This is a genomic window from Cellulomonas alba, from assembly GCF_030362835.1.
GTDB lineage: Bacteria > Actinomycetota > Actinomycetes > Actinomycetales > Cellulomonadaceae > Cellulomonas > Cellulomonas alba.
Genome location: NZ_JAUCGQ010000001.1, coordinates 2,334,975 through 2,448,895, shown reverse-complemented (window position 1 = coordinate 2,448,895; position 113,921 = coordinate 2,334,975). Strand labels below are relative to the sequence as shown.

The window sequence follows — 113,921 nt, the reverse complement described above, 5'->3', positions numbered from 1 at the left end:
CAGCTTGTCGGGGTTCCGCGTCGCCCAGATGCGGCGGATCCGACCGCCCGCGACATCGAACGAGAACACCGTCGCCACGACGCCGTCCTGCTCGCCGACGAGCCCGGGCCGACCGTTGACCGTCCGCAGGCGGAACCGCACGCCCGACGGCGCATGAGCCAGCAGCCCGACGAGGTACCGGGCGATCGTCTCGGCCCCCTCGAGCGGGTGCGTCCGAGCGGCGACGCGGCCCCCGCCGTCGGGGATGACGGTGGCGTCGGGGTCCAGGAGCGCGATGAGCGACGCGATGTCCGAGGACTCGAACGCCGCGGCGAACCTCCGGACCACGTCGGCCTGCTCGGCGGTCGGGGACGGGGGCGTCCTCGCCGCACGGACCCGGGCTCGCGCCGACGAGGCGAGCTGCCGGCAGGCCGCAGGCGTCCGGCCGACGATCTCCGCGACCTCGGCGAACGGGTAGCGGTAGACGTCGTGCAGGATGAAGGCGACGCGCTCCGCCGGGGTCATCGTCTCGAGGACGACGAGGAACGCCATGTGGACCGACTCGTCGAGGGTGATCCGTTCGGCGGGATCGACCGCGCCACCGGCCCGCGGCCACTCCGTCGGTTCGCGGATCGGCTCGGGGACCCACGCGCCGACGTACTGCTCCCGTCGCACCCTGGCCGAGCCGAGCAGGTCCAGGCAGAGCCGGCTCGTGACGGTCGTCAACCACGCGCTGGGCGAGGCGATCGCGGCGCGGTCCTGCGGCGAGAGCCGGTACCAGCGGACGTAGGCCTCCTGGACGACGTCCTCCGCCTCGCTCAGTGACCCGAGCAGCCGGTAGGCGACGTTGATGAGGCGCGGCTGGTCGCTCAGCTGCGACCCCCGGGGGTTGGTCGGCGCGTCGCCGTCGGGCGTCGTCATGGATCCGCGACCGCCCGGTGCGTCCGCCTCGTCGTCCGGCTTCATCAGGCGTGGGGGTCGGGCGTCGCGAAGGCCGCGCTCGCGCGCTCCTGCAGCTCGTCGAGCGAGACGTCCTGCAGGTGCTGCGTCAGGCCCCACCGGTGCCCGAACGGGTCGAGGACCTGGCCCTCGCGCTCACCCCAGAACGCGTCGGCGAGCGGCCGCAGGATCGTCGCGCCGGCGTCGACGGCGCGGTTCCATGCGGTGTCGACGTCGTCCACGTGCAGGTAGATGGCGCCGTAGGTGCCGCCGAGGTGCTGCGGCCCGTAGGACTCCAGCTCGGGGAACTCGTCGGCCAGCGTCACGTGCAGGTCGCCGATCACGAGCTGGACGTGGATGAGCCGGTCGCCCGGCACCACGATGCGCGTGCGCTCGGCGGCGCCGAACGCGTCGGCGTACCACCGGGCCGCCGCAGCCGCGCCTCGGACCGTGAGATGGATGGTGTGGGCAGTGACGGGCATGGGCCGATCCTTCCGGTCAGGGGCGACGATCACGAGGCGAGGGAACGCAGCGGGGCGAGTGCCGCCGCCCAGCGGACCACCTGGTCGAGCAGCAGGTCCAGAGAGGCCTCGGAGCTCGCGCTCGGCTCGAAGCGGCTGTAGCCGTCGACGAACTCCGTCGCCAGACGTGTGCTGCCGAGGATGATCGCGATCGATCGCGGTCACGCCCGGCCTCCGGACGCCTGCGCGGCCCGCCAGGACGCCGCCGGCGAGCCTGTCAGGTCAGTCGTGTCGAGGTACGTGAGCTCGTAGACGCGCTCGCTGAACCGCCAGCCGTCCGGAGTCCTCTGGTACCGGTCGTGGTAGATGGCGAAGTTCGTCACCGAACGACCGTCACGGGAACGCCCGAGCTCGTGCATGTACGTCCGCCCCGCGGCGGTGTCGCCGTCGATCTCGATCCAGCCCGGGTGCGAGGTCTGCACCAGGAACTCCGCCGGGCGCTGCGGCCCGAAGGCGCGGATCTGCTCCTGACCGACGAGCTCGGCGGGGACGTCCGGCATGCGCAGCGCACCCTCCGGTGTGAACAACGAGGCGAGCCGGTCGTAGTCGTTCATCATGGCGGCGTCGGAGAACTCGCCCCGGAGCGCTTCGATCTCGACCCGGTCCGCGACGTGCGCGAGCCGGTTCTCGGCTGGTGTCGGCATGGTGGCCTCCCCATCTGGTGGCTGTGGCGTCTGCACAGCCGTTTGACGACGTAGGCGCCGGGGATGTCAGGCGGCCGCGTGCCGCACGACGCCCCCTGACGAGGGGTTCGGTGCGCCCACGCTCAAGGCCCGTACGTCACCAGCCGACAGGGCGCCATGAGCCTCTTCCGCCGCCGGTCCGCCCCCGCACCTGCTCCCTCTCCGACCTTCCTTCCCGGCGGCCCGTCCGGCGCAGCCGCGGCGCACGCGAACGAGGAGCCGTCCGACGAGGTGAAGGCCCTCGCCGAGCTGGCTCTGACCCACGCGGTCACGTCCGTCGTGCCTGAAGGTGGACCGCTCATCCCGTTCGCGATCGTCGAGACCGTCGGTGGTGACCGCTCGCTGCAACGGTTCGTCGACGAGCTGTCGGCAGCGCAGCAGCGCGCCAGGGACGCGATCCGCTCCGCACCGCCGCAGGCCGCGCGCGCCGCGGTCGCGTGGGACGGCTACCTGACGATGGACGGCCAGCGGCAGGACGCCGTGTTCGTCGAGGTCTCCGACCGCGGGTTGCCGAGCGTCGTGCTCGCGCACCGGTACCACGACGCCCCCGGCTCGGCGGAGCCGATCGGCAGCGCCGTGCTCGTCGAGCGACGGGGGCCCCTGCTGTAGCGGCCAACGCCGTTGACCCGCCGCTGCACGGGGACAAAGGTCAGGCCCATGCACTCGGCGATGGCGTTCTCGGGCGATGCGGACGACATCGCCCGCGCGCGTGCGCGACTCGGCCCGCCGGACAACGAAGCCCCCGCCGCCGTCGGCGTGAGCGGGGTGATCGGGCGCTCCATCGACGCTGCGATCCTGCTGATGGGTCTGGCCCGCTACACCACGGGCCTGCAGGTCGAGCTCGCCATCCGATGCCGTCTCGACCTCGACCCCGCCGACCTGACGTACTCGACCCTCGACGGCGGGTTGCTGGCCGGGGTCCAGCTCGCCGACGGACGCACCGCGGTCGCCGGGCGTTTCCGCTGGGACGACGGCCTCTCGGCCGACGAGCCGCTGCTCACTCACCAGAGCGGTGGCGGCGGTGGCCGGGAGTGGTCGACGAACCTGTGGCTGTCCCCCGCGCCGCCGCCGGGTGACCTGGTTCTCGTCGTCGCGCACCCGGCCCTTGGCGTGGACGAGTCGAGCTTCACCGTGGACGGCGAAGCGCTCCGGGCCGCGGCCGGCCGAGTCGAGGTCCTGTGGCCGCGCGAGCCGGATCGGGATCACGCGCTCCCCGAGCCGGCCGTGCCCGAGGTCGCAGCCGGCGGGTGGTTCGAGCGGGCCTGGGCACCGGCGGAGCCGAAGGATCCACGCTGACCGCACCGCGAGGCCTCGCCGTCTGACGCCGACTCCCGGCGCCGACGGTCCCGGCCGACGACGCGTTCAGGACCTCTTGACAACTTTCATTGTCAAGGTCACGGTAGAGCCATGCACGACGTCGAGGTCATCGAGAGCGCGGAGGCGGCAGCCGTCGCCTTGGACCCCGTCCGGGCGCGGCTGCTCGGCGAGCTGACCGTCCCGGCGTCGGCCGCGGGGCTCGCCGCCCGGGTGGGCATCGCCCGCCAGAAGATCAACTACCACCTCAAGGCGCTCGAGGCGCACGGCCTGGTCGAGCTCGCTGAGGAACGCCGGCACGGCGGGCTCACCGAGCGCGTGCTGCGGGCCACGGCGTCGTCGTACGTGGTGTCGCCGGCCGCGGTGAGCGCGTCGGCAGCCGACCCGGCGGCGAACCCGGACCGCCTCTCCGCGGGCTACCTCGTCGCACTCGCGTCCCGCGTCGTGCGCGAGGTCGGCGCCCTGGCCCGCCGGGCCGGATCGTCGGGCGAGCGACTTCCCACCCTGACCGTCGACACCCGGATCGGCTTCCGTTCTGCCGCCGATCGCGCGGCGTTCGCCGACGACCTCACGGCGGCCGTGCTTGAGCTGGCCGCCCGCTACCACCACGACGACGGGGACCCGTACCGGCTCGTCGTCGCCGCCCACCCCGTCCCGGAGGAGGAGTCATGAGCACCACCACGAACGTCCCGTACCGCCTGGAGTTCGCCGTCGAGGTGCCGGGCACCCCGGAGCAGGTCTGGGAAGCGATCGCCACTGCGAAGGGCATGAGCGCCTGGTTCACGCCGACGCAGCTGGAGGAGCGCGAGGGCGGCTCCCTGCACTTCACCATGGGCCCGGAGATGGGCTCAGACGGCCAGGTCACCGGCTGGGACCCGCCGCGCCGCCTCGTCTACGAGGAGGACTGGGCCGCCCTGATGGGCAAGGACCCGGACACGCTCAGTCCGCTCACGTCGGAGTTCGTCGTCGAGGCACGGTCCGGCGGCACGTGCGTCGTCCGGGTCACGAGCAGCGGGTTCGGCACCGGCGCCGACTGGGAGCAGGAGTGGTGGGACACGCTCGCGCCGGGGTGGCTGCCGTTCTTCGACAACCTCCGCACCTACCTCGCGCACTTCGCGGGGCAGCGGGCCACCCACCTGGAGGTCAGCGCGTCGCACCCCGGCGACGTCGCCTCGCTCTGGTCGGCCGTGCGAGCCGCGCTCGGGCTGACCGACGAGGGCGCGACCGTCGAGCTGCACGGCACCACTGGCACAGTCGAGCGCATCGGCGACCGGCACGCGTTGCTCCGGCTCACCGGGCCCGTGCCGGGGATGCTCAACGTGGTCGTCTATGGCGAGGGCGAGGGGCTGCCCGCGGGTGCGGCCATGGCGACGCTGCGGGCGTACCTGTTCTCGGCGGACGCCGCGGACTACGCCCGGCGCGAGGAGCCGGTCTGGCGGGAGTGGCTGGACGGGCTCACGGTCAGCCCTTGACGGTCCGCGTGGCCCCACGGTCTCGGCCGAGGCGCTAGCTCCAACGCACACCGAACCTCAACCTTGTGCGACTGGGCCGATTCGAACTGCCGACACCCGCTTTAGGAGTTCGATCCGGGAGCGGCCACAAGGCTCTGAACTGCGGAAATACATGCGAGTAGTTCGTTGACTGCGCCTCATCCGATCGGTCTGCTGACATTTGCTGACCACGCCGCGGCTCGCCAAGGCACTACCGCCCTGCCGAGTCAGCCCTCCGCGGGATCCGTGGACTCCTCATCAGCATGGGCGCCCTCAGTGGCCACAGCCCCGGCGCCGAAACGGAACACGCGCGGAGCGTCACCCGGCCAGACCGCGAAGTACTCCCCCGTCTCAACACGCACTTGCGGCTCGTCACCGCCTTGAACGTCCTCGAACACGCCCATGGCGATAGATGTGCCGTCGACGGGCGAGAGACCCTCCTTCTCTTCGGGCTTGCGGCAGGACGTGAGCGTCGTACGCCGATCAAAGAGGATCGCTTCGCCGTCAAGGACGCCGGTCTCGATGTGGGTCACACTTTCCAACACTTCCCTGAACTCCACGGAGTACCACTCGTGGATGTCCAGGCCACCGTACGGAGCGAGCAAGATGTAGTACTCAGCTTCACTTGCGAGGGCCTCGATCTGACTCCGGATCGCGGAGGCCGCCGGTTCCAGGACGTCGTCTCGCAGTGAGCGAAGCTCACGAACGATCCTCTGCTCCTCACCTTCCGCGAAACCCTGCGCGATCATTCGACCAAGTTCTGTGGGGTCAGCAAAGGTTTGGTTGAAGATCTTTTCGACCAGGTAAAGCCTCGGGACTCGGAAGTTCATTCCGAGAATGGGGTGCGACGTGTTCGCCGAGGCAGGCACGTCCTCGACGACGGGAATTTCGGCAGCAAGCCGCGACCGCTGATCCAACGTCTCACGGAGCGCAGTTCCTAGCGCGTCAATTCGCGTCTGAGACAAGGGCTCCACGGCCAGGCGCCCGTCTTCGGCCGCGTCCCATTTTGCAATCGCCTCAGCGAACCTCCGCTTAAGTCCGTCTTCCTGGGCATTCAGTTCGCGATCACCGTCCGTCAAGATACTTAGGAAACGCTTGTACTCGGACGCTGTTTCCTGATCGTCGGCAGGTGGCAGGGGGCCGTAAGACGACGCGAGCGCGGACAACAGAGCACGGTCGATGTAATGGGAAAGCTGGAGGGCCTGCACACCGCTTGATGTTGTTGACTTCATCTCCCACCAGTCCCAGCGACTGAAGGGCACGGCTCCCCGCTCTGCCGCGGCACGCGCACCGAGGATCTCTGACCACGTACCACGGGGCGTCACCAGTGCCCGAAGGCTCGCGTCAGCTGGATCACGATCGTCGTGCTTGTCGGCGAGGTAGTCGAGCCATCCGGAAAGGACCAGTTGGCCACCCCGGACGTGAGATCGGCTGGAGCCTCCTCGATCGAACTCAAATAGGGCGCTCAACTCCAGCGCCGCGATCTTGGCGGCCGCCGGCTTCTTGGCGTCCAGAGCCAGCTTTACGAGTTCGACCATGGCCCAGGTTCCCCGCGCTTGAAGGTCGTCGCTCTCCTCGGCCGCCGAGTAGGAGTACGCGGCCAAATTCTGGACGCACGTGGTGATACGCGACACCACCGAATCGAAGTCAGGATCTCCGTGGCGCAGCACGTCGAACCACAACCTCGTGAAACTTCGAAGGCACTCATCGACGTACTCCGTCGAGCCGGTGCGAGGAGCTTCGATAGCACGGGTCATCGCTGCCCCGACGAAGACGTCGGCCACACGAGGTGACAGCAAGACATCCTGTTCCACTTCGCCAACGCTGCGGAACAACCAGTCACGTCGTGTGAACGACGCCCGGCGTGATGAGTCCGGGCTCTCGCGCTCGGCCATCCACACTCCTCGAACGACGTGGCCAAGTAACTCCAAGGCCCGTTCGGCGGTCGCTAGCGCGCCGGATCGAAGGTTCGTGCCGATCGCGTCTTTCAGGGTGGCGATCTCACGATCGGTCTCTTCGTCTGGTGTGACCGAGCCCGAGGGCTCGAACTCGATGCTGGATTGGAGGAGTCGGACAATCCGGCCAGTCGTCGCCGCGTCGAGCGCATTTGATGTAATGACACGAAAAGCCGATTCACCAAGTCGGGTGCGATCACCCGGTTCAATATCAAGCGTGACCTGTGGCGACAGGAACACCTCGGCCGCGGCGCTGTTCGTCGGGCTGCCCTCGGTGGCGCGCAGCCCGAGGGAGTCGATCGCCTGGCGCGCGATCTTGGGATTAATGGCTCTGATGACCCTGCCACCAGCAGGAACCGGCACTCTCAGCGTGACAGCCGAGGCCTTGGGCACTCCCATGAGTCCTTCCGACGCGAACAGGCCTTCCAGTCGTTCCCTGGCGTCGGCATATTTGCGCGACACCTCGCTCAAGCGACTGGAAAGCGAGTCCACCAACGACGAGCGCACTACTTCATCCAGAAGGGACGGGTGCCCGAAGAGCTGCATTAGCTTGACCGTCGAAACCACCAGCAAGACGACCGACGGGGCGAACCAGGCGAACGCGATACCGATCATGCCGAGGTCGCTGGGCAGCCAAATTGTCTCGATAGCAATGACTGCGTTGGCAACGAGGCCGACGCCGACAAACCAGCCTGCCCCAATGAAGCTGAGAACCCTTCCCCTGGAGGCACCGATCGCCAAGGGCGCCTCAGCAAATAGCTGCGCAGCAATGGCCAACCCCGCGAATCCCACCGACAGGAACGTCGTCTGCACTTGCCACATAATCCCGTCGGCCCCGGCTACGGCGGGAAGGCTCGACTTGAGCCAAGCCGGATCCCCCGTGTGGTGAATCACCGCCAGCAACGACACGCTCAGTATGAAACTGGCGGCCAACAACAGGATGTGCCGCGACTTCACTTTGCTGGATCACCTACAGTCGCGTCCAGTTGCGCCGCGTCATCGGCAGCGAACGCAGGCTCGGCGTGGATACGGGCCGAGAAGTCGTTACGGGTCGTTGCATGCGCCTCGACCTCGTGCTGGACTGCCCACAATCGGTTCTCGGCAGTCGCGAGGCATGCCCGTTCGAATACGGAGGCGACGTAGGTCACGCCCCGATGCTCCCAGTCGCGGCCAGCCCGTAGATCGCGGATCGAACATCTTCACCCGTCAAGCGCCAGCGAACCCTGACTCGTCCCGTCGAGCGGGTTCCAGCACCACGTTCGCGGATTCCCGCGCCGACCTTCGTGGTCCCCCCTGCCGAGGCTGGCCTGGCCCCGATGGCGCGGTCACAGGATTGACGCAGTCACCGTCCCTGCGGCGGCGGCACGTGTCGGTTGGACCGCTCTTGGGAGATGCAAGAAGAGTGTCGTCGTCATCTCGGGGTCGAAGCTGGCCGACGCACCAGCGACGCGTTGCGTCGGATGCGGATCCCATTGAGCCAGACGACTCAGAGCACGTCCGAGTTGCGTCGCTACTTCAAGTCGAGGGAGCGCGGTTTCGGCACCTTGGCGCTGCTTCGTGCATGCCGTTCACGGGCGGGCCGGTCGTGCTGCGTTTGCGACAGCAGTCGGTAGCGAGGGGCGGAACCGGTTGGCGATCGCGGCGATCTGTGGATCGTCGTCCGCGGATGGCTCGGGCTTCTCCGCGGAGGAGAGCAAGACGTCAAACTCTGCCTCTTGACCCACTGTTGGAGCGATGGGCACGAGCTTCGTGTCGCAGTAGACAATCAACTCTGCGCTTCCGTCTGTGACGACCGGACTCCACCACCCGAGGCCACCTGAGCCGGTTACCACTTGGCCCCGAATGGTTCCTGTGACCGGACCCGATGCAGCTGCCGCGATCAGTTCGGCGATCGTATGTGTCCTTCCGCGCAGCGTCAGGCTCTCGTCAGTGATGCCAACTGCGGCGAGCCATGGGCGCGGCCAAGCCGGTTCGGTGAACCTGCCCAGATATGTGCCCGGTGGTGGGTCGGGCCAGCGAAAGGCTCCCGGACATCGCCGCAGCCGAAGTTCGGTCCAGGCCCGTCCGTCGAGGGATTCGACCTCGGCCAGCCTGAGCGAGCCCGGCTGGGTCTCGCTGAGTACACCGGCTTCGGCAGCATCGCAAACGACGTCGAGCAGGGCCTCGACGGAATCGAAGAGCCGACTCACGTATGCATCGTGAGTGTGGCCGTACCAGACCGACGGGTCCGATGGCTCCTCGCCCGCGGTGTCCAGCGTGACGACGTTGACGATCTGGTCGTCAAACACCGGCAACCAGGTGCGCGGTTGCTCCAACTTGCTGGTCGTGAACCGATACCAGGAGATCAGCTCTTTCGGGCTTCGCATACGCCATCCACCGAAGACCCCGGCGTCTCCGCCTCCGCGCCACCGGTACAGCGCTTCAACTTGGCGTGGAAGCACGAACGGTCGGACAGCCGCGCTCAGCTCCTCGATCTCCGCGTCGGCCAGCCCTGGCCGCAGGCTGCCGAATGGCTCCGGCCATGCCGCGCCGATGACGCTCTCGAAGCGGGCCAGCGCTCGTTCGATCGACATCGGCTCTCCTGTCTCGATGCGATTCCCGCAGCACAGAATGCCGGATGACGCGCCTGCGCACTCGAAACCAACGTCCTCGTGCGGCCAGGAGGTGCTCGTCGAGCTGAGCCCACCAGCGGCGCTCCCCAGTGCTGGGCGTGCGGCTCTCGACGCTCGACGCACGCTGACGGACGTCGGCCCGCGCTAGTCGCGGCGCTTCTCGCTGAAGTACCACCCCACGGCGGTCCCGAGGAGGGTGAGCAAGGGCACGAGGATGAGGGTCGCTGCGCGGTCAACACGCTCCCAGGCGCTTGCTGGAGCGAACACCGCGGCAAGGAACGTGCATAGACCGCTGACGGCAACCATGACCAGCAGCCAGGTCGTGACGCGTATCTGCTGCTTCTGGTGCTCGGCCTTGATCAGTGCTGCCGACTCGAGGTTCGGCGCGATCGAAGGCCCTGCGGGGTCGGCCGTGGGCGCCGTCGGGCGCCCGTCGAGTTCGAACGGTTCAGAATCCTCCGACAACTCGTTCGCCGGGTCGGCAAAGGCGCCGCCCGTGCTCACAGGTCCCCCTTGAGCATGTGGGGGCCAAGTTCGACGACGAGCGGCCAGTAGAGCTCGCAGACGGGAACATCCTCATTGGTGACGTCCCAGTGCTCGACGAGCGCCAGCGGCGCGAAGTGGGCGGACCCATCGAGCAAGGCCGGCGCCTCGTCCTCGATGAGTTCGAACATGACTGTCCCCTGCGTCTGTCGCTGCGCCGCGAGTGTCGCAGCGTCCAGGAGGTCGTCGGAGGACGCCTGTGGGTGAAGTTCAGCCCTGGCAGTGCTCGTCATGGGTCAGGTCCATTCGGGTCGGGGTCGGTGTCAGTAGCGCCATGGCTCTCTCCTTCGCATCGACAGGGCCGACCGGAATGGTCTGGCTCACACAGCATAGCGTGCGAGACGCACATGATCCACACACGATGTACATTCGGTGTGTGTGCCATGTGGCATATAGGGAAGTATCTGGCTACACTCCTCAACATGAGATGCGTTAAGGATGTGCATCCGGGTGCCGATAGAGAGAGCATCTAGACCCAGCCGCATCTCGACTGCAGAGCAGTCCAACCGCCCGAGGGCGAACAACCCGACGAACGACCAACGTCACCCCGACTCCCGCAAGCACCGCTCCTGATGCGCCGATCCGATCGGCGCATCAATCTCGGCGTACGCGGGGATGAGAGAAGGACTCAAGATGATCGCCACTACCGACGACGCGCGGCCCGCTGCCGGGACCGCGTCGGACGCCGGCGAGAGCCGAGTCGTCCGCCTGTCCGTGAATCTGGCGCCGACTGTCGCCGCCGCCCTCAAGAGCACGGCGGCGAAGAAGGGCCTGAGCATCACCGAAGCGATCCGCCACGCCATCGCCGTCTGGAAGCTCGTCGTTGACGAGCAGGCAGCGGGCCGCAAGGTCATGATCGTTGAGGGTCAAGGCGACTCCGCGACGTTCCGCGAGATCGTCCTGATCTAGCGCAGCCACGCAAAGCGAGGGGCGCATCCCACGGGGTGCGCCCCTCGTCGTGTGTCCGAGCTCGCTTCAGTCGTCGAGTCGCGGCCCGCTGACGGCCAACGCGGCATAGGGGCTCATACGTCGACGCTCGCGCGTCCGGCTCAGGCCACGAACGCGCCGCGGGAAACCACCCTGCTGACCACATGCTGACCACGAGGCCCTAGGGGGCATCGCGCCGGACTCACGGGTTGCAGTTGCAGAGCGCCTGACCTGCATCAACACACTGTGCGCCTGGGCAGATTCGAACTGCCGACACCCGCTTTAGGAGAGCGGTGCTCTATCCCCTGAGCTACAGGCGCATGGCACCGAGCGGCGATCTGAGCACCAGCTCCGAGGGGTTCGGTCGTTGGTGCCGTGGGTGGCGATCAGCCCGGTCCGGAGGCCACGATCGCCAAGGGGATCAGCGGTGTCGCGGCCGTTGGCCAGGTTACAGGAGGAGGGCCCGCCACCTGGGCGCCGCCGTGGAACGTGCCTGTGGACCAGCCGGAGTGACGTCTACGCCGCGCTGGATCGCGTGTAGGAATGGCGGGGAGGGCGCCGCCGGGCCGGTGGGCGTCCCACCAGCGAGCGGCCGACAACGAGGGGTGCACGTGAAGGCGATCGTGGTGACCGATCAGAGCGCTGGGCTCGCCGGGATGACCCTGGCCGAGCACCCCGAGCCGCACGCGGCGATCAACGACGTCGTCATCGAGGTGCACGCCGCGGGGTTCGTCCCGACCGAGCTCGACTGGCCATCCACCTGGGCCGACCGCAGCGGCCGGGAACGCGCGCCCTCGGTCCTCGGGCACGAGGTCGCAGGGGTCGTCACCGCCCTGGGGTATGGGACGACCGGGCTGTCACCGGGCCAGCGGGTGTTCGGGCTGACCGACTGGCACCGCGACGGGACGCTGGCCGAGTACGTCGCGGTCGAGGCGCGCAACCTCGCGCCGCTGCCCGGTGACGTCGACTTCACGGTGGCCGCCAGCCTGCCGATCTCCGGTCTGACGGCGTGGCAAGGGCTGTTCGAGCACGGTCGTCTCCGTGCCGGGCAGTCCGTGCTCGCGCACGGGGCGGCGGGCGCCGTCGGGACGATGGTGACGCAGCTGGCGCGCGAGGCGGGCGCCTACGTCATCGGCACCGGACGGGCCGCGGACCGGGAGAAGGCGCTCGACTTCGGCGCGCACGAGTTCCTCGATCTGGAGCACGACTCGCTCGACGACGTCGCCGGCGTCGACCTCGTCTTCGACGTCATCGGCGGGGACGTCCAGCGGCGGTCTGCCGCCGTCGTCCGGCCCGGAGGGACGCTCGTGACGGTCGTCGGACTGGCCGAGGCGCGGCCCGCCGGCGGGCTCGCGGTCGACTTCGTGGTCGAGTCCGACCGTGCGCAGCTCGTCGAGATCGTCCAGCGCGTGCGGGACGGACGGTTGCGCCCGAACGTCGACACGGTCGCGGAGCTCGCCGATGCCATCGCGGCGCTCAACCCGACCGGGCGACGCAACGGGAAGACGGTCATCCGCGTCCGCCCGTGACGACATCCGCGGCGCGCGGCCAGCCCCCGGGACGCCGACGAACGCGGTGACCCGCATCGCCGGCTGAGGATCAGCGCGTCGCGGACCGCCGGCGGACCGACGTCACGAACGCCGTGCCGAGCGCGACGAGCAGCAGCGCGAGGCCGACGACCGGCCAGACGTCCCAGCCGGTCGAGCCGAGCACGCCGTGGCCGCTACCCGGGTCGCTCAAGCCGGAGCCGTTCGACCCAGAGCCGTTCGAGCCGGACCCGTGCGACCCCGAGCCGTTCGAGCCGGACCCGTTCGACCCCGAACCAGACGACCCAGAGCCCGAGCCCGACCCAGACCCCGACCCGCCCCCGGTCGGCGCGGCCGTCACGTCCAGCGTCACCGGCGCGAACGCGCTCGCCCCGCCGCCGTTCGTCACCGTCAGTCGCACCATCAGCCCGTCGTCGGCCAGCGCCGGCCGCAGCGTCACGGAGTAGGTCGACGTGGTCGCCGCAGGCGCGGCCGCAGGCAGGAGCCCGGCGGCCCGGACGCCACCCACCGAAGCGCGGCGTGCCAGCGAGGACACGCTCGTCGTCGCCCCACCCGGCAGCGCGCCCCAGTGGGCGCCACCGTCGCGCGACACCTCCCACGTCGGCGAACCGCCGGACGAGAGCACGCGCCACGAGAGCGTCGTCGCGACCCCGACGGTCGCCGCCACTGTCGACGGCGGCCCGGAGACGAGCGACGGCAGAGCCACCACCGTCAACGAAGCGGCCGCGCTCGGCACGTCCACCGGCCCGGCGACGAGCGTCGCGTGCGCGACGGCCCGCACCAGCAACCCGTCGTCCGCGAGCGCCGGCGTCAGCGTCAGCGACGACCCGGAGGCCCCCGCGACCGTCGTCCACGTCACCCCGTCGGGCGACGTCTCCCAGCTCAGCGTCGGCGCGGGCTTGCCGGTGGCGGCGACCGAGAACGTCACCGCGTGGCCGGGGGCGCTCACCGCGTCCAAGGGAGCGGAGACGGTCGGCGCGCTCAGCACGGTGAGGGTGGCGGCCGAGCTCGGCACGGTCCCGCGCGACGACGTCGCGACCACCCGGTACTGCGTCCCGTCCAAGGCGGCGGTCACAGAGGAAAGCGTCAGCGACGAACCGCTCGATCCCGAAAGGTCCGTCCACGTCGACCCGTCCAGCCGCTGCCACTGCAGCGTCGGCGCGGGCTGCCCGCTCGCCACCGCGACGAAGACGGCGGCCGTCCCCGCGTCGGCCGTCACGTCCGCGGGCGGGGTGGTGAACGCCGGCACCGACTCGAGCGTCACGGTGGCGGCGGTCGTCGTCGCGACGCCGTGGCCCGTCAGGACCGCGCGCACCTGCAGGCCGTCGTCGCCTGCCGTCAGCGTCCGGAGGTACGTGCCGGACGTCTCGCCGGGGACCGTGGTCCACGTCGAGCCGTCGGGCGAGGTCTGCCACTCGATCGTCGGCGCCGGGTTGCCGTGGCCGGCCGCGGTGAACGCCACGGCGTCACCCGCGAGGCCCGCGGCGTCGGACGGCGAGGTGTCGACCACCGGGCCGTAGAGCACGTGGAGCGTCGCGGCGGAGCTCGTGACGTCGGTCGGCCCGGAGACGACCGCGGTGTGCGTCACGACGCGGTACGCCGCGCCGTCGAGCGCCGGGGTCGCGGTCACGTCGAGCGACGCGCTCGTCGCGCTCGGCACGTCGGCCCAGGTGGAGCCGCCCGGCGCGCGGACCTGCCACTGGTACGTCGGCGCGGGGTTGCCGCCCGAGGCGGCGACCTGGAACGTCGCGGTATCGCCGGTGGCGACGGTCTGGTCGGTCGGGCCGCTGAGCGTCGGCAACGCGTGGACCGTCAGCGTCGCCTCGTCCGAGAGGAGCGGGGTCGAGCCGTCGACCCGCACCCGGACGCGCAGGCCGTCGTCCGCGAGCGTGGCCGTGCGCGTGTAGATCGCGCCGGTGGCGACGTCGGTCCAGGTGCCGCCGACGTACGCCTGCCACTGGTAGCTCGGCGCGGGGTTGCCGGTGGCGGCGACCGTGAAGCTCGCGACGTCACCCGCGAGCACGGTGCTGCTCGTCGGCTGCGTGCCGATCTCCGGGCCCCACGTCACGTCGAGCGTCGTGACCGACGACGTCGCCGAGCCGTTCGTGTTCGTCGCGACCGCGCGGTACTGCCGGCCCTGGTCGGCGCGCGTCACGCCCGGCACGGAGAGCGTCGCGGACGTCGCACCAGAGACGTCGGTGAAGGTCGAGGAGCCCGCCGGGGCGCTCTGCCACCGGACCGTCGGCGCCGGCGTTCCGGCGGTCGTGACGGACAGCGTCAGCGTGCCGTTCTCCGCGACCGACACGATCGACGGCGGCACCGAGGTGAACGACGGCGGCGTCACCAGCGAGACGGTGGTCGACGCGACGACCGCGTCCACCTGCGCCGACGCCTGCAGGTCGCTCGCGCCGAGCGTCGCCGAGGCGGTCGCCGTGCCGTCCGCGCCCAGCGTCGCGGCCGCGCCCGACAGGCTGCCCGAGTCCTTCGTCCACGTCACCGGCGCGCCTGACATCGCACCCACGAGCGCGGGCGGCACGGCCGAGCCGTCCGACATCGCGAGCGCGGCGGTCAGCGTCGACGTCGCGCCGGTGAGGGCCTGCGACGGCGAGGCCGTGAGCGCGAGCTTCGCGTAGGGGGTGGTGGTCGTCGCGCCCGGTGCGGTGTCGCAGCCGGTGCCGGTCGCGGCACCCGCGCAGCCCCACCAGTTACCCGGCGCGCTGACGGCGCCCAGCACGGCGGTGCGCGCGGTGGTCGCACCCAGGGTCGTCGTGTTCCCGGCGAGCCGCGACGCGCTGACCGAGGCGCTCGTGACGGTTCCGCCGACGGCGATCGCGCCACCGACCGAGCCGGGAACTCCCGCCGGCGCCGTGACGGTGTTGCCGGTGACGGACGAGCCCGTGACGACCAGCGAACCCGCCTCGACCAGGATCGCCGCGCCCCGCGGGCCTACGCCCGAGGTCGACATCACGGCCTCCGACGCGAACGTCGACCCGGTCACGGTCACCGCGGCGCCCGCGCCGCCCACGTAGAGGCCGGCGCCGCCGATCGCGCCCGCGCCGCTGCTGCCGGTCACCTGGTCGCCGCCGAACGTCGAGCGCGTCACCTGCACGCTGTCGGACCCCGAGACGCCGACGAACGCGATCGCGGCACCCGCCGCGTCGTAGCTGAGGTTCCCTGTGAACCTCGAGTCCTGGACGACGAGCGAGCCGCCGCTCATCTGCACCGCGCCGCCGACCGAGCCGGCGTCCGTGCTCGTGGCCGGCGCGGCCGCGTTGCCGGAGAACGTGCTGCTCAGGATCGTCAGGGAGTCGGGGCTACCGGGGTTCGCCGACCCCGCGAGCACGCCACCGCCGCCGATGCCGTCGCCCACCCCGTTGCGGACCGTCAGGTTCTCGAGCGTGACGTCGACGCCGCCCACGAGGTTGCCGTCGAGGTCGAGCGCGTGCGACGCGTGCTGCGCGTCGATGACGACCGTGCCGGAGCCGACGACGCGGAGCGACGCGGCCTGCGTCGGCCAGTACTGGAGCGGGCCGGCCGTCAGCGCGTACGTCCCTGCGGGCACGTCGACCTCGGCGGTCGCGTCGGACTGCGCGCGGCACAGCGCCTGGCGGAGCGTCTCGCCCGGCACGCCGTCCTCGCAGCCGGACGTGAAGGGCGCGTCGCCGGTGCTCGTCACGGCGTGCACGACGGGCGCAGCACCGCTCGCGGCGGCTCCGGAGAACCCGACGAATGCGCAGGTCATGGCGATAACGGACGCGGCGAGGCGTCGGGGGCGCAGCACGCGCGCCAGAGTACGAGTTTCACCCGCGCGGCCGGACCAACGTCCCGGGTGAACTCTCGTAGGCTCGCGCCCGTCCGCTCGTCGAAGGGTCCTCCGTGCTCACACGCCGCACCGTCCTGCTCGCGGGCTCCGGCGTCGTCGCGGCCGGTGCCGTCGCGAGCGCGGTCGGGTTCGAGCTGCGCCACACGCGCGTCCCGCTCGAGCTCGCCGACCTGCGCCCGCTCGTGGGCGAGCGGTTCCGCGTCCGGTCCGACGACGGCACGCGCACGGTCACGCTGCGCGCCATCAGCGGCCCGCACGGCACGACGGCGACCGCCGACCGGTTCACGCTCGAGTTCACCGCCCCGCAGGGCGGTCCGCTGCCGGCCGCGATCCACACGCTCGAGCACGGCTCGGGGCGCCTCGAGCTGTACCTCGGCCCGGTCGAGGCGGACGGCCACCTCGAGGCCGTCGTCGACAGGACCGTCTGACGCGATGCCCGTCGCCACCCCCGCACCCACCGTCGCGCTCCGCCCCGCCGGGCCGGACGACGCCGCGTTCCTCGCCGACCTGCACGCCGACGTCCGCGGCCCCGAGCTCGCCGCGCTCGGCTGGGACGCCGCCACCGTCCGCGCGTTCGTCGACGGTCAGCACGGCATCCGCGAGCGCGCCTACCGCGCGGCCCACCCGGCGGCGGACGACGCGGTCGTGCTGGTCGACGGCCGGCCCGCGGGCCGGCTCCTGCTCGACCGGGCCGCCGACGCGACCCACGTCGTCGACCTCGCCCTGCTCGCGGCCGAACGCGGCCACGGCGTCGGCACGCACCTGCTGCGCTCGCTGGTCGACGAGGCCTCGGCGACCGGCCGCCCGGTGCGGCTCGTCGTCCGCCGCGACAACCCCGCGCGCCGGCTCTACGAGGGCCTCGGGTTCCGCGAGGTCGGCAGCACCGAGCTCGACCTGCTGCTGGAGACGCCGTGAGCACCTACGACGACTGGGCGTCGGCAGTCGGCGCGACGCTCGAGGTCGACGGCCACGCGCCGTGGGCCGTCATAGCGTGCTCGCCCGCCACCGACGCCGCGGGGTGGCGCAGCTGGTCCGTCACGCTGCGCTCCCCCGAGGCGGTCGACCAGACCACCGCGGCGATCCACCTGCCGGGCGTCGAGCCGGAGCCGGTCTTCGTCGTCCCGTCCGCCCGCGACGCCGAAGGCACCACGCTCGTCGCGAGCTTCACCACCCCCATCGAGCCAGATCCCGACACGGACGGAGCGTCGTGAGCACGCCCTACATCGGCGAGATCCGCATGTTCGCCGGCACCTTCGCCCCGGTCGGCTGGGCCTTCTGCGACGGGTCGCTGATCCCGATCTCGCAGAACGACACGCTGTACGCGTTGCTCGGCACGACGTACGGCGGCGACGGCCTCAGCACCTTCGCGCTGCCCGACCTGCGGGGCCGCGTCCCGATCCACCAGGGCCAGGGGCCGGGCCTGTCGGCGCGGACCATCGGCGAGCGCGCGGGCACCGAGTCCGTGACGCTGACGACGACCCAGCTGCCGAGCCACACGCACGCGGTCGTCGCCGCGCTCGTCCCCGCGACCACGGGCTCGCCCGCCGGCGCGACCTGGGCCGCCACGTCGGCGCCGTCGTACACGACCGGCTCGACCACCAACACGATGTCGCCCGCGGCGCTCGCGCCGGCCGGAGGCAGCCAGCCGCACGAGAACCGCGTGCCGAGCCTCGGGGTGAGCTTCATCATCGCCACCGAGGGCATCTTCCCGAGCCAGGCGTAGGGAGCCCGCCGTGTCCGAGCAGTACCTGGGCGAGATCCGCCTGATGGCCTTCAACTTCCCGCCGAAGGGCTGGGCGTTCTGCAACGGCGCGATCCTGTCGATCCAGCAGAACCAGGCGCTCTTCTCGCTGCTCGGCACCACGTACGGCGGCAACGGGCAGACGACGTTCGCGCTGCCCGACCTGCGCGGCCGCGTCCCGGTCCACGCGTCCGGCCAGTTCACGCTCGGGCAGGTCGGCGGCACCGAGCAGGTGACGCTGACGCAGAACGAGCTGCCCCCGCACACGCACGCCGCGCAGGCCGTCCCGGCGCAGGCGACGACGGCCGACCCGACGAACGCCGTGTGGGCCGCGACCGCGGCCCCGCACTACGCGGCGGGCGCGCAGTCCGTCATGGCCGCGTCCGCGGTCGCTCCCGTCGGCGGCACGCAGCCGCACCCCAACATGCCGCCGTACCTCACGGTGAGCTTCGCCATCAGCCTCCAGGGCATCTACCCGAGCAGGAACTGACATGTCCGACCAGTTTCTCGGCGAGATCCGCATCTTCGCCGGCAACTTCGCCCCGCAGGGCTGGGCCACGTGCGACGGGCAGCTGCTGCCCATCAGCCAGAACACCGCGCTCTTCTCGTTGCTGGGCGTCAACTACGGCGGCAACGGCACCTCGAACTTCGCGCTGCCCGACCTCATTGGCCGCAGCCCGCTCGGCGTGGGCTCCGGCCCCGGCCTCTCGGACGTGACGTGGGGCGAGCAGGTCGGCGTGCCGACGGTGACGCTGCTGGCCTCGGAGATGCCGGCGCACACGCACCAGGTGCGCACCGTCGCCGCGGGCACGTCCGGCACGACGGGCAACCCGAGCGGCGCGTCGTGGGCGCAGTCCCGCCAGGGCCGCGTCGTCGAGGCGCAGTACGCGACCGCCACGCCGAGCGCGCAGCTCGCGCCAACGGCCGTGGCGCCGACGGGCAACGGCCAGCCGCACAACAACCTGGCGCCGTACCTGGCCGTGACCTTCATCATCGCGCTGCAGGGCATCTACCCCCAGCGCCCGTGAGCCGCCGAGCGGCGCCGCGGACCGCCCGTTGTGCGCGGCTCCGGCACCGCAGTCACGCCCGGCGTGGCAGGATCCGTTCATGACGACGAACGCGGACATCGCGTCCCCGGACATCCACGCCAACGCGGGTGACACCCGCCTGTGGGTCGACCGCACGGGCATCAGGCGCTACACCGGCCGGAGCTCGAGGGGCGCCGAGGTACTGATCGGCTCGGTCGAGGACGAGGGCGTCTTCACACCCGGCGAGCTGATGAAGATCGCGCTGGCAGGCTGCAGCGGGCTCGCCGCCGACGCGGCACTCCGGCACCGCCTGGGTGATGATGTCGAGGTCAGCATCTCGGTCTCGGGCATGGGCGACGAGGTCGAGGACCGTTACCCGGCCCTGGCGGAGGAGCTCGTGGTCGACCTCTCGAGCCTCGACGACACCGCGCGCGAGCGGCTGCTCACCGTGCTGCACCGCGCGATCGACCAGCACTGCACCGTCGGCCGCACGCTCCAGCACGGGGCGAGCGTCGAGCTGACGGTGACCGGGGAGCGCTGAGGTCGTGCGGGTCGTCGACGAGGCCCTCGTCAAGGCCGTCACGATCCCCTCGGCGACGGTGCACGCGCACGTCGAGAGCCTGCGGCGCCGGAACCCCGAGGCGAGCCCCGAGCGGATCGTGCACCTTCTCGAGAAGGAGTACCTCCGGGTCGTCGGGACCACGGGCGGCGCGGTCGGCGTCGCGGCGGCGGCACCGGCGGTCGGCACGGGCGTCGCGCTCGCGCTGACCGCGAGCGACATCGCGACGTTCTTCGGGGCGTCCGCGGCGTTCACGCTGGCCGTCGCGAGCGTGCACGGCATCGAGATCGAGGACGTCGAGCGGCGCCGCGCGCTGCTGATGACGAGCATCCTCGGCGAGTCCGGCGCGAAGGCCGTGGCCGACGTGGTCGAGCTGCGGAACGTGTCGGCGGCGCGCGCGCTGCTGACGCGGCTGCCGATGGGCACCGTCAAGAAGGTGAACCTGACGCTGACGCGCCAGCTCGTGCGCCATCAGCTCGGGCGCCAGACGGGCCTGTTCTTCGGCCGCATGGTGCCGTACGGCATCGGCGCCGTGATCGGCTGGGCGGGTGGGCGCGCGCTCGGCCGGCAGGTGATCCGCGGCGCCCGCGCCGCGTTCGGGCCGCCGCCCGCCACGTACGCGCACACGATCGAGCTCGGCTCGGTCGCGGCTCCGACGACGCTGCCGCGCGGCGTGCCCGGCGAGCTGCCGGCGCCGGACTCGCTCGCGCCGTTCCCGACGCCGCACCGCGAGCCCGGCCGGTAGCGCGGTCGGGCCCGCCGGCCGCGAGGCGGCGGGCTGCCTGAGCGACCGCGCCTCGGTGCGGCGCCGGGCCGCGCCCTGCCCCGGGCGCGGCCGCCGTCACCAACGGTCGTGCACGTGCTCCCGGATGCGCTCGTCGTAGATGGCCGCGAGGGCGTCCTGCGTGCGCCCGTCGATCGGCGCGAGGTCGGCGGCGGCCGCGTTGGCCCGCGCCTGGTCGGCGTTGCGCGCGCCGGGGATGACGACGGAGACGCCCGGCTGGTCGATGATCCACCGCAGCGCCAGCTGCGCGGTGGTCGCCCCGGCCGGGGTGAGGGCCGCGACCTCGCGCGCCGCGGCGACGCCCGCGTCGAACGGCACGCCCGCGAACGTCTCCCCGACGTCGAACGCCTCGCCGTGGCGGTTGTACGTGCGGTGGTCGTCCGCCGCGAACGTCGTGTGCTCGTCGTACTTGCCCGACAGCAGCCCCGACGCGAGCGGCACGCGCGCGATGATCCCGACACCGGCCTCGGCCGCCGCGGGCAGCACGCGCTCGAGCGGCTTGCGCCGGAAGATGTTGAGGATGATCTGGATGCTCGCGACGTTCGGCCGCGCGATCGCGGTGAGCGCCTCGTCGACGGTCTCGACCGAGACGCCGTACGCCGCGATGCGGCCCTCGTCGACGAGGGTGTCGAGCGCGTCGTACACGTCGTCGCGCGAGTAGACGGGCGTCGGCGGGCAGTGCAGCTGGACCAGGTCGATCGTGTCGACGCCGAGGTTCTGCCGCGACCGGTCGTTCCACGCGCGGAACGCGTCGAGGGTGTACGCCTCGGCGACGTGCGGGTCGGCGCGCCGGCCCATCTTCGTGGCGACCGTCAGGTCCGCGTCGGGGTGGGCGGCGAGGTACCGACCGACGAGCCGCTCCGACCGTCCGTCGCCGTAGACGTCGGCCGTGTCGAGGAACGTGACGCCCGCACCGACCGCGGCGTCGAGCACCGCGAACGCGTCGTCGTCCGGCACGCTGCCCCAGTCGCCGCCGAGCTGCCAGCAGCCCAGCCCCACGACACCCACCGACCGACCCGTCCGCCCCAGCACCCGCTGCTCCATGCCGCCGACGCTACCGTCCGCCAGACCCGCCCCCGACCGCGCGCGGCACCCGGTCGGAGTACCTCGCGACCGTGAGTCCACGTCGAGGCCGTGAGTTCGTGGACGAATCCGCGGATCACGACTCGCGCCGGCTGGAGAAACTCACGCACAGCAGCCGAACCCTCGGACGTGGTGGAACCCGCTGACCTGAGCGGAACTCGCGGACCCGGCGGAGCACGCGCGGCGACGGGCGTCCCACGAGGGCTCGGGTCGCCGACGTGGCGCGGACGCGCGACGCTCGACCGGTGACCCCTCCCCCGCGGCCCGGCGCCGTCATCGCCGCCCACCCGCTGTCCCTCCCCGCCGCCGACGCGTTCGCGCTGGTCACCGACGTACGCCACCACGCCGACTGGATCCCGCTGACGCGCGTCGACGTCGACGGCCCGCTCCACGTGGGCAGCCGGTTCCGCGCGGTCTCGGGTCCCGGCGCCCGCGACGGCGCTCCCGGCCTGGTCGACTCGATGCGCGTCACGCGCCTGGACCCGCCTGCCGACGGGCACCCGGGCGTCGCGCACTTCGTCCGCGAGGGGCCCGTGATGCACGGGTGGGCACACATCGTCGTGCGGGACGAGCCGGGCGGCGGCTCGCTCGTCGTCTGGGCCGAGGAGGCGGCGCTCGTCGGCCCGCTGCCCCGGGCGCTCACCGCCCGGCTGATCGGCCCCGCGCTGGCCCTCGTCATCCGGGTCGCGCTGCGCGGCGCCGCGCGTTCCGCACACGCCTGAGGCGGCGCTGCCGGGCGCCGCGGCGCGGGGAACGTAGGCTCGTCGACGAACGGTCCGGACCACGGACCGGTCAGCGCAGCGGCCCGACCCCCGGCCGCCGAGCCCGAGGAGCCGCATGACGCCCACCGCCCCTGGCGCGACGCCCCGCCACTACCTGATGTGCGAGCCGCTCCATTACACGGTGTCGTACGAGATCAACCCGTGGATGGACCAGACCCGGTTCACCGACACGGACCTCGCCGTGAGCCAGTGGCGCCGCCTGCGAGACGTCTACCTCGACCTCGGCCACACGGTCGAGACGATCGAGCCGATCCCGGGCCTGCCCGACATGGTCTACGCGGCGAACGGTGCGACGGTCGTCGACGGCATCGTGTACTCGGCCAAGTTCCGCTACCCCGAGCGCGGCCCCGAGGGCCCCGCGTACCAGAAGTGGTTCGCCGACCGGGGCTTCGTCACGCACACGGCGTCGTCCGTCAACGAGGGCGAGGGCGACATGCTGGTCGCCGGCAACCTGCTGCTCGCGGGAACCGGCTTCCGCACGACGCGCGACGCGCACGCCGAGGCGCAGGCGCTGTTCAACCGGCCCGTCGTCACGCTCGAGCTCGTCGACGCGCGCTACTACCACCTCGACACCGCGCTCGCGATCATCTCGAGCGACCCCGCCTCGACGCAGGTCGCGTACTACCCGCCGGCGTTCTCGCCCGCGTCGCGCGCCGTGCTCGGGCAGCTGTTCCCCGACGCGATCGTCGCGACCGACGAGGACGCCGCCGCGCTCGGCCTCAACGCCGTCTCCGACGGCGAGCACGTGGTCGTCGCGCCCGGCGCACGGGACCTCGCGGCGGCGCTCCGCGAGCGCGGCTACGAGCCGATCCCGGTCGACACGACCGAGCTGCTCAAGGGCGGTGGCGGCGCCAAGTGCTGCACGCTGGAGATCCGCTCGGCCTGACGAGCCACCGACGTGCCGCGGCGCGGCCCGCTCGTCCGTGAGGACGGCCGGCCGCGCCGCGGCGTCGTTCCGGGTCGGATCCCGTCAGTGCGCCGTCAGGAGAAGAACACCGCCCCGTACAGCCAGCTGCCGCGCTCGGCGTCGCCGATGTACATCGTCGAGATGCCGGTCCGGCGCATCTGCGCGCGGTGCGGGGCGGAGTGGTCCCACGCCTGCACCAGGTAGCTGTAGCTGGCGTTCGAGACGCAGCCGACGATGTTGTCGTGGCCGGAGTGCCAGATGCCGCCGGTGTTCGCCATCTGCAGCGAGTGCCGCACCAGCGACGACGACGTGACGATCCGCAGCTTCTTGAGGCCGTGCCTGGCGCGGTAGGAGTTGATCGCCGCACCGAGCGACGCCGCGCTCGCCGCGTGTGCGCCCGAGCCCCGCGACGTGCACGCGAGCCCGCCCGAGGGCACGCGCGACAGCGCAGCGGTCCCGCTCGTCGACCGGACGGTCGTCGTGGTGGTCGTCTTGACGGGCGCCTTCGTGGTCGAGTGCGTCGTCGTGGTGGCCTTCTGCGCCGCGGCCCGCTGCGCGGCGGCCTTCTGCGCCGCGGCGTGCTGGGTCGCGGCCTTCTGCGCCGCCGCCTTCTGCGCGGCCGCCTTCTGCGCGGCGGCCTTCTGGGCTGCGGCGTGCTGCGCGGCGGCGTTGTGCGCGGCCGCGGCAGCCTTGGCGGCGTTGTCGGCCGCGACCTGCTCGGCGACTGCCGTGCTCTCGGCGTCCCCGAGCGCGGCGTCGTCCGCGGCCAGCTGCGACGTCGCCGCCGTCAGCGCCGCGGCCGTCGACGTCGCGTCGTCGACGAGTGACTGCAGCGACGCCGCGGACGCCTGGAGGGCGTCGGACTGGCCGGCCTTCACGTGGGTCGCCGCGGCGAGTGTCTGCTGGGCGTGGGCGAGCGCGAGCCGCGCGGCGTCGACCGCCTGCGCATGCGCCGTGGCGTCCGGCAGCTCGCCGGCCGCGACGCTCTGGTCGCTCGACGGGCTGTCGTGCCCGAGCGAGGCGATCGCGTCGTCACCGAAGGCGACGCCCGCGGTGGCGACCACGGTCACGGCGGCCACGAGGACCGCGACACGCCGGCGGTGCCGGGCGGTGGCGGCGGGCTGCTCGGCGGCGGAGGCACCGCGCTGGCTCGGCACCCACGAGAGGCGCTTGCGAGGTGATGCGCCGACCCCCTGATCCTGGACCGCGGGGGCGGCGCCGGGCGTCTCGCCGGTGGTGGGATCGCTCTCCGTCTGGGTCGCGGCGCTGCGCGACGACCCCTCACGACTGGCAGTCGACATGGTGTTCTTCCCTCCGTCGTCCCCTGACCCACCGGGGATCTCACGCACGGATCGGCATCCGGAACGCCCGACTTGAGGCGACACGCCGGTTCAGTAACCGGGGATACTTCGGATGTGCTGGCACAATCCGGTCACTCGTACGAGTGATAGCGCAGGTCAACGGTAGGTGCGCGTCGAGAAGGCGCCCTAGGACGCCGGTCACACGTCACGTGTGACGTAGATCACACTCGCGTCAGCGGTCGGCGGCCCGCTGGGTCACGATCATCACGGGGCAGTTCGAGTGATGCAGCACCGCCTGGCTCGTCGAGCCCAGCAGCAGCCCGGCGAACCCGCCACGACCCCGCGAGCCCACCACGATCAGGTCCGTGGCGACGGAGAACTCGGTCAGCAGCTCGGCGCCGCCGCCGTCCAGCGCGTACTTCTTGACGGGCACGTCCGGGTGGTCCTCGAGGGCGCGCTCGACCACCACGCCGAGGCCCTCCTCGACGTCGCGCAGCACCTGCTCGTGGTCCACCGCCGACGGCAGCCAGGCCAGCAGGCCCGTCATCGATCCCACGGGCACGCCCGACACCGCGGTGACCTCGGCACCCCACACGGCGGCCTCCGCGATGGCCTGCCGCAGCGCGAGCTCCGCCTGCGGTGAGCCGTCGACACCGACCACGACGCGCCGCACGGGCCGCACGTCCGGCACCGGCGCGTCGTCCGGCAGCGGGTGCCCGTCGGCGCGCAGCGGCACGACGACGGTCGGGCACTGCGCGTGCGCGGGCAGCGCCGACGAGACCGTGCCGAGCAGCCGGTCCGCGAAACCACCGCGCCCCCGCGTCCCGACGACGGCCAGCCGGACCTCGCGCGACAGCTCGACGAGCACGCCGGCCGCGTCGCCGGTGTGCACCTGCGCCGTCACCGGCACGCCGATGCCCGCGACACGGGCGACCGCCTCGTCGAGCACCGCCCGCGCGCCCTGGCGGATCGAGCTGTCGTCGAGCGCGGCGTAGCCGCCGTCGAGGGAGGCGGCCGTGAACGACGGCAGCGCGTAGCTCGTGACGAGACGCAGTCCCCAGTGGTGCTGGGCGGCGTGCGCGGCCGCCCAGTCGAGCGCGTGCAGGCTCGGCGTCGAGCCGTCGACCCCGACGAGGACCACGTCGTCTCGCGTCATGCCCTCTAGCCTGGCACGACGCGCACCGACTGACGCGACCGTGGGCCCGGTCCACTCGCGCCGGGTGACGGCTACGCGACGAGGTACTGGCTCCACAGGGGCTCGGCGCGCGTCGCGGCGGTGCCGAACGCGACGGACCACCGCGGAGCCCGCGGCGTGAACGACAGCTCCCAGCCGATCTCGTGCAGCAGCCGATCCGCCTTGCGGTGGTTGCACCGCACGCACGCCGCCACGACGTTCGACCACTCGTGCCGGCCGCCGCGCGAGCGCGGGTGCACGTGGTCGACCGTGTCGGCGCCGCCGCCGCAGTACGCGCACCGGTGGCTGTCGCGTGCGAGCACCGTGCGTCTGGTCGGCGGGACGGGCCGACGCACCGGCACGTGCACGTACCGCGTCAGGCAGAGGACCACGGGCAACGGCACCGAGACGTGCTCGGCGTGCAGCTGCCGCCCGTCCGTCTCGAGCACGGTGGCCTTGCCGCTCATCACGAGCATCACCGCACGCTTGAGCGGCAGGATGCACAACGGTTCCATGCTGGCGTTCAGCAGCAGGGTGCGAGCGCTCGACGCGAGCGGCGACCTGGTCGGGCCGACGACCTCCGGGGCGTTCGTGAGCACGGCGTCCTCCCGATGTACGGGTTCGGACCGGCTGGCTGCCGGACCGCGAGGCAACAGCGTGGTGCGCGACCAGAGTAACCGCCGACCCCAGCGGAAAAGCACGAAGGCCCGGCGACACGTGGTCGCCGGGCCTCCGGGGGGGGTCTGTCGGTCAGCCGACCCGCAGGAACACGGGCGAGCTCTGCCAGATCGCGCGGAACTGGATCGTCTTGCCGGGTCGCGGCGCGTCGATCTGCTGGTTGCCGCCCGCGTAGATCGCGACGTGGCCCGGCGTCCAGATGATGTCGCCCGGCTTGGCGTCGGCGCGCGAGACGACCTTGAGCGCGCTGCGGATGCCGCCCGAGCTGCGCGGCAGGTCGACGCCGAGCTGCGCGTACACGTAGTCGACGAAGCCGGAGCAGTCGAAGCCGGACGGCGTCGAGCCGCCGTACACGTACGGGACGCCGACGTAGCGCGCCGCGATCTCGAGCACCTTGTTGCCCGAGACGGACTGCGGGATCGGGTTGTTGTGCGCCGACGAGCTGCCGCCGTTGTCGTCGTTGCCGTTGTCGTCCGCGACGCGGGAGACGCTGCGCGACGCGGCGCGGAGGGCCGAGCGGGTCGGCGTCGGGTCAGCCTTGACCTCGGCCTTCGCCTTCACGGCCTTGACGGCCGGCGCGTCGAACGTCCACGCGGCATCGGCCGGCGACGTGACGACGGGGGCGGTGTCGAGCAGCGCCAGGGCGGACGCGGCCAGGGACGCGGTGTCGACGTCGGCCAGCGGGCCGGTGGCATCGCTGCCACTCGTGGCCCCGGCGGGGGTGCTCAGCATCGAGACGACGAGTCCCGACGATGCGGCGACGACGGCGGTACGACGTCCGACGGTGCCCAGCTGATCGGTCGCCGCCTGGGCGAACCCCGACAGCGGCGTCGAGGGTCGTCGTGCGGCGCGATGGCGGGCGCGAGTGGTGCTCACGGTCAACGCAGGGCCTCTCCGGTCGCCTACGAGGTGAGCTGTCGGGTTCGGGTGGGAGAACACCCGGCCGGGACGGACGAGCCGTTCCGACTTCACCCCAAGGGCACCTTTCGGTGCCCGAAATTGGGTCCCCCGCCCCTGCCGGCGGTGTCAACGGCCTCTCGCGGCGGCAGGGTTCGGCGTTCCGCTCGAGGGCTTCTCAGCTGAGGGTTCCGAGAAGCAAGGCCGACCGTACCCGACCCCCAGGACCATTGTCACGCTCCGATCACGACGCGGATCCCTCGTGTTGGACAAGCGACTTGCAGACCGACGAGGCGCCGTCGTGTGACCTGCGGCGATGCTGGTCCTGGGCCCGATAACGGTGTCGAGCGGTTCACCCGGCGGCCATGGCGAAGGTCACGGCCGCGTGTCCGGATCGCCGGGAAGACGCCGGGAAGTCGTCGGGAAGGACCCCGGACGAGGCCGGGGCGCCACCTGGGCGGCACCCGGACGACACCTGCGAGCCTGGACGGCGGCAAACTGCTCAGGTGGCAGCAGGCTGCTCAGATGGCGGCAGGCGTGCTCAGACCGCGACGAAGATGTGCCGCGCGACCTCGTCGGGCAGGTCGAGCACGGACTCCCCGCCCGGCACGCCGATCGTCATCTGCCCGTCGCCGCGCTCGACCACGAGCTCGCCGCCCGGCCGGACGCCGACCTCGGCGAGGCGCGTCAGCAGCTCGACGTCCACCTGGAGCGGCTCGGCGATGCGGACCACGGTCACCTTGCCGTCCGGCACGGCGCGGCCCTCAGTGACCAGCGGCACGACGCCGTCGAGGAACCCGACCCGCGTCGTCTCCTCGCCGAGCTCCGAGAGGCCGGGGATCGGGTTGCCGTACGGGTCGAAGTGCGGGTGGTCGAGCAGGGCCGCGAGGCGCTTCTCGACGCGCTCGCTCATCACGTGCTCCCACCGGCACGCCTCCTCGTGGACGTACGGCCACTCGAGGCCGACGACGTCGGTGAGGAGCCGCTCGGCGAGGCGGTGCTTGCGCATGACGCGGGTCGCCTTGGCGTACCCGACGTCGGTGAGCTCGAGGTGGCGGTCGCCGGTGACGACCACGAGCCCGTCGCGCTCCATCCGGGCGACGGTCTGGCTGACCGTGGGGCCGGAGTGACCGAGACGCTCCGCGATCCGGGCACGCAGCGGCGTGATGCCCTCTTCGGTGAGCTCGTAGATCGTCTTGAGGTACATCTCCGTCGTATCGATCAGGTCGCTCACTGCCGTCCTCCACTACTGTCCGCGTCCGCCGCGGCGCGGGCGGTGAAAGCCTAGTCGGGGCGGAGAGCGGACGGCCTATCCTTCCCGCGTGACTGCCGCACCGTTCGAGTCGATCACCATCCCCGCCGACCTGCTGCCGCGCGACGGTCGGTTCGGCTCCGGGCCGTCGAAGGTGCGCCTCGAGCAGGTCGACGCGCTCTCGGCCGTCGGCCGGTCGCTGCTCGGCACGTCCCACCGGCAGGCGCCGGTGCGCGGGCTGGTCGGGCGGGTCCGGGCCGGCCTCGCGGAGCTGTTCGGCGCGCCCGACGGGTACGAGGTGGTGCTGGGCAACGGCGGCTCGACCCTGTTCTGGGACGTCGCCACGCTGTGCCTGGTCGAGAAGCGCTCGGCGCACGCGAGCTTCGGCGAGTTCGGCGCGAAGTTCGCCGCCGCTGCCGACAGGGCGCCCTTCCTCGACGCGCCCGTCGTCACGACCGTGCCCGCCGGGCAGTCGGCGGTGCCGGAGCGCGTGGCGGGCGTCGACGTCTACGCGTGGCCCCACAACGAGACCTCCACCGGCGCCGTCGCCCCCGTGCGTCGGGTGCCGGGTTCGAAGGACGACGGGGCGCTCGTCGTGGTCGACGGGACGTCGGGCGCCGGCGGCCTGGCGGTCGACGTCGCGCAGACCGATGCGTACTACTTCGCGCCGCAGAAGTCGTTCGCGTCGGACGGCGGGCTGTGGCTCGCGCTGCTCTCCCCCGCGGCGGTCGAGCGGGCCGAGCGCGTCGAGGCGTCGCGCTGGGTGCCGGAGTCGCTGTCGCTCACCACCGCCGTCGCCAACTCACGGCTCGACCAGACGCTGAACACCCCGGCGATCGCGACGCTCGTGCTGCTCGCGGAGCAGCTCGACTGGATCCTCGCGTCCGGCGGCCTCGACTGGGCCGCAGCCCGCACCGCGACGTCGGCCGGGCACCTCTACGGCTGGGCCGACTCGCGCGACTGGACGTCGCCGTTCGTCACCGACCCGGCGGTGCGCTCGAACGTCGTGGGCACCATCGACTTCGAGCCCGAGGTCGAGGCGGCCACGGTGGCCAAGGTGCTGCGGCGCCACGGCGTCGTCGACGTCGAGCCGTACCGCAAGCTCGGCCGCAACCAGCTGCGCGTCGCGATGTACCCCGCGGTCGACCCGGAGGACGTGCTCGCGCTCACCGCGTGCATCGACCACGTGGTCGAGCGGCTCAGCTAGTCCGCGAGCGCGACGACGGCCGGACGCCCGGTGCCCCCAGGGTGGGGCACCGGGCGTCCTGGTCTGCGGGAGGTGTCGGCGTCAGCGCGTGTGGTGACGACGGCGGGTGACGACGGCCAGCGTCACGGCGACCGCACCGGCCAGCACGAGCCCGAGGGCCGCGAGGGTGATCGGCTTGGCGTCGTTCGAGCCGGTCGCGGCGAGCACGCCGCTCGTCGGCCCGTCGGTCGGGTTGTCGTCGAGCACCTGGCTCCCCGGCGGGTTGGCGCTGCAGGTCGGCGTGGCGGGCGGGTAGCCGACCGTCACGGTCGCCTCCGGGTTCACCTTGAACAGGACCTGGACGCTCGGGCGGACCCAGTCGAACTCGTCGCCCTGCACCCACGTGCCGTCCGACAGCTGACGCCAGCCGGGCCAGTCGAGCGGGTTGCCCTGCGCGTCGACCACGGCTCCGGGCCACAGCACCCGGCCCGTCAGCGGCAGGTTGGCGTACACGACGCTCTGGCCGGTCGGGTTGATCCACGTGATCGTGACGGTCGTGTTCGGCGAGCCGGTCGCCGTCACGGCGTACGAGAGGTAGGGGACGTCGTTGTCGCAGATGGGCTCGAGCACGTTGACGCTCAGCTGGCAGGGCAGCGGTGCCCCGTAGCTGTCCGTCGCGCCGAGGCAGCCGAACTGCGGCTCGGACGTCGCTGACACGGTCGCACCCTGGGTCGAGCCGTCCGAGCTGTCGGCCGCGAGCGAGGGCGCCGCGACGAACAAGCCAACGAGAACGGTGACCAGCGCGGCGAGCGCGCCCCGCCGGAATCTGGCCATGATGAGCTCCTTGCGTGATCAGAAGTCGGACATTTCCCCACGATCATCCCTTATCGGGCGACGCGCTCGGTGCGTCCAGCCGGGTGATTTCGCGGGTCTCAGCCGGTTTCAGCCGCACGTGGCGTGCACGTGGCCCGGGCTCGTGAGCGTCGGGGTGGTCCACACGTCGACGGCGCCGTTCCGGACGGGGACGGTGAACGTGTAGACCGCGCTGCCACCCGGCTTGAGCAGGGACGACGCGCTCTGCACCTGGCGGCCGTTCGCCGTGCCGGTGACGCCGGAGACGAACCCGTCGCCGACGCGCAGCTCCGGGCGCGGCGCGCCCTGCGGTGCGTACACGCTGACCCGCGTCGCCAGGTCCCCCACGGGCACCACGTGCGGGCCGGTCACGTACTCCGGGAACGTCGTCACGTTCGCCGGCGGGTGGTAGTCGAGCGAGACGCGCACCGTCGCGCCGGGGTCGGCGCCGGTGCACCTCAGGTCGGTGATCGAGTAGCGCGTCGTCAGGTAGTAGTCGAGCTTGCCCGCGGTGGCGTCGTCGAGGAACACGCCCGCGTCGTCGCCGTGCGGGCCGGTGAGGAACGCGGCACCGACGGTGGTGCCGACCAGGCGGCGCTGCTCGTCGGCGTGCGCCGACCAGATGCGCAGACGCCCCTCGGAGCCCGCGCGTCCCAGGGCGTCGACGACGCCACGCTGGTCGCCGCCCTGGCCCGCGCCGACCGCGCGGAAGATCGCGGTCGCGACCTTCGCGTAGAACCGGTCGTTGGCGGCGGGGTCGGGTGTCGTCAGGTACGAGTCGTGAAGCACGGCCGGCAGGAGGGTGCCCGCCGTCAGCGTCGGTCCCTTCTTGACGTGCACCGCGCCGATGACGTCCAGCAGGTACTTGGCCGCCACGGGGTCGGTCGCGATGACGCCGTCGACCTTGCTGCCGGCCGCGAGCTCCCACCGCGCGACGAGCAGCTGCGCGGCCCGCGGGAAGTCGGGCGTCAGCAGCGCGTCCTGCACGTAGCGGCCCAGCAGGTCCGTGTGGAGCGTGAGCTCCTCGGCGGTCAGCGGCAGGACCGGCGTCGCGAGGTGCGGCAGGTCGATCGTCGAGCGCTGGTCCGTGAGGTCGAGCGCACCGTCGTTCGCGTGCAGCAGCGCGAACGCACCGGGGATGCCGCCGGGCGTCCGGAGCTCGGCCGAGTTCAGCGAGACGAGCAGGTAGCTGCGCGGCCCGTCGGCGCCGAGCATCGCGGGCACGAGCGTGATGACCTGGTCGCCCGTGGCGAGCTGGCGCGCGACCTTGTGCACCGCGTCCCGCGCCTCGTCGACCGGACTCGCGAGCGGCGAGAGGAGCCTGCCCGTGTCGATCGTCGCGAGCGTCGCGTCCGCGCGTGCCGCGCCGACCGCCGCCGCGTGCACGTCCGGCGCGGCCGCCTCGATCGGGCCGAGCGCGATCCGTCCGTCGGCGCCGGGCTCGCGCTGGGCCGCGGCGATGTCGTCGATCCGGTTCACCGCGGGGATCGCCGAGCGCGCCAGGTCGTCGAGCGCGACCGACGTCGTGCGCACCGCGCGCAGGTCGTCCCCGATCCACGGCAGGTGGCCGGCGAGCGCCCAGACGGGGTCCGCGGTGGCGCGACGGGCCTTGTCCAGCGACGCCTGGGCGGCCGGCAGCTCGGCCCGCACCTGCGCCGTGCCGCCCGTGCCCGCCTCGGCCTGCACGTGCTTGACGACCGACCGCGCGTCGAGCAGCGCGGTGCTCGCCTGCCACGCGCGGAACGCGAGCCAGCAGCCCGCGGCGACGACCACGAGGACCGTGACGAGCAGCGTGCGGACGACGATGCGGCCCGTGCGGTGGGGGCGACGCGCGGCGGCGGCGTCCTGGCCGGCGCGGGTCGCGCGTGGTCGTCCGCGGGCGGCGTCCTGGCCGGCCGCCGCGTCGGGCTCGGCGGCGCGCTCGTGCGCGCCATCGGGGTGGCCCGACGTGGTCGGCTCGACGGGGGCGCTCATCGGACGATCGTGACATCTCGGACACCGGGTGCGGCACGAGGTCGACCGGATTCACCCGGGTGGTCGCGCTCGGCCGGGTGACGCGCTCCGTCCGGCGTCAGGCAGCGGACTGCGTGTCCGCCGCCTCCTGCGCGCCCAGCCGGCCGGCGGTCTGGACGCGCGCCGAGCCGAGGCCCGGCGTCAGGTGCACGACCTCGATGTAGGGCCGGCTCGCCACGTGGTACCGGACCCGCACGTTCCACCGGCGCTGCGCCCACAGCCCGGCACCGGCGGCCACGAGCAGCGCGGTGATCGAGCCGATGCCGACCGCCCAGCGCGGACCGAACTGCGAGCCGATCCAGCCGACGATCGGGGAACCGATCGGCGTCGCGCCCTGGAACACGATCATGTACAGCGCCATCACGCGCCCGCGCACCGCGGGGTCGGTGCTCATCTGGATGGTCGAGTTGGCGGCCGTCATCATCGTCAGCGACGACAGGCCGACGAGGATGCTCGCCGCCGCGTACGACTGGAAGCTCGGCATCAGCGCCATCACGCCGCTCGTGACGCCGAACGCGGCGGCCGCCCCGATGACGAGCCGCACCCGCGGGCGCTCGCGCCGCGCCGCCAGCAGCGCGCCCGCGAGCGAGCCGATCGCCATCACGGAGCCGAGCAGCCCGTACTCCCCCGCGCCGCGGCCGAACACCTGGCTCGCCATCATGGCGCTCGTCAGCTGGAAGTTGAGGCCGAACGTCGACACGACGCCGACGACCACCATGATCACGACGATGTCGCTGCGGCGGCGCACGTACGCGACGCCCTCGCGGATCTGCCGCTTGCGGCGCGGCGCGTGCGGCATGCGGTTCAGCTCGGAGCTGCGCATCCGCGTCAGCGAGAAGATGGTCGCGCCGAAGCTGAGGGCGTTGATGACGAACAGCCAGCCGGTGCCGACCGCGGCGATGAGCACGCCCGCGACCGCGGGACCGATGAGGCGCGCGGCGTTGAACGACGCGCTGTTGAGGCCGACGGCGTTCGAGAGCTTGCCGGCGGGCACGAGCTCCGCGACGAACGTCTGCCGGACCGGCGCGTCGATCGCGGTGACGCAGCCGAGCAGGCCGGCGAACACGTAGACCTGCCAGAGCTGCGCGTGCCCGGCCAGCACGAGCACGCCGAGGCCAGCCGCCAGCACACCCTGCGCGACCTGCGTCAGCATCAGGAGCTTGCGCCGGTCGAACCGGTCCGCGAGCAGGCCCGCCCACGCCGACAGGAACAGCACCGGCGCGAACTGCAGCGCGGTGGTGACGCCGACGGCGACCCCCGACCCGTGCGTGAGCTGCGTCAGGACCAGCCAGTCCTGCGCGACACGCTGCATCCACGTCCCGACGTTGGCCACGAGTGCACCGGCGAACCAGAGGCGGTAGTTCCGGTACTGCAACGACGAGAAGGTGGGACTCACGAGTCGGCGATCCTCCGGAGGAGCTCGGTGGCCTCGGCGAGCGTCGCGCGTTCGTCGGGGGTCATGGTGGACAGCTGCTTGGTCAGCCAGGCGTCGCGGCGGCGCCGCGTCTCGCGGACCTCGGCCTTGCCGGCCTCGGTGAGGCTGACGACAACCTGGCGGCCGTCGGTCGGGTGCTCGTCCTTGGCGACGAGGCCCAGCTCGACGAGGCCGTTGACCGTGCGCGTCATGGACGGCGGCTGGATCCGCTCGAGGTCGGCCAGCTGGCCGGGGGTCATAGGGCCCCGCTTCGTCAGCCAGACGAGGACCGTGTACTGCGGGTCCGACAGCCCCACGTCTCCGCGCTGCGACCGGATGCGCCGCGCGGCCAGCATGATCGCCGCGCGCAGCTCGCCGGCGAGAGCGGGTCGAGTGGTCATGACACTGACCCTAACTCATTACCTTGCGTAATGATTCCGGGTTCCGCGTGCTGGTCGCGGGCACGCGTCAAGGCCCGAGGAACACCTGCGAGCAGAGCATCTGGTCGCCGTCCAGGCGGCAGCCGACTCCGATCTCGTGGTACGTCGGGTCGAGGAGGTTCGACCGGTGGCCGGGCGACTGCAGCCACGCCTTCACGACGTCGTCCGGCGTCGCGGCCGCGCGCGCGAGGTTCTCGCCCGCCTCCGCGACGCCGCACGCCGTCATGACCGGCTCCATGGGCGCGTGCTCCAGCGGCTTGCCGCCCGCGAGCGCGTCGGCACGGACGTCCGCCTGGACGGTGGCGCACGCGGAGATCGGCAGGGCTGCCACCCCCTCGCGGGCGCGCTCGGCGTTCGTCAGCGCGACCAGGCGGGCGGCGTAACGCACCGGGTCCGCGCCCGCGGTCGACCACGGCGTCAGGCTCGGCGAGGCGGCGGCGTCGGGGTGCGAGCGGTCGACGAACGCGAGCGCGAGGGCGAGCACGGCGAGCGCTGCGCCGACGACGAGCAGGCCGACGCCGAACAGGCGCGACCGGCGCCGCGGCGGATGCACGGGCTCCGGCGGCCCGGCGTCCGCCGCCCCCCCGCGGACCGCGCCGTCCGTCACCGCCGCCGCCCGCGGCTCACGGACGGCCGAGCGCCCGGTACGTCCAGCCCGCCGCGCGCCACGCCGCCGGGTCGAGCACGTTGCGGCCGTCGAGCATCCGGCGGTGCGCGACGACCTCGCCCAGGGCAGCCGGGTCGAGCTCGCGGTACTCCGGCCACTCGGTCGCGAGGAGAACCACGTCGGCGTCCCGCGCCGCCTCGACGGCCGACGACGCGAACCGCAGGTCCGGCCACTTGGCGCGCGCGTTCTCGATCGCCTGCGGGTCCGTCACGGTCACGTGGGCGCCCTGCAGCTGCATCTGCGCCGCCACCGACAGCGCCGGCGAGTCGCGGATGTCGTCCGAGTCCGGCTTGAACGCCGCCCCCAGCACCGCGATGCGGCGCCCGACGATCGAGCCGTCGCACACCTCGCGGGCCAGGTCGACGACGCGCACGCGACGGCGCAGGTTGATCGAGTCGATCTCGCGCAGGAAGCCGAGCGCGTCGCTGACGCCCAGCTCGCCCGCGCGCGCCATGAACGCCCGGATGTCCTTCGGCAGGCAGCCGCCGCCGAACCCGAGCCCGGCGTTGAGGAACCGCCGGCCGATGCGCGCGTCGTAGCCGATCGCGTCGGCGAGCCGCGTCACGTCGGCGCCGGTCGCCTCGCACAGCTCGGCCATCGCGTTGATGAAGCTGATCTTGGTGGCAAGGAACGAGTTGGCCGCGACCTTGACGAGCTGCGCGGTCGCGTAGTCCGTCACGACCAGCGGCGTGTCGTCCGCGAGCGGGGCCGCGTACACCTCGTCGAGCACCTTGCGCGCGGCCTCGCCCTCGGGTGTCGCGACGCCGAGGTCGTCCGTCGGCAGCCCGTACACGAGGCGGTCGGGGTGCAGCGTGTCCTGCACCGCGAAGCCCTCGCGGAGGAACTCGGGGTTCCAGACGAGCGTCGCGCCCGTCGACGTGAGCTGCTCGGCGAGCCGCTCCGCCGTGCCGACCGGCACCGTCGACTTGCCGGCCACGACGTCGCCGGGCCGCAGGTGCGGCAGGAGGCCCGCCGTCGCCGCCTCGACGTACGTGAGGTCCGCCCGGAACTCGCCGTGCATCTGCGGCGTCCCGACGCAGATGAAGTGGACGTCCGCGCCCGCCGCGTCGGCGAGGTCGGTGCTGAACGTCAGCCGGCCCGTCGCGCCGACCTCGACGAGGAGCTCGGGCAGGCCGGGCTCGTAGAACGGCGCGCGACCGGCGGCCAACGCCTCGACCTTCGCGGCGTCGACGTCGATGCCGACCACGTCGTGGCCGAGCGACGCCATCGCCGCGGCGTGGACCGCACCCAGGTACCCGCACCCGATCACGCTGACGCGCACGACTGACTCCTTCGCTGGTCGAGACGCCGCGAGCCTACCGGCGTGCTCCCAGGCCGAGGCGGGTCGGGAGGCTGAGGGGCGGGACGGAACTCTTCCGGTGCGCCGGCGCGCGACTCGTCGCCGGCACGGGGCGAACGTCAAGCCCAGCGCTGCTGCCGTCCGGAGGACGGGTCAGTACGCGCCTTCGGCCGCGAACATCGCCTTCACGGTCCGCGCCATGATCAGGAGGTCGCCGAAGAGCGTCCAGTTCTCGACGTAGCGCACGTCGAGGCGGATCGCCTCGTCGGGCGGCAGGTCGCTGCGGCCCGAGACCTGCCACAGGCCCGTGAGGCCCGGCTTGACGAGCAGGCGGCGGGACGCGCGGCGGTCGTAGAGCGCGACCTCGGCGTCGATCTGCGGCCGCGGGCCGACGAGGCTCATCGTGCCGTTGAGCACGTTGAGGAGCTGCGGGAGCTCGTCGAGCGAGTAGCGGCGCAGGACGCGCCCGACCTTCGTCACGCGCGGGTCGTTCTTGGGCTTGTAGAACAGGCCGAGGCTGTCCGCGCCTTCGGCGGCAAGCACCGCCTCGAGCATCGAGTGCGCGTCGCGGCGCATCGAGCGGAACTTCACCATGCCGAAGTGGCGGCCGTCCTTGCCGACCCGCTCCTGGCGGTAGAAGACCGGACCCGGGCTCGTGGCCTTGACCAGCACGGCGATCGTGATCAGCAACGGAGAGATCACGACCGTGATCGCCAGGGCCGTGACCCAGTCGAAGGCTGACTTCAGCACGTAGCGGCCGCCGGAGAACCGCGGCTCGTCGACGTACATCAGCGGCAGGTCGTTGACGGGGGACAGCATCACGCGGGGGCCGGCCACGTCGAGGAGCGCGAGCGTCAGCGCCAGGTCGATCCCGGTGCCCTCGAGGTCCCAGCCGAGCTGGCGCACCGCCTCGGACGTCACCGCGTCCGAGCCGCTGACGGCGACGGCCGCTGCGCCGACGTCGACGGCGGCGTGCGCCGCGTCGTTCATCGACCCGAGGACAGGGACGCCGTGGATGCGCTCGTTGGGTGCGACCTCACCTTCGGGCACGCACACGCCGACCACCGTGTACCCGGAGTGGGGGGCGTGGTTGAGCTCCTCGATGAGCCGAGCGGCCTTGGCACGATGGCCGATGACGACGATGCCCGACCGGAACTCTCCCTGGTCGCGCATGCGCCGGAGCCACCGACGCCAGGCCGCGCGGCCGGTGAGGAGCAGTGCGAGGCCGAGCGGTGCGGCGATCGCGAGGTACCCGCGCCCGATCTGCATCTTGAGCATGTACGCCGCGATCGCGACGAGCGCGAAGAGCCGCCACGTCGCCGTGAACACCCGCTGGTACTCGCCGGGACCTGCGCCGACGACGCGACGATCGCGGCTGCGCACGACCGCCAACGCCACGAGCCAGGCGACCGCGAGGCCGACCGAGAGCGACAGGTAGGACGGCGCGAAGTCGCCCGCGACCACGGTGCCGCGGCTCGGGTCGAACCGCACGACGTACGCGACCACCATCGCGAACACGACGCAGACGGCATCGCTCACAGCGATCCGGCTGGCGTAGGACGACGCCCAGGACGCCCCAGCGGGTCGTCGTGCGCCCGACGTCACGATCGTGTCGTGGTCGTGGTGGACCTGGGTCATGCGAGTGCCCCTCGAAGTGCCGGCGGCCGCCCTCCCCTGACTGTCGCCGATGAACGCAGGGTACCGATAACCAATGGCTCGCCACGACCTCGGGGTGGGAATTGCGTAACGCTGCACCAAAATGGGGGAAATCGATGTTCGAGGCGTGAGACGCCTTGCCCCTCACTGCCCCGCGCGGCCTCGCCACGAGCCGCGCGGTCGGCCACCCCGGTCGAGCGAACGGCCGACGGCCACCTGCTCCGTCGGCCGGGGATCCCGCCGTGGACGACGTTCGCAGGGCGGTCGAAAGGCGGCTCGGCACGCTCGCCAGCTGCCCTCCGGTCGGGTGTCGCAGGCCTGGAGTTGGGCAAACGCCCAGGTCGCGGAGCGGCCATCGGCGCCAGCCGCCGAGCAGAACGCGGGCATAGTTGGGCAATTGTCCAGGCAATGGGCCGCCCTCGAGACGCAGTTCCAGGCGCCATTTGGCCAGGTCACACCCGTGTGATTGTCCAGTAAGAAACGATTGTGACCAGCATTTGGTCCGCACCTGGCGTCCACCTCCGGGTGCGGAGCACGATCGGTGACGCATCGGTCAAACCGGAGCATTCCCTGAACCTACGGACACGGGAGCCCGCATGTTTCGACGCACCCTGACCGCCCTCGCGGTCGCTGTCGGCGTCGCCGCCGGCGCCACCCTCGCGACTCCTGCCCTCGCGGCGGGACCGCCCGTCGTCACGCAGTCCAGCGCGACTCCCGCGCACCACCACCATCACCACCACCATCCGCACCCGCGTCCGCCGTACCCGGCGAGCGTGCCGACCTTCACGGCGGTGTGGGCCCCGCCCACCTCGGGCAACAGACCGGCGCAGGTGTTCGTCTCCGTCTTCTCGGGCGCGGGGACGCCGAGCGGCCTCGTCACGATCACCGTCGCCGGTCGGACGCAGACGCTCGCGCTCCACCACGGCGGGGCGACGGCACGCATCCGCGGCCTCGCGCCCGGGACGTACCCGGTGAGCGTCCGCTACACGCCGACCGCGGGCTCGCGGTGGAAGGCGAGCTCCGGCTCGGCGACGCTGTTCGTGCTCGCGACGCAGACCCGCACGCACGTGAACGCGCCGCCCATCCGGGTCGGTCAGGTCGCCGCGATCACCGCCCGCGTCACCGCGCAGGGACCGGCGAGGCCCGAGGGCTCCGTCAGGTTCACGGTCGGCGGTCGAACGCTCGTCGCGACGCTCCACCACGGCGCCGCCACCGTCTCGGTACCGGGCCTGCGCGCCGGCACCTACCTCGTCACCGCGACGTTCACCCCGTCGAGCACCGGGCTGCTCGGGAGCTCCGACCAGACGACGCTCACCGTCCGTCAGCACTCCGGGGGCCCGCACGGCGTGAGCTTCCGCCCTGGCTCGTGGCACTCCGCCCTCGGCTGGGGTCTCGGCGGCCGCTCGGGCTACGTCTGGTTCGCCTGACCGCGCCCGTCCGACGCGTCTGACCGATGCACACGACGGCGAGGCCCCGTCCGCTCCACAGGGACGGGGCCTCGCCGTTGTCGCGTGCGCTCGGCGCGTCAGATCCCGAGCGCGTCCTTGATCGGACCGAGCAGGAAGTACACGACGAACAGCACCGAGATGATCCACATCAGCGGGTGCACGAGCTTCGCCTTGCCGAGCGCCAGCTTGATCACGACGAACGTGATGATGCCCGCGCCCATGCCGGCCGTGATCGAGTACGTGAACGGCATGATCACGATCGTCAGGAACGCCGGGATGGCGACCTCGTAGTTGCGCCAGTTGATGCCCGCCACCTGCATGACCATGAGGAAGCCGACGACGACCAGGGCCGGCGTCGCGGCCTCCGAGGGCACGAGCTCCACGAGCGGCGCGAGGAACGTCGCGAGCAGGAAGCAGATGCCGGTCGTCACGGCCGCGAGGCCCGTGCGCGCACCGTCTCCGACGCCCGAGGCGGACTCGATGTACGCGGTGTTGGACGAGACGCTCGCCGCACCACCAGCCGCCGCGGCGACGGAGTCGACGATCAGGATCTGGCGCGTCCGCGGCGGGTTGCCGTCCTTGTCGAGCAGGCCGGCCTCGCCGCCGATGGCGACCATCGTGCCCATCGTGTCGAAGAAGTCGGCGAGCATCAGCGAGAACACGAGCAGGATGACGGCGAGCACGCCGATCTGACGGATGCCGCCCAGCAGCGAGAAGTGGCCGACGATGCTGAAGTCGGGGGTCTGGACGAGGTGGCCGAAGCCGGGGAACTTCGGGACGTTGAGCATCCAGCCGCCGGGGTTCTTGTCCCCGTGCGCCCCGATCGCGCCGATGGCCTCGACGATCAGCGCCAGCACCGTGACGCCGATGATCGAGATGAGGATCGCGCCCTTCACCTTGCGGACCATCAGCACGATCGTCAGCAGCAGGCCGACCACGAACACGAGGAGGGGCCAGCTGCCGAGCGATCCGTTGATGCCGAGCTGGACGGGGGTCCCGGCCCCGGCGCGCACGAAGCCCGAGTCGACGAACCCGATGAAGGCGATGAACAGACCGATGCCGACACTGATCGCCGTCTTGAGCTCGATCGGGACGGCCTTGAACACGGCCTCCCGGAACCCGGTCAGGACGAGCACGAGGATGAACAGGCCCTCGAGCACGACGAGGCCCATCGCGTCCTGCCAGCTCATGCCCGGCAGCGCGGCGATCGAGTAGGCGACCACGGCGTTGAGGCCGAGGCCGGCGGCGAGCGCGAGCGGGAAGTTCGCGACGACGCCCATGAGGATGGACATGACGCCCGCGACGAGCGCCGTCGTGGCCGCGATGACGGCGAGGTCGCCGTTCGCCAGGAAGTTGCCCTGGCCGTCCTTGACCGTGCCGATGATCAGCGGGTTGAGCACGATGATGTAGCACATCGTGAAGAACGTGACGAGGCCGCCGCGGATCTCCGTGCCGATCGTCGAGCCGCGCTCGCTGATCTTGAAGAACCGGTCCAGCGGGTTCTGAGGGGTGGGGGCCGGGCGTGTGGCCTCGGCCTGCGAGGTCGCAGTCATGCGCGCAGTGTGACAGAACGGTGTTGCTTCGGTGCGCATGGGCGCGTCACTTACCCTGTGCGGCGTTCGCCCGGACGGTCCGGCGTGACCGAGCCGCCCGGGAGGGCACAGTGACGACCCCTGACGACGTCCGCACGGACGCCGACGAGGCGCGCGCCGACGGCCCCGAGCACCCCCGCCGGCAGCGGTCGCGCGGGCGTCGGATCGCGCTCCTGTGCGTGGCCGGCGTCCTGCTCGTCGGCGTCGTGCTCGCCGGCTGGGCCGCGGTGGAGGCGGTGCGACTGCGGTCCGCGCTGACCTCCGCGGCCGACGACCTGACGCAGCTCAGGGACGACGCGACGTCCGGCGACCTCGACGCCGCGCAGGCCCTGCTGCCGCGCGCGCAGGAGCACGCGGCGACGGCCGACGCGGCGGCGCACTCGGTGCCGCTACGCCTCGCACGCGCGCTGCCGCCGGTGCACGCCGACCTGTCCGCGGTCGCGGCGATGGCGTCGACCGCGCACGGGCTCACCACCGACGCGCTGCCGCCGCTCGTCGACGCGCTGCGCGTCGTCTCCCCCGACCGGCTGCTCGACGACCAAGGCCGGGTCGACATCGACGCGCTCGCGAAGGTCGCGCCCGGCGTCCGGTCCGCCGACGCGAGCATCGTCGCGGCCCAGCGCGACCTCGCGGGCCTCGAGCGGAGCCGCGGCGACCTGCACGCGCCCGTCGCGGACGCCGTCGACCGGCTCGACCGCGCACTGACCTCGGTCCGCGCGCAGACCCGCACGGCCGCGCGCGCGGCAGCGCTCCTGCCGCCGATGCTCGGCGCGGACGGGCCGCGGAAGTACCTCGTCATGGTGCAGAACAACGCCGAGTTCCGGTCGACCGGCGGGATTGCCGGCGCCGTCCTGCTGGTCGAGGCCGACCACGGCGCGGTGTCCGTCAAGGAGCAGCGCAGCGAGAGCTCGCTGAACTCGCCCGACGGGACCCCGGTGGGCACGCTGACCGACGAGGAGAACACGCTCTTCGGCGCGCAGCCGGCGGTCTTCGCTCAGGACGTGAACCTGATCCCGGACTTCCCGCGCTCGGGCCAGCTGCTGAGCGCGCTGTGGAAGCGCGCGACGGGGGCCCAGGTCGATGGCGTCCTGTCCGTGGACCCCGTCGTGCTCGGGAAGGTCCTGCGCGCCACGGGACCGGTCGCCGTCGCCGGCGAGCGGCTCACGTCCGCCAACGCGGCGCAGGTGCTGCTGCACGACATCTACCTCAAGACCAACGACCCGGCCGCGCAGGACGCGTTCTTCGCCGCCACGGCGCGCGCCGTCTTCGACCACCTGCTCGCCGCGGGAACGCCGAAGACCGGCGTCGTCGACGCGCTCGCCGCCTCCGCCAGGGAGGGCCGGGTCATGGTGTGGTCCGCGCACGAGGACGACCAGAAGCAGCTGACCGGCACGGTGATCTCGGGCGACCTCGTCGGCCACGACGGCAGCTCGCCGGTCGTCGGCGTCTACCTGGACGACGGGAGCGCGGCGAAGATGTCGTGGTTCGTCGACTCGACGATCGAGGTGCGGCGGACCGCCGACGAGATCGTCACGACGCTGACGCTCAAGAACACCGCGCCGGCCGGCGGCAAGGGCCTCCCGTCGTACATGACGGGCGGGATGCTGACGCCCGGGGACGTCCGGACCAACTACGACCTGTACGCCCCGACCGGCGGGAAGGTCACCTCCGTGACGATCGACGGCAAGAAGACGGACGTCTTCCACGCCACGTATCACGGGCTGGATGTCGCGGAATGGACCGCGGAGCTCGCGCCCGGCGCATCGGTGACCGTCGAGGCTCACATGTCGGTGAATCCTTCGTATTCGGGCAAACCGCACGTCAGAGCCACACCGGCGGCGCGGGGTCAGCACATTTCGGTCCATTCGGACGCCCAAAAGTAACGGTCCGGACCAAGGTTCGGTACCGCCTAGGATCTGCGCCACTTTCCGTGCACTATGTGCGCGGAGCATCGGCCCGGCCGGCGCATTCCCGTCAGCAGTCCTGGAAAGGAAAAAGCGTGTTTCGACGTTCTCTGACCGCTCTCGCGGTCGCCGTGGGCGTGGCCGGCAGCGCCACGATCGCGGCACCCGCGTTCGCGGCCTACCCGGCCAGCGTGCCGACCGTGACCTCCGTCTCCGCCCCGAGCGCCGCCTACGGTGCGGCCGCGACCGTGTCCGTCGCGGTCTCGTCGGGCGCCGGCACCCCGACCGGCACCGCGACCGTCAAGGTCTCGGGCCGCACGGCCAGCCTCGCGCTGAAGTCGGGCAAGGCGTCGTACGCCGTGTCCGGCCTCGCGGTCGGCTCGTACGCCGTGTCCGTCTCCTACGCGCCGACGTCGGGCTCGCAGTGGAAGGCCAGCTCGGCCAGCACGACGCTCAAGGTCGTCGCGGCGAAGACGAGCACCAAGGTCTCCGCCGCCGGCATCACGGTCGGCTCGAAGGCGACCCTCAAGGCCTCCGTGGCGTCGAACGGTGCCGCCCCGTCGGGCAGCGTCAAGTTCGTGGTCAACGGCAAGGGCTACACCCGCACGGTCTCGGCCGGCGCCGCCGCGGTCTCCGTCTCGGGCCTGCCGGTCGGCACGTACACCGTGACGGCGACCTTCACCTCCTCGAAGGCGTCGGTCCTCGGCAGCTCGGCCAAGACGACGCTCAAGGTCGCCGCGAAGAAGACCTCGGTCTCGGTGACGAACGTCAGCGTCCGCAAGGGCCACCGCCCGACCGTCACGGCCAAGCCGTCGGTCACGGGCAACGTCACGCTCAAGGTGACCGGCCCGAACGGCTACAGCTCGTCGCGCACGGTCCGCATCACGGCCGGCCACTCGTACACCTTCTCGGTGGCGAAGTCGGTCACGGCCGCGGGCAAGTACAGCGTCAAGGTCTCGCTCAACCCGAGCAGCGACAACTACGCGAACTCGAGCAAGTCGGTCTCGGTCACCGTCAAGTGATCTGACAGCTCGAGCGGGCACGAACGGCCGCCTGACCCACGGGGTCGGGCGGCCGTTCGTGCCCGCTCGGGTTCGACCCCCTGCGGGGCGGTCCGCAACCCTGAGACGAGCGGCCCGTGGGCGCTCGTCGCGTCTCAGACGTCGACCGCGTCCAAAGCGCGAGAGACGGCCCCTTCGACGGCTGCCGGCGCGTAGTTGCTCTCGAACCAACGGCGCCCGCTCGCCGAGGCGGCCTCGCGGGCTCGTACGCTCCCGAGCAGCTGCTCGATGTGGTCTGCCCACTCCTGCGGGGTGTCGGCCGTGCGGCACGACTCCTCGGCGGCCGAACCCGCCAGCTCCACGCACAGCCTCGTCGCCACCGTCGGAGTCCCGACGCCCAGCGACTCGATCAGCTTCATCTGGACGCCCGTGGCGGTCCTGACCGGCACGACGGACACGGCCGCGCTGGCGTACTCGACGCCGACGTCGGCGACGGGCCCCACGATCTCGACGTCGGGTGCAGCAAGGCGCGAGACGCGCGAGGACACCTCGGCACCGACGATGCGCAGGGTTGCCGGGACCCCGCGGGCGCGAAGCAGCGGCATGACGTGCTCGACGAACCACTCGAGCGCCTCGACGTTCGCCGCGTACCCGAGCCGACCCACGAACAGGAGCCGGCCGCCGACGGCACGCGACTCGTCCCACCGGAACGGCGTGGGAACCGGAACGCTCCGGACGAGGTGGAACGTCGCACGGTCGGCGACGTCGTGCGGCGACGAGACCAGGACGCTCTGAGCCCGTGCGACGACCAACGCCTCCGCGGCCGCCATCCGCGGCGCCTCGATGCGTCCGACCCAGCGAGCCGGGCCGCGCCCGCGGGCCGCGACCTGGCCGTAGTACTCCGACCGGATCTCGTCCAGGTCGAACGCCACGGGCAGGTCACCGACGAGAGGGAGCCACTGCCCGGACCTGATGACGTTGAAGAACACGGCATCCGGGCGGAAGTCACGCACGGACGTCCGGACGGCCTCGCGCATCGCGCCGGCGTCGGCATACGCCTGTTGCAGCGACCGGCGGGTCAGCAACGCCCGACCCGCGCGCCAGACGCCCTCGACGGCACGGCCCCGCACGGCCACGACGTCGCCGTCGAGCTCCCGCGCGTCGGCGGCGTCGTGGTCGTTCCACACCAGGACCAGGGCACGGACGTCGGCGCGCTCCTGCAGGCTACGAAGGAGCGCGAGGCTCCGTGGCCGACGCCGCCCAGGGACCCACGGCGCCACGAAGAGCACACGGCGACGGTCGCTCATGTGCGCTTCACCGACCGCAGCTCGAGGCTCGGCGCGCGGCGCGCGGTCTCGAGCTCCAAGCTCGAGCCGACCAGCCCGACCGACCCGTTCCAGCGCAGCGTGCTGTAGAGCGCGCCGTAGACGAACATCCACAGTGCGAGCACGGACGTCCCGAACAGGCCCCAGCCGGTCATGCCGATGAGCACGACGCCGGGGATCGAGGCGATGAGCACGCGGGCCGCCGCGCCCTGGGGCGTGGTCGCGCGGCGTCGGCCCCACGCGCGTGCCCAGATCACCACGAGCCCCACGAAGAACGCGGCCGCACCGATAGCGCCGACCTCGGCCACCAGCAGAAGAAATGAGTTGTGCACCGGGATCCACGACCCGGTCAACGGTCCGACCACATTCGTGTAGTTGTTCGGCCCCGTGCCCAGCCAGAACGTCCGGTGCAGTTGGCCATAGGCGTTTGTCAGGAGCTGGCCACGCACGCCACCGGTCGGATCCTCGTCGAAACGTGACGCCAGGACACCAAGCGACATCATCCCGACGATCCAGCCACCGAAGAGCGCCGCCGTCCGGGCTCTCGGAAGTGTGTCGCGCGGGAGAAGATATCCCCAGAAGACGGTGAGAACAATGGCGGCCACAATGTTTGCACGCCCCTGGGACAGCAGCAGCGGGATATAGGCGAGCCCGACGGCCCACGCCGCCTTTCTGCTCACGCTGCGGTAACCCGACCCGATGAGCCACAGGCCCACGAGCATCACCATGAAAAGCAGCTTCCCGAGCGTGTCGGGGTGATTCGCCGTGCCGTTGACACGGTTCCCGAGAAGGGCCGCGTCGACCGGCGTAAGAATCGAAGGGCGGTGTCCAGACAGCTGCACCGCTGCGAAAATGATCTGGGCCACGACAATCCCGAGGACGGTCGTCGCGATCGCCGAGGCCTCGCGTTCTCGCAATGGCGAGCCGCCACCCCAGGCACTGCCGACGTACCACCCGCAGATGCCGATGAGGAGCTGGAGCACGCCGGCCTCGATGAACGAGGACCGCGGCCAGACGGCGAGGTACAGGACCGCCAGGACGCACACGAAGGCCACGAGGGCCAAGGGCATCGGCGCGTGCCTGAGTGCGACCAGCCCGATCGCCGTCAGGGCCACGAGCAGGACGGTGTACGTCCGGACGCCGGGCACGGCGTCCGCGATCCCCACGTGGTAGATGTCCGTCCCGTGCGTCAGGAGCAGCGGGACGATGGTCGACGCGACGAGGATCGCGATCCACACGCCGGCACGGACGCCCCGCGCAGCGCAGACCAGGAACACGGCGACGGTCGCAGCCGCCGCCGCCGCGATCAGGAGGTCAGCGCGCACCGGAGCTCCCCTGCGCCGTCGCTACCGCACCCATGCCACGACCCCCAGTGCGAGTGCTGGAACATACCCGACCGCGCACGCGCGGCTCAGGCGCACGATCCTGCCCCGGGCCTGCCCGCGCGCGGTCGCCATGAGGATCGAGAACAGCACCAGAGGAAGCACCAGCGAGGACAACCCGTACTCGATGCTCGCGTCCGCTGCCGACGTGGTCGGCCAGATCGAGGCCGTCACGTAGTAGGCCGCGACCGTGGTCGCCGACGTCACGAGCAGGACGACCGCACGCGAGTCGCGCATGGCCAGACCGCTGAGCGCGTAGTACGTGAGGATCGACGGAAGGACCAGCGCGAGAGCCGCGACGCTCGCCGGTCCGAGGTCGGGGAAGTTCGACATCGCATGCGGCGCGAGCCACGCCATCGCGACGACCGTGCCGACGGCGCAGACGACCGCCATCGCGCCGTACACGAACGCGTTCACGCGGACCCGCTCGTCGACGAGCCCGTCCGGCGCCGCCTGGATCTTCACGGTCATGAAGGCGTGGATCGACCCCGCGAGGGTCGCGCCGATCGTGATGATGAGCATGACGTCGTGCGCCGCGGCGACCCGCTCAGGACTCGCGTGGCCGACCGCCTGCAGTCGCATGCCCTGCGTGAACGCCGCGAAGAGCACGAGGTGCGGGATCAGCAGCAGCGCCGACCGGATCGTCCGGCCCTCGGCGCTCCGGATGGCTGCGACGGGCGAGACGAGACGCCGACGCTCGTGCCAGACGAGCAGGCCGCAGCCCAGTGCCGCACCGGCCGCGAGAAGCTCGTTCGCGACGTGCGCGGACGCACCCAGCCAACCGGCAAGGAGCCACGTGAGCGGGAGCAGCGCCTGGCCGAGGCTCGACATGATCATCAGGCCGCGCTGGTTCATGACGCGCGCCGTCTGCGCACCGAGAATAGAAAGCGCGACGAATCCAGCCGCAAAGCAGGTCGCCACCACGACGGCGAGCCCTGCGGAGGGCCGCGAGGCCAGAATCACCAGCCCGGCCAACCCGCAACCGTACGCAATGAGTCCCGAAGCGACCGTCAGCGAGACATAGGGTGACCACGGTCCTCGTCCGCGTATTTCCTGGCCGGAGGCTCCGCGATAGGAATTCGGGATCAAGTAGGGGAGCCCGAGTGTCACCGGCAATGCCACGACCGACGAGATCGCGTAGGCCTTGACGGCAACGGACTGGAAGTCAGCGGTAGTAGTGTGACCCAGTGCCCACCAGGCGCCGAGCGCGACGACCGCGCCGGCGACTTGAAGGGCGGGAAGCTCGAGCGACAGCAAGAGATCGACGCGTCTCGTGGAAGAGGAATACTGCAATGACCATCGACCTTTACTGGTGGCGTCCGACGCATTCCTTACGCGCAGTCGCCGGCGAACTCGTGAAGCACGGGGCAGCATGGTACCGCATGGCAGCAAACGGCCCGCGACGCGTCTCGAATTTCGGCGATGAATTCAGCCCGCTGGCCCTGAGCGAGCTCACGGGCTCGCGTGTGCGGTGGCGCTCCGCGCGGCGCGCATCGGTTTACGGAATCGGGTCGCTGCTGGAGACCTACCAGGCCAACGGTGGCCAGGCGCGCGTGTTCGGATCAGGCCTGCGGACAGGTCGCGTCGCTGATGCGCCGCTGCGCGCCGAGAGCTTCCTCGCGGTCCGCGGCGTCCTCACCCGGTCCGCACTGGGCCTGCCCGAGGACACCCCGCTGGGCGATCCCGGGGTCGTGGTCGCCGAGCTGGGCCTCGGGGACGTGCGGCGTGGGAGCGCGCCGGTGTTCCTGCCCCACTTCGGAGTTCTCGCGACGCGAGAGGGCGCGCGCACCGTCGCCGCCCTGCGCGCGAACGGCTACGAGGTCGCGCTCCCGAACACGGAGCCGCTCGAGATCGCTCGCCGCCTCGCAGGGGCGCCGTTCGTCGCCACGACGAGCCTGCACGGCCTCGTGTTCGCGAACGCTCTCGGCGTCCCTGCGACGCTCGTCTCGATGCCGGACGTGCGAGGGGCCGAGCCGCGGTTCAAGTACGACGACTACCTCAGCGCGCTCGGCGACACGGCCGACCGCGTGGAGCTCGAGCTGGTCAGCGACGCCGGCCGTGCCCTGGCGTTCGCCGAGACGCTCGAGGAGGCGGCCGCCCGGCTGAGGAAAGAGTCGTTGCGTGTGGCCGAGAACCTCCGCGCCGCGGCCCGCGCGCTCTAAAGCTGCTGGCGTCGGCCGTCGAGCGGCCGAGAGAATTCACCGGAAGATCGCTTTCTGGGCCACCGGGGCGGCGAATATGCCTGTCCGTCCGCTCTGTTCCCGTCCGTGCCCCTTCGCCGCTATGCGCTGAGGAACCGGATTCCCTCGCATCTCGCGGGTGCCGGCGTGTCGAGTGGACGTGGGAGAATCCTCGGCAGAATCGCTCTGAGAGGGGTCCCACGGCCGTGGAACTGAAGGACTACATCACGATCCTCCGCAAGCGCTGGTTGTCGATCGTGCTGACGACCGTGCTGGGAGGCGCGCTCGCCGCCGGCTTCTCGCTCGCGGCGCCCGAGCGGTACACCGCCACGACGCAGCTGTACGTCTCCGTCCAGGGCGGCCAGACCACCGACGACCTCCTCCAGGGCTCGAGCTTCACGCAGAAGCAGGTCACCTCGTACACCCGGATCGTGACGAGCCCGCTCGTCCTCAATCCCGTGATCGACCAGCTCGGGCTCGGTGGCCGGGCCGAGGACCTCGCCGCGGAAGTCAGCGCGAGCTCCCCGCTGAACACGTCGCTCATCAACGTGAACGTCACGGCGGCGAACCCGGCGATCGCCGCGGCGACGGCGGACGCCATCGCCGCGAAGTTCAAGGACGTCATCGGCGAGCTCGAGACCCCGACCAACGGCACCAGCTCCGCCGTGAAGGTCTCCGTCGTGCGCCCCGCCACCGCACCGACCGCGCCCTCGTCGCCGAACCTCAAGATGAACGTCGTCGTCGGGCTGTTCGTCGGGCTCGTGCTCGGCATCGGCATCGCCGTCCTGCGCGAGCTCCTCAACACGCGGGTCCGCGACTCCGAGGACGTCGCCCGCGTCACGGACACCTCGGTGATCGGCGCGATCGGCTACGACGAGGACGCCCCGCGCCACCCGCTGATCGTGCAGTCCAACCCGCACAGCCAGCGCTCCGAGGCGTTCCGCCGGCTGCGCACCAACCTGCAGTTCCTCGACATCGCGGACCGGCCGCACTCGATCGTCGTCACCAGCTCGCTGCCCGGCGAGGGCAAGTCGACGACCGCGATCAACGTGGCGATCACGCTCGCGGACGCCGGCTCGCGCGTCGCTCTCGTCGACGCCGACCTGCGCCGTCCGAGCGTCGCGAAGTACATGGGCATCGAAGGCTCGGCAGGCCTGACGACCGTGCTGATCGGCCGGGCGACCGTCGACGACGTCATCCAGCCCTGGGGCACGGGGCAGCTGCACGTGCTGCCCTCCGGCCAGGTGCCGCCCAACCCGAGCGAGCTGCTCGGCTCGGTGTCGATGGCCCAGCTGCTTCAGGAGCTCACCGAGAGCTACGACATGGTGATCGTCGACACGCCGCCGCTGCTGCCGGTGACCGACGCCGCGATCCTGGCGAAGCTCACCGGCGGCGCCCTGCTGGTCGTCGGCGCGGACAAGCTGCACCGCAACCAGCTCGACGAGTCCGTCGGCGCCCTGCACACGGTGGGCGCCCGCATCCTCGGCATCGTGCTGAACCGGCAGCCGCGCAAGCAGGGCGACGCGTACACGTACTACGACTACGCACCCGGCAGCGGTACGACGCCGTCCCACACCAAGGGCGCGGGCCGCAAGCGTCGCCGCCGCCCGGCGGCCGGGACCTCCCGGAGCACCGCTCCGGTCGGCGGACCGGCGACGACCGCCGAGCCGTCGACCGCCGACGACCCGTCGGAGTCGTCGATCTACTCCTCGTGAGCGGGTGCCGGAAGACACCTGCGCGCCTGGGCTGCGGTGAGCTGCCGCGGGGACGACGCACGGCCGGCGCCCCCGGCCGGGCGAGCCTGCTGACCGCGGTTCCACCTGGCGCTCGACACACGTTCGCGATGTGCGCCGACACACGCGAAGAGCCCCGCACCAACGGTGCGGGGCTCTTCGTCGTGTCGCGTGCGCCGGGCGGATCAGCCCTGGTGCGCGTGGCGGCGGCGGGCCAGCAGCACGCCACCGGCGCCGAGGACCACGAGCGCGGCCGCACCGGCGATGATCGGCGTCTCGTTCGAGCCCGTCCCGGCGAGGGCGCCGCTGCCGGAGGCGCTCGAGCCGCCACCCGCAGCGCTGACGGTGATCGCCTGCGAGGCGAGGACCGCGCCGGTCGCCGGGTCCGTCGCGACGAGCGTGTAGGTGCCGCCCGCGCTGAGCGTCACGTCGAAGGTCGCCTGGCCGTTCGCGGTCGCCTTGGTGAGCGACTTGGTGCCCGCGATCGTGATCGCGGAGCTCGGCGCGGTGGGCGAGCTGATGGTGAGCGTCACGTTCGCCACGTTGGCGTTGATGACGAAGACGAAGGTCTGGCCGACCGTGGGCGCGATGACCGACACGGTGGCGCTGACGCCGGGAGCCTCGTAGCTCGTGGACGTCGCACCGAAGGCGGCGACCGAGGGGCCCAGGACGAGGCCGCCGGCCACCAGGGTGGCAGCAGCGATACGCGTGATCTTCATTGGGTCCCCCCCGGGAAATGGCGATCGTCATTGTTGAGACGACTCGTGTAACACGTGAAGGCTAACGGTTACACCGAGCAAGCACTACCCACCGTGGTCGCACCGCCCTGCCGCGCGAGGGGCGTCGACCGCACCTGGACGTCGCTGACCTGGCCCTTCGCGGTCGACACGTCGAGCGAGAAAGTGCGGCTCTGTCCGGGTGCCAAGACGGTCGTCACCGCGGCCACCGTCAGGTTGTGATGGATCTGGGCGAATGCTCCCTGGGGGCCCGGGTCCAGCTTGAGGCCCTCGATCCGGCCCCCGAGCGGTCCGTACAGGAGCACGTTCGTCTTGACCGAGCCCCACGGGACGACCTTCGTCGGACCGAGCACGTACCGCGGCAGCGTGGTCGAGGCGTCGGCGGGCGCGGTGTTCGTGAGCCTGATGTCGAGGTGGACGATCTGGGAGCCGTCGGGGCGGCAGGCCGTGGACTTCCCCTCGATCGTCAGGTTCTCGTAGTAGCCCATCTTCGCGGCGGTTCCGTCGTTGAGGTACACGCCGATCACGGGGCTCGTCGGTGGCAGGCCGTCCGGCCCGTCGACGCCTCGCAGGTCGCCGCCCAGCACCGTGCCGGTCAGTCGCGCCTGCTCGTCGTCGTGCGCCGACCAGATCATCAGGCGGCCCTGGCGTGCGGCCTCCCCGAGGCGGTCGAGCACCGCCTGGGCGTCCGTCCCGACGCCGCCGAGGACCTTGTCGAACACCCGGCTCGCGGCCGACGCGAACCAGTCGTCCTGGGCCTGCGGCGCGCGGATGTCGAGGTACACGGTGTTGAGCAGGCGCTGCACCGCGTTGTCCGCCGTCAGCGACGTGCCGTCCGAGAGCGGCACCGGGCCCGTCGCCTGGAGCACGAGCGCGAGGGTGCCGGGATCGACCGAGACGACGCCGTCGATTGCGCCGCCGACCTTGCTCTCCCAGATGCCCTTCGCGAGCGCGGCGCTGCGCGGGAAGTCGGGCGTGAACGTGACGTCCCGCATGTCGGTGCCGAGCAGCGGGCTGAAGATCGCCTTCTCGTCGTCGTCCAGCGGCAGCGACGAGGCGAGTCGCAGGGACGCGCCCGAGCGCTCGTCGACCTGCGTCACCTTGCCGTCCTGTGCGCGCAGCAGCAGGACCACGCCGGGGATGCCGCCCGTCGCGCGCGGCTCCGCGTTGTTCTGCACGAGGACGAGGTAGTTGCGCGTGCCGTCCGCGCCGAGCATCGCCGGCAGCAGCTGGACCGCCCGCGCGGCCGTCGCGGTGGTGGTCGCGGCGTCGCCGATGCCGGAGCGGACCTGGTCGACGGCGTCGGCCACCTGGCCGTTGAGCCCGTGCGTGTCGATGCCGGCGAGCTGTTGCACCGCGGCGCGCATGGCCTGGTCGGCGCCCGTGATCGTCGGCGCGGCCTTCGTCAGCGGGTCCAGGTCGATGCGGCCGTCGACCGGCGCGAGCGCCTCGGGGCTCAGCAGGTGCGTCGCGTCCATCAGGGACGGGAGCGCGCGCCGCGTCAGACCGTCGACCGTCGACGACACCGTCTGGAGCGCGTCGACGTTGCGGCCGAGCCCGGGCAGCTGGCCCGCGAGCGTCCACACGGGACCGTGCGTCGCGCGGTCCGCCGCGCGGGTCCGCGCCTGGAGCGCGGCGATCGTGCGCCGGGCGCCCGCGTCGTCGCCGGCTCGCACCTGGTCCTGCAGACGGGCGAGGTCGGCGCGGGCCGAGACGAGCTCGTCGTGGGCGCGCAGCGCGTCGCTCGTCAGCCAGACGGCCGCGCCGGCGACGACGACGGCCGCGGCCCCGACGGACAGCAGCGCGACGCGGGCACGAGGGTCGAGGCGCGCGATGCGCGGGTCGCGGGCGTGGCGAGCAGGCGCTGCGGGCTCCGGCGCCCTCCGCATGCTCAGCGCTGCCACGACACCCCGTTCCCCCGATTCGCGTCGTGCCGGAATCGTAACCGTGCGCCCTGGGCGCCCGGCCGTCCGGGTGATGCACGGGGTGATCCCGGTGCGCCGATCGGGTCAGCACCGGTCGGGCCGGCAGGACGTGGCGGCCGAGCCTGGATAATCGGCGATCATGCCTGCCCCCTTGCGCGTCCTCGCCGTGTGCACCGGCAACATCTGCCGGTCGCCCGCGGTCGAGCGGCTGCTCGCGATCGGCCTCGGCGCGACGTTCCGCGGCGCGCCCGTCGGGGCGCTCGCTCCCGCGATCGAGGTCGCGTCGGCGGGGGTCGGCGCCGTGGTGGGTGCGCCGATGACGGCCCCGATGGCCGAGCTGGTGGCGGGCGTCGGCGGCGAGACCGCGGGGTTCGCGGCGCGGCAGCTCACCGAGGCGCACGTGCGCGAGGCCGACCTGGTGGTGGCTCTCACGCGGCGGCACCGCGCGGCGGTCGTCGAGCTCGTGCCGTCGGCCGTGCGGCGCACGTTCACGCTGCGCGAGCTCGGACGGCTCGCGACGCTCGTCGACCCGGCCGCCCTCCCGGGTGCGGGTGCCACGACCGCGGACCGGCTCGCGGCGCTCGTGCCGCTCGCCGGGGCCGCGCGGCCGACCGCCGGTCCCGTGAGCGCCGCGGACGACGACGTCGTCGACCCCTACCGCGGCGACGACGTGCTGTACCAGCGGTCGTTCGGCCAGCTGTTCCCCGCCGTGCAGTCGATCGTCGCCGTCGTCCGGCGGTAGGCCGGGCTAGCCTGCGGACGTGGCCCTGCGCACTCCCCCGGAACCCGTCTCCGTCGACCTGCGGCGCGTGGTGCTCGTCGGCATGGCGGTGTGGCTCGTCGCGCTCGTGCCGTGCGTGCTGCTCGGGTCGCTGACCGACGTCGGGTGGACGCCCGCCTGGGTGTGCCTCGCGGGGCTCGCGCTGGGTGGGATCGCGCTCGACTGGACGCGCCGCCACCGGGCCGCCTGACGGGCCGCCGTCCCGCGGTGGGCTGACGCGGTCGGGGTGGAAACGTCACGCGTCCGGCGCGCCCCAGGCAGCATCGAGCGCGAGCTCGGCGACGCGCGCCGGGTCGAGCAGCACCGCCTCGAGCGCGGCGCGCTGCGACCACCGCCCGGCCGCCTGCGCGAGGGCCGCCGCGAGGCCCGCGAGGCTTGTCGCGTGCGGCAGCCCGTCCGCGTCGACCCACCACTCGACCGGCACGCCGTCGACCAGCAGGTCGTCGTGCTCGCGCCACGTCGCCGGCAGCTCCGCGACGAGCTCGGCCGCGGCCGCCGGGACGGGCGCGTCGACGCCCGGCTCGTCCGGCCGACCCGGGGCGATCGCGCTCATCAACGGCAGGTCGAGCGCCGCGCCTGCGCGCACCGCGTCGTCGCGCGCGAGGCACGGGACGACCGCCGCGACGTCGGTGCGCTGCCACCACATCGGGCCGTCGGCGACCGCCGCGTCCTGCGCGTGCACCACGGCGATCCGGCCGGGGGCGACGAGTGCCGGGACGTGCTCGGGTGGGTCGGCGGGCGCCGCGTGCCGCCACACGAGCACCGCGAGCGCGGGCGCGACAGGCGTGCCGACCTCCCACTCGTCGAGCAGCCGGGTCCACGCGGCGCCGTCGAGCTCCGCGAGGCCCTCGACACCACCGAGAGCACGCTGCACCTCGCCGTCGAGTGCCGCCACAGTGGCGGGCGGCGGCGGGACGAGCGCGGCAGCAGGGTCGGCCGCCCCGCCGACGGGAAGCCCGGAGCCGACCAGGAACGGCGCACCGAGGCCGAGGTCCGCTCTCTCGCGCAGCCACCACGCGGTGTACGACCCGGCGACCCCGCCGCCCTCGCCACGCACCGGCTCGACGAGCACGCGACGCAGCTCGGGCTCGCCCGCGATCCGCGCGAGCACCTCGGGCCATGCGCCCGGCGCGACGGCGTCGAGGTCCGCGACCGCGGAGGCGTCACCCACGTACGCGCCCGCGCCGAGCGTGTCCGCGAGGTGCTCGAGGTACTCCTCCCACCCGTCGAGCGACTGCGCGGCGAGCGCATCGGGGTCGTCGGCGCTCGCCGGGTCGGCCAGGACGTCGGCCACGCGCAGCACCACGAGCTCGCGCCGCACGCCGACGGCCGCGAGCGTGTCGGCGTCCCAGCGGTCCACCAGCTCGAGCGCCACCGGGGCCAGCACCCGCTCGTCGAGCAGCCGAGCCGCGGCCGAGCCCGGCAGGACCAGGCCGTCGGCCGGGGTCGGCTCGCCGTCCGCCGCGGTCAGCGTCAGCAGGCCCAGCCACGGCCGCGCGTCGGGCGGCACCTCGCGAGCCGCGGCGACGAGCGCGAGCACGGTATGGGTCACCTCGGGGTCGGGCTCGTCGTCGTCCGCGGCAGCGAGGACCGCCGCGCGGACCGCGGGCTGCGTCAGGAGGGCCGCGGCGTCGGCCGCCGTGGCACCGAGCCGCTCGAGCAGCGGGCCGGCGGCGGCGGGGTCGACGATCCGCAGCCCGAGCCGCGCCAGCGCGTCGAAGGTGCGGTCGTCGAGCGCTGCCGCGACGTCCGCGTCCACGACGAGCGCGCCTCGAGCGCCCCGGACCACGCGGCCGTCGGCGAGCGGCACCGGCAGGCCGGCGAGCGCCTCGCGGTCGCGCGGGTCGTCCGCGAGCGGCGCGAGCGCCCCGTAGAGCTCCGACCAGCGCGGGTCCGGCAGCGCCGGGAGCTCGTCGACGACGTCCGCGAGCGGCCGCACCTCGACGCCCAGCGACCGTGCCTGCGGCTCACGACCCGGCGGGACGCGCACCAGCCCGGCCACCCACTCGCCGAGCACCCGCAGGGTCGCAGCGTCCCGGCCGGCCGCGCCCTCGATCGCGACCGCGCGCGCCGGGGGGACGAGCGGGGCGGTGCCGGCGTCGGCCCCCGCGAGCCCGCCCGCGGCCGCCGCCGGCACGAGGAGCGGCGTCGCCGCCAGCGCCCGGAGGACACGAGCGCGAAGATCGCCGTCCACCTCGCCCGCGGCGAACCCGGTCGGCGCGAGCGCCAGCACGTCGCCGTCGGTGTCGGCCACCAGCCGCGCGAGCGCGGCGTACGCGCCGGCGACGTGATCGAGCAGCGCGTCCGTGAGCGCGCCCCGGGCGACGTGGCGGCGGGTGGGGTCCAGCGGCAGGGTCGCGACGACGAGCACCGGCAGGCTCGAGCGCTCGTCCGTCGGGGTCGGCGCGTGCAGGCGGGTCAGGTCGGCGCGCGCGGCCGCGGGGTCGCGCGGGAGCGCGATCGTCACGCGCCAGGCACGCGCCGCGCGCTCCTCGACCGGCCGGTCCGCCAGCAGGGCGAGCGGCAGCTCGCCCTCCGCCGACGCGACGACCCACCGCGCACCGACGTCCGCCAGACGTCGGCCCGGTCCGTCGGGCGCCTCGACGACGACCTCCGTCAACCCGGCGAGCGCGAGCAGCAGCGCGTCGTCCACCGCCGCGAGCAGGGCCGCGACCTCGTCGAACGCGACCTCGTCGCGGAGCTCGAGCACCACCGCCGTGTCGTAGCCGGTCGGCGGGCGGCCGTCGGCGGGCAGCGGCAGACGCAGCGCCGGCAGCGAGCCGTCCCGCCGGCGCACCTCGTCCTCGAGGGCCGGGACCTCGGCCGCCGCCTCGGCGAGCAGCGCCGCGGTGTCACGCAGGCTGAACCGCACGCCGCCTGAGGTCGACAGCACCGAGACCTCGTCGGCCACCGCCCGCACCGCCGCGAACCCGACGCCGAACCGACCGACGATTCCGTCGCCCGCGCGCTTCGACGACGCACGCATCGACGCGAGCGACGCGACGCCCTCGGCGTCGAGCGGCTCGCCCGTGTTCGCGGCGACGAGCACCGCGCGTCCGTCGTCGGTGTGACCCAGGCGCAGCAGCAGGCGGCCCGGCACGCCCGCGCGGGTCGCGGCGTCGGCCGCGTTCTGCGCGAGCTCGACGACCACCCGGTCGCGGTAGTAGCCGCGGGCGTGGTCCTCCTCGACGTTGGCGTCCTCGCGCAGTCGCGCGGGTGACGCCCGCCAGGCCCCCAGGACGGCCGCGCGGAGGGCGGCGGTGCCGAAGGGGTCCGGCGTCACGGCTCCGGGTCTGTGGCCGGCTCGTCGGCCGGGGCGTCGGCGGGCGGGGCGTCGGCGGGCGGGGCGTCGGCTGCGGCGTCGTCGGCGGTCGTCGGCGGTGCGTCGACGGCCGACGCCTCGTCGGCCGGTCCGTCGTCCTCCGGCGCAGCCTCGTCGGCGGGCGCGGCGTCCTCGGCCGGGAACTCGCCGCGAGCCACCACGTCCTCGGCCACGGCGTCCGCGTCCTGCCCGGCCGCGTCCTCGGCCGGGAACTCGCCGCGAGCCACCACGTCCTCGGCCACCTCGTCGGGCACCCGCGCGGGCTCCGCGGCGGGCGTCGCGACATCCGCAGCCGCAGCCGCAGCCGCAGGCAGGCTCGACAGGTCCACCGCCTCGACGCTGAGCTCGTCGATCAGCGGGTCGGCCGCGGGCCACTCGGACGCGGGCTGCTCGGCGTCGGTCTCGGAGTGTGCGCCGCAGCCGTGGTCGTAGCTGACGACCTTGCCGTCGTCGGGCGACCACTCGTTGGCGCAGACGCCGAACAGCTGGCCCAGCGAGCCCTGGAGCGGCACGAGGAACCCGCACGAGGCGCAGGCTGCGCTGGCCGCGAGCGCACCCGGGGTCGTCGGGCCGTGCGCGCCGCGGTACCAGCGGTCGGCGGCCTCGTCGCGCCCGAGCGGCGAGAGCACCCGCGCGCGTGCGAGCGCGAGCTCGTCGATCGCGACCTCGTCGAGCTCGGCGTCGCCGGTCGGCGTCCAGCCGGGCACGAGGCGCGGGTCGTCGGCGCGGAACGGCAGCACGTCGCCGGCACCGATGTCGCCCGGCCGCAGGCGGTCGGACCACGGCACCCACGCCTTGCCGAGGATGGCGTCGTCGCCGGGCAGGAGCTCGGCCTCGCAGACGGTGGCCGAGCGCCCGCGGGGCACGCGCGCGACCGTGACGGTCCACTCCCACCCGCGGTAGCCGCGGGCCAGGCACGCGAAGCGGTGCGAGACGAGCCGCTCGTCGTCGACCGTGAAGCCGAGGTGCTCACCGACGTCGGCGGGATCCTGCGCGAGCTCGATCGCGACCTCGCGCGCGAGGTCGACGGCGGACCCGAGGACGGCGTCCTTCGTGGCGACGGGCATGCTCAGGCCTCGAGGTCGTCGGCGACCGCGCGCAGCAGCGTCGCGTACTGGGTGGCGCGGGCCTTCTCGGGGTAGCGCCCGCGGCGCAGGTCGTTGCCGACCCGGTCGAGCAGCTTGATGAGGTCCTCGACGACGACCGCCATCTCGTCGGCCGGGCGGCGCTTGGCCTTCGCGACCGACGGAAGGGGCTCGAGCACCTTGACGGAGAGAGCCTGCGGGCCACGCCGCCCGTCGGCCACGCCGAACTCGACCTTCGCACCCGGCCTGAGCGCGGTGACGCCTGCGGGCAGCGCCGAGGCGTGCAGGAACACCTCGCCGCCGTCGTCGTCGGCGATGAAGCCGAAGCCGCGCTCGGTGTCGTACCACTTGACCTTGCCGGTGGGCACCGTGAACCCCTGTCGTTGCTCGAGGACTACCTGGTCACCAGGCTACCGGCCCGCACGCGGGCAAGCCGCCTCGATCCGGCCCCCGCCCCGCTCGTCAGGCACCCTCCGCCAGCCGGTGCAGCGCGAGCCCGGCGAGCACCGCCGGGCCCACGGCGAGCGCCTCCTCGGCGAACCGCGCCTGCGCCGAGTGGTTGTACGCCGCCGTCGCGGGGTCCTCGCCGACCGGCGCCGCGCCGAGCCCGAAGTACGCGCCCGGGACCTCGTTCAGCACGTAGGCGAAGTCCTCCGCCCCCGCGATCGGCTGCGGCGGCACGAGGAACGCCTGGTCACCGAACATCGCGCGCGTCACCTCGCCGATCCGGTCGACCTCGGGCGCGTGGTTCACGAGCACCGGGTAGCCGCGGTGGTAGTCCACGTCCACCGTCATGCCGTGCGCGGCGGCGATGCCGTCCGCGACGCGACGCAGCCGCTCGGGCGCGACGTCGTGGACCGCCTCCGAGAACGTGCGCACCGAGCCCTCGAGCTCGGCTGTCGCCGGGATGACGTTGTGCGTCGTCCCCGCCGTGAGGTGCCCGACGGTGACGATCACGGGGTCGAAGGCGTCGAACTCGCGCGTCACCATCGTCTGCAGCGCGAGCACGATCTCGGCCGCGACGGGGACCGGGTCGGCGGCGAGGTGCGGCATCGAGCCGTGACCGCCGCGCCCCTTCACGGTGATGCGGAAGTCGTCGGCCGCCGCGAGCATCGTGCCCGGTCGTGAGGCCACGAGGCCCGTCGGCAGCACCGCCGACATGACGTGCAGCCCGTACGCCGCGACGACCCGCTCCCCCGCCGCGTCGAGCACACCCTCCTCGATCATGTGCAGCGCACCCGCGGGGCCCTCCTCGCCGGGCTGGAACATCAGCACGACGGACCCGGCGAGCTCCTCCCGGCGGGCGGCGAGCAGCCGTGCGGCGCCGACGAGGCCGGCCGTGTGCAGGTCGTGGCCGCACGCGTGCATGACGCCGTCGTTGCGCGACGCGAACGGCTCGCCGGTGTCCTCGGTGACGGGCAGCGCGTCCATGTCGCCGCGCAGCAGCACCGCGGGGCCGGGGCGTGCGCCGCGCAGCACGGCCGTCACCGAGGTGAGCGACGTGCCGGTGGCGACCTCGAGGTCGAGCCCCTCGAGCGCGTCGAGCACGATGGCCTGCGTCCGCGGCAGGTCGAGGCCCAGCTCGGGCTCGGCGTGCAGCGCGCGCCGCAGCGCGACGAGGTCGGGCAAGAGCGCGGCGGCGTCGGCGCGCAGCGCGCCATAGACCTCGGTGCTGAGCGTCATCGACGTTCTCCGTTCCACGTTTCTCCGGTCCAACCACCCAGTGAGCTCGCGGCCAGACAGTGAGTCTGGTGCCGCACCCGTGAGTCGCAACCCACGCGAACCGGCGGAGCTCACGGCCTCGACCACGACTCACGGCCTCGAGCCGGGGCTCACCGCATCCTCACCCGCGACCGCCGGCGCCGGCGGCACGGCGTGCGTGCCGGCGAGCGTGTCGGGCGGGTACATCAGCCGGTACGAGACCAGCCACGAGCCCACCGCCGACACCGCCAGCCCGACGGCGGCGTACACCGGCACCAGCCGGAGGGCGTGCGCCTCCGAGATCAGCCACTCGGCGACGTAGGGGAACGTGCCGCCGAACATCGCGATCGCCAGCCCCGCGGGCACGCCGAGCGCCACCGCGCGGATCGGCACGGGGAACAGCCGCGCCCCCGCGACAGGCGTCACGCCGAGCTGCAGCCCGACGCACGCGGTGAACAGCGGCGCGGCGACGACGAACGGCAGCCACCCGTTCGCCAACCCGACGAGCAGGGGCACGACGAGCAGCGCGGCACCCGTGAACCCGATGCGGATCAGTGGCAGCGGGCCGAACCGGTCGGACAGGAAGCCGGACGCGATCATCGCGAGCAGCAGCACGACGAGCGCGACGGTCTGCTGGCTCGTCGCCTGCGCGTCGGTGTAGCGGCCGGTGTGGTGCGCGTACTCGGGCAGGTAGACGCTGCCGAGGTAGACGCCGATGGTCGAGCCGATCGTGAGCATGAAGGCGAGGCCCATCCGGCCGCGGTGCGCGCGGAGCAGCGGACGGATCGGCTCGGGGCCCGCGTCACGCGCGGCCTCGAACACGCGCGACTCGGGCACGCCCCGCCGGATCCACACGGCCAGCAGCCCGCAGAGCGAGGCGAACGCGAACGCGATGCGCCATCCCCCGCTCTCGACCGCGTCGGTGCCGAGCACGCCGAGCAGCACCGCGAGCACGATCGTCGCCGCGAGCGTGCCGAAAGCGTCGCCGGAGTACGCGAACGCGCCGTACCGGTACCGGCGCTCGGCGGGCGCGACCTCGACCACGTACGTCGCGGCCGTCGCGACCTCGCCGCCCATCGCGATGCCCTGCGTCAGCCGCGCGACCACCACGACGACGGCCGCCCACCAGCCCGCGACCGCGTACGTCGGCGCGAGCGCGAGCAGCGCGGAGCCCGCGGCGATCAGCGACACCGACGCGACGAGGCCGGCGCGCCGACCGCGCACGTCCGTGATGCGGCCCATGACGAACGACCCGACGGGCCGCGCGACGAAGCCCGCGGCGAACACGACGTACGCCCCGAGCACCTTGGCGACCTCGTCGTGCCCGGGGAAGACCTGCCCCGCGAAGTGCGGCGCGAGGAGCGCGTACATCGTCCAGTCGAGCGACTCGACGAAGATGCCTGCGGTGCTCGCGACGACGACACGCGCGCGGCTGACCGCCATCGGGGACCTCCTCGTCCGGTGCTCGCGGGCGGGCCGTCCGGCCCTGGAGCGGCACCGAGGGTAACCCCGGTCCCGGGCACAGGCGGGGCCGGCGCACGTATCGTGGTGCGGATGTCCCCGTTCACGGCGCACCTGCGCGCGCGCACCGACGACGAGCTCGTCGCGCTGCTGCGCGCCCGGCCGGACCTCGCGTCCCCGTCGCCGTCGACGCTCTCCTCGCTCGCGGTCCGCGCGACGAGCCGCACGAGCCTCGAGCGCGCGCTCGCGTCGGTCGACGCGGCGGTGCTGCAGGTCGTCGAGGCCGTGGTCGCGCTCGGGGCGGTGACGGCCGCCGACGTGCCGCACGCGGTGGGGGCCGACGGTCCCGATGCCGTCTCGTTCGTCGCGGCGCACCTGGCCGGCGCGACCACCCGGCTGCTCGTCTTCCCCGACGACGACGGCGTGCTGCGGGCGGCGCCCGGCGTCGCGGAGCTGTTCGGCGCCTACCCGGCCGGGCTCGCGCCCGACACGTTCGACGCCCGGGCGGCCGAGCGCGCGGGCCTCGAGCCCGACCCGGCCGCGCGCCTCGCCGACGCCCCGCCCGGCGCGCGCTCCGTGGTGGACGCGCTGCTGTGGGGGCCGCCCGTCGGGCTCGCACCCGCGAAGGGCACGCCCGCGGGCGCCGCGGTGGGCTGGCTCGTCGAGCACGGCGTGCTCGTGGCCGTCGACGCCCGCCACGTGGTGCTGCCGCGCTCGGCGGCGCTCGCGCTGCGCGGCGGACGCACGCACCGCGCGCCGTCGCTGCCTCCGACGGTCGCGCAGTCCGCGCCCGTGCGCGCCGCGGAGACGCTCGCCGCCGAGGCCGCGAGCGCGGGCGACCGCATCGTGCGGCTCGTCGCGCGGCTGGTGCGGACGTGGGAGCAGCAGCCGCCGGCGGTGCTGCGCGCGGGCGGCCTCGGGGTCCGCGAGCTCAAGCGGACGGCCGCCGCGCTCGAGGTCGACGAGGCGACGACGGCATTCGTCGTCGAGCTCGCCGGCGCGGCGGGCCTCGTGGCCGACGACGGCGAGGAGGCGCCCTCGTTCGTGCCGACGGTCGCGGCCGACGAGTGGCACGCGCGCGAGCTGCCGGGCCGCTGGGCCGTCCTGGCACGCGCGTGGCGGGACACGGCGCGCACGCCCTGGCTCGTCGGGTCTCGCGACGACCGCGGCGGCGTGATCGCCGCGCTCGACCCCGAGCTGCAGCGGCCGTGGGCGCCGCGCCTGCGTGCGGCGGTGCTCCGGGTGCTCGCGGACGCCCCGGAGGGCGCGGCGATCGGTGTCGACGCGGTGGTCGAGGCGCTCCGCTGGCGGACGCCGCGTGCGGTTCCGCCGCGGCAGGCCGTCGAGGCGATCCTCGACGAGGCCGTGCAGGTGGGCGTCGTCGGCGCGGGCGCGCTGACGGCACCGGGTCGCGCCCTCGTCACGCCCGGCAGCGACGCCGCGGTGGCGTTCGAGGCCGGGCTGCCCGCGGGGGTCGACGAGATCCTGCTGCAGGGCGACCTGACGGGGATCGTGCCCGGGCGGCCAGGCACGGCGCTCGAGGAGCTGATCGACCGCGCAGCCCGCGTCGAGTCGCGCGGCGGCGCGCTCACCGTGCGGTTCACGCCCGAGTCGGTGCGGCGGGCGTTCGACCAGGGCTCGACCGCCGACGGGCTGCTCGCGGAGCTCGCGACGTTCGCACGCGGGCGCGTCCCGCAGCCGCTCGAGTACCTGGTCCGCGACGCCGCGCGCCGGCACGGGCTCGTGCGGGTCGGCGGCGCGTCGAGCTACGTGCGTGCCGACGACCCGGCGCTGCTCGCAGGCCTCGCCGAGGACCCGCGGCTCGCCGGCCTGGGGCTCGTGCTGCTCGCGCCGACCGTGCTCGCGGCCCAGGCGGGCGTGCGCGAGCTGCTCGACGCGCTCCGGGCCCGCGGGCTCGCGCCCGTGGCCGAGGGGCCGGACGGCCAGGTGCTCCACGTGGCTCCGGAGGTGCGGCGGGTGAGTCGGCGGTCGACGCTCGCCGCGCGCCGCCGCGCCGAGTCCGACGCGCTGATCAACCAGGCGCGGGACGCGACGTCGCTCGAGCGACTGCGCGCGCTCGTGCCGCACCTGCGCCGCGCCGAGGAGGCGGCGGAGGCCGCGGTCGCGCCGCTGCCTCTCGCGACCGGTGTGCACTGGGAGGTGCGCCCCGAGGGGGACGGGCCGCAGGCCGCGCACCCGGCGACCGTCGGTGCGGAGCGTACGGTCGGGCCGACCCGGGACGGTGGCGCTGGCGGCGCGACGCGCGACGCTCCGCACGGACGGACGGCCGGTTCAGCGGGCGCGCTGTCCGCGCGGGCGGCCGGTGCCGGCATCGGCGGGTCGGCCGGTGCCGGCGCTGGTGCAGGTGCCGGCGCTGGTGCCGGCGCTGGTGCACGGTCGGCCGCCGGCGACCTCGCTCGCCCCGCCGTCGGTCACCCCGCACCCGCGCCGCCCGACGCGCGGGCCGCCGTCCCGAGTCTCTCGGCGACCCGCACGGCCCAGGGCGCCGACCTCGCCCGGCCGCCCTCCCCCGCGCCCCCGTCGCCGGCCGGAACAGACGACCCCGCCTCCGCGTTGGTGCTGCTGCGCGAGGCGGCCGCGCAGAAGGCGCTGGTCTGGGTCGAGCTCGTCGGTTCGACGGGCGCGCCTCAGCGCCGGCTGCTCCGCCCGGTCCGCGTCGACGGCGGTCGCCTCCGGGCGGTCGACCCGCAGCGCGAGGCCGAGCTGACCGTCGCCGTGCACCGCATCGCCTCGGTCGCGCCGGCCGACCCGACCTGACCACCCCACGATCGCGACCAGCCCACCTGGCCGCGTCCCACGTCCGATCCGACCGTCTCGCGGCCCGCCCGGCCGCAGCCGTCGGGGAGCAGGAGAGCCCGTGCCGAACGGCCCGCTGATCGTCCAGAGCGACAAGACGCTGCTGCTCGAGGTCGACCACGACCAGGCCGACGCCTGCCGCCGCGCGATCGCACCGTTCGCCGAGCTCGAGCGCGCGCCGGAGCACGTCCACACCTACCGCCTCACGCCGCTGGGCCTCTGGAACGCGCGCGCCGCGGGCCACGACGCCGAGCAGGTCGTCGACGTCCTCCTCGAGTACAGCCGCTACCCGGTGCCGCACGCGCTGCTGGTCGACGTCGCGGAGACGATGTCGCGCTACGGCCGCCTCCAGCTCGTCGCGGACCCGGTGCACGGCCTGGTGCTGCACGCGCTCGACGCGGCGGTGATGGCCGAGGTCACGCGCTCGAAGCGGACCGCGGGCCTGCTCGGTGCCCAGCTCGACACGACCGACGTCGTCGTCCACCCGTCCGAGCGCGGCCACCTCAAGCAGGTGCTCCTCAAGCTGGGCTGGCCGGCCGAGGACCTCGCGGGGTACGTCGACGGCGAGGCGCACCCGATCGACCTGGAGCAGAACGGCTGGCACCTGCGCCCCTACCAGGAGCAGGCGGTCGCCGGCTTCTGGCACGGCGGCTCGGGCGTCGTCGTGCTCCCCTGCGGTGCGGGCAAGACGTTGGTGGGCGCCGGGGCGATGGCGCGGTCGAAGACGACGACCCTGATCCTCGTCACGAACACCGTGTCGGCCCGCCAGTGGCGCGACGAGCTCGTCAAGCGCACGACGCTGACGGAGGACGAGATCGGCGAGTACTCGGGCGCCCGCAAGGAGATCAAGCCCGTCACGATCGCGACGTACCAGGTGCTGACGACCAAGCGGAAGGGCGTGTACACGCACCTCGAGCTGCTCGACGCGCGCGACTGGGGCCTCATCCTCTACGACGAGGTGCACCTGCTGCCGGCGCCGATCTTCCGCATGACCGCCGATCTGCAGGCCCGCCGACGCCTCGGCCTGACCGCGACGCTGGTCCGTGAGGACGGGCGCGAGGACGAGGTGTTCTCGCTCATCGGCCCCAAGCGGTTCGACGCGCCGTGGAAGGACATCGAGGCGCAGGGCTACATCGCGCCCGCCGAGTGCGTCGAGGTCCGTCTGACGCTGCCCGACTCGGAGCGCATGACGTACGCGACGGCCGAGCCGGAAGAGAAGTACCGGTACGCGGCGACTGCCGCCGGCAAGAACCGGGTGGTCGAGCGGCTCGTCGCGAAGCACGCGGGCGAGCAGGTGCTCGTCATCGGCCAGTACCTCGACCAGCTGCACGAGCTGCGTGACCACCTCGGCGCCGACCTGATCACCGGCGAGACGACGGTCCGCGAGCGCCAGCGACTGTTCGACGCGTTCCGGTCGGGCGAGATCTCGACGCTGATCGTGTCGAAGGTCGCGAACTTCTCCATCGACCTGCCCGAGGCGGCGGTCGCGATCCAGGTGTCCGGGTCGTTCGGCTCGCGCCAGGAGGAGGCGCAGCGGCTCGGCCGGATCATGCGCCCCAAGGGCGACGGGCGGACCGCGCACTTCTACACGGTCGTCGCGCGCGACACGGTGGACCAGGACTTCGCCGCCCACCGCCAGCGCTTCCTGGCGGAGCAGGGCTACGCCTACACGATCGTCGACGCGGAGGACCTGGACTCCGTGGCGTGACCGGCGGTGGTCGCGCGCAGCGCGACACCTGCCGACTCCGCGAGTTCGGTCGGGCCACCCGATCGACTCCGCGAGTTCGGTCGGGTCACCCGATCGACTCCGTGAGTTCGGTCGGGTCACCCGCCCGAGTCCGCGAGTTCGGTTGGGTCAGCCGATCGAGTCGGTGAGTTCGGTCGGGTCACCCGCCCGAGTCCGTGAGTTCGGTCAGCTTCCGCGAGTCCGGATCCACGGAAACTGACCGAACTCACGGATGCGGCGCGAAGTCGCGGACGCGAACGCGCGGACGCGAAGTCGCGGACCGCGAGGCGCGGAGGTCACCGGCGGTCGCCCGGCCGGCCCGGGTCGCGTCAGACCGCCACGCGCTCCTGGGCGACCGCCTGCACGCGTGCCGCGAACGCGTCCGCGAGCGTCGCGCCGACGGCGTCGATCTGCTCGGCGCGCGCCGCGTAGGCCGCGCGGACGTCGTCGGGCGACGCGTCGACGTCGTCCGCGGCCCAGCGCGCCACCGACTCGACCGACGACTCGGGGTGGAACTGCACGCCCCACGCCGCACCGACGCGGAACGCCTGGTACGGGTACGTCTGCGACGAGCCGAGCCACACGGCCTTGGCCGGCAGGTCGACGACGGCGTCGCGGTGCAGCGTCAGCGACGGGGTCGCGTGCCGGGCGTCCGCGAGCGCAGCGACCGGGCCGAGCACCGGGTCCTCGGCCACCTCGGGGCGCCACCGGACGTCGACCACGCCGCCCTCGAGCCCGGGGGGCGCGTCGACCTGCACGCGTCCGCCGCGAGCCACGGCCAGCAGCTGTGCGCCCAGGCAGATGCCGAGCGTCGGCACCGTCACCTCGGCGAGGAGCGCGCGCACCTCGGCGAGCCACGGGGCGGCGGCGTCGTCACGCACGGAGAACGGGCCGCCGAGCACCACGAGGCCGTCGCCGACCTCGTCGGGCGCGGGCACGGCCTCGCCGGCGAAGGCGGCGACGACGCGGACGTCGAGGCCTGCCGCGGTGAACCGCGGCGCGAACACGTCGAGCGCCGCATCGGGCGCGCTCTGCACGACGGTCAGCAGGGTCATGGCGTCGAAGGTACCTGGAGTCGGACGCGTGCCCGAAACCTCCGGATCCATGGCTTGACCTCGACGGGCTCCGTGTGGGATCGGCCGGAGACGCGCCCTCGTGGCGGGCTCCAAGCCCCCGGACGAGCCGGTGCGCTCGGCTTTCGCCCAGCGGATTCCCAGCGTCCGGGTCGACACTGGTCCCATGACCCAGCCGGAGGCGCGCCTGCTCGTCGTCGACGACGAGCCGAACATCCGTGAGCTCCTCGCCACGAGCCTGCGGTTCGCGGGGTTCGAGGTGCACGCCGCGGCGGACGGCGGCTCCGCGCTCCGCCTCGCACGCGACACCGAGCCGGACCTCGTCGTGCTCGACGTCATGCTCCCTGACATGGACGGCTTCACGGTGACGCGTCGCCTGCGGGAGAAGGGTCAGCACGTCCCCGTCCTGTTCCTCACGGCGCGCGACGACACCGCCGACAAGGTGCAGGGTCTGACGGTCGGCGGCGACGACTACGTCACGAAGCCGTTCAGCCTCGAGGAGGTCGTGGCGCGCATCCGCGCGGTGCTGCGCCGCACCCGGCCCGACCTCGACACCGAGACGAGCGTGCTGCGGTACGCGGACCTCGAGCTCGACGAGGACAGCCACGAGGTGCACCGCGCGGGCCGGCCCGTCGAGCTGTCGCCGACCGAGTTCAAGCTGCTGCGCTACCTCATGCTGAACCCGGGCCGCGTCCTGTCGAAGTCGCAGATCCTCGACCACGTCTGGCAGTACGACTGGGGCGGCGACGCGAACATCGTCGAGTCCTACATCTCGTACCTGCGCCGCAAGATCGACGCGCTCACCGACCAGGACGGGCAGAAGCTCCCGCCGCTCATCCACACCCGCCGCGGCGTCGGCTACCTGCTGCGCGAGGCCCCGTGACGAGCGCTCCCCCTCCCGCCGCCGGCGCCCCGGGGGCGCCCGTGGCCGTGCCGCCCGGCGTCGGTCCCGTGCCGCCCCCGCCCGGGACGCGGCGCCCCGGCACCGGACACCCCGAGGCGGACGTGCCGACCCCCACGCCGGCGACCGACCGCCCGGTCCACGTGGACGCCGCGGCTCCGCAGCGCCGCACGCCCTCGGGTGTCGCCGGCGTCCGCCGCGCCGGGGCCCGTCTGACGGACGGCTGGTCGCGCGTCCCGCTCGTCGCCCGGCTCGTCGGCATCATCAGCGTGCTGCTCGCGATCGGCCTGGTCATCACCAGTGTCGCGGCGTCGACGCTGCTGCACCGCAACCTGGTCGCGCAGCTCGACAGCAAGCTCTCGACGGAGGGCCTCGCGCTCGCCCAGCAGATCGCCGCCAGCTCGTCGGACCCGCTCCGCGGCTCCGCGAACCTCCAGACGCCGTCCGACTACTACGTCAGCCTCGACACCGAGCTGTGGGGGCAGGGCGCCGTCTACCGCAGGACGGTCGTCGAGCAGTACGGGACGCCGAACATCCCCGACCTGACGGTCCGGCAGGCCTCGAGGCTCAAGGGCAAGCCGTTCACCGTGACGTCGACCATGGCGGGCTCGCACTGGCGCGTCGCGATGTTCCCCGCGACGGCCGGGCCGCAGAACACGGTGGTCGGGTCCGTCGCCGTGGCGCTGCCCCTCGGCGGCGCTCAGGACACGTTCCAGAGCATGGTGCTCGTCCTGCTGCTGACGGGCGTCGCCATCCTCGTCATCGGCGCCGTCGCCGGCTGGTGGGCGGTACGTCGCTCGTTGCGGTCCCTGCACGAGATCGAGGACACCGCGGCGGCGATCGCCGCGGGCGACCTCTCTCGACGTGTGCCGAGCGCGCCGGCGACGACGGAGGTCGGCCGGCTGGGCGCCGCGCTGAACACGATGCTCGCCCAGATCGAGGACGCGTTCGACGTCCGCACCGCGTCCGAGGCCCGCATGCGCCGGTTCGTCGCCGACGCGTCGCACGAGCTGCGGACGCCGCTCGCGACGATCCGCGGCTACGGCGAGCTGTACCGGATGGGCGCGCTGACGTCGAAGGACCAGGTCGACGACACGATGCGGCGCATCGAGAGCTCCGCGACCCGGATGGGGGGTCTCGTCGAGGACCTGCTCGCGCTCGCGCGCCTCGACGAGGGTCGCCCGCTCCAGCTCGGACCGGTCGACCTCACCGTCCTCGCGGCCGACGCCGTCAGCGACCTCCACGCGCTCGACCCGTCCCGCACCGCGCGGCTCGTGCCGCTGACCGAGGGCGGATCCGGCGGGCCGTTCGTCGTGATCGGCGAGGAGGCGCGGCTGCGGCAGGTGCTCGCGAACCTCGTGGGCAACGTCGTCCAGCACACGCCCGAGGGCACGCGCGTCGAGATCGCCGTCGGCTCCGGCGAGGGGCCGGGCGGGGCGCCGCGAGGCGTCGTCGAGGTGCGCGACCACGGCCCGGGCATCGACCCGGAGCACGCGAAGCGCGTGTTCGAGCGGTTCTACCGGGTCGACGCGTCGCGTGGCCGGACGTCGGGCGGCGGTGCCGGCCTGGGCATGGCGATCGTCGCCGCGATCGTCAGCGCGCACCACGGCGAGGTCACGCTCGCGCAGACGCCGGACGGCGGGACGACGGTGCGCGTCGCCCTCCCCGCGTCGCCGGCCTCCTGACGCACCGCCCGTCCAGAGCCGCGCATCGCGTCCCGGTGCGCGCGCCTCCGCCGTCCGTGCGGAGGGGCGCGACACGCCCTCGAGGCTCCCGCTCCACCGTCGGCGAGCCGTGCCGGTCTCCGCACCGCGCGCGCCGTGAGCCGTTTCGCGACCTGTCGGAACACCGCACCCCGCGCGGGGCCAGGGCTTACGATGACCCGTCCGAGTCGTCGTCGTAAGGCTGGTCCATGGGCGTCCATGACGCACCGCAGTGGTTGCTCTCGTCGTTCCAGCGAAGCGTCGTCGGAGCCGGGGGAACCGCGTCGACCGAGCAGATCCGCGAGGCCGGGCAGTCGCTGATCGACCGCTGGACCGCGCCGGGACGCACGTTCCACAACCTCAAGCACCTGGTGGACGTGCTCGCGCGCGTCGACGAGCTCGTCGAGGAGACGCACGAGCCCGACCTCGTCCGGCTCGCCGCCTGGTACCACGGCGCGATCTTCGACTCGGCTGACCGCAAGGCGTACGCCAACCGCGGCGGCGAGGACGAGATCGCCAGCGCCCGTCTGGCCTACGAGGAGCTCACCGCGCTCGGCGTCAGCGAGGCGCGCGCCCGGCGGGTGCACGACCTCGTGGTCGCGCTCGTGCGGCACGCGCCCAACCCGAACGACGTCGACTGCGCGGTGCTGTGCGACGCCGACCTCGCGATGCTCGCGAGCGAGCCGCAGAAGTACAAGGCGTACCTGCTGGACGTGCGCGCCGAGTACGCGCACCTGCCCGCGCGCGACTTCGTCCGGGCCCGCCTGCGCATCCTCGACAAGCTGCTCGGCCGTCCCACGCTGTTCTCGAGCCCGCTCGGCGCGGCGTGGGAGGAGCCGGCGCGGCAGAACCTCCTGGCCGAGCGGCACCGGCTGGCGAAGGAGCTGGCGATCCTCGACGCCGAGGCGGGCCCCGACGCACCCGACCTGCCCAGCACCATGGGCGCGACGTCCGACGGAGCGCCGGACCGCGCCCTGGACGGGTCCGCGCCGGCCGCCGAACCGTCCACAGCCCCGTCGGTGGACGCTCCGTCCACGGAGCCCGGCGACCCCGCCGGCCGCACCCACCCCGCGGCCTAGCGTCTCCACGTCGGCCCCGCGTGGGGGCCCGGACGGACGGAGACGACGTGACCCGGTACGAGGTCGACAGCGCCCAGGTGGCCCAGGCAGCGGCGAGCGTGCAGACGCGCGCCGCGACGATCCGGTCGGAGGTCGCGGCGATGCACCGGCAGCTCGCGGCACTGCGCGACACGTGGCGCGGGGCGGCGGCCACCGCGTTCGGCGGCGTGCTGGCCGACTGGTCGGCGACCGAGGCCCGGCTCGAGAGCTCCCTCGAGCAGATCAGCACCGCGATGCACGCCGCCGCGCAGGCGTACGCGGACGCGGAGACGCAGGCGTCGCGCCTGTTCGCCGTCTGACACCGCGCAGGTCGCGCGGCGCGTGTCGGCGTACCCTCGCCCGGTGACCGTGCTCGTCGACCCGCCGATGTGGCCGCAGCACGGCCGGCTGTGGGGACACCTCGTCAGCGACGCGTCGCTCGACGAGCTGCACGAGTTCGCGGCTCGCGCGGGCATCCCGGAACGCGGCTTCGACCTCGACCACTACGACGTCCCGGACGTCCGCTACGACGAGATCGTGGCGCTCGGCGCGACGCCGGTGAGCGCGCACGAGCTGATCCGGCGGCTGCGCGCGTCCGGCCTGCGCGTCCCCGGCCGGGACCGGGCCGGGCACCGCACGCCGCTGTCCTGAGGCGCCGCGCCCGCCGGTTACCCTCGGCTTCGTGCCCTCGATGCGACCGCTCGACCAGTCGACCAAGCTCCGCGACGTCCTGTACGAGATCCGCGGGAGCGCACTGACCGAGGCTGCGCGCCTCGAGGCCGAGGGTCACACGGTCTACAAGCTCAACACCGGCAACCCCGCCACGTTCGGCTTCGACGCCCCGCCGCAGATCGTCCAGGACGTCATCGCCGCGATCCCGCACGCGCACGGCTACACCGACAGCCGCGGCATCCTGCCGGCGCGGCGCGCGATCGTCACGCGCTACGAGACCGTCCCTGGCTTCCCGGAGTTCGACGTCGACGACGTCTACCTCGGCAACGGCGTCTCCGAGCTGATCACCATGGTGATGCAGGCGCTGCTCGACGAGGGCGACGAAGTGCTCGTCCCCGCGCCGGACTACCCGCTGTGGACGGCGATGACGAGCCTCTCCGGCGGCAAGCCCGTCCACTACCGGTGCGACGAGGAGCACGGCTGGCAGCCCGACCTCGAGCACATCGCGGCGCAGATCACGCCGCGCACCAAGGCGATCGTCGTCATCAACCCCAACAACCCCACCGGCGCGGTCTACTCGCGCGAGATCCTCGAGGGCATCGCGAACCTCGCGCGGGAGCACAGCCTGCTGCTGCTCGCCGACGAGATCTACGACCGCATCCTGTTCGACGGCGCGCAGCACATCCCGCTCGCGTCGGTCGCGCCCGACCTGCTGTGCCTCACGTTCAACGGGCTCTCGAAGACCTATCGCGTCGCCGGCTACCGCTCCGGCTGGCTCGTCGTCACCGGGCCGCGCGACCACGCGACGGGCTTCCTCGAGGGCATCACCCTGCTCGCGTCCACGCGCCTGTGCCCGAACGTGCCCGCCCAGCACGCGGTCCAGGCGGCGTTGGGCGGCGTGCAGAGCATCGAGCCGCTGATCGCACCCGGCGGCCGCCTCCACGAGCAGCGCGAGGTCGCGCACAGCGGGCTCGTCTCGATCCCGGGCGTCAGCTGTTACAAGGCGCAGGGCGCGCTCTACCTGTTCCCGCGCCTCGACCCCGAGGTCCACCAGATCCACGACGACGCACGCCTCGTGTACGACCTGCTCGTCCAGGAGAAGGTGCTGCTCGTGCAGGGCACCGGCTTCAACTGGCCGGACCCCGACCACCTGCGGCTCGTCACCTTGCCGGAGGCCCGCATCATGGCGGAGGTCGTCGAGCGCCTCGGCAACTTCCTGGCGAGCTACCGCCAGCGCTGACCTGCCCCGGCCGCCACCGGTACGCCCGCGGCAGCCCTGCGGCGCGCCGCCCAGGCGAGGACCGAACGCGCGAGCACCACGACCGTCGCCCCGATCGCGACGCCGACGGCGCCGACGATCACGTCGTCCGTCGTCACGGACCGCCCCGTTCCGAGCAACCACTGCAGGCCCTCGTCGACGACCGCGATCAGCGCCCCGACGGCGACGGTGCGCGGCACGCCCCAGCGCCAACGCGCCGCGAGCAGCACGCCGAGCGCGCCGTAGAGCACGAGGTTGCCGCCGACCTGCGCGACCGGCACCTGCCACGACACAGCGTGCGCGTAGTCGTCGAGGTCGCGCAGTGGCACGAGCTGGACGGTCGAGTCCTCGGCGCCCGCCGCGGGCGCGAGCGTCACCGCCAGGTAGCAGAGCCCCCAGATCGCCAGAAGCGCGTCGACGACGGCGGTCCCGACCGCAGCGCGGCTCCGCTCGAGCCCACGATGCGCCCACGACCCGAGGAACACGCCCACGCCGACGACCCCGCCCACGACCAGTGCGATCGGGACGAGGTCGCCGAAGGCGCGCCAGAGCTGCGTCACGGGTAGGTCGTCGTTCCGCTGCCGGTGAGCGTCACGCCGTCGTGCTGCGTCGCGAGCACGAACCGGTACGTGAGTGCAGACATGGCTGTCCCCCTGCCCTGGACGGGTCCCGCACGACCGTGCGGCTCATGGACGCTAGCGGGGCCGACATGTCCGATGTGGGCGATTCGGCGAGCGAGCTCCGACCGCCGCACGACGCGCCGGGCGGCGCCCCGGCGTCCAGACCTGTGCTTCGCGTCGAGACCTGTGCCTGCAACCACAGGTCCGGAACGCGACCACAGGTCTCGGCGGACGACCCCCCGCGGAGACGGCCGACGGGCCGGCCACCCGAAGGTGACCGGCCCGTCGTGGGTCGTGCCCGGCGGCGCGAGGGCCGCCGGTGAGCCGGGGCGAGGCCCCAGCCCGAGGCGCGGCCTCGGTCAGCGGATCAGAAGCCGCCGCCGAAGTCGTCGCCACCGCCCGGAGCGGCCGGGGCGGCCTTCTCCGGCTTGTCGGCGACGACGGCCTCCGTGGTGAGGAACAGCGCGGCGATCGACGCGGCGTTCTGCAGCGCCGAACGCGTCACCTTGACCGGGTCGTTGACGCCCGCGGCCAGCAGGTCCTCGTACGTGTTGGTCGCGGCGTTGAGGCCGTGACCCGTCGGGAGGTTGCGCACCTTCTCGGCGACGACGCCGCCCTCGAGGCCCGCGTTGACGGCGATCTGCTTGAGCGGGGCCTCGATCGCGAGCTTCACGATCTGCGCACCGGTCGCCTCGTCACCCTCGAGCTTGAGGTCCTCGAACGCCGTCTTGCCGGCCTGGATGAGCGCGACGCCACCACCGGCGACGATGCCCTCCTCGACGGCGGCCTTCGCGTTGCGGACGGCGTCCTCGATGCGGTGCTTGCGCTCCTTGAGCTCGACCTCGGTGGCCGCGCCCGCCTTGATGACGGCGACGCCGCCGGCGAGCTTGGCGAGGCGCTCCTGCAGCTTCTCGCGGTCGTAGTCCGAGTCCGAGTTCTCGATCTCGGCGCGGATCTGGTTGACGCGACCGGCGATCTGCGCGGCCTCGCCGGCACCCTCGACGATCGTCGTCTCGTCCTTGGTGATGACGACCTTGCGCGCCTGGCCGAGGACCTCGAGGCCCACGGTGTCGAGCTTGAGGCCGACGGTCTCCGACACGACCTGGCCACCGGTGAGGATCGCCATGTCCTGCAGCATCGCCTTGCGGCGGTCGCCGAAGCCGGGGGCCTTGACGGCGACCGACTTGAACGTGCCGCGGATCTTGTTGACGACGAGCGTGGCCAGGGCCTCGCCCTCGACGTCCTCGGCGACGATGAACAGCGGCTTGCCCGCCTGGATGACCTTCTCGAGCAGCGGGAGCAGGTCCTTGACGTTCGAGATCTTCGACTCGACGAGCAGGACGAACGCGTCCTCGAGGACGGCCTCCTGGCGCTCCGGGTCGGTCACGAAGTACGCCGACAGGAAGCCCTTGTCGAAGCGCATGCCCTCGGTGAGCTCGAGCTCGAGGCCGAGCGCGTTGCTCTCCTCGACGGTGATGACGCCCTCCTTGCCCACCTTGTCGAGGGCCTCGGCGATGAGCTCGCCGATCGAGGTGTCGCCGGCCGAGATCGCGGCCGTGGCGGCGATCTCCTCCTTGGACTCGACCTCCTTGGCCTGCGTCAGGAGCGCGTTCGTGACGGCCTCGACGGCCTTCTCGATGCCACGCTTGAGGGCGATCGGGTTCGCGCCCGCGGCGACGTTGCGCAGACCCTCGCGCACCAGCGCCTGGGCGAGGACGGTCGCCGTCGTCGTGCCGTCACCGGCGACGTCGTCGGTCTTCTTGGCGACCTCCTTGACGAGCTCCGCACCGATCTTCTCGTACGGGTCCTCGAGGTCGATCTCCTTGGCGATGGAGACGCCGTCGTTGGTGATCGTCGGCGCGCCCCACTTCTTGTCGAGCACGACGTTGCGGCCCTTGGGGCCCAGGGTGACCTTGACGGTGTCGGCGAGGACGTTGAGACCTCGCTCGATGCCGCGCCGGGCCTCCTCGTTGAAGGCGATGATCTTGGCCATGGGGCTGTGATCCTTCGTTCGGTATGTGGGTGGCCGCGCTGGTGCCCGCGACGGACGACGCCCCGCGACGCGGTCACTTCCCGCGTGCGGCACGCCTCACCGGGCGGCCGGGTGGTTCTGTCACTCTCCACCGGAGAGTGCTAAGACCAATGGTTAGCACTCGACCCCCCCGAGTGCAAGACAGCCCACCCCTCGGGCGCCCGTGCTCGCACAGGGCGAACACGGCCGCGGGGACCCCGTGCGACGAGACACGGAGCGCGGTCGCGGCTCCCGCGGGAGCGAGCGCGCAGGGCGCGACCCCGTCAGGGCACCGGGCATGACGAAGGGCCGCGCACCACGGTGGGTGCGCGGCCCTTCAGCGAGCCGTGTGCGGCGAGCGTCAGAGGCCGCGGACCTGCTCTGCCTGCGGCCCCTTGGTGCCCTGGCCGACCTCGAACTCGACCTGCTGGCCCTCCTCGAGGGACCGGTAGCCGTCGGCCTGGATGGCCGAGAAATGCACGAAGAGGTCCTGGCCGCCGCCAGCGGGGGTGATGAAGCCGTACCCCTTCTCCGCGTTGAACCACTTCACAGTGCCCTGCGCCATGCTGCTTCCTCGCCGTCGGTGGGTGCCCTGACGCACCCTGGTGCGGCGAGCGTAGCGACGCGAAGGGCCCCGCGACCAGGCCTTCTTGCCGGTGGTGCCGCCCACGGGTGACGCGCGCGGGCACCCGTCCGGCGTCGCGGAGGCGTCCGTCAGGCTCCGGGGTCGCTCGTCAGGACCACGGTGATCGACGAGCCGGCCTTGCCGGCGTCCTGCTCGACCGCGTCGATCCCGAGGGTGTCGGCGACCTTCTGGGCGGTCGGCTGCAGGTCCTCGGTCGCGTAGTAGACGGTCGACGACGCGGGCAGCGTGCCGGTCGAGTTGCCGGTCGTCACCTTGGTGAAGCCCGCGTCCTTGAGCTTGGTGGCCTGCCGGCCGGCGAGGCCCTGGATCTTCGCGCCGTTGAGGATCGACACGGGTGCGTCGAGGTTGACGGTCGCGGCCGGCGTCGTGGTCTGCGGCGGCGCGGACTGGGTCTTGGTGCCGGCGGGCTCGGACGCCTTCGCCGTCGACGTGGCCGTGCCGGTCGGCGTGTCCTCGACGCCCTGGCCGCCGTCGTCAGAGGTGTCGCCGCCGCCCTGGTGCGTGTAGAGCGTCACGAGGGCGAACGCCAGCAAGGGCGCGAGCACGATGACGAGCACGAACGGCCACCAGCGGCTCCAGCCCGTGCGGGGCTCGCGGTGGACCCCGCGCGGCACGTCGCCGCCTGCTGCGGCGTCGAACTCGTCGTCGGGATACGGGTAGTCGGCCCTGCTCACGGCGGCAAGGCTAACGGGTCAGACTGGCGACGCCGCGCAGGTCAGGCGTCGGCGCCGAGCCGGCGGGCCGTGCGCGCACGCTGACGCGACGATCGCATGCGGCGCAGGCGCTTGACGAGCATCGGGTCGTGGGCCAGCGCGGCCGGGTCGTCGATGAGCGCGTTGAGCACCTGGTAGTACCGCGTGGCCGACATGTCGAACAGCTCGCGGATCGCCTGCTCCTTGGCGCCGGCGTACTTCCACCACTGGCGCTCGAACGCGAGGATCTGCTCGTCGCGCTCGGTGAGCGTGCCCGACGGGTTCGGCAGGAGGTCGACGACGAGCGCCGAGCTGTCCATGGCGGTGTCCATTGCCGGGTCCTCCCTCGCACCGTGCGGTGTTCGGCGCCATCCTAGGCGCGGAATGACACGTGTGTCATTCGTGCTCGCGGCGGACGTCCGACCTCGCGGAGGGGGCCCTGCGGGACGCCGCGCGCCTCCGGTAGCGTGCCGGACCGTGACGCCGACGCCGCTCGCCGACCTGGTCGCACCCGACTGGGCGGACGCACTCGCGCCCGTCGAGCCGCACGTGCACGCGGCGGGCGACTTCCTGCGGTCGGAGCTCGCCGGCGGGCGGGAGTACCTGCCCGCGCCCGACGCGATCCTGCGGGCGTTCGCCCGGCCGATGGCGCAGGTCAAGGTGCTGATCGTCGGGCAGGACCCGTACCCCACGCCCGGCCATCCGATGGGCCTGTCGTTCTCGGTGCAGCCCGACGTGCGCCCCGTGCCGCGCTCGCTCGACAACATCTTCCGCGAGCTCGTCGCCGACCTCGGCGTGGCCGCACCGACGTGCGGCGACCTCACGCCGTGGGCCGACCAGGGCGTCATGCTGCTGAACAGGGTGCTGACCGTGCGGCCCGGCGCGCCGGCCTCGCACCGAGGGCGGGGCTGGGAGGCCGTGACGCAGCGCGCGATCGAGGCGCTCGTCACGCGCGGCGGACCGCTCGTCGCGATCCTCTGGGGCCGCGACGCGCGGTCCCTCGCGCCGATGCTCGGCGACGTGCCGCGCATCGAGTCCGTGCACCCGTCGCCGCTGTCGGCGTCCCGGGGGTTCTTCGGGTCACGGCCGTTCTCGCGGGCCAACGCGCTGCTCGAGGCGCAGGGTGGGCGGCCCGTGGACTGGCGGCTGCCCTAGGTCGCGCGGCTCAGGGGACGCAGACGCGGGGCGCGCCCGGGTTGGCCGCGAAGTAGGCGCCGGCGTTCTCCGCGATCTTCATCTCCCACGTGCCTCGGTACGGGTTGACGTCGGTGATCGAGACCCATGGCAGCGAGCCGCACGTGCTCGTGACCTTCACGTCGGGCGCGTTCTGCACCGAGATGATCTCGGCGTCGGCCCAGCTCCAGGCCTGGCCGCTCACGGTGCGCGACTGCAGCCGGTAGGTGAAGTGGATCCGCCAGCTCGAGCTCGACGGCGTCCCCGAGGTGCGGATTCCGACGTCGAGGACGCGCACGCCGCTCGCAGGGTCGACGCCCACGCCGTAGACGTCCTGGCCCGTGACCGAGCAGCTCCCGACCCTGTTGCCGGCGGCGTCGGTGAAGTAGCAGCCCGCGACGGGGACCTCCGGGACGCTCCACGTCGTCGGCACCGCGAACCCCGCGACGTCGACGAGCGCGGCGGCGACGTCCGCCGTCGTCAGCGCCAGGCCGGACGCGACGATCGAGCCCGACACGGTCAGGCCCGGCACGACCGCGAGCTCCTGGCCCGCGGCGCCGACCAGCCGGACCGTCGCCGTCCGGCCCTGGCAGCGCGTCACGTCCGCGGCGACCAGGCCGGTGACGGTGACGCCGGTGGTCTGGGTGCCGGACGTCGTCGGCGTCACGGTGACGGCGGTCGACGTGCAGCGGCTGGAGGTGTCGAGGACGCCCTTGCGGGCGGTGACCGTCAGCGTCGACGCGCTCGCCTCGGTCAGGGACAGCACCGCGAGCACCGCGACGAGGGCGGCGGCCAGGGTCGCGAGCCAGCGGGAGGCGCGACGACGCGTCGCGTGGGCCCGGGTCACGAGATCACCACGTGGATGTCGGCCGCGGCGGTCGGGTTCGTCAGCGTGGTGATCGTCACCGGCGTCTGCGTGCCGCTCACGGTCGCGTCACCGACCCCGATGACCGTCCCGCTCGCGGACACCACCGCGACCGCGACCGCCCGGCCGGTGCAGGCGCTCGCGACGTCGGAGACCACCACGCGGTTCGCCGTGAACCGGCCGTTCGCCGCGTCCCAGGCGTAGCCGCCCAGGGTCGCCGTCACGGACGCGTCGCACGACACGAGGTCCGCGGAACCGGCGGCGACGGAGTCGCGTCCCGAGGCGTCGACGGAGAGCGTCGCCGCCGACGCGGCCGCGAGGCCGCCGATGCCGACGAGGAGCACGGCGAGCGACGCGGCGTGGGCCTTCGGCAGACGGCGGAGCCGAGCGGTGCGGTGCGGCGTCATCGCGGCCTCCCTGCCAGGTCTGCGCGCGGTCGGTCGGCCGCGGGCTCGTACGTCGCCGCGTGGTCGGTAGCCGGATCGTCGATGGCCGGGTCGTCGGTGCCCGGGTCGTCGGCATCCGGCCCGGTGTCCGGCTCGGCGGTCACGCTCCGCGGGGGCCACAGGAAGATCCCGACAACCACCAGCGCGTACGCGACGATCGCGAGCGGTGACGTCGCGAGCCGGACGACGGCCCACGCGTGCGGCACGTGCCACCGCGCGACGCCCACGACGTCGTCGGACGTCGGGCGCCACGGGTCGTCCCAGGTGTTGTCGTCACCGCGGGTCACCCAGCCCGACTCGGCGTCGCCGCCCACGATGCGGTGGACGACGTAGCCGTCGAGTCCCGGCGGACGGAAGACGACGACGTCGCCCACCTCGGCGGTCCCGACCCGACCGACGACGAGGTCACCGGTCGAGTACGTCCCGTCCATCGAGTGGCCCGAGACGATCGTCAGGCTCGTGCGGCCGCCCCACTGGTGCGGCCAGAGGAGCACCGCGAGCACGACGACCAGGCCGAAGACGATCCACGAGCCGACGCCACGCAGCCGACCCGCACGGCCGCGGAGGGCCGTGCGGGTGGGTGCTGCGTGGCTGGTGAGCATCAGGGGCTCACTCGGCCTCGAAGACGACCGTGACGCTCTTGCTGTTCGTCAGCAGGTCGCCCCACGTGCCGCTCGCGAGCGTCAGCGGGACCGTGAGCGCGTCCTCGCCGCCCGCCGCGTCGACCGTGCCGGACGCGAGCTTGGTGCCGGCCGCGCCGCTCGTCAGGGTGTCGTACACCGCGACGTCGTACGTGCCGGCGACGGCGTCGCCGTCCGTCCCGTTGAAGTCGGAGAGCGTGAGCGCCGGCGCCGAGCCCGCGGGCCAGTTCTCGTTGATGTTCCAGACGGGAGCCGGGGCCTGGGTGCTGCCGAGGTCGACGTGGAGCGCCGAGAGCCCGGCGCCCTCGATCGTCACGTTCGCGCTTCCGCCCGCGACCTTGTCCGTGCCGCCCGCGGTCACGGCCAGCGTCGCCGCCGACGCTGCGGCCAGGCCTGCGATCCCGAGGCCGACGAGCCCGATCGCGACGGCGCGCTTGCGGTTGTCCCGCTGGTGGTGCGACTGCTGTGTCGTCATCTGCCCACTCCTTCAGGTGGTGAGTGCCCCACGTCCTTGCGTGGTGGTTCAACCGTGAACGGCCGCACTGCCGCGTCTGGGGGACGATCGACCCAAGGGCAGTTCATATGAAGGTCAAGTCGACGTGTCGTGGATCACCGCCCGGGCCGTCGGTCCCAGGCGACGCGCGCCGGCGTGCAGAATTGACCGGGTGAACTCACCTGTGCCGTGGTCCCGCTACGTCGCCGTCGGCGACTCGTTCACCGAAGGCCTCTGGGACTCCCCCGCCGGCGAGGACGCGCCGCAGCGTGGCTGGGCCGACGTGCTCGCCGGGATCCTGTCGCAGCGCCGTGTCGAGGCCGGTGAGACGCCGCTCGAGTACGCGAACCTCGCGATCCGCGGACGGCTGCTGAAGCCGATCCTGCTCGAGCAGGTCCCGGCGGCGCTCGAGCTCAAGCCCGACCTCGTCAGCCTCGTCGGCGGCGGGAACGACATCCTGCGGCCGACGGCCGACATCGACCGGCTCGCGCGCAACCTCGAGGCCGCCGTGGTGCGGCTGCGGGCCGCGGGCGTCGACGTGCTGCTGGCGACCGGCTACGACACGGCCGGCTCGCCGCTCGTGAGCACCACGCGGTCGCGCATCGGGATCTACAACACGCTGATCTGGTCGATGGCCCGCCGGCACGGCGCGCACGTGCTCGACGTGTGGGGCATCCGCTCGCTCGCCGACTGGCGCATGTGGTCGGAGGACCGGATCCACCTGACGACCGACGGGCACGCACGCGTCGCGCAGGCCGCGCTCGTGGGGCTCGGCCTCGAGCCGGACCGCCCGGACTGGGACGACCCGCTCGCGCCGCAGCCGCCGATGGGCTTCGCGGACACGGCCCGGTGGAACGCGCACTGGCTGCGCCACCACGTGTACCCGTGGGCGACGCGACGGCTGCACAAGCGGTCGTCGGGCGACCTGCGCCTGGCGAAGCGGCCGGAGCTCGAGCCCGTCGAGTGAGGGCGCGCCCGGGTCAGGGCGTGACGCAGAGCGGGGTCGCCGAGCGGTTGTCCGCGAACGCGATGTAGACGTTGACGGTGGCACCGCGGTTCGGCGGGAACGTGCCGGAGAACTGCGGGAGCACCGCGCAGCGCGAGCCGAACGTGATGCCGTTGTTGGTGCCCGTGATCGAGGCGTTCGCCCAGCTCCACCACGCCGGGGCGGTCGCGGTCGGGATCGTCAGCGTGAACGTGAAGTACTGCGTGTTGCTGATTCCCGGGGCGTTCAGGCTCACGGAGAAGTTGCCCTGGCCGGAGCCAGCGTTCCCCCAGTAGTTGACGGTCGCGCCGGTCTGCACCGTGCACGGCACGGACGTCGCGACCGTGCCGTCGCCGTTCCGCACCTGGCACGAGTTCACCGTCCAGCCCGCGGTCGACACCGTGGCTCGCGCGTAGGCGGGGTCCTGCCACGCCGCGGCCGTCGGGCGCACGGCGTGCGCCGCGGCTCCCGCGACGACGAACGACGCCACCGCCAGCAGCGCCACGAGGAGCCGTCCCCGCCTCCTCGTCACGGCCACGTCGCCACCACCCACGTCTGCTGGTAGCCGGACGCGCCGCACGTCCAGAGGACGACGTTCGTCGGGCTCGTGACGGTCCCCCCGCCGTTGAGCGCGGCCGACACGCACCGGTCGTTGCCGGCCGGGGTGCCCGCCTGGCCGGTCTCCCACGCCTGGCCCGCGGCGCTCGCCGACCAGACCGTCCAGTGCTGGTTGGTCAGGTTGCCGGTCGTCTTGCACGTGTAGACGATCGCGGCCGTGCCGTTCGCGGTGCCCTCGCTGTCGACGTCCAGGCAGTACGTCGTCGTGAAGCCCGCGGTCCGGATCGTGCTGTCCCAGTTGACGGTCCACTTCTGGGAGTTCACGTTGGCGCACGTCCGGGCGGTGACCTGCTGCGTCGAGGCCGTCGCGGTCCCGCCGCCGTTGGAGCGGTTGTCGAGGCACACCGAGCCGTCGGTGGACTTGATGCGCACCGTGGTGCCGCTCGCGAGCGTCGCCACGGTGGCACGCGCGAAGGCCGGGTCGTTCCAGGCCGCCGAGGTCGTCGCGGTGGACGCCACGAGCGCGCCGACGAGCGCGAGCGCGCCGACGCCGAGCCACGGCGTGACCCGTCTGCGCGCTCCCGAGCGCCGTCCCGTCATGGTGCCGCGGCCGATCAGGGCGTGGTGGTGCCGACGACGCTGACCGAGAGCGACGCGCTCTTGTTGGCGCACGTCGTCTGGTCCGCGGTCGAGAGGATCGTGTAGGTCACCGTCACCGTCGTCTTGCTCGCGGCCCCGCCGGCCGAGTCGCCCGGCAGCGCGCTCGTCGTCAGCGTCCCGTACGTGACGCTGTCGCACGTCGCACCGATGACCGACGTCGGCTTGGCGCCCCAGGCGAGCGTGAGCTTCGAGGAGCCCGCGTTCCAGAGGTAGAGAGTCTTCGTCACCGTGGAGCCGGGCACGAGGTTCGTCAGGCCGGCGGACAGGTCGACCGCCACGGTGGTCGTGTCGGCGGCGCTGTAGGTGGTGCCGTCGGCGCTGCCCCGCAGGTCCACCGTGGCGGTCGACGTGGTCGCCTTGAAGAACGCCGAGTCGTTCCATGCGGCGGACGTCGCGGCCGCACCGATGCCGGCGAGCGCCACGCCGGCGAGCGCGAAGCGCACGACCTTGCTGACGCGTCGGGAGCGGGGGGTGCCGGTGGCGCCGCGGCGAAGGATCCGGATCATCGGGGTGCTCCAGGGGTGACCTGCTCGTCGCTGTGACGGCGACGCGCGATGACGAAGAGAAGGAGACCGACCAGGACGGCCGCGAGCGCTGCGGAGAGCAGCGGGACGACCGAGCCGGCGCCGGTCATGGCGAGCGAGCCGGGATCGCGCTGGACGAACGTCAGCCGACCGTCCATCTGCTGCGCGTCACCCGGGGCGAACGACGTCACGGTGACGCCGACCGCCAGCACGTAGGAGCCCGCGGCGACCGGCTTGCCGTCGACGGCACCGAGCAGGTCCAGGCACGCACCGCCGCGCGACGGGCAGAGCGTGGCGGTCCAGTCGGCGACGCCGGGGCCCTGTCGGTGGACGGCGGCCTTCTGCAACCGCGCGTCGTACGGGATGTCGACCTGCCAGCTGTGCGACGCCGAGCCGCCGGGCAGGAGGTTGGCGAACTCGACGCTGAGCGGGACCGACCGCGGCAGCGCGTCCGCGCCGCTCGCACCCGCCAGCAGGCACGCCGCGACCAGCGCTGCCACGAGGGCGGCGCTGGAGAAGCGGCGTGCGCGGCTCATCGGCGGCTGAGTCCCGTCAGGTCGGCGATGCGGTCGGGGAACTGGTAGGGCACGGCCTCGTCCGCCGGGGCGGGGTCGACGGGCGCGCCGTCCACGGCGTCCTTGGTGTCGGGCGCGTTGACGTTCGGGCAGGGCTCGGTCTCGTCGCCGGAACGGCGGCGCGGCGCGGGTTCGGCCGTCATCGACAGACCGATCAGCGCGAGGAGCGTGACGCCTAGCGGGATCGCGACCGAGCGCTTGGTCAGCGTCGTGACGACGTACCCGCCGTGCGGCACCTGGAGCACGGGCCGCCACACCGTGTCGCCCACGACGTACGTCTCGCCGTCCTGCGCCTTGTTCGCGTCGCCCTTGAGGTTCACCTCGTAGTGGCCGTCCTTGGGGGCGACCTTCACCACGCGGTGGCTGATGAGCTTGCCCGTCACCTCGCTGCGGATCGCGACGACGTCGCCGACCCGGAGCTCGCTGGTCGGGTGCGGCGTGTCGAGCAGCAGGTCACCCGTCATGATCTTCGGCTCCATCGAGCCGGAGATGACGACGAGGGGCTTCACGTAGCCGAGGGACGTCGCGCCCCAGAGCAGGGCCGAGAGCACGCCGACGAGGGCGACGAGCCACAGCAGCGCGTTGCCGGCCGCTCGGAAGATTCTCACGTGCAGGTCCCCAGGTCGTCGGGTGTCAGGCGAGGCGCGCGGCCGGGAGGCGGTGACGCCCCCCGGCCGCGCGTGCGGCTCAGGAGCCGAGCGTGGTCGAGAAGGTGACCCAGCCGGCGCCGGTCGCGCCCTGGTACGACGTGGTGTCGGCGTTCGTCCAGTTGCCGGCCTTGACCGTGACGATGACGTCCTTGGTGGCGTTCTTCGCGAGCGTGAACGACGTGGCCTGGTCGAACGACACCGTGGCGGGCTTCGAGCCGCTGAACACGGCGTTGTTCGTCGAGTCGGCCGACCACACCGGCGCGGTCACCGTGATCGACGTGCTGCCCGCGTTCTTGACGTGCACCGTGTAGGTGCGCGACTCGTTCGGCGCGAGGTCGGAGAAGGTCGCGGCCGGGATCGCGAGGGCGGCGGACTTCGTGTCGGCCGGGTCCCAGCTCAGCGGGGTCGAGTCGAGGCTGCCCTGCAGCTGCAGCGTCGCGGCGGACGCACTGGCCGAGAACCAGGCGTCGTCCGACCACTGCGCCGACGTGGCGGCGGCACCGACACCCAGCAGGGCCACGCCCGCGAGCGTGAACTTGACGACGGCGCCGCGCTTCTTGCGCTTGCGCTCCTGCTCCTGGGCGCCGAGGTCCCCGGGGACGGTGGGCTTCGTGGAAGTCATGGTGTCTCCAAAAGTGCTGGGCGGAGGGTCTCGACACCGCGCCGACACCCGCTCACAAAGACGTCCCAACTGGACGGCTGTTCATGAACGTAGGTGTCATCGGCAAGGCGCCCGCCTGCCTCGTGGGTGGCAGCACCCGCGGCGTCCGAAGTGCCGATTTCTTTCACCCGGGACAGGTCGCGACGTACCCGCCGGGACGCACCGAAACCGGACTCCGCCGAACGGGTGTGACCGGAGCGACACGCTTGACACCCCCGCGTGACGGCCTCGCGGCGGAGGGGTGACGGCCCCTCAGGCGGTCACTCGATGCCGAGCGGCAGCCGGGCCTCGAGCCGCGCACCGCGCGACGCCCCCGGGCTGAGCGTGAGCGTCCCGCCGATCAGCGACACGCGCTGCGCCAGGCGCGCGGTGCCGGACGCCGCGCCGGCGAGCGCGGCGTCGTACAGGGCCCCGTCGTTCTCGACGGTCACGACCAGCACGCCGTCGACGGCGTCGAGCGAGACCTCGATCGAGGCGGCCGGCCCGTGCTTGAGCGAGTTGGTGACGCCCTCCTCGACGATGCGCGCCGCGAGGAGGCGCTCGGACGTCGTCAGGCTGCCCGCGGCGGGGTCGTCGAGCTCGCGCACGCGGGGTGCGACCGACAGCCGGGTCGCGATGCTCGCGGGGATCCGGCCGAGCAGCGCACGCACCGCGGGCACCAGGCCGAGCTCCAGCCGGTCGGGGTACAGCAGGCGGCTCATCTCGCGGACGTCGATCACGCGGGCCTCGTCGAGCTCGGCGCGCACCCAGCGCAGGTCATCGACGTCCTCCGCGTCCACGTCACCCGCCTCGACGTGCTGCTGCAGCGCCGCGAGGCGCGCCTCGACGAGCACGAGCTTCTGCTGCAACGTGCCGTGCAGCCCCTCGGCGACGGCGCGGCGCACGCGGACCTCCTCCTGCTCGAGGGCGCGCACCGCGACCTCGATGTGCACGGCCTCGCGCTCGGCGGCCCGGATGCGGGACCGAGCGGCCCGCCGGGAGTGGACCGACCAGATCCCGATGCCGGTCGAGATCAGCACGATGACGAACCCGCCCGCGACCTCGCCCCACGTCTCGTCGGGCGTGGGGTCGTCATAGACCCCGATGAGGAGCTGCGCTCCGTACCGGGCGGCGGCGGCGATGGCCGCCGCGACGACGGCCCCGCCGGCCAGGACGACCGCGCGCGTCTCGCGGTGGAGCCGCATCAGGTAGAGCGTCACGACCAGCGCGAGGACCCCGATCAGGTTCGCGCCGAGCCGCTGGGCGAGCGACGCGCTCGACCATCCCGTGACGAACTGCGAGTAGATGTACGCGCCCTGCAGGGCCGCGCCGAGGGCGTACCCGGAGGCAACGATCAGCGTCGACCGGAGCAGGATCACCTGGTCCTCACGGTCGTCGCCGCGGCTCGTGGCGGCGGACGGATCGTTCACCGCCCGACCCGTCGACCGCCGCGCGCGCGGCTCGCTCTGGCTGCTCGTCATCCGTCCTGTCCGTCCGTGCGCGGCGGGCGACGCTGCCCGCCTCGGCGCGTTCTGCTCGCCACGCGCCCGCCGGTGACGATACTGACACCGATGAGCTCGACGACTCCCCCGCCGGTCCGCGTCGCCGTGGTCGAGGACCAGCCGCTGTTCCGATCGATGCTGCAGCGGACCCTGGGCGAGACACCCGGCATCGACGTCGTGGCCGCGGTCGCCACGGCGGGCGAGGCGGCGCGCGTCCTGCGGCCCGGGTTCGCGGACGTCGCGGTGCTCGACATCGACCTGCCGGACGGCAACGGCATCGCGCTCGGCGTCACGCTCCGGCGCAGCCAGCCCCGTCTCGGCGTGCTGCTGCTGTCGGCGCACGACGCGATGGACCTGCTGCTCGACCTGCCGCGGGACGTCGCCGCCGGGTGGGGGTACCTGTCGAAGACGTCGTCGACGAGCGAGGAGGTGCTCGTCGCGGCCGTGCGGGCGGCCGCCGTCGGCGAGACCGTGCTCGACCCGGAGCTCCTGGCCCGCGTGACGCCGCGCGCCGGCTCGGCGGTCTCGCGACTGACCGACCGGCAGTACGAGGTGCTGCGCCTGCTCGCGTCGGGCCTGTCCAACGCGGGCATCGGCCACAAGCTCGGCATCACCGAGAAGTCGGTGCAGAACCACGTCAACGCGTTGTACGCGACCCTCGGCATCGACGCCGACCCGTCGCGCAACCCGCGGGTCTCCGCGGCGCTCAGGCTCCTCGAGGAGACCGGGCCGGCGGTCTGACGCGGCGTTACTTGAGCGACGCCTGGTAGTGCGCCTGCAGCTCGGCCGGCGTGAGCGCCCGCGTGTAGAGCGCGATCTCGTCCATCGCGCCCTTGAAGTTCTCGGTCCCGAGCGCGTGCGTGTTCGAGTACGGCGGGCTGTGCGTTCCGATCACGAACCGGCCGATCGAGTCCGCGGCGCGGCTCACAGAGTCGCTGTGCCACGTGAAGCCGTCGACGCGAATGTCGACAGTGCTGCCGGACATCGACACGGCCATGTAGTGCCACTGGCTGTCGCCGTGGACGTTGCCCTGCAGGTAGTTCGTGCCCGTCGAGGCGCTGGCCTGGTACACGACGCTGCTGTACGAGATGTACAGGCGGTCACGCCAGCCCGACGGCGACACGAACTCTGCGACGGTGCTGTTCCCGCTCTCCTGCGCACTGTCCGTGAAGCGCACGAACGCCTCGAACGTCATGGCGTTCAGCGACGGGTACGTGCGGTCCGACGCAAGGGCCGAGGTACCGAGGAACGCGGTACCCAGGTCGTTCTGCACCTGGGTGGGGAGCGCGCCCCCCACGGTGCAGTCTGCAGTGCCCACGAGGAAGTCGTTGTTGCCGTTGCCAGACGAGTCGACGAACGTGCACGCCGGCTCGTTCATCCGGAACCACAGATACGGCTTCGACGCCATGACGGCACTGCCGTACGGGCCCAGCGACGGCGCGGTCGCCGCCGACCACGTGCTGGTGGCCGTCCGGCTCTGCGACGTGAACGCCGCGGCGCTGGACCCGTTGACCTGGAGCGCCACGAGCGTGACCAGCACGCCGCCGGCGACCGCGGCCACCGCGACTTGCTGACGGCGCCGCGGTTTCGACCGCCGCGCGGACCCGTCCCCGTCGTCGGCGTCGCCGAACGAGCGGAGGATCGGGGTCGCGATGCTGCCGCGGACGACGAGCGCCAGCCCTACCGTGGCCAGGCTCAGCGCGACCCAGTCGTGGTGCCGCGCCCAGACCACGGGGTAGCCCACCCAGGGGACGCGCAGCCGACCGAGCCATACGTCGCCCGCGGGCACGTGCGTCGAGTCGGTGGAGGCGTTCGCGTCGCCCTTCGTCACGAGCCGACCCTCGGGGTCGACCGCGTTCACGCGGTGCGTGAGGTAGCCGCCCGCGTCGACGGGGTTGTGCACCGTCACGACCTGACCGGGCTCGACGTCCGCGAAGTCGAGGTGCGACGCGGCCACGACGTCGCCCGTCATGATCGACGGCTCCATCGATCCCGAGCGGATCGTCGTGACCTTCATGCCCACGAGCGCGCAGGCGACGGCCCAGAACAGCAGGCCGACGACGGCCGCGAGGACCATGCGCGAGGCGGCCGCACGGAGGTCGGTGAGCACGCCGACGGGCGGCTCGGCCGCTGCGGCGGTCGGCGTGTGCTCGTGGTGCGTGACGTCGTCCATGGGTCACCTCCTCGCGGTGCGCGGTGAGCCACGCCGCGACCGGTCGGTGCCGGCCGCGGCGTCGCAGGGTCAGCTGATCGCCATGGATCAGGAGGCCTGGCTGGTCGCCTCCCAGGCGAAGGTGACGCCGGCCGTCTGGCCCTGGATCGTCGAGGACGACACCGTGCCCGGCAGCGTCCAGCTGATGGTGTAGGTCTGGCTGCCGCTGGCGGTCGGGGTCCACGTGCCGACGCCCGACGCCGAGTCGTTCTTCGCCGAGAAGCTGGCGAGCGAGCCCGAGAAGACCTGGGTCGCGCCCTCGTTGATCGTCAGCTGGAGCGCGGTGGCGAGCTCGTTGCTCACGGGCGCGGTGGCGTACATCTTGACGGCCGCCTTGGCGCCGCTCGTGTAGTCGACCTTGATGGTGTTGGTGCCGGACTGGCCGGGCACGATGTTCGTCGCGGCGAACGCGGCGGTGCTGACCTTGTCGTTCGTCAGCGTGAGCTGGCCGGCGGCCCACGAGTTCGCGGCGGTCTGCGTCTGCGCCGTGAAGGCGGCCGACGACGTCTGCGCGACGATCAGACCGGACACGAGCAGGCCGACCGGGACGGCGGCGATCTTGGCGTACTTGCGGAGCTTCATGACCCTCTCCCAGGGCTCGGTGGAACGAGCGGCGCACAGCGCGCGGAGGTAGGGCATCGGCATCGCAGGGATCGCGCGGCCCGGGCGACCTCACCCGCTCGTCTATCAGCGCGGTATATGCAAATGCATGGACCACGGCTCGGCTCGGGACCTTCGTCCCGGGCGGCCGGCGGTCCTGGTCGGGACCGACGTCCGGGGTCCGCGAGCGCGCACGGTCGTGGCGGAGATCACCGCCACGCCGCGGGCCGCGGCTCGGGTGGCCGCCGCGCGGCGTGGTGCCACGATGGCCACGTGCACACGGAGGCAGCCCCGTACGCCCGTTCTTCGACGCTCGTCCTCGCCGACCTGGACTCCGGGCCGGCGGGCCTGACGGGTCCCGAGGCCGCCGAGCGGCTCGCCCGCACCGGGCCGAACCGCCTGCCCGACCCGCCGCGGACCCCGACATGGCTGCGGTTCGTGCACCACTTCGACGACGTGCTGATCTACATCCTGCTGGCCGCCGCGGTGCTCAAGGCGATCATGGGCGACTGGGTCGACTTCAGCGTGATCCTCGCGGTCGCCGTGATCAACGCGCTCGTCGGCTTCATCCAGGAGGGCCAGGCGGAGCGCGCGCTCGACGGCCTGCGGACGATGCTCTCGCTCGACGCCCAGGTGCGGCGCGACGGCGAGTGGACGGTCGTGCCGGCCGAGGACCTCGTGCCGGGCGACCGCGTGCGGGTGCGCTCGGGCGACCGGGTCGCGGCCGACGTGCGGCTCGTCGAGGCGACGAACCTCGAGGTCGAGGAGTCGGCGCTCACCGGCGAGTCCGTGGCGGCCACGAAGCAGACCGAGCCGGTCGCGGCCGACGCCGGGCTCGGCGACCGCACGTCGATGCTCTACTCGGGCACTCTCGTCGCGGCGGGGCGCGGCGAGGGCGTCGTCGTGGCGACCGGCGCGGCGACCGAGATCGGGCGCATCCAGGCCCTCATCGCCGAGGTCAGCCCGCTCGACACCCCGCTGACGCGCCAGCTCGCCCAGCTCGGGAAGCGGCTGTCGGTGCTGATCCTCGGCATGGCCGCCGTGATGCTCGTCATCGGCCGGCTGGTCCACTCGTTCCCGCTCGACGAGCTCGTCTCGGCCGCGATCGGGTTCGCCGTCGCGGGCGTGCCCGAGGGGTTGCCGGCGCTCGTGACGATCACGCTCGCGCTCGGCGTGCAGCAGATGGCACGGCGCAACGCCATCACGCGCAAGCTCACGGCCGTGGAGGCGCTCGGGTCGGTGACGACCATCTGCTCGGACAAGACCGGCACGTTGACGCGCAACGAGATGACGGCCCGCTCGGTCGTGACGACCGACGGCCGGTACGCGGTCGAGGGCCTCGGGTACGACCCCGCCGGCACCGTGACGACCGCCGACGGCGTGGCCGTCGACCTCGACGCGCACCCCGCGCTGCGTGAGCTGGTCGAGACCGTCGGCGCCTGCAACGACGCCCGCGTCGCCCCCGACGCCGCGGGCGAATGGCACGTGGTCGGCCAGCCGACGGAGGGCGCGCTGCGGGTGCTCGCGATCAAGGCCGGGTTCGCCGACGACGACCGCGACGCGGCGCGCGTCGCACAGGTGCCGTTCGAGTCGTCGAACAAGTTCTCGGCGTCGCTCGACCGCGGTCCCGAGGGCCTCGTCACGCACCTCGTCGGGGCGCCCGACCGGTTGCTCGACCGCTGCACGCAGGAGCGCGACGGCGCGCCACTGGACCGCGACCGGTGGGAGGCCGTCATCGACGAGCTCGGCGGCCAGGGCCTGCGCGTCCTCGCGGCGGCGGCGGGTCCCGGGCCGGCGCGCGGCGACGGCACCCTCGAGCTCGACGACCTCGAGGGGCTCGCGTTCCTCGGCGTCGTGGGCATCGTCGACCCGCCGCGGCCCGAGGCGACGGCGGCCATCGCCGACTGCCACCGCGCGGGCATCGCGGTCACGATGATCACGGGCGACCACGCCGGCACCGCCGTCGCGATCGCGCGCGAGCTCGGCATCGTGCCCGATGGGGAGGCCGCCGTGCTCACCGGCGCCGAGCTCGAGGCGATGACGAACGAGCAGCTCAAGGCGCGCGTGCAGGACGTGCACGTCTACGCCCGGACGAGCCCGGAGCACAAGCTCCGGATCGTGCGCGCCCTGCAGGCGCACGGCCAGGTCGTCGCGATGACGGGCGACGGCGTGAACGACGCGCCCGCGCTGACCCGCGCGGACGTCGGCGTCGCGATGGGCATCAAGGGCACGGAGGCGACCAAGGAGGCCGCCGAGATCGTCCTCGCGGACGACAACTTCGCCACCATCGAGCGCGCGGTCGAGGAGGGGCGGCGGATCTACGACAACATCCGCAAGTCCGTCGTCTTCCTGCTGCCGACCAACGGTGCCCAGTCGCTCGTCATCCTCGTGGCGGTGCTCGCCGGGCTGACGCTGCCGCTCGCGCCGGTGCAGATCCTCTGGGTCAACCTCGTCACCGCCGTCACGCTCTCGCTCGCTCTCGCCTACGAGCCGGCCGAGCACGGGCTCATGACGCGAGCGCCACGCCCCGCGACCGAGCCCGTGCTGTCGCGCAGCGCGCTCGCGCAGGTGCTGTGGGCGTCGCTGCTCATCGGCGGCGCGACCCTCGCCGTCTTCGAGATCGAGCGCGGGTACGGGGTCTCGGCCGGCATCGCGCAGACCTCCGCCGTGACGATGCTCGCGCTCGGGCAGATGGCGTTCCTGTTCTCCTGCCGCTTCCTGCACGCGTCGAGCCTGACCGTGCGGGTGCTGCGGGGGAACCGCGTCATCTGGCTCGCGTGCGGCGCGCTGCTCGTGCTCCAGCTCGTCTTCGCGTACGCGCCGTTCATGCACACGTGGTTCCAGTCCGCGCCGATCGGGTGGTCGAGCTGGGGGCTCAGCGCGCTGTTCGCGGTGGGCGTGTTCCTGCTGGCCGAGGCGGGGAAGGCGGTCGGCCGCCGTCGCGCCGCGGGGCGGGCGACGGCGGCTGCCTCGGTGGGGGTCGCTGCGGGCGTGTGAGTCGCCCGGGCCGCCCGACCGTGCCGGCCTCAGAGCCGGTGGGCGAGCGGCGTCGTCGCCACGCCCCTGGTGTCGAGGAACGCCGGCGCCGCCTGCGCGAGGGCGTCGACGTCGTACGCGTCGTGGTCCTGCACGAGCACCACGACGTCGGCCGTGGCGACCGCGACCGCCTGCTCGTCGTCGCTCACGCGCAGCGCACCGTCGACGTCCCAGCCGGCGACCAGCGGGTCGTGCCAGGTCACGTGCGCCCCGGCGTCGAGCAGGAGCCGGGCCAGCGGCGCGGCGGGGGTCTCGCGGTCGTCGGCGATGTTCGGCTTGTAGGCGACGCCGAGCAGGTGGACGTGCGCCCCGGCCAGGTCGCGCCGCTGGGCGGCGAGCAGCTCGCTCACGCGGGCGACGACGTACGCGGGCTGGGAGTTGTTGATCTCCTGGGCGAGCTCGACGATGCGCAGCGGGCGCCCGAGCTGCTCGCGCACGTGGTGCGCCAGGTACATCGGGTCGATCGGGATGCAGTGCCCGCCGACGCCGACGCCGGGGCGGAAGGCCTGGAAGCCGAACGGCTTCGTCGCGGCGGCGTCGATGACGTCCCAGACGTCGATACCGAGGTCGTGGAACGCGCGCCCGAGCTCGTTGACGAGGGCGATGTTGACCTGCCGATAGGTGTTCTCGAGCAGCTTCGCGGTCTCCGCCTCGCGGGTGGAGCGCACCGGCACGACCCGCTCGACGAACCGGGAGTAGAACGCGACGGCGCGCTCGGTGCTCGTCTGGTCGAGGCCACCGACGACCTTGGGCGTGTTGCGGATGCCGAAGCGGCCGTTGCCGGGGTCGACGCGCTCGGGTGAGAACGCCAGCGCGAAGTCGCGGCCGGCGCGGAGCCCCGAGAACTCCTCGAGCATCGGCGCCACGATCTCCTCGGTGGTGCCCGGGTGCGTGGTGGACTCGAGGATCACGAGCGTCCCGGGGCGCAGATTCTCCGCGACCGTCCGCACGGCCGCGCGCACGGGGCCGAGGTCGGGCAGCCCCGTCGTCGCCAGCGGCGTGGGGACGGCGATCACGATCGTCGCAGCGTCCGCCAGCAGGGTGACGTCCGTCGCGGGCGTGAAGCCCGCGTCTGCCATCGCGCGGACGTCCGCGTCGGACAGGTCGTCGACGTGCGACCGGCCGGCGAGCAGGCCGTCGACCACGCGGTCGCTGACGTCGAACCCGCCGACGCGCATGCCGGCTCGGCACGCCTCCTGCGCGAGGGGCAGGCCCACGTAACCGAGACCGACGATCACCGCGTCGAAGGTGGCCGTGCGGGAGGCGGCGGCGGGAGCGGTGGGGGCGAACGTTGCGGCGGACATCTTGCGGCCTTTCGGTAGGCGGTTCATGACGACAACCACCACGTTATGGGCATACCGATGAGAGCAGATTGAGCCGAAAGTCCTGACTTTCCGGGCGTGTTGTTCGCGATGCTGGGTGGCGTCGGTATACCGAATGACAAGGAGGCACCACCATGAGTGACGGGGAACCCACGGTCTTCTCGGCCGCCCTCGCGAGCGGCCCGACGGTCGCTGTCCTCGCGTCCACCGGAGCCAGCGCCGTCTGGATCCTGGTCGCCGGCGCCGCGTCCATCGGTCTCGGCGCCCTCGCGCTGAGGCTCGCCCACCGCCGCCGCGCGACCCGCTGAGAACAGCACCCCGCCCGCACCCGTCGATCCCCGCCCCAGGAGGCCGTCATGTCCCGTCCAGTCCCTGAGCCACTGAGCGCTCGTCGTCGGCCAGGCAGCACGGGATGGGTGCTGATGGCCGGGGCGGGGATCGCGGTCGCGTGGGCGACGTTCCGGCTCGTGGCTGCGGTCGCCGGTGGTCACCCGGTCCTCTGGGCGTATCTCGGTGGCATCGGCCTGCTGGTCTGGCAGCTCGTCTCCGCGGCCGTCGATCGCCCGTACCGCGCGACGCCGGCGGCCGCCGCCGAGCTCGCCCGAGCGAAGGTCGTCGTGCTCGTGCCGGCGTACAACGAGGACGACGCCATCCTCGAGGCCAGCCTGCGGTCGCTGCTGCGCCAGACGCACCTGCCGGCGGCGGTCTCGGTCGTCGACGACGGGTCGACGACCGGTGAGTACGCGGGCGTGCGTGACCGGTTCCTCGCCCACGCGCGCGCGGCCGGCGTCCAGGTGTCGTGGCAGCGCACCGCCAACGGCGGCAAGCGCCACGCCCAGGTCAGCGCTGCCCGCGCCTTCCCGGACGCCGAGCTCTACCTGACCATCGACTCCGACACCCAGCTCGACGCCCGCGCGATCGAGGAGGTGCTCCAGCCTCTGGCGGACCCGCAGGTGCAGTCGGTGGCCGGCACCATCCTCGTCACCAACTACCGCACGAACCTGCTCACTCGGATGCAGGAGGTCTGGTTCGTGTCGATGCAGTTCGTCGACCGCGCGGCGCTGTCGCGGATGGGCTCCGTCCTGGTGAACTCCGGGCCGCTCGCCGTCTACCGCGCTGCGGTCCTGTGGGACAACGTCGAGGACTACCTCGGAGAGACGCTCTTCGGGCGCCCCGTGCACACCTCCGACGACAGCCTGCTCACCCTGTACGCCCAGCAGCGGGGTCGCACGGTGCACCAGACCAGCGCGTTCGCGTTCTCGCACATGCCCACGACGTTCGACGGCCACCGGCGCCAGCAGCTGCGGTGGATGCGCGGCTCCTTCATGCGATCGCGGACCCGCTTCGCCCGCCTGCCGCTGAGCCGGTTCTCGTTCTGGATCCACCTCGTGCGCTGGATGCAGTACGCCGCCGTCACCGCGGCGCTCGCCGTCGTGATCGCGTCCGGTGCGCTGCTGCGGCCGTCCGCGATCGTGACGTGCGTCGTGATCGTCGGGGCTGCCCAGCTACTGGTCGCTGCCCCCTACCTGTCGCTACGGCGCAGCGATCAGACCACCGCGCAGCGGCTCGTCGTGGTCGCCGTGGCCCCGCTCGTCGGCCTGTGGTCCCTGACCGTCCTCCGGGTGCTGCGCTGGTACGCCATGGCCACCGTCGGCAACGTGTCGTGGGGGACCCGGAAGACCATCGAGGTCACGGCCTGACGGGTCGGCGAGGGACCTGCCCCTAGGCTCGGACCAGTCCCGACCAGCGGAGGCGACCATGCTGACGCCCGACGCCGAACCCGAGCGAGGCGCCGCACACACCGTCCGCGCCGAGCGGGTGTACCAGCAGCTCGAGCGCGAGATCGTGGACGGCGTCATCAGCCCCGGCGTCCAGCTCCAGGAGGCCGCGCTCGCCGATCGCCTGCACGTCTCCCGCACCCCGGTTCGCGAGGCGCTGCGCCGGCTGACCGAGACCGGCCTCGTGCGCTTCGAGGCCAACCGCTCCTACCGGGTCGCCCCGTTCGACCCCGCCGAGCTGACCGAGATCGCCGTGCCGTACGCAGCCCTGCTCGGCATCGCCGCCGGCCTCGCGTGCCCTCACCTGACCGTCGACGACCTCGCGTGGCTCTCGGACATCGACGAGCAGATCTACCGCGAGTTCGCGTCGCCCGACCCCGTGCCCCACCCGATCCTCGCAGTCGGCGTCCCCGAGCTCCTGATGGAACGGTGCGGCAACCGCGTCCTGCGGGACACGGCTCGCGGGCTGCAGCTGCACACCCAGCGCGCGTACAAGGCGTTCGGGCTCCAGATCCCGCGCCTGACGATGGCCGAACGCGCGGGCGGTGTCGCGGCCGCCGCCCGCTCGCGCCAGCCCGAGCTCCTGCAGGTCACCGTGCGCGTCCACTTCGAGCACACGATCCTGGACGTCGCGGAGCTGGCGCGCATGCAGACCGAGCTGGACGACCGCCGGCCGTAGAGCGCCGGCACGCTCGCAGAACCGCCGTGCGGACGGGCGCCCGACGACGCACGAACTCCTGGAGCCCCCTGTCGGATTCGAACCGACGACCTGCTGTTTACAAGACAGCTGCTCTGGCCAGCTGAGCTAAGGAGGCGGTGCCGGTCAGCCTACCGGCGGCCGACCCGCCGATCTGACGGCGCCGGGAGGGGCCGACGGGCGGACGAACGACGGCCGGAGCGCCCGGTCTCCCGGGGCGCCCCGGCCGTCGTCGCGTTCGGCGAGATCAGCCCTTCTTGGCGGCGACCGCCTGGTTGACGGCGTCGGTGAGCGGGCCGGCCGTGTACAGGTCGCCCTCCCACTTCTTGCCGTCGATCAGGATGGTCGGCGTGCCGAGCTTGCCGCCCATGTCGGTGTTCGCCTGCACGGTGGCCGCCGAGATCCACGGCGCGAACGTGCGCCACTCGCCGTCGTGCTTGGTCGTCGAGCCCGACGAGCCGGTCTCGTACGTGCCCTTGACGGTGTGCGTGAACGTGTCCGTCACGGACGACGGGACGCCGACGCCCTGGGCGATCTCGGCGATCTTGTCGTCGGTCAGGCCCTTGGTGCCCTCGGCCGGCTGGTTGTCGTACAGCGCGGTGATGAACTTCGTGAAGTTCTCCGGGTTCTTGTCGGCGACGATCGCGACGGCGTTCGCGGCGCGCGTCGAGTAGTTCGTGCCGAGCGAGTTGCCGTCGAGGAACGAGATCGGGCGGTACTCGATCGTCACGCCGTCCTCGGCCGCGAGCTTGTCGAGCTCCGCGGAGTTCGCGGCGTCGAAGTGCTGGCAGTACGGGCACTGCAGGTCGAAGTAGATGCGCACGACCACGTCGCCGTCGGTCGTGTGGCCGACGCCGGCCTTGCTGACGTAGACGCCGCCCTGGTCGTTCGCCGTCGACGGCACGGTGACGTCGGCGAGCTTCGGCGCGACGACGTCGCTGCTGTCGCCGCCGTAGACGACGTTGCTGCCGGACGCCGTGTTCTGCTGGTTCTGCTGCGAGATCCAGTAGCCGGTGAAGCCGAGCGCGACGACAGCGACGACGAGCACGGTGATCGCGATGATGCGGTTGCGCTTCGCCTTGCGCTCCTGCTCCTTGCGCATGGCGACGGCCTTGGCACGTGCGTCGTCGCGACGCTGCGCCTTGGTGGGCTTGGGCTCGTTGGTGGGCACAGGTCTCTCCTGGTCTGCGGGGTCGGGGGGCGACGGGTCGACGGGGTCGACGCGCGTCGCGGGGTGCGGCTGGGTGCTACGCCGACACCGGCGGCCCGCGCGTGGGCAGCGCGTCGAACGCTGCCCGCCCGTGCGAGACCCGCCGCCGGCCGACGACAGGACCCGCCGCGCGCACCGGCACCAGACGCACCCGGCCCACCGGCGGGACGAGGCGCGCGCGCAGCACGCCTCGGATCCCACGCGCGAGCCGCGCGAGGAGCGCGGCCAGCGAGCCGCCGATCACGACCAGCGCGAGGTGCGCCAGCAGCACGGGCAGCGCGACGCTCGCCAGCACCACCGCGCCGCGACCCGCCGGGCCCAGGCCGACGGTTCCCGCGGGGCAGTCAGGCGAGGCCTGCAGGAGCGCGAGCCGCATCGCGAGCGGCCCGACATGCCCGGGGGTCGTGCACGAGCCGAGCAGGAGCCGGTCCTGGGCCGCGAGGAGCGGACCCGCGACGACCGCGGCGACCGCGAGCGCGACCGCCAGGGCGCGTCGGCCCGCACCGTCCACGGCGACGCGCGCGCGTGCGACGGCGCCGGCCGTGCCGCGGTGCGCAGTCATGCCGCACAGAGTAGGGCTCGCGGCTGTGCGCGTCGGTACCCGGCGGTCCCGGCCCCCGTGCCGGCGGCCGCGCGGCGGTCGCGCCCGGGCTCGGCCCGGCCGCGTCAGGACCCAGGGACCGTCGGCGTCGGCAACGGCGCCCAGTGGATGTCGGCGCCCGACCGGATCTGCGCCCACAGCAGCACCGCCGCACCGAGCAGCACGACGATCGCGATGAACGCCCCGAGCCTCGGCGGTGCGACGACGGCGAGCACGCGCCGCGCACCGGTGCGCGTCATCGCGGACAGCGGCCCCCACCACACGACGGCGACGCCGACCAGCACCGCGCCACCCACCAGGTAGGCGGCCGTCGTGCCGGTCGGCGCGGAGCCCGCGGGAGAGCCTTCGATGGTCCAGTGGCCCTCGCCGACCAGCCACCACGTGACGCCGACGAGGATCACCATCACGCTCGCGCCCACGAGCAGCGACGGCACGAGGCCGACGATCGCGCGCAGCAGGTGCCACGGGCTCGTGGCGACCGCGCGGGCACGGTCGCGGCGCCGCACGCCCAGGCGCTCGCGCCGCTGGTGCATCGCCTCGACGGTCGAGCCCGCCGCGCGGACGACCACGAGCAGCACGCCCACCACGAGCAGCGTGATGCCCGGGTAGAGCGCACCCGCGGTGCCGACGAGCGCCGCGCATGCCAGCAGCGTCCCCCAGCGCCGGCGCGCCGGCGGACGGACGTAGCCCGAGCCGTCGGGGCCGTCGACGCTCGAGGCGTCGAGGTCCTCGCGCAGCCAGTCGACGCCCTCGGGGGCGAGCGCCGGGTCGTTCTCCGCGAACGAGGGGTCGTCGCCGGGCCACTCCGGCTTGTCGTTGGGCGGCAGGTAGCGCGGCGCCGGCTCCTCGGCGGCGTCCGGGGGGTCGGCGGCGAGAGCGCGCGTGTAGCCGTCGTTCGGGAGTGCCGTCGTGACGGCCGGGTCGCCCGCGACCACCGCGACGGTCGCCGCGCCGCCGGCTGCCGCCGCCCCCTTCGCCCGGCCGTTGCTCGGCGCCGGCCGCACCACGGTCGCCGCGTCCTCCGCCGGCTCGCCGCCGTCCTCGTCGGGCTCGTCGACCGCGCGCGGCTCGTCGTACGTCTCCCCCTCGGCCGCCACGACGGTCAGAGCCGCCACCACGTCGTCGGGTGCGGTCCGCTCCGCCGGGTCCGCGGCGAGGGCACCGCGCAGCGCGGCGCTCGTCACCGACCCCAGGCCGTCGAGGTCCACCTCGCCGGACCTGGCACGCGCCAGCACCACCTCGAGCGGCCGTGCACCGAACGGCGGGCGTCCCGTCGCGGCGAACGCCAGCACCGCGGCCCAGCCCCAGTCGTCGGTCGCGGCGGACGGCTCGCCGCCGTCGATCAGCTCGGGTGCGAGGTAGCCAGGCGTCCCGATGACGAGGCCCGTCGACGTCAGCGACGAGTCCCCGGCGGCCTGCGCGATCCCGAAGTCGATGAGCACCGGCCCGTGGTCCGTCAGCAGCACGTTCGAGGGCTTGAGGTCGCGGTGCACGACCCCCGCCGCGTGCACGGCCGCGAGCGCGCCGCGCAGGCCCGCCGCGAGCGCCAGCAGGTCGTCCGCGCCGAGCGCGCCGCGCGCCCGCACGTGCTGCTCGAGCGTGTCGCCGTCGACGAGCTCCGTGACGATGAACGCCTCCGTCGAGTCCGCCTCGGCGTCGAGCACGGCCGCGACGGCCGGGTGCCGCAGCTTCTGCAGCGCCGCCACCTCGCGTCGCAGGCGCTCGCGCGCCGCCGCGTCCGAGCCGATGCCCGGGTGCAGCAGCTTCAGCGCCACCGCGTCCCCACCGCCGTCGACCGCGCGGTACACCGCGCCCATGCCCCCCGAGCCCAGGGGGCTGACGATCGTGTACCCGCCGATCTCAGACCCCGGAGCCAAGCCGATCCGCTCCATGCCCTGACGCTAGCGGCAGCGCTGTGACGTGCGACGGAAGCCGCGCAGCGCGCCTGGGCCGCGGCTAGGGTCGAAGCAGAACCCCCGAGGAGCTGATCGTCTTGCCGCCTGCCGGTCACGAGTTCGTCGTCGTCGCCAACCGCCTGCCCGTCGATGTCACGGTCGGCGAGGACGGCGAGCCGGACTGGACCCGCGCGCCGGGCGGGCTCGTCACGGCGCTCGGTCCCGTCATGGCGAAGGCGCACGGCGCGTGGGTCGGCTGGGGCGGCGCGCCCGACCAGGAGCTCGAGCCGTTCGAGGTCGACGGCACACAGCTCGTCCCCGTGTCGCTGACGGCCGACGACGTCGAGCGGTACTACGAGGGCTTCTCGAACGACACGCTGTGGCCGCTGTACCACGACACGATCGCCGCCCCGACGTTCCACCGGCACTGGTGGGACGCGTACCGCCGCGTCAACCAGCGGTTCGCGCAGAAGGCGGCCGACCAGGCGGCGCAGGGCGCGACCGTGTGGGTGCACGACTACCAGCTGCAACTCGTGCCTCGGCTGCTCCGCGACCTGCGGCCGGACCTGCGCATCGGCTACTTCCACCACATCCCGTTCCCGCCGCTCGAGCTGTTCGCGCAGCTCCCGCGCCGCCGCCAGGTCGTCGACGGGCTGCTCGGGGCGGACCTGGTCGGGTTCCAGCGGGCGGGCGACGCGCAGAACTTCGTCCGCGTCGTGCGCCGGCTCACCGACCTGCCGACGCGCGGCCAGCTCGTCACCGTCACGAGCGAGAACCGGACCGTCCGCGCCGCTGCCTTCCCCATCTCGATCGACTCGCACGCGTTCGACGAGCTCGCCCGCACCGACGCCGTGCAGGCCCGCGCCCGCGAGATCCGCGCCGAGCTCGGCGACCCGAAGCACCTGCTGCTCGGCGTGGACCGCCTGGACTACACGAAGGGCATCCGGCACCGGCTGAAGGCGTACGGCGAGCTGCTCGAGGACGGCCGGCTCTCGGCCGAGGACGCGGTGCTGGTGCAGGTCGCGAGCCCGAGCCGGGAGAACGTGGGCGCGTACCAGCAGCTGCGCGACGACGTGGAGGTGCTGGTCGGCCGCATCAACGGCGACTACGGCCAGGTGGGGCGCGCGCCCGTGCAGTACCTGCACCAGTCGTTCCCGATGGAGGAGATGGCGGCGCTGTACCTCGCGGCCGACGTCATGCTGGTGACCGCGCTGCGCGACGGCATGAACCTCGTGGCGAAGGAGTACGTCGCGGCGCGGTCCGACGACCGCGGCGTGCTCGTCCTGTCGGAGTTCACCGGCGCCGCCGACGAGCTCGCCGGGGCCGTGCTGGTCAACCCGCACGACATCGACGGCATGAAGGACTCGATCCACGCGGCCGTGCAGATGGACCCGCGCGAGCAGCGCAAGCGCATGCGCCGGCTGCGCCGCCGCGTGCTCGGCCACGACGTCACGGCGTGGTCGCAGGACTTCCTCGCCGCGCTCGCGGCGGGGCCGGGCCAGGGCCCGACCAGCCGGGGGGACGGCGATGACTGACGACCTCGCGAGCACGCTCGACCGGATCTCGCGCGTCCGGCCGCTGCTCGTCGCGCTCGACTTCGACGGCACGCTCGCTCCGCTCGTGGACGACCCGTCGACCTCGCGGATGGTCGACGGCGCGCACGACGTGCTGGCGGCGCTGGCCGGCGACGGCGTCGCAGTCGCGCTCGTCAGCGGCCGCGCGATGAACGACCTGCACGCGCTCGCGCACATGCCGGCGGGCACCTACCTGGTCGGCTCGCACGGCGCGGAGCGGGCGCGCGTGACGACGTTCGGGCTCGACCGCGACGTCGTGCGACTGACCGACGAGCAGGCCGACCGGCTCGCGGAGCTCGGGGCCGCGGCGGCCGAGATCGCGCGCGGCCGCGACGGCGTCTGGGTCGAGTCGAAGCCGACGGCGGTCGTGGTGCACACGCGCCTCGCGCAGGACCGCGACGCGACCGCGGCCGAGGACGAGGCGCTCCGGCTCGGCGAACGGCTCGGCGCCGGGGTGCTGCACGGCCACGACGTCGTCGAGATCTCCGTGCTGCACGCCTCGAAGGGCGAGGCGATCGACGCGCTGCGCGACGAGCTCGGCGCCGCGGTGGTCGTCTACGCGGGCGACGACGTGACGGACGAGCGCGCGTTTGAGGCGCTCGGTCCGGACGACGTCGCCGTCAAGGTCGGCCGCGGGGACACCCGCGCGCCCTACCGGGTGGACGACCCGGAGGCGCTCGTCGCGGCGCTGCGCCGCCTGACCGGATCGGATCACCGACCCGCGGCGTAGCGTTGTCGCGTGGCCGCGCGCACGCAGCTGGTCGAGCTCGTCGAGGACGACGACGCCCGCAGCGTGCCCCGAGGTCGGCGCCGGCAGGACGCCGCCGCGGGGTCGGACCCCTCACCCGGACCCGACACCGGGCCGCCCGGGCCGCCCGGGCCCCCCGGGGCGTCCGCGCCGACGGAGCCCGGCGACCGCGCGCGAGCCTGGCTGCGCCGCCACTGGCGCTGGCTCGTGCCGTCGGCCGTGATCGCGGTCGGCGCGCTCGTCGCCACGCAGGGTGTCGTCGACGCCCACCAGCGCGCGCGGCTCGCCCGGCTGGCGGTGCTGCCGGGCGTGCTGGCACCCGTCGACCCGCAGCTGTCCGCGCGGTGGCGCGGCGACGCGTCGCTGGGCACCGCGCTGCAGGCGGGCACCGAGCTGGGCGACCGCCTGCTCGCGGTCGTCGAGGGCGCGCCGGACGAGCCGCTCGCCGTCGTCGCGTTCGACCGGCGCACGGGCGGCGAGCTGTGGCGCACGCCGGTGCCCCGGCCCGACCGCCTGCCCGGCCCCGCCGACGAGGTGCAGCAGCTGTTCACGTCCTGCTCCGCCGCGCCCCACGGCACGGGGCAGGTCGCGCTCTGCACGGCGACCCAGCAGGCGCAGACCGAGACGCAGCGGCCGCCGACGTCCCTGTGGGTCATCGACCCGAAGACCGGCGCGGTGCTGGCGCGCCGGACCGTCGCGGGCACCTCGTCGTTCACGACGGCGGGCCCGAACCTGGTCGTCGCGACGGCGGTCGCGGGGTCCGGCAGCACCCGCTCGTGGCGGATCGTCGCGAGCGACCTCGTCGCGGGGACGCAGCGCTGGACCTTCACCACCCCCGCGGTCCGGATCACCTCGCCGTACGGCCGGCCCGGCGGCTCGCCCGACGACGTGCTGGAGACGCCGGGCCTCGGCACGACGCCCAGCGGCGGGATCCTCGTGACGAGCGACCGCCACGTGTGGGAGCTGTCGAGCACCGGCACGCTCGGCCGCTCGCTCGAGCTGCCGCAGTACTCGTACGTCGACAACCTGCGCGGCGGACTGCTGATCACGAGCGAGTACGGCGCCCCGTCGGGCGCGCGCACCGGCTCGATCGTGCTGCGCGACGGCACCAGCGTCCCGACCACCGACGGCAGCGCGTACCTGACCACCGACGACGGCTCCGCGCCCGGCATCGCGTTCACGACGACCGCGGGCGACACGGGCCTGTCGGGTGTCACGGGCCGGCTCGTCACGACCGGCGCGGCCCGCTGGCACCACGAAGGGCCGATCCAGGCCGGCCTCCTGCTCGACGGCCGGCTCTACCTCGGGCAGACGGACGGCGTGGTCGCTCTGGACGCGCGCACGGGACGCGAGCTGTGGCGCGTCGACACCGACTACTCCGTGCAGCAGATCGGCACCGACGGGAACGCGCTGCTCGTCCCGGCGCCCGTCGCGGGCCTCACCGCGCTCTCGCTCGCGTCGGGTCAGCGGCTGTGGACGAAGCGGCTCGGCTCGGAGGTGGCGGGGCCCGGCAACCCCGCGTGGACGGTGCAGCAGCTCGAGGTCGACGGGCGGTTCCGCGAGGTCGTCGGGTGGAACGACGACGGGAGCATCGTCTTCCTGGGCTGATGCGACCAGCGGACCACGACCGTCGTCGGCTGACGCACCAGCAGGGTTCGCGCGGAGTCCAGCACGCACGGCGCGCGGCCGTAGTGTGCGCGGTCATGGGCCCGAACCTCCAGGCCGTCGAGCTCGAGGAGGACGGCGCGCCGCCCGAGCGGCCACCGGCCGCGACTGACGCGCACCGCCGCCGCTGGCCGTGGTTCGGGTCCGCGCTCGCTCTGGTCGGCGCCCTCGCCGTGGCGCAGCACGTGGTCGACGCGCGCCGCACGGCCCACCTCGAGCGGTTCGACGACGTGCCGGGCGTCGTGCTCCCGCTGCAGCGCACGCCCGCCAGGCTGTGGGACCTGCCCACCGACGGGCAGGTGCCGGGCGAAGCCGCGGGGCGGATCGTGACCGTACGGGTCGACGGCGAGGGCGTGGTCGAGGGGCACGCACGCGCGACCGGCCGAGCGGACTGGACGACCCGACTGCCGCTGCCCGATCCGTCCGACGCGGCCGCGTCGCCCGGACTGGAGTGCCGGCCGCTGGCCGGCGGCGAGGGCCGCGTCGGACGGCTGGCGTGCGTGCTGTCGCCCCAGGACCCCGCCGTCGAGCTCGACCGGCCCGAGGACCGCGACGTCGTCGTGCTCGACGGCACGGACGGGAGCGTCGTGGCGCGGTGGAGCATGCGCCTCCAGCTATGGGGAGTCGCGGGTGACCGCATCGTGACCGCGTCGGAGAAGGGCGACGACGCGCACACGTGGACCGTCACGGCGAGCCGTGCCGACGGCTCGCGCGCATGGTCGCGCACGCTCGACGCGTGGCGGCCGCACCCGCTCCCCGCCGGCGGCGGCCCGGCTGCGAGCGTCGACGGCGACGCGGACCACGTGCTGCTGAGCGCCGACGGGCACGCGGCGGTGCTCGGGGCGGACGGCCACGTGCTGCGGACGGTCGACGGCGACGGCGCCACCGGGTGGTCTCTCGCCCGTGCCGGTGCGCTGGTCCGGACGTCGTTCACCGGGCGGGACAACGGGACGTCGACCGAGCGCCTGGAGGCGCCCGGCGTGCCCCCGGCGACCCAGCCGTTCCCGCTCGGCGTGGACGACGGCTCGGCAGGCGACGTCGTCCTCGCGCTGACACCCGAGGGGCTCGCGGGCATCGACGGCGCGTCGGGTCGTCGGCTGTGGACCTTCTCCCAGGTGTGGTTGCCCGGCGTCCTGCTCGACGGGCGCCTCTACGCGCAGGACGCGGCGGACGTCGTGGCGCTCGACGCCCGGACAGGCCGCGTGCTCTGGCGCTCACCGGTGCCAGGCGGCAGCACCGGCGCCATGTTCACCGACGGACGCGTCCTGTACACGCCGTCGACGGACGCCATCGAGACGTTCGCGCTCGACGACGGTGCGAGGCGTCAGCGGCTGTCGCTGACGGGGCTCGGCTCGGTCGCCGAGGGCGTCGCGAGCGACTTCGCCGACCTCGTGCTGTACCTCGGCGCGCAGGACGGCGTCGTCACGCTGCACTCCCCGACGGACAGCAGCTCCACGGTCGTCGGCTGACAGTTCCGACGGGGCGGCAGCTCGACCCGCTCGCGCGGCGCGCCGAGCTCGCGCGAGCTCCGGGACGGCGCGCGCACCCTGCCCGTAGGGTGCGCGGTCATGGGGCCGAACCTGCGGGCCGTCGAGCTCGACGAGGACGACGCGCGGCCCGAGCAGCAGCCGGCCGCCCGCCGCTCCGGGCGGCGGCGCTGGCCGTGGGCGCTCGCGGCCGGGCTCGTGGCCGTGAGCCTCGCCGCCGGCCAGCACGTGGTCGACGACCGCCACCGCGCGTACCTCAGCCGGTTCGAGCGCGTCCCGGGCGTGATCCAGGCGCTGACCCGCGATCCCGAGTCCCTCTGGGTGCTGCCGGCGGCCGAGTCCTCGGGTGGCGTCCAGGTGGACGGTGCGATCGTCCTCTTCGGCCCGCGGGACGACGGCGCGCGGATCGAGCGCCTCGACCCCGCGACGGGTGACGCCGCGTGGCAGGTGCGCGTCCCCGCCCCCGACGCGGCGGCGCCGGACGACGCGCAGGAGGCGGGCGTGGAGTGCCGCGCCGCGACGGCTCCGCGCGGTGCGGACCCCCGCGTCGTCTGCCTCGTCAGCCCGATCTCGCTCGACTACCTCGCCGACGGCGGGACGCCCACCGAGGTGCGCGTCCTGGACCCCCGCACCGGCAAGACGCGAGACGCCTGGCGTCAGGACGTGCAGGTGTGGGCGCTCGGCGGTGACCGGGTGCTCACCGCCGAGCCGACGAAGCACGGCGGCACCCGCACGTGGACCGTGACGGCGCGCGGGCTCGACGGCACCGTGGCGTGGACGCGCACGCTCGACTGGACGGTGCCGGCGCCGCGCGCGGACGGGATCTCCCCCGGCTGGACGCTCCAGGCCGACGCCGAGCACGTGCTGCTCAGCGCCGACGGCCACGGCGCGCTGCTCGACGCGTCCGGTGCCGTCACGCAGCGGATGGAGAGCGACGGGATGTCCTCGTGGTCGCTCGCCCGCGCGGGCCTGGTCGTCAGGAACGACCTGCGGCCGACGGCCGACCAGAGCGCGTACACGCAGGAGTCGTCGCTCGCGACGCCGGGTGTCCCTCCCGGCCAGGAGCTCTACCTGGCGGTCGACGACGGCTCGGTGCCCGATCTCGCGTTCGTCACCTCGACGTCGGGCGGCGTGGCCGCGTACGACGTGCGGCGCGGCCGGCAGCTCTGGCGCGAAGCCGCGGCCGCACCGGCGCAGGTCCTGCTCGACGGCGTGCTGTACACCGAGACGGCGACCACCGTGCTCGCGCTCGACGCCCGCACGGGCCGGACGGTGTGGTCCCAACCGTCGGGCTTCGCGTCCGACAGCGTGTACACGGACGGCCACGTGCTCTACGTCCAGTCCCGCGGCGCGCTGCGCACGTTCGCGCTCGCGGACGGGACGCCCGGGCCCACGTGGTCCACCACGGGTCTGCCGCTCGCCGACGATCTCGCGACGGGCCGCTTCCTCACGGCCTGGAACGGCGTCCTGGTGCTCGCCGGGGCCGACGACGGCGGGCGGACGGTCGTCGGCTGACGCGGTCCGGACGCGCGCCCGTCCGTGTGACGGGGACCACGGTCCCGGTCCGACCACGCCCGGCGGTGTGCGATCATGAACGCGGACCGAGGGCGGCCGCGTGCCGGCCTCGTTCCGTGTCAGAGTGGACAACAAGCACTGACACCCTCCACAACGGATCGTCCGGCACGTACCTGCCGGTGAAGGGACTGATCAGCATGGCTACGGTCACGTTCGACCACGCAACCCGGATCTACCCGGGCACGGAGCGTCCCGCGGTGGACGCCCTCAACCTCGCAGTCGAGGACGGCGAGTTCCTCGTCCTCGTCGGCCCCTCCGGCTGCGGCAAGTCGACCTCGCTCCGCATGCTCGCGGGCCTCGAGGACGTCAACTCGGGCAGCATCCTCATCGGCGACCGCGACGTCACGGACGTCCAGCCGAAGGACCGCGACATCGCGATGGTCTTCCAGAACTACGCGCTGTACCCGCACATGACGGTCGCCGACAACATGGGCTTCGCGCTCAAGATCGCCGGCACGCCGAAGGCGGAGATCCGCCAGCGCGTCGAGGAGGCCGCCAAGATCCTCGACCTCAGCCAGTACCTCGACCGCAAGCCGAAGGCCCTCTCGGGTGGCCAGCGCCAGCGCGTCGCCATGGGCCGCGCCATCGTGCGCCAGCCCCAGGTGTTCCTCATGGACGAGCCGCTGTCGAACCTCGACGCCAAGCTCCGCGTCCAGACGCGCACGCAGATCGCGTCGCTGCAGCGCCGCCTCGGCGTCACGACGGTCTACGTCACGCACGACCAGACCGAGGCCCTGACGATGGGTGACCGCATCGCGGTCCTCAAGGACGGCGTCCTCCAGCAGGTCGGCACCCCGCGCGACATGTACGACACCCCGAACAACGTGTTCGTCGCCGGCTTCATCGGCTCGCCGGCCATGAACATCGGCACGTTCCCGGTGCTCGACGGCTCGGCGAACCTCGGCCGCGCGCGCGTTCCGCTCGAGCGCTCGGTCATCAGCCAGCTCACCGAGGACGACCGCAACCACATCACGGTCGGCTTCCGCCCCGAGTCGCTCGACCTCGTGCCGGCCGGCGAGGGCATCCCGGTCGTCGTGAACATCGTCGAGGAGCTCGGCTCCGACGCGTTCGTGTACGGCTCGCTCACCAACGAGTTCGGCCACGCCGACGCCGTGCACTCGGGTGCCGGCGACGCGCAGATCATCGTGCGCGTCGACCCCCGCCGCGTGCCGGACAAGGGCGAGACGATCTACGTCCGGATCCGCGGTGGCGAGCAGCACCTGTTCCACGCGGGCACCGGCGAGCGTATCGACGCCTGAGGCGCCTGAGGCGTCTGACGCCCCAGGAGGGGCGGTCCCGGTTCGCCGGGGCCGCCCCTTCGTCGTTCGCGCGCTCCGACTGGGAGGATGACCCCATGAGCCCGACCCGGCAGAGCCTGCAGATCACCGCGGCGAACCCCGACCCGGCGCTCCTCGACCTGCCGTGGCACGTGCCGCTCGAGGACTGGCCGCAGGAGAACCTCGCCGCGCTCCCCCGCGGCATCTCGCGGCACATCGTGCGGTTCGTGCGACTGTCGGGCCGCGTCATCGCCGTCAAGGAGATCGGCGAGACGGTCGCGTACCGGGAGTACGAGCTGCTGCGTCAGCTGAGTCGCATCGACGTCCCGTCGGTCGAGCCGGTCGGCGTCATCACCGGCCGCCGCGACCCCGACGGCGAGCCGCTCGAGGCCGTGCTCATCACCGAGCACCTGCAGTTCTCGCTGCCGTACCGCGCGCTGTTCAGCCAGTCGCTGCGTCCCGACACCGCGACGCGGCTCATCGACGCGCTCGCCGTGCTGCTCGTCCGGCTGCACCTCGCGGGCTTCTACTGGGGCGACGTGTCGCTGTCGAACACGCTGTTCCGCCGCGACGCCGAGACGTTCGCCGCCTACCTCGTCGACGCCGAGACAGGCGACCTGCACCACAACCTCACGGTCGGCCAGCGCGAGTACGACCTCGAGGTCGCGCGCGTCAACATCATCGGCGAGCTGATGGACCTGCAGGCCGGCGAGTTCCTCGAGGAGGACGTCGACGCGGTCGCGATCGGCAACGCGCTCGCCGAGCGGTACACGGAGCTGTGGCGCGCGCTCACGGAGGTCGAGTCGTTCGGCTACGGCGAGCGGTGGCGCGTGCAGGCGCGCATCGACCGCCTCAACGACCTGGGCTTCGACGTCGGCGAGCTCGACATCACCACGGACGTCGACGGCACGACGGTCCGCATCCAGCCGAAGGTCGTCGACGCGGGCCACCACTCGCGCCGCCTGATGCGGTTGACGGGCCTCGACGTGCAGGAGAACCAGGCCCGCCGCCTGCTCAACGACCTCGACGAGTACCGCGCCGCGACCGACCGCCAGCGCGAGGACGAGGCATTCGTGGCGCACGACTGGCTCACCGAGATCTTCGAGCCGGCCGTCCGCTCGGTGCCGAAGAAGTTCCGCAAGAAGCTCGAGCCCGCGCAGATCTACCACGAGCTGCTCGACCACCGCTGGTACCTGTCGCAGCAGCAGCACCGGGACGTGCCGATGGCGGACGTGGTGAAGAGCTACGTCGCGAACGTGCTGCCGGACCGCCCCGACGAGCAGGCGATCCTCGGCGTGCAGTCGGGCGACCTGCGCGACACCGAGCAGCTGCCGCGCATCGAGGACGACATCATCCTCGGCTGACGAGCGGCGCCCGCCGCCCGCGCTGCGGGAGCCGGCCCTGTCCGGCGCGTGGCGTCCCGCGTGTGGCGGCTACTGCTCCGCGCGCTGCCGCGCGACCTCGTACAGCGCGATGCCCGCCGCGACGCCGGCGTTGAGGCTCTCGACAGCGCTCGCGATCGGGATCGCCGCGACGGCGTCGCACTGGGCCCGGACGAGGCGGGACAGGCCCTTGCCCTCCGAGCCGACGACGAGCACGAGGGGGTCGGTCGTGAACGGCACCTCGCCCACCGTGGTGTCGCCGCCGCCGTCGAGCCCGACGACGAACAGCCCCGCCTCCTTGTACGCCTGCAGCGTCCGGACGAGGTTCGTCACGCGCGCCACCGGCACGCGGGCCGCCGCGCCGGCCGACACCTTCCACGCCGACGCGGTGACGCCCGCCGCGCGCCGCTCGGGCACGAGCACGCCGTGCGCGCCGAACGCGCCCGCCGAGCGGAGCACCGCGCCGAGGTTGCGCGGGTCGGTCACGCCGTCGAGCGCCACGACCAGCGGCGCGCGCCCCGACGCCTCGGCGGCGTCGAGCAGGTCGTCCTCGTCCGCGTACGCGTACGGCGGCACCTGGATGGCGACGCCCTGGTGGACGGAGCCGTCGGTGAGCCGGTCGAGCTCGGTGCGGCTGACCTCGAGCAGCGGGTAGCCCGCGTCCGCCGCGGTGGAGACGATCTCGCGCGTGCGGTCGTCGGCCTCGAGCCGCGCGGCCAGGTAGACGGTGGTGACGGGGATCCCGGCGCGCATCGCCTCGACCACGGAGTTCCGGCCCGACACGATCTCGTGCGTCGAGCTCGTCCGGCCGCCCCGGCCGCCCCCGGCGGAGCGCGACGCCGACGCCGACGGCCGGCCCGAGCGGCCCGCGCCCTTCTCGGCGGCCGCCTTGCGCTTCGCGGCCACGTGGTACGGCCGGTCCTCGGCCTTCGGCGTCGGGCCCTTGCCCTCGAGCGAGCGGCGCCCGTGGCCGCCCGTGCCGACGACCGCGCCCTTCTTCGAGCCCGCCTTGCGCGTGGCGCCGCGGCGCTCCGAGTTGCCGGCCATCAGCCCTCCTGCCCGGTGCGGGCGGCGAGCGACCAGCGCGCGCCGTCCGGTGAGTCCTCGACGACGACCCCAGCCGCCGTCAGTCGGTCGCGGATCGCGTCCGCCGTCGCGAAGTCCCGGTTCGCCCGGGCCGTGGCGCGGGCCTCGAGCTCGCCGGCGACCACGCCGTCGAGCGCGCGGGTCAACCGGTCGTCGTCGCCGCCCGAGCGCCACTGCGGGCTGCCCGGGTCGAGGCCGAGCACGTCGAGCATCGCGCGCAGCGCGACCATGTGGGTCCGCGACGCCGCGGCGTCACCCGCCGCGAGCGCCGAGTTGCCGGCCCGCAGCGTCTCGAAGACGACCGCGAGCGCGGCGGGCACGTTGAGGTCGTCGTCCATCGCCTCGGCGAACGCCGCGGGCAGCTCGGCCTTCGCGACCTCCGCGTCGTCCGCGGCGCCGACCTTCTCGGCCGCGCGCTCCACGAATCCTGCGAGCCGCTCCCACGTGGCCTCGGCCTCGCGCAGCGTGTCGTCCGTCCACTCGAGCATCGACCGGTACTGCACGGCCGTCATCGCGTAGCGGAGCACGACGGGGCGCACCTGCGCGAGCACGACGTCGACGAGCAGCCCGTTGCCGAGCGACTTGCTCATCTTGGCGCCGCCCTGCGTCACCCAGCCGTTGTGCAGCCAGTACCGCGCGAACGGCGCACCGGCGGCGCGGGACTGCGCGCGCTCGTTCTCGTGGTGCGGGAACCGCAGGTCGAGGCCGCCGCCGTGGATGTCGAACTCGGGGCCGAGGTAGCGCTGCGCCATCGCGGAGCACTCGATGTGCCAGCCCGGCCGGCCCGGCCCCCACGGGGTGTCCCACGCGGCGGTCGCCGGCTCGCCCGGCTTGCGCGCCTTCCAGAGCGCGAAGTCGCGCGCGTCGCGCTTGGCGCCGCCCTCGGGCGCGTCGTCCGGCGCGGGCACCATGTCCTCGACGCGCTGGTTGGTCAGCGAGCCGTAGTCGGGGAACGACGCGACGTCGAAGTACACGTCGCCCGTGTCGGCCGCGTAGGCGTGCGCGCCGTCGATCAGCTGCTCGATGAGCTCCACCATCGCGGGGACGTGGCCCGTCGCGCGCGGCTCGTACGTCGGCGGCAGCACGCCCAGCGCGTCGTACGCGGCGGTGAACGCGCGCTCGTTCGTCATGGCCCACGCCCACCACGGCTCGCCCGCGGCCTCGGCCTTCGCGAGCACCTTGTCGTCGATGTCCGTGACGTTGCGGATGAGCGTGACCCGGTTGCCGGTGCGGCGCAGCCAGCGGACCAGCACGTCGAACGCGACGCCCGAGCGCAGGTGCCCGATGTGCGGGGGCGCCTGCACGGTCGCGCCGCACAGGTAGATGCCGACCTCGCCCGCGCGCAGCGGGACGAAGTCGCGCACCGTGCGGGTCGCGGAGTCGAACAGGCGCAGGGTCACCGGGCAAGGCTACCGGGACGCGCGCGGGCGGCCCGCCTCCCAGCGGGCGGCGGCCGGTCGGGGCCGGCCGGGTCCCGCTCCGCACCCGACCCGCGCCGTCGCGGCCCGGTCAGCCGAAGTTGCGGCCCTCGCCGCGGTACGTCGGCACGGACTCGACGACGCCCGCGCCTCGCACGAGGTGCACCTGGTCGAACCGCTCCATCACCTCGCCGGCCTTGGCGTGGCGGAACCACACCCGGTCCCCGACGCGCAGGTCGGCCGTGCCCGCGAGCCGCAGCGGCGTCTGCACCTCGCCCGCGCCCTCGCGCGGCGTCAGCGACAGCCCCGTCGGCCAGACGGGCCGTGGCTGGCGCGACGCGGTCGGCGGGCCGGACGCGATGTAGCCGCCGGAGAACGCGGTCGCGTAGCCCGCCGCAGGGATGCGCACGACGTCGAGCCCGAAGAACGCCGCCGGCCGCGGCGCGAACGAGCGGTACTGGTCGAACAGCGTGGACACGAAGAGGCCCGACCCGGCGGTGACCTCGGTGACGACGGGGTCGGACACGCTCGACTGCACGGACCCCGAGCCGCCCGAGTTCACGAGCGTCAGCGGGTACCCAAGCGCGTCCTGGACCGCGTCGAGCACGCGGGCGCGCCGCACCGCCAGGTCGCCGATCGACAGCCGCTTGACGAGCCGCACGGCCGCGCTCGAGTCGGGCATCCCCGCGACCTGCGCCTCGTAGAACATGAGGCCGCGCACGTGCACGCCGCCGCGCCGCGCGATCGCCTGCGCGAGCGCCGCGGCGTCGTCCGGCGTGTGCACGGGCGAGCGCCGGACGCCGAGGTGCGCGCGCACGGGACCGAGCGCGACCCGCAGCGACGCGTCGATGTCGAGGCAGACCTGCAGCGTGACGCCGTGCGCCTGCGCCGCACGCGCGGCGAGGTCGACCTGCGCGACGTCGTCGACCATGAGCGTCACGGCGGCGACCGCCCGCGGCGACGCGGCGAGCCGGTCGAGCGCGTCGGTGTCGACCGTCGGGTACCCGATCAGCACGTCGTCGACGCCGTTCTCCACGAGCCACAGCGCCTCGCGCAGCGAGTAGGCCATGACCCCCGCGAACCCGGGGCGCGCGAGCACGTCCTGCAGCACGTGGCGCACGCGCACCGACTTGCTCGCCACGCGGATCGCGGTCCCCGCGGCGCGGCGCACCAGGTCGCTCGCGTTCGCGTCGAGCGCGTCGAGGTCCACCACCGCGAGGGGCGCGGGCAGGTGGCGCGTCGCGTCGTCGAGGCGCGCACCGAGCGTCGTGCGCGCGGGGTCGGCCGCCGTCGTCGTCGTCATGCGCTGACCTCCGTGGGCTCGTCGACGGGGTCCCCCGCCAGGTCGTGCGCGACCGCGAACCGGCCCGCGATCGCGGCGACGACCAGCACGAGCGCCACGGGGATCACGTACGCGGCCCGGAAGCTCGTCTGCGCGCCGACCAGGCCGGCGATCACGACGCCCAGCAGCGTTCCGCCGTAGTTGAACACGTTGAGCCGCGCGATCACGGCGTCGGCGTGGTCGGGCGCGAGCGCTCCGGCCGCCGAGAAGCACATCGGCACGATCGGCCCGAGGCCCGCGCCCGTGATCGCGAAGCCGATCATCGCGAGCGGCCAGTCGGGTGCCGCGATCACCAGCACGAGGCCCGCGGCCCCGACGAGCGCCGAGGTGCGGACCACCGCGACGCGGCCCCACCGGCGCACGGCCGTGTCACCGAGCGCGCGCGAGATCAGGGTGGTGATCAGGTAGGGCGCGATGACGAGCGGCGCGACCCACTCGGACGCGTTCAGCGCGTCGCGCAGGTA

105 protein-coding genes, 2 tRNA genes, 1 pseudogene and 1 riboswitch (2 of these 109 cut by a window edge) are annotated in these 113,921 nt (G+C 73.4%); of the genes and pseudogenes, 46 read left to right on the top strand and 62 right to left on the bottom strand.

Going from position 1 to position 113,921, the window contains the following annotated elements; genetic code table 11:
- The 3 genes from sigJ to QRT04_RS11210 form a co-directional block, all read right to left on the bottom strand.
- Window positions 1-900 carry the 5' portion of an RNA polymerase sigma factor SigJ gene (gene sigJ / locus QRT04_RS11220; protein ID WP_289455330.1) on the bottom strand. The gene continues 63 nt to the left of window position 1, outside the view, so only the first 900 of its 963 coding nucleotides appear in the window; the start codon lies at window positions 898-900; its stop codon lies off the left edge, out of view.
- A gap of 44 nt (window positions 901-944) precedes the next feature.
- Window positions 945-1,400: a VOC family protein gene (locus QRT04_RS11215; RefSeq protein WP_289455328.1), complete on the bottom strand. Its 456-nt coding sequence runs from the start codon at window positions 1,398-1,400 to the stop codon at window positions 945-947.
- Between the two features lie 200 nt (window positions 1,401-1,600).
- Complete coding sequence (locus QRT04_RS11210; protein WP_289455327.1) at window positions 1,601-2,083, bottom strand: nuclear transport factor 2 family protein; 483 nt, start codon at window positions 2,081-2,083, stop codon at window positions 1,601-1,603.
- Between the two features lie 156 nt (window positions 2,084-2,239).
- Between QRT04_RS11210 and QRT04_RS11205 the strand changes: the two genes are divergently transcribed.
- The 4 genes and pseudogenes from QRT04_RS11205 to QRT04_RS17210 form a co-directional block, all read left to right on the top strand.
- Window positions 2,240-2,731, top strand: coding sequence for a hypothetical protein (locus tag QRT04_RS11205; protein WP_289455325.1), 492 nt, complete (start codon window positions 2,240-2,242; stop codon window positions 2,729-2,731).
- A 48-nt stretch (window positions 2,732-2,779) separates the two neighbouring features.
- Window positions 2,780-3,418, top strand: a complete 639-nt coding sequence (locus QRT04_RS11200) for a hypothetical protein (RefSeq protein WP_289455324.1) — start codon at window positions 2,780-2,782, stop codon at window positions 3,416-3,418.
- Between the two features lie 111 nt (window positions 3,419-3,529).
- Window positions 3,530-4,108, top strand: a complete 579-nt coding sequence (locus QRT04_RS11195) for a winged helix-turn-helix domain-containing protein (RefSeq protein WP_289455322.1) — start codon at window positions 3,530-3,532, stop codon at window positions 4,106-4,108.
- Window positions 4,105-4,482 (top strand): annotated as a pseudogene (locus QRT04_RS17210) (SRPBCC family protein); the annotation flags it as partial. The gene QRT04_RS11195 and the pseudogene QRT04_RS17210, both read left to right, overlap by 4 nt.
- A gap of 671 nt (window positions 4,483-5,153) precedes the next feature.
- Here QRT04_RS17210 and QRT04_RS11185 read toward each other — a convergent pair.
- The 5 genes from QRT04_RS11185 to QRT04_RS11165 form a co-directional block, all read right to left on the bottom strand.
- Complete coding sequence (locus QRT04_RS11185; RefSeq protein ID WP_289455319.1) at window positions 5,154-7,838, bottom strand: hypothetical protein; 2,685 nt, start codon at window positions 7,836-7,838, stop codon at window positions 5,154-5,156.
- On the bottom strand, window positions 7,835-8,029 hold the full coding sequence (locus QRT04_RS11180) for a hypothetical protein (RefSeq protein WP_289455317.1): 195 nt from the start codon (window positions 8,027-8,029) through the stop codon (window positions 7,835-7,837). The genes QRT04_RS11185 and QRT04_RS11180 overlap by 4 nt, the downstream gene beginning before the upstream one ends.
- A 420-nt stretch (window positions 8,030-8,449) precedes the next feature.
- The gene (locus QRT04_RS11175; protein ID WP_289455316.1) at window positions 8,450-9,454 is read right to left on the bottom strand and encodes an SMI1/KNR4 family protein; all 1,005 of its coding nucleotides are present in this window, start codon (window positions 9,452-9,454) and stop codon (window positions 8,450-8,452) included.
- A 183-nt stretch (window positions 9,455-9,637) separates the two neighbouring features.
- Window positions 9,638-9,997 (bottom strand): hypothetical protein, encoded by a 360-nt coding sequence (locus QRT04_RS11170; protein ID WP_289455314.1) that lies wholly within the window; start codon window positions 9,995-9,997, stop codon window positions 9,638-9,640.
- Complete coding sequence (locus tag QRT04_RS11165; RefSeq protein WP_289455313.1) at window positions 9,994-10,269, bottom strand: hypothetical protein; 276 nt, start codon at window positions 10,267-10,269, stop codon at window positions 9,994-9,996. Before QRT04_RS11165 ends, QRT04_RS11170 begins: the two co-directional genes overlap by 4 nt.
- Before the next feature lie 400 nt (window positions 10,270-10,669).
- On the opposite strand from QRT04_RS11165, the gene QRT04_RS11160 reads away from it, so the two are divergent.
- Entirely contained in the window at window positions 10,670-10,945 is a 276-nt protein-coding gene (locus tag QRT04_RS11160) for a CopG family transcriptional regulator (RefSeq protein ID WP_289455312.1), read from the top strand.
- Window positions 10,946-11,210: 265 nt separating this feature from the next.
- Here QRT04_RS11160 and QRT04_RS11155 read toward each other — a convergent pair.
- Window positions 11,211-11,283 (bottom strand) — tRNA-Arg (locus QRT04_RS11155).
- Window positions 11,284-11,589: 306 nt separating this feature from the next.
- Between QRT04_RS11155 and QRT04_RS11150 the strand changes: the two genes are divergently transcribed.
- Entirely contained in the window at window positions 11,590-12,492 is a 903-nt protein-coding gene (locus QRT04_RS11150) for an NADP-dependent oxidoreductase (protein WP_289455311.1), read from the top strand.
- A gap of 70 nt (window positions 12,493-12,562) precedes the next feature.
- On the opposite strand, the gene QRT04_RS11145 is transcribed toward QRT04_RS11150, so the two are convergent.
- Window positions 12,563-16,252, bottom strand: a complete 3,690-nt coding sequence (locus QRT04_RS11145) for an immunoglobulin domain-containing protein (protein WP_289455310.1) — start codon at window positions 16,250-16,252, stop codon at window positions 12,563-12,565.
- A 134-nt stretch (window positions 16,253-16,386) separates the two neighbouring features.
- On the opposite strand from QRT04_RS11145, the gene QRT04_RS11140 reads away from it, so the two are divergent.
- The 8 genes from QRT04_RS11140 (at window position 16,387) to QRT04_RS11105 (ending at window position 20,406) form a co-directional block, all read left to right on the top strand.
- Window positions 16,387-16,761, top strand: a complete 375-nt coding sequence (locus QRT04_RS11140) for a DUF6916 family protein (protein WP_289455309.1) — start codon at window positions 16,387-16,389, stop codon at window positions 16,759-16,761.
- Window positions 16,762-16,765: 4 nt separating this feature from the next.
- On the top strand, window positions 16,766-17,248 hold the full coding sequence (locus QRT04_RS11135; RefSeq protein WP_289455308.1) for a GNAT family N-acetyltransferase: 483 nt from the start codon (window positions 16,766-16,768) through the stop codon (window positions 17,246-17,248).
- Window positions 17,245-17,544 carry a DUF6916 family protein gene (locus QRT04_RS11130; protein WP_289455307.1) on the top strand — a complete coding sequence of 100 codons (300 nt, stop codon included), beginning with the start codon at window positions 17,245-17,247 and terminating at the stop codon, window positions 17,542-17,544. The genes QRT04_RS11135 and QRT04_RS11130 overlap by 4 nt, the downstream gene beginning before the upstream one ends.
- Entirely contained in the window at window positions 17,541-18,056 is a 516-nt protein-coding gene (locus QRT04_RS11125; RefSeq protein ID WP_289455306.1) for a phage tail protein, read from the top strand. The genes QRT04_RS11130 and QRT04_RS11125 overlap by 4 nt, the downstream gene beginning before the upstream one ends.
- A 10-nt stretch (window positions 18,057-18,066) precedes the next feature.
- Entirely contained in the window at window positions 18,067-18,564 is a 498-nt protein-coding gene (locus tag QRT04_RS11120; protein WP_289455305.1) for a phage tail protein, read from the top strand.
- Window position 18,565: 1 nt separating this feature from the next.
- Window positions 18,566-19,102 (top strand): phage tail protein, encoded by a 537-nt coding sequence (locus tag QRT04_RS11115; protein ID WP_289455304.1) that lies wholly within the window; start codon window positions 18,566-18,568, stop codon window positions 19,100-19,102.
- A gap of 79 nt (window positions 19,103-19,181) precedes the next feature.
- Window positions 19,182-19,643 carry an OsmC family protein gene (locus QRT04_RS11110; RefSeq protein WP_289455303.1) on the top strand — a complete coding sequence of 154 codons (462 nt, stop codon included), beginning with the start codon at window positions 19,182-19,184 and terminating at the stop codon, window positions 19,641-19,643.
- Between the two features lie 4 nt (window positions 19,644-19,647).
- The gene (locus QRT04_RS11105) at window positions 19,648-20,406 is read left to right on the top strand and encodes a hypothetical protein (RefSeq protein WP_289455302.1); all 759 of its coding nucleotides are present in this window, start codon (window positions 19,648-19,650) and stop codon (window positions 20,404-20,406) included.
- 96 nt (window positions 20,407-20,502) lie between these two features.
- On the opposite strand, the gene QRT04_RS11100 is transcribed toward QRT04_RS11105, so the two are convergent.
- Entirely contained in the window at window positions 20,503-21,489 is a 987-nt protein-coding gene (locus tag QRT04_RS11100) for an aldo/keto reductase (RefSeq protein ID WP_289455301.1), read from the bottom strand.
- A gap of 284 nt (window positions 21,490-21,773) precedes the next feature.
- Between QRT04_RS11100 and QRT04_RS11095 the strand changes: the two genes are divergently transcribed.
- Together QRT04_RS11095 and ddaH are read left to right on the top strand one after the other, a co-directional pair.
- On the top strand, window positions 21,774-22,250 hold the full coding sequence (locus tag QRT04_RS11095; RefSeq protein WP_289455300.1) for an SRPBCC family protein: 477 nt from the start codon (window positions 21,774-21,776) through the stop codon (window positions 22,248-22,250).
- Between the two features lie 115 nt (window positions 22,251-22,365).
- Window positions 22,366-23,196, top strand: a complete 831-nt coding sequence (gene ddaH, locus QRT04_RS11090; RefSeq protein ID WP_289455299.1) for a dimethylargininase — start codon at window positions 22,366-22,368, stop codon at window positions 23,194-23,196.
- Window positions 23,197-23,291: 95 nt separating this feature from the next.
- On the opposite strand, the gene QRT04_RS11085 is transcribed toward ddaH, so the two are convergent.
- From QRT04_RS11085 to QRT04_RS11065, 5 genes are all read right to left on the bottom strand, one after another.
- Window positions 23,292-24,518: a CAP domain-containing protein gene (locus tag QRT04_RS11085; RefSeq protein ID WP_289455297.1), complete on the bottom strand. Its 1,227-nt coding sequence runs from the start codon at window positions 24,516-24,518 to the stop codon at window positions 23,292-23,294.
- 232 nt (window positions 24,519-24,750) lie between these two features.
- On the bottom strand, window positions 24,751-25,674 hold the full coding sequence (locus tag QRT04_RS11080; RefSeq protein ID WP_289455296.1) for a universal stress protein: 924 nt from the start codon (window positions 25,672-25,674) through the stop codon (window positions 24,751-24,753).
- 71 nt (window positions 25,675-25,745) lie between these two features.
- The gene (locus QRT04_RS11075) at window positions 25,746-26,291 is read right to left on the bottom strand and encodes an HNH endonuclease (protein WP_326522464.1); all 546 of its coding nucleotides are present in this window, start codon (window positions 26,289-26,291) and stop codon (window positions 25,746-25,748) included.
- Window positions 26,292-26,442: 151 nt separating this feature from the next.
- A complete protein-coding gene (locus QRT04_RS11070; protein ID WP_289455295.1) occupies window positions 26,443-27,102 on the bottom strand; it encodes a C40 family peptidase in 660 nt (219 codons plus the stop codon).
- 153 nt (window positions 27,103-27,255) lie between these two features.
- Window positions 27,256-27,438: riboswitch (cyclic di-AMP (ydaO/yuaA leader) on the bottom strand.
- 370 nt (window positions 27,439-27,808) lie between these two features.
- On the bottom strand, window positions 27,809-28,501 hold the full coding sequence (locus QRT04_RS11065) for a metal-dependent transcriptional regulator (RefSeq protein WP_289455294.1): 693 nt from the start codon (window positions 28,499-28,501) through the stop codon (window positions 27,809-27,811).
- An 88-nt stretch (window positions 28,502-28,589) separates the two neighbouring features.
- On the opposite strand from QRT04_RS11065, the gene serC reads away from it, so the two are divergent.
- Window positions 28,590-29,726 carry a phosphoserine transaminase gene (gene serC, locus QRT04_RS11060; RefSeq protein WP_289455293.1) on the top strand — a complete coding sequence of 379 codons (1,137 nt, stop codon included), beginning with the start codon at window positions 28,590-28,592 and terminating at the stop codon, window positions 29,724-29,726.
- A gap of 81 nt (window positions 29,727-29,807) precedes the next feature.
- Here the strand turns inward: serC and QRT04_RS11055 are convergent, their stop codons facing one another.
- From QRT04_RS11055 to QRT04_RS11025, 7 genes are all read right to left on the bottom strand, one after another.
- A complete protein-coding gene (locus tag QRT04_RS11055) occupies window positions 29,808-30,539 on the bottom strand; it encodes a peptidase (RefSeq protein WP_289455292.1) in 732 nt (243 codons plus the stop codon).
- Window positions 30,540-30,647: 108 nt separating this feature from the next.
- Window positions 30,648-32,531 (bottom strand): DUF4012 domain-containing protein, encoded by a 1,884-nt coding sequence (locus tag QRT04_RS11050; RefSeq protein WP_289455291.1) that lies wholly within the window; start codon window positions 32,529-32,531, stop codon window positions 30,648-30,650.
- 97 nt (window positions 32,532-32,628) lie between these two features.
- Complete coding sequence (locus QRT04_RS11045) at window positions 32,629-33,966, bottom strand: MFS transporter (RefSeq protein ID WP_289455290.1); 1,338 nt, start codon at window positions 33,964-33,966, stop codon at window positions 32,629-32,631.
- The gene (locus QRT04_RS11040; RefSeq protein WP_289455289.1) at window positions 33,963-34,385 is read right to left on the bottom strand and encodes a MarR family winged helix-turn-helix transcriptional regulator; all 423 of its coding nucleotides are present in this window, start codon (window positions 34,383-34,385) and stop codon (window positions 33,963-33,965) included. The genes QRT04_RS11045 and QRT04_RS11040 overlap by 4 nt, the downstream gene beginning before the upstream one ends.
- 67 nt (window positions 34,386-34,452) lie before the next feature.
- Window positions 34,453-34,977: a CAP domain-containing protein gene (locus QRT04_RS11035; protein ID WP_289455288.1), complete on the bottom strand. Its 525-nt coding sequence runs from the start codon at window positions 34,975-34,977 to the stop codon at window positions 34,453-34,455.
- 70 nt (window positions 34,978-35,047) lie between these two features.
- Window positions 35,048-36,373 carry a UDP-glucose dehydrogenase family protein gene (locus QRT04_RS11030; RefSeq protein WP_289455287.1) on the bottom strand — a complete coding sequence of 442 codons (1,326 nt, stop codon included), beginning with the start codon at window positions 36,371-36,373 and terminating at the stop codon, window positions 35,048-35,050.
- A 171-nt stretch (window positions 36,374-36,544) separates the two neighbouring features.
- Complete coding sequence (locus tag QRT04_RS11025) at window positions 36,545-38,029, bottom strand: sugar transferase (RefSeq protein WP_289455285.1); 1,485 nt, start codon at window positions 38,027-38,029, stop codon at window positions 36,545-36,547.
- Between the two features lie 614 nt (window positions 38,030-38,643).
- Here QRT04_RS11025 and QRT04_RS11020 point away from each other — a divergent pair.
- A complete protein-coding gene (locus QRT04_RS11020; protein WP_289455284.1) occupies window positions 38,644-39,474 on the top strand; it encodes an Ig-like domain-containing protein in 831 nt (276 codons plus the stop codon).
- Window positions 39,475-39,572: 98 nt separating this feature from the next.
- Here QRT04_RS11020 and QRT04_RS11015 read toward each other — a convergent pair whose 3' ends face one another.
- Complete coding sequence (locus QRT04_RS11015; RefSeq protein WP_289455282.1) at window positions 39,573-41,048, bottom strand: NCS2 family permease; 1,476 nt, start codon at window positions 41,046-41,048, stop codon at window positions 39,573-39,575.
- 110 nt (window positions 41,049-41,158) lie between these two features.
- Between QRT04_RS11015 and QRT04_RS11010 the strand changes: the two genes are divergently transcribed.
- Entirely contained in the window at window positions 41,159-42,970 is a 1,812-nt protein-coding gene (locus QRT04_RS11010; protein ID WP_289455281.1) for a DUF4012 domain-containing protein, read from the top strand.
- Window positions 42,971-43,086: 116 nt separating this feature from the next.
- Window positions 43,087-44,013: an Ig-like domain repeat protein gene (locus QRT04_RS11005; protein ID WP_289455280.1), complete on the top strand. Its 927-nt coding sequence runs from the start codon at window positions 43,087-43,089 to the stop codon at window positions 44,011-44,013.
- Between the two features lie 134 nt (window positions 44,014-44,147).
- On the opposite strand, the gene QRT04_RS11000 is transcribed toward QRT04_RS11005, so the two are convergent.
- The 3 genes from QRT04_RS11000 to QRT04_RS10990 are packed head-to-tail and all read right to left on the bottom strand — an operon-like array spanning window position 44,148 to window position 47,674.
- Window positions 44,148-45,299, bottom strand: coding sequence for a glycosyltransferase (locus QRT04_RS11000; protein ID WP_289455279.1), 1,152 nt, complete (start codon window positions 45,297-45,299; stop codon window positions 44,148-44,150).
- Complete coding sequence (locus tag QRT04_RS10995) at window positions 45,296-46,642, bottom strand: O-antigen ligase family protein (RefSeq protein WP_289455278.1); 1,347 nt, start codon at window positions 46,640-46,642, stop codon at window positions 45,296-45,298. Before QRT04_RS10995 ends, QRT04_RS11000 begins: the two co-directional genes overlap by 4 nt.
- A 21-nt stretch (window positions 46,643-46,663) precedes the next feature.
- Complete coding sequence (locus QRT04_RS10990; protein ID WP_289455277.1) at window positions 46,664-47,674, bottom strand: hypothetical protein; 1,011 nt, start codon at window positions 47,672-47,674, stop codon at window positions 46,664-46,666.
- A 407-nt stretch (window positions 47,675-48,081) separates the two neighbouring features.
- Here QRT04_RS10990 and QRT04_RS10985 point away from each other — a divergent pair, with 407 nt between their 5' ends.
- Together QRT04_RS10985 and QRT04_RS10980 are read left to right on the top strand one after the other, a co-directional pair.
- Window positions 48,082-48,861, top strand: a complete 780-nt coding sequence (locus QRT04_RS10985; RefSeq protein WP_289455276.1) for a glycosyltransferase family protein — start codon at window positions 48,082-48,084, stop codon at window positions 48,859-48,861.
- Between the two features lie 224 nt (window positions 48,862-49,085).
- Window positions 49,086-50,594: a polysaccharide biosynthesis tyrosine autokinase gene (locus QRT04_RS10980; RefSeq protein WP_289455275.1), complete on the top strand. Its 1,509-nt coding sequence runs from the start codon at window positions 49,086-49,088 to the stop codon at window positions 50,592-50,594.
- Between the two features lie 203 nt (window positions 50,595-50,797).
- On the opposite strand, the gene QRT04_RS10975 is transcribed toward QRT04_RS10980, so the two are convergent.
- The gene (locus tag QRT04_RS10975) at window positions 50,798-51,331 is read right to left on the bottom strand and encodes a peptidase (protein WP_289455273.1); all 534 of its coding nucleotides are present in this window, start codon (window positions 51,329-51,331) and stop codon (window positions 50,798-50,800) included.
- A 68-nt stretch (window positions 51,332-51,399) separates the two neighbouring features.
- On the bottom strand, window positions 51,400-53,253 hold the full coding sequence (locus QRT04_RS10970; RefSeq protein ID WP_289455272.1) for a DUF4012 domain-containing protein: 1,854 nt from the start codon (window positions 53,251-53,253) through the stop codon (window positions 51,400-51,402).
- A gap of 160 nt (window positions 53,254-53,413) precedes the next feature.
- Between QRT04_RS10970 and QRT04_RS10965 the strand changes: the two genes are divergently transcribed.
- Window positions 53,414-54,016, top strand: a complete 603-nt coding sequence (locus tag QRT04_RS10965; protein WP_289455271.1) for an arsenate reductase/protein-tyrosine-phosphatase family protein — start codon at window positions 53,414-53,416, stop codon at window positions 54,014-54,016.
- A gap of 19 nt (window positions 54,017-54,035) precedes the next feature.
- On the top strand, window positions 54,036-54,245 hold the full coding sequence (locus tag QRT04_RS10960) for a DUF2530 domain-containing protein (protein WP_289455270.1): 210 nt from the start codon (window positions 54,036-54,038) through the stop codon (window positions 54,243-54,245).
- A gap of 45 nt (window positions 54,246-54,290) precedes the next feature.
- Here QRT04_RS10960 and QRT04_RS10955 read toward each other — a convergent pair whose 3' ends face one another.
- The 5 genes from QRT04_RS10955 to QRT04_RS10935 all read right to left on the bottom strand — a co-directional run bounded on the left by QRT04_RS10955 (window position 54,291) and on the right by QRT04_RS10935 (window position 61,606).
- Window positions 54,291-57,338, bottom strand: coding sequence for a sacsin N-terminal ATP-binding-like domain-containing protein (locus QRT04_RS10955; RefSeq protein ID WP_289455269.1), 3,048 nt, complete (start codon window positions 57,336-57,338; stop codon window positions 54,291-54,293).
- On the bottom strand, window positions 57,335-58,444 hold the full coding sequence (locus QRT04_RS10950) for a DUF3027 domain-containing protein (protein ID WP_289455268.1): 1,110 nt from the start codon (window positions 58,442-58,444) through the stop codon (window positions 57,335-57,337). Before QRT04_RS10950 ends, QRT04_RS10955 begins: the two co-directional genes overlap by 4 nt.
- A gap of 2 nt (window positions 58,445-58,446) precedes the next feature.
- Window positions 58,447-58,830, bottom strand: a complete 384-nt coding sequence (locus QRT04_RS10945; RefSeq protein WP_289455267.1) for a cold-shock protein — start codon at window positions 58,828-58,830, stop codon at window positions 58,447-58,449.
- Window positions 58,831-58,924: 94 nt separating this feature from the next.
- The gene (locus QRT04_RS10940; RefSeq protein WP_289455265.1) at window positions 58,925-60,145 is read right to left on the bottom strand and encodes a M20 metallopeptidase family protein; all 1,221 of its coding nucleotides are present in this window, start codon (window positions 60,143-60,145) and stop codon (window positions 58,925-58,927) included.
- A gap of 129 nt (window positions 60,146-60,274) precedes the next feature.
- Window positions 60,275-61,606, bottom strand: a complete 1,332-nt coding sequence (locus tag QRT04_RS10935; protein ID WP_289455264.1) for an MFS transporter — start codon at window positions 61,604-61,606, stop codon at window positions 60,275-60,277.
- A gap of 111 nt (window positions 61,607-61,717) precedes the next feature.
- On the opposite strand from QRT04_RS10935, the gene QRT04_RS10930 reads away from it, so the two are divergent.
- Together QRT04_RS10930 and QRT04_RS10925 are read left to right on the top strand one after the other, a co-directional pair.
- Entirely contained in the window at window positions 61,718-64,402 is a 2,685-nt protein-coding gene (locus QRT04_RS10930; RefSeq protein ID WP_289455263.1) for a helicase-associated domain-containing protein, read from the top strand.
- Window positions 64,403-64,502: 100 nt separating this feature from the next.
- Entirely contained in the window at window positions 64,503-66,149 is a 1,647-nt protein-coding gene (locus QRT04_RS10925) for a DNA repair helicase XPB (protein ID WP_289455262.1), read from the top strand.
- Window positions 66,150-66,496: 347 nt separating this feature from the next.
- Here QRT04_RS10925 and QRT04_RS10920 read toward each other — a convergent pair whose 3' ends face one another.
- Complete coding sequence (locus QRT04_RS10920) at window positions 66,497-67,222, bottom strand: type 1 glutamine amidotransferase (protein WP_289455261.1); 726 nt, start codon at window positions 67,220-67,222, stop codon at window positions 66,497-66,499.
- 184 nt (window positions 67,223-67,406) lie between these two features.
- Here QRT04_RS10920 and QRT04_RS10915 point away from each other — a divergent pair, with 184 nt between their 5' ends.
- The 6 genes from QRT04_RS10915 (at window position 67,407) to QRT04_RS10890 (ending at window position 72,853) form a co-directional block, all read left to right on the top strand.
- Window positions 67,407-68,123: a response regulator transcription factor gene (locus QRT04_RS10915; RefSeq protein ID WP_289455259.1), complete on the top strand. Its 717-nt coding sequence runs from the start codon at window positions 67,407-67,409 to the stop codon at window positions 68,121-68,123.
- Between the two features lie 122 nt (window positions 68,124-68,245).
- Window positions 68,246-69,826 (top strand): sensor histidine kinase, encoded by a 1,581-nt coding sequence (locus QRT04_RS10910; RefSeq protein WP_289455258.1) that lies wholly within the window; start codon window positions 68,246-68,248, stop codon window positions 69,824-69,826.
- 227 nt (window positions 69,827-70,053) lie between these two features.
- Window positions 70,054-70,923 (top strand): HD domain-containing protein, encoded by an 870-nt coding sequence (locus QRT04_RS10905; RefSeq protein ID WP_326522463.1) that lies wholly within the window; start codon window positions 70,054-70,056, stop codon window positions 70,921-70,923.
- A 47-nt stretch (window positions 70,924-70,970) separates the two neighbouring features.
- Window positions 70,971-71,261, top strand: coding sequence for a WXG100 family type VII secretion target (locus QRT04_RS10900; RefSeq protein WP_289455257.1), 291 nt, complete (start codon window positions 70,971-70,973; stop codon window positions 71,259-71,261).
- 43 nt (window positions 71,262-71,304) lie between these two features.
- On the top strand, window positions 71,305-71,592 hold the full coding sequence (locus QRT04_RS10895; RefSeq protein ID WP_289455256.1) for a DUF4031 domain-containing protein: 288 nt from the start codon (window positions 71,305-71,307) through the stop codon (window positions 71,590-71,592).
- 40 nt (window positions 71,593-71,632) lie between these two features.
- Window positions 71,633-72,853 (top strand): pyridoxal phosphate-dependent aminotransferase, encoded by a 1,221-nt coding sequence (locus tag QRT04_RS10890; protein ID WP_289455771.1) that lies wholly within the window; start codon window positions 71,633-71,635, stop codon window positions 72,851-72,853.
- On the opposite strand, the gene QRT04_RS10885 is transcribed toward QRT04_RS10890, so the two are convergent.
- From QRT04_RS10885 to QRT04_RS10865, 5 genes are all read right to left on the bottom strand, one after another.
- Window positions 72,838-73,431 (bottom strand): VanZ family protein, encoded by a 594-nt coding sequence (locus QRT04_RS10885; protein WP_289455255.1) that lies wholly within the window; start codon window positions 73,429-73,431, stop codon window positions 72,838-72,840. The two genes, QRT04_RS10890 and QRT04_RS10885, sit on opposite strands and share 16 nt — an antisense overlap.
- Window positions 73,432-73,858: 427 nt before the next feature.
- Complete coding sequence (groL, locus tag QRT04_RS10880; RefSeq protein WP_289455254.1) at window positions 73,859-75,484, bottom strand: chaperonin GroEL; 1,626 nt, start codon at window positions 75,482-75,484, stop codon at window positions 73,859-73,861.
- A gap of 379 nt (window positions 75,485-75,863) precedes the next feature.
- Window positions 75,864-76,067, bottom strand: a complete 204-nt coding sequence (locus tag QRT04_RS10875) for a cold-shock protein (protein ID WP_289455253.1) — start codon at window positions 76,065-76,067, stop codon at window positions 75,864-75,866.
- Between the two features lie 149 nt (window positions 76,068-76,216).
- Window positions 76,217-76,822: a LytR C-terminal domain-containing protein gene (locus QRT04_RS10870; protein WP_289455251.1), complete on the bottom strand. Its 606-nt coding sequence runs from the start codon at window positions 76,820-76,822 to the stop codon at window positions 76,217-76,219.
- 41 nt (window positions 76,823-76,863) lie between these two features.
- Window positions 76,864-77,160, bottom strand: coding sequence for a DUF3263 domain-containing protein (locus QRT04_RS10865; protein WP_289455768.1), 297 nt, complete (start codon window positions 77,158-77,160; stop codon window positions 76,864-76,866).
- Between the two features lie 157 nt (window positions 77,161-77,317).
- Between QRT04_RS10865 and QRT04_RS10860 the strand changes: the two genes are divergently transcribed.
- Window positions 77,318-77,995 carry a uracil-DNA glycosylase gene (locus tag QRT04_RS10860; RefSeq protein WP_289455249.1) on the top strand — a complete coding sequence of 226 codons (678 nt, stop codon included), beginning with the start codon at window positions 77,318-77,320 and terminating at the stop codon, window positions 77,993-77,995.
- Window positions 77,996-78,005: 10 nt separating this feature from the next.
- Here the strand turns inward: QRT04_RS10860 and QRT04_RS10855 are convergent, their stop codons facing one another.
- From QRT04_RS10855 to QRT04_RS10840, 4 genes are read right to left on the bottom strand one after another with little or no spacing between them, the layout of a single operon-like run.
- A complete protein-coding gene (locus tag QRT04_RS10855; protein WP_289455248.1) occupies window positions 78,006-78,860 on the bottom strand; it encodes a hypothetical protein in 855 nt (284 codons plus the stop codon).
- Window positions 78,857-79,285 (bottom strand): hypothetical protein, encoded by a 429-nt coding sequence (locus tag QRT04_RS10850; protein WP_289455247.1) that lies wholly within the window; start codon window positions 79,283-79,285, stop codon window positions 78,857-78,859. Before QRT04_RS10850 ends, QRT04_RS10855 begins: the two co-directional genes overlap by 4 nt.
- Entirely contained in the window at window positions 79,282-79,926 is a 645-nt protein-coding gene (locus QRT04_RS10845; protein ID WP_289455246.1) for a signal peptidase I, read from the bottom strand. Before QRT04_RS10845 ends, QRT04_RS10850 begins: the two co-directional genes overlap by 4 nt.
- 7 nt (window positions 79,927-79,933) lie before the next feature.
- Window positions 79,934-80,440 carry a hypothetical protein gene (locus QRT04_RS10840; RefSeq protein ID WP_289455244.1) on the bottom strand — a complete coding sequence of 169 codons (507 nt, stop codon included), beginning with the start codon at window positions 80,438-80,440 and terminating at the stop codon, window positions 79,934-79,936.
- 181 nt (window positions 80,441-80,621) lie between these two features.
- Here QRT04_RS10840 and QRT04_RS10835 point away from each other — a divergent pair, with 181 nt between their 5' ends.
- Window positions 80,622-81,425: an SGNH/GDSL hydrolase family protein gene (locus QRT04_RS10835; protein WP_289455767.1), complete on the top strand. Its 804-nt coding sequence runs from the start codon at window positions 80,622-80,624 to the stop codon at window positions 81,423-81,425.
- Between the two features lie 13 nt (window positions 81,426-81,438).
- Here QRT04_RS10835 and QRT04_RS10830 read toward each other — a convergent pair whose 3' ends face one another.
- The 7 genes from QRT04_RS10830 to QRT04_RS10800 all read right to left on the bottom strand — a co-directional run bounded on the left by QRT04_RS10830 (window position 81,439) and on the right by QRT04_RS10800 (window position 86,531).
- On the bottom strand, window positions 81,439-81,975 hold the full coding sequence (locus QRT04_RS10830; RefSeq protein WP_289455243.1) for a hypothetical protein: 537 nt from the start codon (window positions 81,973-81,975) through the stop codon (window positions 81,439-81,441).
- Complete coding sequence (locus QRT04_RS10825; RefSeq protein ID WP_289455241.1) at window positions 81,972-82,601, bottom strand: RICIN domain-containing protein; 630 nt, start codon at window positions 82,599-82,601, stop codon at window positions 81,972-81,974. Before QRT04_RS10825 ends, QRT04_RS10830 begins: the two co-directional genes overlap by 4 nt.
- 14 nt (window positions 82,602-82,615) lie before the next feature.
- Window positions 82,616-83,167, bottom strand: coding sequence for a hypothetical protein (locus tag QRT04_RS10820; protein WP_289455240.1), 552 nt, complete (start codon window positions 83,165-83,167; stop codon window positions 82,616-82,618).
- Window positions 83,164-83,721: a hypothetical protein gene (locus QRT04_RS10815; protein ID WP_289455239.1), complete on the bottom strand. Its 558-nt coding sequence runs from the start codon at window positions 83,719-83,721 to the stop codon at window positions 83,164-83,166. The genes QRT04_RS10820 and QRT04_RS10815 overlap by 4 nt, the downstream gene beginning before the upstream one ends.
- Window positions 83,718-84,368: a signal peptidase I gene (locus QRT04_RS10810; RefSeq protein ID WP_289455238.1), complete on the bottom strand. Its 651-nt coding sequence runs from the start codon at window positions 84,366-84,368 to the stop codon at window positions 83,718-83,720. The genes QRT04_RS10815 and QRT04_RS10810 overlap by 4 nt, the downstream gene beginning before the upstream one ends.
- Window positions 84,369-84,447: 79 nt before the next feature.
- Entirely contained in the window at window positions 84,448-85,032 is a 585-nt protein-coding gene (locus QRT04_RS10805) for a hypothetical protein (protein WP_289455237.1), read from the bottom strand.
- 299 nt (window positions 85,033-85,331) lie between these two features.
- Window positions 85,332-86,531, bottom strand: coding sequence for a sensor histidine kinase (locus QRT04_RS10800; RefSeq protein WP_289455236.1), 1,200 nt, complete (start codon window positions 86,529-86,531; stop codon window positions 85,332-85,334).
- Between the two features lie 90 nt (window positions 86,532-86,621).
- Between QRT04_RS10800 and QRT04_RS10795 the strand changes: the two genes are divergently transcribed.
- On the top strand, window positions 86,622-87,293 hold the full coding sequence (locus tag QRT04_RS10795) for a response regulator transcription factor (protein ID WP_289455235.1): 672 nt from the start codon (window positions 86,622-86,624) through the stop codon (window positions 87,291-87,293).
- 7 nt (window positions 87,294-87,300) lie between these two features.
- On the opposite strand, the gene QRT04_RS10790 is transcribed toward QRT04_RS10795, so the two are convergent.
- Both QRT04_RS10790 and QRT04_RS10785 read right to left on the bottom strand, forming a co-directional pair.
- On the bottom strand, window positions 87,301-88,725 hold the full coding sequence (locus tag QRT04_RS10790; protein ID WP_289455234.1) for a signal peptidase I: 1,425 nt from the start codon (window positions 88,723-88,725) through the stop codon (window positions 87,301-87,303).
- Between the two features lie 87 nt (window positions 88,726-88,812).
- A complete protein-coding gene (locus tag QRT04_RS10785) occupies window positions 88,813-89,346 on the bottom strand; it encodes a hypothetical protein (RefSeq protein ID WP_289455233.1) in 534 nt (177 codons plus the stop codon).
- A 291-nt stretch (window positions 89,347-89,637) separates the two neighbouring features.
- On the opposite strand from QRT04_RS10785, the gene QRT04_RS10780 reads away from it, so the two are divergent.
- A complete protein-coding gene (locus QRT04_RS10780) occupies window positions 89,638-92,361 on the top strand; it encodes a cation-translocating P-type ATPase (RefSeq protein ID WP_289455232.1) in 2,724 nt (907 codons plus the stop codon).
- A 29-nt stretch (window positions 92,362-92,390) separates the two neighbouring features.
- On the opposite strand, the gene QRT04_RS10775 is transcribed toward QRT04_RS10780, so the two are convergent.
- Complete coding sequence (locus QRT04_RS10775; protein ID WP_289455231.1) at window positions 92,391-93,704, bottom strand: nucleotide sugar dehydrogenase; 1,314 nt, start codon at window positions 93,702-93,704, stop codon at window positions 92,391-92,393.
- 152 nt (window positions 93,705-93,856) lie between these two features.
- Here QRT04_RS10775 and QRT04_RS10770 point away from each other — a divergent pair, with 152 nt between their 5' ends.
- Genes QRT04_RS10770 through QRT04_RS10760 form a run of 3 tightly spaced genes read left to right on the top strand, consistent with a single transcriptional unit; the run spans window position 93,857 to window position 96,179 of the window.
- Entirely contained in the window at window positions 93,857-94,030 is a 174-nt protein-coding gene (locus QRT04_RS10770; protein WP_289455230.1) for an LPXTG cell wall anchor domain-containing protein, read from the top strand.
- A gap of 48 nt (window positions 94,031-94,078) precedes the next feature.
- Window positions 94,079-95,422, top strand: a complete 1,344-nt coding sequence (locus QRT04_RS10765; protein WP_289455229.1) for a glycosyltransferase — start codon at window positions 94,079-94,081, stop codon at window positions 95,420-95,422.
- Between the two features lie 58 nt (window positions 95,423-95,480).
- Entirely contained in the window at window positions 95,481-96,179 is a 699-nt protein-coding gene (locus QRT04_RS10760; RefSeq protein ID WP_289455228.1) for a GntR family transcriptional regulator, read from the top strand.
- A 59-nt stretch (window positions 96,180-96,238) separates the two neighbouring features.
- Here the strand turns inward: QRT04_RS10760 and QRT04_RS10755 are convergent.
- From QRT04_RS10755 to QRT04_RS10740, 4 genes are all read right to left on the bottom strand, one after another.
- Window positions 96,239-96,315: transfer RNA gene (locus QRT04_RS10755), tRNA-Thr, on the bottom strand.
- Between the two features lie 129 nt (window positions 96,316-96,444).
- Window positions 96,445-97,368: a DsbA family protein gene (locus QRT04_RS10750; RefSeq protein ID WP_289455227.1), complete on the bottom strand. Its 924-nt coding sequence runs from the start codon at window positions 97,366-97,368 to the stop codon at window positions 96,445-96,447.
- A gap of 76 nt (window positions 97,369-97,444) precedes the next feature.
- Window positions 97,445-97,969, bottom strand: coding sequence for a hypothetical protein (locus QRT04_RS10745; protein WP_289455226.1), 525 nt, complete (start codon window positions 97,967-97,969; stop codon window positions 97,445-97,447).
- Window positions 97,970-98,073: 104 nt separating this feature from the next.
- On the bottom strand, window positions 98,074-99,900 hold the full coding sequence (locus QRT04_RS10740) for a serine/threonine-protein kinase (RefSeq protein ID WP_289455225.1): 1,827 nt from the start codon (window positions 99,898-99,900) through the stop codon (window positions 98,074-98,076).
- Between the two features lie 101 nt (window positions 99,901-100,001).
- On the opposite strand from QRT04_RS10740, the gene QRT04_RS10735 reads away from it, so the two are divergent.
- From QRT04_RS10735 to QRT04_RS10705, 7 genes are all read left to right on the top strand, one after another.
- Complete coding sequence (locus QRT04_RS10735; RefSeq protein WP_289455224.1) at window positions 100,002-101,438, top strand: alpha,alpha-trehalose-phosphate synthase (UDP-forming); 1,437 nt, start codon at window positions 100,002-100,004, stop codon at window positions 101,436-101,438.
- Window positions 101,431-102,207 (top strand): trehalose-phosphatase, encoded by a 777-nt coding sequence (otsB, locus tag QRT04_RS10730; RefSeq protein WP_289455223.1) that lies wholly within the window; start codon window positions 101,431-101,433, stop codon window positions 102,205-102,207. The genes QRT04_RS10735 and otsB overlap by 8 nt, the downstream gene beginning before the upstream one ends.
- Window positions 102,208-102,216: 9 nt before the next feature.
- Window positions 102,217-103,833: an outer membrane protein assembly factor BamB family protein gene (locus tag QRT04_RS10725; RefSeq protein ID WP_289455222.1), complete on the top strand. Its 1,617-nt coding sequence runs from the start codon at window positions 102,217-102,219 to the stop codon at window positions 103,831-103,833.
- Between the two features lie 95 nt (window positions 103,834-103,928).
- Window positions 103,929-105,359, top strand: coding sequence for an outer membrane protein assembly factor BamB family protein (locus QRT04_RS10720; RefSeq protein ID WP_289455221.1), 1,431 nt, complete (start codon window positions 103,929-103,931; stop codon window positions 105,357-105,359).
- Window positions 105,360-105,458: 99 nt separating this feature from the next.
- Entirely contained in the window at window positions 105,459-106,892 is a 1,434-nt protein-coding gene (locus QRT04_RS10715) for an outer membrane protein assembly factor BamB family protein (protein WP_289455220.1), read from the top strand.
- A gap of 197 nt (window positions 106,893-107,089) precedes the next feature.
- A complete protein-coding gene (locus tag QRT04_RS10710) occupies window positions 107,090-108,211 on the top strand; it encodes an ABC transporter ATP-binding protein (RefSeq protein WP_289455219.1) in 1,122 nt (373 codons plus the stop codon).
- A gap of 95 nt (window positions 108,212-108,306) precedes the next feature.
- Window positions 108,307-109,593: a DUF4032 domain-containing protein gene (locus QRT04_RS10705; protein ID WP_289455218.1), complete on the top strand. Its 1,287-nt coding sequence runs from the start codon at window positions 108,307-108,309 to the stop codon at window positions 109,591-109,593.
- A 69-nt stretch (window positions 109,594-109,662) separates the two neighbouring features.
- On the opposite strand, the gene rlmB is transcribed toward QRT04_RS10705, so the two are convergent.
- From rlmB to QRT04_RS10685, 4 genes are all read right to left on the bottom strand, one after another.
- Window positions 109,663-110,658, bottom strand: a complete 996-nt coding sequence (gene rlmB / locus QRT04_RS10700; protein ID WP_289455217.1) for a 23S rRNA (guanosine(2251)-2'-O)-methyltransferase RlmB — start codon at window positions 110,656-110,658, stop codon at window positions 109,663-109,665.
- Window positions 110,658-112,097: a cysteine--tRNA ligase gene (gene cysS, locus QRT04_RS10695; protein WP_289455216.1), complete on the bottom strand. Its 1,440-nt coding sequence runs from the start codon at window positions 112,095-112,097 to the stop codon at window positions 110,658-110,660. The genes rlmB and cysS overlap by 1 nt, the downstream gene beginning before the upstream one ends.
- A gap of 109 nt (window positions 112,098-112,206) precedes the next feature.
- Complete coding sequence (locus QRT04_RS10690; protein ID WP_289455215.1) at window positions 112,207-113,418, bottom strand: alanine racemase; 1,212 nt, start codon at window positions 113,416-113,418, stop codon at window positions 112,207-112,209.
- Window positions 113,415-113,921, bottom strand: partial view of an MFS transporter gene (locus QRT04_RS10685; RefSeq protein ID WP_289455213.1) — the end only. The gene runs 729 nt beyond the window's last position; 507 of the gene's 1,236 nt are visible here — the last part of the coding sequence; its start codon lies off the right edge, out of view; the stop codon is at window positions 113,415-113,417. The genes QRT04_RS10690 and QRT04_RS10685 overlap by 4 nt, the downstream gene beginning before the upstream one ends.

Excerpts from the sequence above, each read along its gene's own strand:
- QRT04_RS10905 (WP_326522463.1), top strand. The coding sequence starts at position 70,054 with ATGGGCGTCCATGACGCACCGCAGTGGTTGCTCTCGTCGTTCCAGCGA.
- QRT04_RS11175 (WP_289455316.1), bottom strand. The coding sequence starts at position 9,454 with ATGTCGATCGAACGAGCGCTGGCCCGCTTCGAGAGCGTCATCGGCGCG.
- QRT04_RS10915 (WP_289455259.1), top strand. The coding sequence starts at position 67,407 with ATGACCCAGCCGGAGGCGCGCCTGCTCGTCGTCGACGACGAGCCGAAC.
- QRT04_RS10770 (WP_289455230.1), top strand. The coding sequence starts at position 93,857 with ATGAGTGACGGGGAACCCACGGTCTTCTCGGCCGCCCTCGCGAGCGGC.
- QRT04_RS11165 (WP_289455313.1), bottom strand. The coding sequence starts at position 10,269 with ATGACGAGCACTGCCAGGGCTGAACTTCACCCACAGGCGTCCTCCGAC.
- QRT04_RS10790 (WP_289455234.1), bottom strand. The coding sequence starts at position 88,725 with ATGGACGACGTCACGCACCACGAGCACACGCCGACCGCCGCAGCGGCC.
- QRT04_RS10720 (WP_289455221.1), top strand. The coding sequence starts at position 103,929 with ATGGGCCCGAACCTCCAGGCCGTCGAGCTCGAGGAGGACGGCGCGCCG.
- QRT04_RS10710 (WP_289455219.1), top strand. The coding sequence starts at position 107,090 with ATGGCTACGGTCACGTTCGACCACGCAACCCGGATCTACCCGGGCACG.
- QRT04_RS10930 (WP_289455263.1), top strand. The coding sequence starts at position 61,718 with ATGTCCCCGTTCACGGCGCACCTGCGCGCGCGCACCGACGACGAGCTC.
- QRT04_RS10815 (WP_289455239.1), bottom strand. The coding sequence starts at position 83,721 with ATGAGCCGCGCACGCCGCTTCTCCAGCGCCGCCCTCGTGGCAGCGCTG.
- groL (WP_289455254.1), bottom strand. The coding sequence starts at position 75,484 with ATGGCCAAGATCATCGCCTTCAACGAGGAGGCCCGGCGCGGCATCGAG.
- QRT04_RS11110 (WP_289455303.1), top strand. The coding sequence starts at position 19,182 with ATGACGACGAACGCGGACATCGCGTCCCCGGACATCCACGCCAACGCG.
- QRT04_RS10935 (WP_289455264.1), bottom strand. The coding sequence starts at position 61,606 with ATGGCGGTCAGCCGCGCGCGTGTCGTCGTCGCGAGCACCGCAGGCATC.
- QRT04_RS11215 (WP_289455328.1), bottom strand. The coding sequence starts at position 1,400 with ATGCCCGTCACTGCCCACACCATCCATCTCACGGTCCGAGGCGCGGCT.
- QRT04_RS11205 (WP_289455325.1), top strand. The coding sequence starts at position 2,240 with ATGAGCCTCTTCCGCCGCCGGTCCGCCCCCGCACCTGCTCCCTCTCCG.
- QRT04_RS11080 (WP_289455296.1), bottom strand. The coding sequence starts at position 25,674 with ATGACGCGAGACGACGTGGTCCTCGTCGGGGTCGACGGCTCGACGCCG.
- QRT04_RS10740 (WP_289455225.1), bottom strand. The coding sequence starts at position 99,900 with ATGGAGCGGATCGGCTTGGCTCCGGGGTCTGAGATCGGCGGGTACACG.
- QRT04_RS10975 (WP_289455273.1), bottom strand. The coding sequence starts at position 51,331 with ATGAAGATCACGCGTATCGCTGCTGCCACCCTGGTGGCCGGCGGCCTC.
- QRT04_RS11210 (WP_289455327.1), bottom strand. The coding sequence starts at position 2,083 with ATGCCGACACCAGCCGAGAACCGGCTCGCGCACGTCGCGGACCGGGTC.
- QRT04_RS10840 (WP_289455244.1), bottom strand. The coding sequence starts at position 80,440 with ATGACGACACAGCAGTCGCACCACCAGCGGGACAACCGCAAGCGCGCC.
- QRT04_RS11040 (WP_289455289.1), bottom strand. The coding sequence starts at position 34,385 with ATGACCACTCGACCCGCTCTCGCCGGCGAGCTGCGCGCGGCGATCATG.
- QRT04_RS11015 (WP_289455282.1), bottom strand. The coding sequence starts at position 41,048 with ATGACTGCGACCTCGCAGGCCGAGGCCACACGCCCGGCCCCCACCCCT.
- QRT04_RS10850 (WP_289455247.1), bottom strand. The coding sequence starts at position 79,285 with ATGACGCCGCACCGCACCGCTCGGCTCCGCCGTCTGCCGAAGGCCCAC.
- QRT04_RS11160 (WP_289455312.1), top strand. The coding sequence starts at position 10,670 with ATGATCGCCACTACCGACGACGCGCGGCCCGCTGCCGGGACCGCGTCG.
- QRT04_RS10690 (WP_289455215.1), bottom strand. The coding sequence starts at position 113,418 with ATGACGACGACGACGGCGGCCGACCCCGCGCGCACGACGCTCGGTGCG.
- QRT04_RS11135 (WP_289455308.1), top strand. The coding sequence starts at position 16,766 with ATGCCCGTCGCCACCCCCGCACCCACCGTCGCGCTCCGCCCCGCCGGG.
- QRT04_RS11025 (WP_289455285.1), bottom strand. The coding sequence starts at position 38,029 with ATGACCCAGGTCCACCACGACCACGACACGATCGTGACGTCGGGCGCA.
- QRT04_RS11200 (WP_289455324.1), top strand. The coding sequence starts at position 2,780 with ATGCACTCGGCGATGGCGTTCTCGGGCGATGCGGACGACATCGCCCGC.
- QRT04_RS10940 (WP_289455265.1), bottom strand. The coding sequence starts at position 60,145 with ATGACGCTCAGCACCGAGGTCTATGGCGCGCTGCGCGCCGACGCCGCC.
- QRT04_RS11100 (WP_289455301.1), bottom strand. The coding sequence starts at position 21,489 with ATGGAGCAGCGGGTGCTGGGGCGGACGGGTCGGTCGGTGGGTGTCGTG.
- QRT04_RS10785 (WP_289455233.1), bottom strand. The coding sequence starts at position 89,346 with ATGAAGCTCCGCAAGTACGCCAAGATCGCCGCCGTCCCGGTCGGCCTG.
- QRT04_RS11000 (WP_289455279.1), bottom strand. The coding sequence starts at position 45,299 with ATGAGCGACCGTCGCCGTGTGCTCTTCGTGGCGCCGTGGGTCCCTGGG.
- QRT04_RS11195 (WP_289455322.1), top strand. The coding sequence starts at position 3,530 with ATGCACGACGTCGAGGTCATCGAGAGCGCGGAGGCGGCAGCCGTCGCC.
- QRT04_RS11085 (WP_289455297.1), bottom strand. The coding sequence starts at position 24,518 with ATGTCGACTGCCAGTCGTGAGGGGTCGTCGCGCAGCGCCGCGACCCAG.
- QRT04_RS10760 (WP_289455228.1), top strand. The coding sequence starts at position 95,481 with ATGCTGACGCCCGACGCCGAACCCGAGCGAGGCGCCGCACACACCGTC.
- QRT04_RS10920 (WP_289455261.1), bottom strand. The coding sequence starts at position 67,222 with ATGACCCTGCTGACCGTCGTGCAGAGCGCGCCCGATGCGGCGCTCGAC.
- QRT04_RS10845 (WP_289455246.1), bottom strand. The coding sequence starts at position 79,926 with ATGCTCACCAGCCACGCAGCACCCACCCGCACGGCCCTCCGCGGCCGT.
- QRT04_RS11070 (WP_289455295.1), bottom strand. The coding sequence starts at position 27,102 with ATGCTGAGCACCCCCGCCGGGGCCACGAGTGGCAGCGATGCCACCGGC.
- QRT04_RS10985 (WP_289455276.1), top strand. The coding sequence starts at position 48,082 with ATGGCAGCAAACGGCCCGCGACGCGTCTCGAATTTCGGCGATGAATTC.
- ddaH (WP_289455299.1), top strand. The coding sequence starts at position 22,366 with ATGACGCCCACCGCCCCTGGCGCGACGCCCCGCCACTACCTGATGTGC.
- QRT04_RS10745 (WP_289455226.1), bottom strand. The coding sequence starts at position 97,969 with ATGACTGCGCACCGCGGCACGGCCGGCGCCGTCGCACGCGCGCGCGTC.
- rlmB (WP_289455217.1), bottom strand. The coding sequence starts at position 110,658 with ATGGCCGGCAACTCGGAGCGCCGCGGCGCCACGCGCAAGGCGGGCTCG.
- QRT04_RS11020 (WP_289455284.1), top strand. The coding sequence starts at position 38,644 with ATGTTTCGACGCACCCTGACCGCCCTCGCGGTCGCTGTCGGCGTCGCC.
- otsB (WP_289455223.1), top strand. The coding sequence starts at position 101,431 with ATGACTGACGACCTCGCGAGCACGCTCGACCGGATCTCGCGCGTCCGG.
- QRT04_RS10950 (WP_289455268.1), bottom strand. The coding sequence starts at position 58,444 with ATGCCCGTCGCCACGAAGGACGCCGTCCTCGGGTCCGCCGTCGACCTC.
- QRT04_RS10965 (WP_289455271.1), top strand. The coding sequence starts at position 53,414 with ATGCCTGCCCCCTTGCGCGTCCTCGCCGTGTGCACCGGCAACATCTGC.
- QRT04_RS10800 (WP_289455236.1), bottom strand. The coding sequence starts at position 86,531 with ATGACGAGCAGCCAGAGCGAGCCGCGCGCGCGGCGGTCGACGGGTCGG.
- QRT04_RS10765 (WP_289455229.1), top strand. The coding sequence starts at position 94,079 with ATGTCCCGTCCAGTCCCTGAGCCACTGAGCGCTCGTCGTCGGCCAGGC.
- QRT04_RS10890 (WP_289455771.1), top strand. The coding sequence starts at position 71,633 with ATGCGACCGCTCGACCAGTCGACCAAGCTCCGCGACGTCCTGTACGAG.
- QRT04_RS10825 (WP_289455241.1), bottom strand. The coding sequence starts at position 82,601 with ATGACGGGACGGCGCTCGGGAGCGCGCAGACGGGTCACGCCGTGGCTC.
- QRT04_RS10805 (WP_289455237.1), bottom strand. The coding sequence starts at position 85,032 with ATGACTTCCACGAAGCCCACCGTCCCCGGGGACCTCGGCGCCCAGGAG.
- QRT04_RS10775 (WP_289455231.1), bottom strand. The coding sequence starts at position 93,704 with ATGTCCGCCGCAACGTTCGCCCCCACCGCTCCCGCCGCCGCCTCCCGC.
- QRT04_RS10705 (WP_289455218.1), top strand. The coding sequence starts at position 108,307 with ATGAGCCCGACCCGGCAGAGCCTGCAGATCACCGCGGCGAACCCCGAC.
- QRT04_RS11115 (WP_289455304.1), top strand. The coding sequence starts at position 18,566 with ATGTCCGACCAGTTTCTCGGCGAGATCCGCATCTTCGCCGGCAACTTC.
- QRT04_RS10875 (WP_289455253.1), bottom strand. The coding sequence starts at position 76,067 with ATGGCGCAGGGCACTGTGAAGTGGTTCAACGCGGAGAAGGGGTACGGC.
- QRT04_RS10820 (WP_289455240.1), bottom strand. The coding sequence starts at position 83,167 with ATGATCCGGATCCTTCGCCGCGGCGCCACCGGCACCCCCCGCTCCCGA.
- QRT04_RS11055 (WP_289455292.1), bottom strand. The coding sequence starts at position 30,539 with ATGGCCAGATTCCGGCGGGGCGCGCTCGCCGCGCTGGTCACCGTTCTC.
- QRT04_RS10715 (WP_289455220.1), top strand. The coding sequence starts at position 105,459 with ATGGGGCCGAACCTGCGGGCCGTCGAGCTCGACGAGGACGACGCGCGG.
- QRT04_RS10865 (WP_289455768.1), bottom strand. The coding sequence starts at position 77,160 with ATGGACAGCTCGGCGCTCGTCGTCGACCTCCTGCCGAACCCGTCGGGC.
- QRT04_RS10795 (WP_289455235.1), top strand. The coding sequence starts at position 86,622 with ATGAGCTCGACGACTCCCCCGCCGGTCCGCGTCGCCGTGGTCGAGGAC.
- QRT04_RS11145 (WP_289455310.1), bottom strand. The coding sequence starts at position 16,252 with ATGACCTGCGCATTCGTCGGGTTCTCCGGAGCCGCCGCGAGCGGTGCT.
- QRT04_RS11050 (WP_289455291.1), bottom strand. The coding sequence starts at position 32,531 with ATGAGCGCCCCCGTCGAGCCGACCACGTCGGGCCACCCCGATGGCGCG.